This is a genomic window from Streptomyces sp. NPDC001904 (genome assembly GCF_040297005.1).
Taxonomy (GTDB): Bacteria; Actinomycetota; Actinomycetes; order Streptomycetales; family Streptomycetaceae; genus Streptomyces.
In genome coordinates, this window is the sequence record NZ_JBEOYI010000019.1 from 54,245 (window position 1) to 164,891 (window position 110,647).

Consider the following 110,647-nt stretch of genomic DNA (forward strand, 5'->3'; position numbering starts at 1 on the left):
GATCGCGCTCGGCGGCCGCGGCTACCCGTACCGCTACGGCTCGAAGACGGACAACGACGGCCGCACCCAGCCCCAGACGATCGAGGCCCTGACCGCGATCCTGCACCGCTTCTTCCCCCAGCTCGCCGGAGTCCGCGTGGACCACGCCTGGTCCGGCGTCCTCGGCGTCCCGCGCGACTGGTGCGCCACGGTCACCCTGGACCGCTCCACGGGCCTGGGCTGGGCCGGCGGCTACGTCGGCTCGGGCGTCGCCACCGCCAATCTGGCCGCCCGCACCCTGCGCGACCTGGTCCAGCAGGACTCCGGCCAGGCGGGCCCCACCGAGCTGACCACGCTGCCCTGGGTCAACCACAAGGTCCGCAAGTGGGAGCCGGAGCCCTTCCGCTGGCTGGGCGTGCACGGCATGTACGCCACGTACTACGCCGCCGACCGCCGCGAGCAGACCACCAACACCGCGGACTCCTCGCGCCTGGCGAAGATCGCGGACCGGGTGGCGGGCCGCCACTGACGCGCGCCCGCCGGACGGCCTCTAGCGGGTGGTGCACTTGGGGTACTTGGACCCCTCGACGCAGTCGGCGTAGTCGCCGCTGCTGACATCGACCTCTTCCTGGTCGCCGCCCTTCGTGCGGACCTGCAGCTCGTACTCCGTGTGGCAGCTGCGGGTCCGCTTGCCGTGCTTCTTCTTCGTCGAGCACTCACGGTCGGTGTTCTTGCTGACGACGGTGCCGCTGACGGACTTCGAACTGCTGCAGGCGGTCAGCGGCGCGGCGAGCACGACGACGGTGGCCAGGACTGCGAGAACGCGCTTCATGTGATCTCCCCCGAGACGTCCGGAAACGGGAAGACGGGCCGCGGCGGACAGCCGTGACCCGTCTCCTCCGTACGGTGACGAGCCCCCTGTCGGATTCGAACCGACGACCTTCGCTTTACAAGAGCGGCGCTCTGACCAGCTGAGCTAAGGAGGCAGCCCGAGCAGTGTAACCAAAGCCGGAGCCGTCGCCGTCGAAAATTTCGACGAATCTCACAGCCGCAGGACTACTGACAGATCCGGCGTCCGCCAGGTACGGTCCGATCAGTTCACCCGTGTGGACTACACCTCTCCGGGAGCGCCCGGCGGGGATCACCTTCTTTACAACGGATCGTCCGGCACGTTCCTGCCGGTGAAGGGGGCTTCACAGCCATGGCTTCTGTCACGTTCGACAAGGCGACCCGCGTCTACCCGGGTTCCACCAAGCCCGCGGTCGACGGTCTGGAGATCGAGATCGAGGACGGCGAGTTCCTCGTCCTCGTCGGCCCCTCCGGCTGCGGAAAGTCGACCTCCCTGCGCATGCTCGCGGGTCTCGAGGACGTCAACGGCGGAGCGATCCGCATCGGTGACCGCGACGTCACGCACCTGCCGCCGAAGGACCGGGACATCGCCATGGTGTTCCAGAACTACGCGCTCTACCCGCACATGTCCGTCGCCGACAACATGGGCTTCGCGCTCAAGATCGCCGGCGTGAACAAGGCGGAGATCCGGCAGAAGGTCGAGGAGGCCGCGAAGATCCTCGACCTCACCGACTACCTGGACCGCAAGCCGAAGGCCCTCTCCGGTGGTCAGCGCCAGCGTGTCGCGATGGGCCGCGCCATCGTGCGTGAGCCGCAGGTCTTCCTCATGGACGAGCCGCTGTCGAACCTCGACGCCAAGCTCCGTGTGTCGACCCGTACGCAGATCGCGTCGCTCCAGCGCCGCCTCGGCATCACCACCGTCTACGTCACCCACGACCAGGTCGAGGCCATGACGATGGGCGACCGTGTGGCGGTCCTCAAGGACGGTCTGCTCCAGCAGGTCGACTCCCCGCGCAACATGTACGACCGCCCGGCCAACCTCTTCGTCGCCGGCTTCATCGGCTCCCCGGCCATGAACCTGGTCGAGGTCCCGATCACCGACGGCGGCGTGAAGTTCGGCAACTCGGTCGTCCCGGTCAACCGCGACGCCCTCAAGGCCGCTTCGGACAAGGGCGACACCACGGTCACCGTCGGTGTCCGCCCCGAGCACTTCGACATCGTCGAGCACGGTGGCGAGGCCGCGAAGACCCTCACCAAGGACGCCAGCGACGCCCCGGCCGGCCTGGCCGTCTCCGTCAACGTCGTCGAGGAGCTCGGCGCCGACGGCTACGTCTACGGCACCGCCCAGGTCGGTGGCGAGACCAAGGACCTCGTCGTCCGGGTCAACGGCCGCCAGGTGCCCGAGAAGGGCGCCCAGCTGCACGTCGTGCCCCGTCCGGGCGAGACCCACGTGTTCTCGACCTCCACGGGCGAGCGCCTCACCGACTGATCCGGTCCGCCGGGCAGAAGCCGCAGAAGTCCACGGAAGGGCCCCGCACTTCGGTGCGGGGCCCTTCCGCGCGTTCGGTCACGTTGTCGACAAATACCCCGGCAACTCGGACATTTCACCACCCGGCGTCAACACCTCATCACCAAAACCAAGTTGCTTGTCCCTCGGTCGAGTGACTAAATGTCGCCAAATCATCACCTACCGCTACGCTCACTCGCGTGACGCACTCTGCTACCTACACCCAGAAGCCGCGCCGCGCCCGGGGCCGGGGCCCCGCCCGCCGCGCCGCCCGCACGCTCGCGTTCGTCCTGCCGGTGATGCTGGTGCTCTCCGGAACCCTCGCGGTCACCCGAGTCAACTGGTCGGGAAGCTCTTCGGACTCCGTCCTCACAGCTTCCTCACAAGACGTGTCAGCGCGCGCCAAGTCGCGCGCCCCCCAGGACGTCCTGCGCGACCGCCTTCTGGTCGAGCTGCAGGAGAAGGACCCGGGGACGGCACTCACCCACCTCCAGCAGGAGATCGACCAGCGGCCCTCGCTCGCCAAGTACTGCATGTCGATCGCGAAGTCCCTCGGCCGTGCCGCCGTTCAGGCCTACGGACCGGCGCGCGCCCAGTCGTACGCCCGTCCGGTCTGCGACACCTCCTTCGCCTCGGGCGTGGCCGGCTTCCGGGCCTGACGGACGGCTCACCACCGACACGTCCCCCTCACTCCGCGGGCCGTGCGCACGTAGGGTTCCGGTCATGACGACCGCTGAACCCGCCGCGCACGGCCCGCACTCGTATCCGCACCGGCCCACGCAGGCCGTCGTCCTGGCGGGCGGCCAGGGCTCGCGGCTGCGCCCGTACACCGACGACCGGCCCAAGCCGATGGTGGAGATCCCGGGCACGGGCACGCCGATCATCGGACACCAGCTGTCCTGGCTCGCCGAGGAGGGCGTCACGGACGCCGTCGTCTCCTGCGGCCACCTCGCCGAGGTCCTCGAAGAATGGCTCGCACAGGCCGAACTCCCGCTGCGGGTCACGACGGTCGTCGAGAAGGAGCCGCTCGGCCGGGGCGGCGGCCTGAAGTACGCGGCCGCGCACCTGCCCCACCCGGACCGCCCCTGGTACGCGACGAACGGCGACATCTGGACGCGGTTCTCGCTGCGCGAGATGGCCGACTTCCACCACGAGCGGGAGGCCACCGCGACCCTGGCGCTGGCCCGGCCGCGCATCCCGTGGGGCGCCGTCGAGACCAACGCGTTCGGCCACATCACCGACTTCATCGAGGCCCCGCCGTCCCCGTACCTGATCAACGCGGGCGTCTACGTCTTCTCCCCCGAGTTCGCCTCGCTGCTGCCCGCCACCGGCGACCACGAGCGCACCACGTTCCCGCGCCTGGCCCGCGCCAAGCGGCTGGCGGGCTTCCCGCTCCCGCAGGGCGCCTACTGGCGGGCGATCGACACGGCGAAGGACCTCACGGAAGCCGCGAAGGAGCTGGCCGCACAGGGCCGTTGAGCGCCGCTCCTACGCCGATGGGGCCCCGCACGATGCTCGTGCGGGGCCCCATCGGCGTAGCGGGCGGGAGAGACGGTCAGCCGAGCAGGCCGCCCACGAGCTTGCCGCCCGAGGAGTCGGAACCGCCGCCGCCACCGCCTTCGCCGCCGCCGCCGGAGGAGGACGAGCCGCCGTCCGACGTGCCGCCGCTGGACGTGCCGCCACCGTTGGTGGGCGCGCCACCGGTGCTGCTCGGCGGCTGCTGCGGGGTCGTCTGCTGGGGCGGGGCCTGGCCCGCCGTGGCGCCCTGCGTCGGGGTGCTGGTCGTCCCGCTGGCGCTGCCGCTCTCGCGGGTGGCGCCGGGCGAACCGGTCGGGCTCGACGTGGTGCCCTGCGTCGGCGCGTCGGAGGCCGACGGGCTCGACGAGCGCCGCTCCTCCTGCTTCGTGCTGCCGGGCTCCGAGGGGAGCGGCGAGCCGGGCTGCTGGTTGTGCGGGGCGTCGCCGGGGCCTGGGGCGGTGACCCGGTCGGCGTCGCGCACGGCGCCGCCGAGCAGCGAACCGATCAGCAGGGTGAGGCCGATGACGACCGTCGCGACGACCGAGCCGCGGCGCAGGACGTAGCGGCGCAGCTCCCCGAGCGTGGAGCGCGGGCCGAGCCGTCGCCAGGCGCGCGAGGCGAGATGTCCGTCGATGGAGTAGACCGGGGCGCCGGCGATGATCAGCGGCGACCATGCGGCCAGATAGATGATGTCCGGCGCGTCGTAGGCCGGGACGGTCTTCCAGCTGACGGTGACGAGGATCGCGGCGGAGAGCAGCACGCCGATGGCGGCGGCGAGCCGCTGCCAGAGTCCGAGCACGGTCAGCACGCCGACGATGACCTGGAAGAAGGCGATCGCGAGCCCGGCGCCGACCGGGTGCTGGAGCGCCCAGTCGCGCAGCGGTTCGGCGAGCTCCCACGGGTGCAGCGAATTGAGCCACTTGACCATGGAGCCGCGCTCGCCGCCGTCGAAGTAGACGGGGTCGCAGAGCTTGCCCATGCCCGCGTAGATGGAGATGAAGCCGAGGAAGACGCGGAGCGGGAGCAGCACCACGCCGAGGTTCATCCGGCGGCCGGGGTAGTAGGCGTGCCGGACGGGGCCGTAGCGGCGGGCGGCGGTGCTCTCGGTGTCGCCCTCGTCGCCGTCGTGACCGGCGTCGAACTCGCCGCCGCGGTAACCGACTTGATCGAGTTCGCCGGAGTCCTCGAAGGCGCTGCCGGACTGCCGCATCTGGGGCAGGATCCGGGCGCCGGGCTCGACGACGGGTGTTTCCTGGGTCGGATCGCCCTCGTAGAGGTCGTCGACGTCGACGCGCGGAATGACCTGCGTGGCACCGCCCGCGTCCGGCTCACCGGGGCGTCGCGCGCCCGTCAGCAGGCCGTCGGCGGCGAAGGCGCCGCCGCTCATGACGACCGGGCGTCGCCGGGCCGCGGGCGTACCGGCGGCGGTGATCACGGGAATGCGCGCGGTCGCCGCGTCGACGGCGGACAAGTGGCGGGCGATGCGCGGGAGTTGCGTCTTCTGCGCCGTGGGGAGCTGCACGCGGAAACTCGCGTGGTTGACGATGACCTGCGCCGGGTCGCACGGAACCTTCACCATGCTCAGCGCGGGAGCGTCGTCGAATCCCGACGAGCGGTCCCCCGAGGGTGTGCGGGGCGTTCTGGTGTCCACACTCATCTAACCGAGTGATGTGTGTTTAGGACACTGCCTTGACTACGCCAAAATGTCCGGGCCCCGTCAAGGTCACCAAGGGTGCGCCCCTGGGCGAGCGGAGCTCGCTCCCAGGGGCGCGGGGAACTGCGCGAGAAGAGGCCACCGGGCCGCACCCGGCGGCGAAACGGCTAAGCGCGGCGCCGGGCCGCCTCGTACAGGACGACGCCGGCGGCGACACCGGCGTTCAAGGACTCCGCGCCACCCGGCATCGGAATCCGCACGCGGAAGTCACAGGTCTCCCCGACCAGCCGCGACAGGCCCTTGCCCTCGCTGCCGACGACGATGACGACGGGCCCCTCCAGCGCCTGGAGGTCGTCCACGGTGTGCTCACCGTCGGCGGCGAGGCCCACCACGGCGAGGCCCGCCTTCTGGTACTGCTCGAGCGCACGGGTCAGATTCGTGGCGCGGGCGACCGGCGTCCGGGCGGCCGTACCCGCCGACGTCTTCCAGGCACCGGCGGTCATGCCGGCCGCACGCCGCTCGGGCACGACGACCCCGTGCCCGCCGAACGCGGAGACGGACCGCACGACGGCGCCGAGGTTGCGCGGGTCGGTGACACCGTCGAGGGCGACGATCAGCGGGTCCTGGCCCTCGTCGAACGCGGCGGCGACCAGGTCCTCCGGGTGCGCGTACTCGTAGGGCGGCACCTGGAGCACGAGGCCCTGGTGGTTCAGCCCGTTCGTCATCCGGTCCAGCTCGGGGCGCGGGGCCTCCATGAGGTGGATGCCACCGCGCTCACCGGCGAGCTGGAGCGCCTCGCGGACCCGCTCGTCGTTGTCGATGAACTGCTGGACGTAGAGCGTGCTCGCGGGCACGCCCTCGCGCAGCGCCTCGACGACCGGGTTGCGGCCGACGACCATCTCGGAGGTCGACTTGCCGCGCGGGCCGCCGGTGCGGCTGGTGGGGCGGCCCTGCGCACGCTTGGCCTGGGCCGTCGCGATGCGGTTCTTCTTGTGCTTCTTGCGCATCTCGGCGGGCGGGGTCGGGCCCTTGCCCTCGAGACCCTTGCGTCGCTGGCCGCCACTGCCGACCTGCGCGCCCTTCTTGCCGGACATGCGGCGGTTGTTGTTGGCGGCCATGACCTACCTGTTCTCTTACGGCAACGAATGTCTGTACGTATATGAAGTGTGCCGCCCCACGGGCCGGGCGGCACATTCACCGTGCGGTCAGCGCGGTCCCAGCGTCCAGCGCGGGCCCTGCGGGCTGTCCTCGATGACGAGCCCGGACTGGCCGAGCTGGTCGCGGATGGCGTCGGCGGTGGCCCAGTCCTTGCGGGCCCGGGCGGCCTCGCGCTGGTCGAGCACGAGCCGTACGAGGCTGTCGACGACGCCGTGCAGGTCCTCGGTGCCACCGTCCCCCGCGCCGGACCACCGCGGGTCCAGCGGGTCGAGGCCGAGGACGCCGAGCATGGCGCGCACCTCGGCGAGCCGGGCGACGGCGGTCTCCTTGTCGTCGGCGGCCAGCGCCGAGTTCCCCTGCCGGACGGCGGTGTGCACGATGGCCAGCGCCTGCGGCACGCCCAGGTCGTCGTCCATCGCCTCGGCGAAGGCGAGCGGCACCTCGGCGGCCGGGGCGACCGTGCCGCCGGCCAGCTCGGTGACCCGCTGCACGAAGCCCTCGATGCGCGCGAACGCGGACTCGGCCTCGCGCAGCGCCTCCTCGCTGTACTCGATGGTCGAGCGGTAGTGCGGGGTGCCCAGGTAGTACCGGAGCACGATGGGCCGCCAGTGCTTGACCATCTCGGAGACGAGGACGCTGTTGCCCAGCGACTTCGACATCTTCTCGCCGGCCATGGTGACCCAGTAGTTGTGCACCCAGTACTTCGCGAAGTCGTCGCCGAAGGCCTTGGCCTGCGCGATCTCGTTCTCGTGGTGGGGGAAGACCAGGTCGAGGCCGCCGCCGTGGATGTCGAAGGCGGGGCCCAGGTACTTGTGGGCCATCGCCGAGCACTCCAGGTGCCAGCCCGGACGGCCGCGGCCCCACGGCGTCTCCCAGCTGGGCTCGCCCGGCTTGGTCGCCTTCCACATGGCGAAGTCGCGCGGGTCGCGCTTGCCGGTGACGCCCTCCTCGGGCGGCTGGCGCAGCCCGTCCAGCTCCTGGTTGGACAGCTCCAGGTAGCCGGGGAAGGAGCGCACGTCGAAGTAGACGTTCCCGTCGGCCTCGTAGGCGTGACCGCGCTCGATGAGCCCGCGCATCATCTCGATCATCTCGGGGACGTGCCCGGTGGCCCGCGGCTCGTACGTCGGCGGCAGGCAGCCGAGCGCGTCGTAGGCGTCGTTGAACGCCCGCTCGTTCTCGTACCCGATCGACCACCACGGCCGGTTCTGCTCGGCGGCCTTCTTGATGATCTTGTCGTCGATGTCCGTCACGTTGCGGATGAACGTGACGTCGTAGCCGCGGTACGCGAACCAGCGGCGCATGATGTCGAAGTTGAGGCCCGACCTGATGTGCCCGATGTGCGGGGCCGCCTGCACGGTGGCGCCACAGAGGTAGATCGAGACGCAGCCCGGCGTGAGCGGGATGAAGTCACGGATCTGCCGGGCGCTGGTGTCGTACAGGCGAATAGTCACGCCTCCAGGGTAGTAGCCCCGAGGGAGTGCGAGCGCCCCTTCAGGAGCGCGGGGAACCGCGCGCCCGGCCCGCCACCGGCCGTCGGCCGACGGCGAACCGACGGGAGCGAGGGGACGCAGTCCCCCAAAAGAGGCGAACCCCCGCAAACCTCAGACCCGCCCGACGACCTTCCGGGCGCGGACCCGCACCACGACCCGCTCCGCGTCGTCGGCGGACGACGGGTTGAACTCCGCGTACTTCTTGCCGGTGTACTTCACCGACAGCTCGTCGATGAGTTCCTGACCGCCCTCGGTGGTGATGTCGGCGGTGCCGCGGATCTCGGCGTAGGCGTACGGGTTGTCGGCGGGCTGCACGAGGACGGTCACGCGCGGGTCGCGCCGCAGGTTCTTCTCCTTGCGGCGGCCGACGGTCGTGGAGAACAGCACGTCGTCGCCGTCGCGCTTGACCCACACCGGGGAGACCTGCGGACTCCCGTCGGGCTGGATCGTGGCGACGCCGATGAAGACCTTGCTGTCGAGCAGTGCCTTGAGCTCGTCGGAGAGCTGGGCGGACATGGCTTCACTCCTTCTCGTATGACTGCGAACGCGTACCCGATCCTGCGGCAACACACCGGGCGGAGCCGGTATTTCGGCCGGCCCTTTCACGGGGTGTCCGCCGTGGGGCTTCCGTGCGTCGCCGGGTGCCGCCGCGTCGTGGTTGCCCGCGCAGTTCCCCGCGCCCCTTCGCGGCGCCCGAGGTCAGCGCCACCACCGCGCCCACGCAGGCCAGGGCCGCCGCCGGGGCCAGGACCGCCCAGGGGGCCCGCTCCGCGTAGGGGAGGTTCTCCATCAGGAGGCGGCCCCACTCGGGGGTGGGGGGCTGGGTGCCGAGGCCGAGGAAGCTGAGGGAGGCCAGGGCGAGGGTGGTGGGGGCCAGCCGCAGGGCCGCGTGGCGGGTGACGGGGCCGAGGACGCCGGGCAGCACGTGGCGGCGCAGCACGTGGCGGCGTCCGGCGCCCTGGGCGAGGGCGGCCTCGACGTGCCCGGAGGCCCGTTCCGTCTCGGCCAGGGCCGCGGTGTGCGCGGCCAGCGGGGCCCAGCCGACGGCGGCGACGGCGACGGCCGCGCCGGCCTGCCCGGCCCCGAACAGGCCGGTGACCAGGAGCCCGGCGAGGATCGCGGGCAGCGCGTTGGCGACCTCGGCCGGACCCTTGGCCCAGCGGGTGAGGCCGAGCGCGACACCGACGACGTAGGCGGCGGCGCACACGGCGGCGGCCGTGGCCAGGGTGCGCAGCGCCCCGTGCCCGAGCCGGGCCAGCACGTCGCGGCCGAGCGCGTCGGTGCCGAAGGGGTGGGCGCCCGACGGAGGGGCGAGGCGGGCGGTCAGCTCGACCTGGAGGGGGTCGCGGGTCAGGCCCCACACGATCACGGCGAGCAGGACGGCACCGAGGACGAGCGCGGCGTACCCGGCCGGCCGGCGGCCCGCGCGCACCGGGACGGCGCCGGGCAGCGCGCCCGCGCGCAGGGCGGGGCCGAGCAGCCGGCGCCGGACGAGTTCGACGGCGACGGCCGCGACGACGCCGAGCGCGAGCAGCACCAGCAGGCAGCCCTGGAGCAGTGGCAGATCGAGGTCGAGCGCGGCGGCGACGGCGGTGCCGCCGAGGCCGGGAATGGCGAACACGGCCTCGATGGCGGCCGCCGCCCCGGTGAGACCGACCACGGTGAGCCCCGCCTGCGGCAGCACGGCGGGCAGCGCGCGGCGCACGGCGTGCCCGGCGATGCGCGAGCGCGGCATGCCGTTCGCGCGGGCGGTGCGCACCCAGGGCTCGGCGAACGCGGTGGGCAGCGCGTCCTGCCCGAGCCGCCCGAGGACCGCGCCCGCGGGCAGCCCGAGGGCGAGGGCGGGCAGCACGGCGGAGGCGGGCGAGGCCCAGCCCTGCGCCGGGAACCAGCCGAGCCGGACGGCGAACAGCGTCGCGAGGACGGAGGCGAGCAGGAACTCGGGGAGGGCGGCGAGCACCCCGGCGACCACCCCGTTCGGCGCCTCGGCCCGGCCGCGGCGCAGGACCGGCAGGCACACCGCCGCCGCGACGAGGACGGCGACGGCCATCGCGTACGCCATCAGCGACACGGACACCCGGAACCCGGCGGCGACGTCCGCGCCGACGTCGGCGCCCGTCACCCAGGAGGTGCCGAGGTCCCCGTGCGCGAGGCCGCGCAGCCACTGCCCGAGGAAGGTGAACGGGCCCTCGCCGAGGCCGAGCTGGTCGCGCACCTCGGCGAGCTGCTTCGGTGTCGTGGGCGCGTCCCCGTACCGCGCGTGCAGCACGGTCAGGGCCGGGTCGGTGCGGGTGAGCCAGGGCAGCAGGGCGGTGAGCGCGAGCAGCCCGCCCACGGCGGCCACCCGGCCCGCGCCCACCTTGAGGCTCGTCAGGTTCACGCGCGTGTCTCCAGGCCGATGAACTGCCGCTCGTAGGGGTCGAGGACGACACCGCGCACCCCGGCGCCGACGCCCTGGAGGTGCTCCTCGTGGACGATCGGCACGACGGCGTCGGTGCGCAGCACGGCGGCCTCGGCGACGAGCACGGCACGGTGCCGCGCCGCGCCCGCACGTCCCGCCGCGTCGCGCACGGCGTCGTCCACGCGGGCGTCGCGCAGCTGCGAGATGTTGAAGCTGCCGCCGCTGGTGAAGTCGGAGGCGAGGTACGAGACCGGGTCGCCGGTGTCGAGCGCGGTCGAGCGGGACATCAGGAACGCGTCGTAGTCGCCGCTCAGCGCCCCGGCCTCCAGGCGCGCGTAGTCCTTGACGACGAGGCGCACCCCGAACCCGGCCCGCTTCAGCTGCTGCCCGAGCGCGGCGGCGGCCTCCGGCAGCTCGGCCCGGTTGGTGTACGTGGCGAGGGTGAGCGTGCGGCCGCGCGGCGCGGTGGCCGCCGCCCGGCCGGTGACGGGCCGTTGCTTGCCGTCGGCCCAGGCGAACCCGGGTCCGAGCAGCCCGGCGGCGCGCTCGGCGTATCCCTCGTAGACGCTGCCCGCCAGGGCGCTGGTGTCGACGCCCGCGCGCACGGCGGCGCGCAGCCCGGGGTCGGCGAGCGGTCCCTTGCGGGTGTTGAGGTACAGGGTGGTGGTGCGCACGGTGGCGACGCGCCGGGCCCGGTCGCCGAGCACCAGGGCCTGGGCGGCGGGCACGAACTCGGCGACCTCGATCTGGCCCGAACGCAGCGCGTTGGCGCGGGCGTTGTTGTCGGCGACGAAGGTGACGTCGAGGCCGCGCGCGGCGGCCCGGCCGCGCCAGTGCCCGTCGAACCGGTCGAGCGTCGCGGACACCGCCCCGTTCACCTTCGTCAGGGCGAACGGGCCGGTGGCGGTCCCGACCGGGTCCACGCTCCCGCCCGTCCGGTACGCGGCGGGCGAGAAGACGGCGAGGGAGGGGTTGGCGAGGCGCGCGGGCAGCAGCGGATCGGCGTCCCCGGTCGTGATCCGCACGGTCCGCTCCCCCACCGCCTCGGCGGTCAGCCGCACGTCGCTCAGCACGCGCGGGGTCACCTTCGCCCGTCCGGCCCGCGTCAGGGAGCGCACGACAGCGGCGGCGGTGACGTCCCGGCCGTCCTGGAAGCGCGCGGCGCGCAGGGTGAACTCCCAGGTGGTGGCGGTGGTACGGGTCCAGCGCGCGGCCAGCGCGGGATGGATCACGCCGTCGGCGTCCATCCGGGTGAGCCCGTCGACGACCGCGAGGCGGCTCAGCAGCAGCCCGTCGTCGCCGTACGGGGACAGGCCCTGGGTGGGTGCGAAGGCGAGGTCGACGCCGAGCCGGCCGCCGCGCGCGGTGCCGGTGAACGACCCGCAGGCGCTGGTGAGACCGAGCCCGGCCGCCGCGAGCAGAAAGCCACGGCGGCGCATCAGCCGACGGGGACGGGCGCGGGCACGGCGGCGGGCAGCGGCAGTTCGAAGTGGACGATGCCCTGTCCGCCGCCGGGCAGCTCGCGCTCGTCGCAGACCTCGCTCGCGAGCGTCCGCCAGAACGGCTCGGCGCCGGTCACGGCCGGGTCGGTGTGCAGGTAGATCGCGTCGTAGCCGCCGACGCCCGCGACGAAGGCGGTCAGCTCCCGCACGAGGGCGCGGGCGAGGCCGTGCCGCCGGTGCCCGGGGCGTACGTAGATGCGGCACAGCTGCGCGGTGGAGCCGGACGGGAAGCGGTCCGCGACCCACTGCGGGTTGGGCGGGGCGGCCGGGCCGCGGTCCCGCACCCCGCCCGTGGCGACGATCTCGCCGCTGGGCACGTGCTCGGCGACCAGCAGGGTGCGGCGCTCGGGGCGCAGGTAGTGGCCGGCCGGATCGATGATGTCGGCGTGCCAGCGCGGCACGTAACCGGACTTCAGGTCGCGGTACACCGTGTCCAGCATGACGGCACGGGCTCCGTCCACATCGCCGTCACCGGCCACGCGGATCACGTAGTCGCCCATTGCCTGCCTTCACCCAGTCCGAGCCCTGATCAGCCTGAATCGATCAGGCTGATCAACCTGCCCTGACATGCTAACTGCAAGTGATGCGCAATAAGGGTGTGGGGCAGTCGCTCCGCAGGTCAGACGGTTCCGGTCCGCGCCACCAGCGCCGTCGCCACCGCCATCAGGCCCTCGTCCCGCCCGGGGAAGCCGAGCCCGTCGGTGGTGGCGCCCGAGACGGAGACCGGCGCCCCGGCGGCCTCGGACAGCACCTTCTGGGCCTCGTCGCGCCGCTTGCCGATCTTCGGCCGGGGGCCGACGACCTGCACGGCGACATTGCCGATGACGAAACCGGCGTCCCGCACGATCCGGGCCGCCTCCGCGAGCAGCGTGAGCCCGCTCGCCCCCGCCCACTCGGGCCGCCCGGTCCCGAAGTGCTGACCCAGGTCACCGAGCCCGGCGGCCGAGAACAGCGCGTTGCAGGCGGCGTGCGCGACCACGTCGGCGTCGGAGTGCCCGGCGAGCCCGGGGCCCTGGTAGTCCGGGGCCTCCCACTTCAGCCCGGCGCACCACATCTCCCGCCCCTCCTCGAAGGCGTGGATGTCGGTCCCGATGCCGACCTGCGGCAGCGCGTACGGGAAGGGCTGCTGCTCAGAACCCATCGTTGGCCCTCCTGCGGGCGAGCACGGCCTCGGCGAGCACGAGGTCCAGCGGACGGGTCACCTTGAACGCCTCCTCGTGCCCGGGCACGAGGACGACCTGGAGCCCCAGCTGCTCCACCATGCTGGCGTCGTCGGTCACGTCCTCGGTGACGGTCTCGTGCGCCCGGCGGAGCGTGTCGTGGTCGAAGCCCTGCGGGGTCTGCACCGCGCGCAGCCTGGCCCGCGACGGGGTGGCGACGACCGGCTCGGGGCTGCCGTCGGTGGTCGGCACGACCTCCTTGACGGTGTCCGCGAGCGGCAGCGCGGGCACGACGGCCGGCTGGCCGTCGCGGACGGCCTCGATGACCGCGTCGACGGTGTCCACCGGCACCAGCGGCCGGGCCGCGTCGTGCACGAGGACGATGTCGATGCCGTCCGGCAGGGCGTCGAGGCCCCGCTTCACGGACTCCTGGCGGGACGCGCCGCCGGGCACGACGACGAAGTCGGTCCACTCGGGCAGCGCGTGGTCGGCGAGCAGGCTCTTGACCTCGGCCGCGCCGTCGGGCGGTGCGACGACCACGACGAGGGAGACGGACCGGGACGCCGCCATGGCACGGACGGCGTGGATCAGCATCGGGGTGCCGTTCAGCGCGCGGAGCGCCTTGGGGGTGCCCGGGCCGAGGCGTACACCCCGGCCGGCGGCCGGAATCACGGCCGCGGTGCGTGCGCGGGCGACAACGGGACGCGTTTCGTCAGACATCGGTTCCGTTCAGGTTTGTACGCTCGGGGGTGGTGGGTATGGCCACATCGTGCCGGGCGCGACGCCTTGACCGGACCCTTCCGTGACACCGGTCGAGTCGACTGCCCGGGCCCGGCACGCCAGGGGACGGCACATCGGCAGGCATCGACGCACATGTCGGGCGAAGCGAGCGGATACGAGCATGCCGCAGCGCCCGGCGACACCATCAGGGTCAGCGGGCACCACGGCATTTTTTCCTACGCGCTTATCCCGCGCAGCAGCGCGTCAGGACGCGAGAACCTCGTCGAGCAGGGCCTCGGCCTTGTCCTCGTTCGTGTTCTCCGCGAGAGCGAGCTCGCTCACCAGGATCTGGCGAGCCTTGGCGAGCATGCGCTTCTCGCCCGCGGACAGTCCGCGCTCACGCTCACGACGCCACAGGTCACGCACAACCTCCGCGACCTTGATGACATCGCCGGAGGCGAGCTTCTCCAGGTTTGCCTTGTAGCGGCGCGACCAGTTCGTGGGCTCCTCGGCGTACGGCGCGCGCAGTACCTCGAAGACCCGGTCGAGCCCGTCCTGACCGACCACATCCCGCACGCCGACGAACTCCGCATTGTCCGCTGGCACACGTACCGTCAAGTCGCCCTGGGCGACCTTCAGCACCAAGTAGGTCTTGTCCACGCCTTTGATCTGGCGAGTTTCGATAGCCTCGATCAGCGCGGCCCCGTGATGGGGATAGACCACGGTGTCGCCAACCTTGAACGTCATGTGACAGGTACCCCTTCCGTGGCTATCCAGGGTAACACGGAAACTGCGGGTTCTGAATGGCGTTTTCGCAGGTCAGGGCATATCTCGGGGCTTGACAACAACAACAGGAACGTGCTGCGAAGGGGTCCGCGGACGGAAGGGGAGCGGGGTATTCGCAGGTCGGAGCAGCTCTCCGGCGAGGGAGAATCACGAACGTTACAGGCACCTGAACAGACACCCAAAGGGTCGAACGTCCCGTTTTGTGAGGTTCGGAGCGGACGACTTCCGCTACTCCGTTCGGGCGCACCGCCCCCCGTTCGAGCCGAATCCGGAATTGATCACTGCGTTTCCCGGGCCCGGGTGATCGTTTTTCCGGACCCCCATGCATTCCTTACCGGAAATCCGCAGCCGCCGCCGGACAGCGGCCTATGGGAATGACGAAGAAGGTGCCAATGGTGACGGTGAGGAACACGGGATGTCCGGTGCGTACGGGGTGCCTGGTGAGGAGCGGTGACCCGCTAGGGGCGGGTCGGGTGCGATGGCGTGAGAACGGCTCGGTAATCTAAGGCCGCTGACAGACCCTTAGGACGGCTTTACACCCCGTGAGCCGTCTGCCCCGCCCACGTTCAAGGAGTAGCCGCCGCCGTGAGCAGCAGCCTTCGACGCGGCGCCCTCGCCGCCGCCGCCATCGCGTTCTCGATCGCCTCGCTCGCCGCGTGCGGAGCCGGCCACAACGCGCAGACGCTCGAGGTGAAGCCCGACAACGCCGCGACCTCGGTGGGTGACATCAAGGTGCAGAACGCCACCGTGATCACCCAGCCGGACCGCACCTCCAAGGGCCCGGCCGTCGTCACCGCCACCCTCTTCAACAACGGCAGGACCGACCAGAAGCTCGACGGCATCACCGTCGACGGGGTCGGCAAGACCGCGACCCTGACCGACGCCAAGGGCGGCTCGACCATCACGGTCCCGGCCGGCGGCTCGGTCGTCCTCGGCGGCAAGGGCAACGCCACCGCCGAGCTGCCCAACAGCCGCACCGCGGTCCTGGACGGGAACGCCCAGCCGATCACCTTCTCCTTCAGCAAGACCGGTGAAGTGAAGCTGAAGGCGTTCGTGGTGCCGGCCGAGAGCTACTTCGAGAAGTGGGGCCCGTCCGAGGCGCCGCAGACGCCGGACGCCTCGGCGTCGGCCTCGGCCTCGCAGTCCGCGGGCTCGCCGTCGTCGCCGTCGTCCTCGTCGGCGTCCTCCTCCGCGTCGTCGTCCGCGACGGCCACCGAGTCCGCCGCGGGCCGCTGAGCCGCGTACGACCTGCCGCAACGCCCCGGGGGCGGATCCCAGCTGGGATCCGCCCCCGGGGCGTTGCGCACTCTCGGTGCTCTCGCGGTGCTCTCGCGGCCTACGGCTCGAACTTGTAGCCGAGGCCGCGGACCGTGACCAGGTAGCGCGGGGCGCCCGGGTCCGGCTCGATCTTGGCGCGCAGGCGCTTCACGTGGACGTCGAGGGTCTTGGTGTCGCCCACGTAGTCGGCGCCCCAGACCCGGTCGATGAGCTGCATGCGGGTGAGGACGCGGCCCGCGTTGCGCAGCAGCATCTCCAGCAGGTCGAACTCCTTGAGCGGGAGGTCGACCTTGGAGCCGGAGACGGTCACCACGTGCCGGTCGACGTCCATCCGCACCGGACCCGCCTCCAGGGCCTGCGGAGCGACCTCCTCGGGCTCGCCGCGGCGGCGCAGGACGGCCCGGATGCGGGCGACGAGCTCGCGCGAGGAGAAGGGCTTGGTGACGTAGTCGTCCGCTCCTATTTCGAGCCCGACGACCTTGTCGATCTCGCTGTCCTTGGCGGTCACCATGATCACCGGGACGTTGGAACGGCCGCGCAGCTGACGGCAGACCTCGGTGCCGGGCAGGCCCGGCAGCATCAGGTCGAGCAGGACGAGGTCGGCGCCGTTGCGCTCGAACTCGTCGAGTCCGTCGGGCCCGGTGGCCGCGATGGCGACCTCGAAGCCCTCCTTGCGGAGCATGTAGGACAGGGCGTCGGAGAAGGACTCCTCGTCCTCTACGACGAGCACTCGGGTCACGGAAGGACCTCCGGGGCGGCGGGGATGGATTCGTATGCAGTGGTGCGGTCGGGCCCGTCTGCGTCGTCTTCGTCGCGTACGTCTCCGGGGCCGTCGGGGAGAGAGTGGGTGGAGCCGCGGGTCGATGCCGCTTCCGGCAGCCGCAGCGTGAAGGTGGAGCCCTGGCCTTCCGAGCTCCAGACGGTGACCTCTCCGCCGTGGGAGGCGGCCACGTGCTTGACGATGGCGAGGCCGAGGCCCGTACCGCCCGTCGCGCGGGAGCGGGCCGGGTCGACCCGGTAGAAGCGCTCGAAGATGCGCTCCTTGTCCTTGTCGGAGATACCGATGCCCTGGTCGGTGACGGCTATCTCGATCAGGTCGCCGCCGGGCGCGGTCACCCGGCGGGCGGCTATGCCGACGCGGGTGCGGGCGGGCGAGTAGTTGACCGCGTTCTCCACCAGGTTGCCGAGGGCGGCGGCGAGCTGCCCGCGGTTGCCCCAGACGCGGACGTCGGCGGTGCCGCCGGCGGCCATGGTGATCTGCTTGGTGGCGGCCGGCTGGCGGCAGCGGTCGATGGCCTCGGCGACCAGCTCGTCGACGCGGACCGGCTCGGCGTCCTCCAGCGGGTCGTCGTTCTGCACCCGGGAGAGGTCGATGAGCTCCTGGACCAGGTTGGTCAGGCGGGTCGCCTCGATCTGCATCCGGCCCGCGAAGCGCTCGACGGCCTCGGGGTCGTCGGAGGCGTCCATGACAGCCTCGGAGAGCAGGGAGAGGGCGCCGACGGGGGTCTTCAGCTCATGGCTCACGTTCGCGACGAAGTCGCGGCGGACCGCCTCGATGCGGCGGGCCTCGGTCAGGTCCTCGACGAGGAGGAGCACCAGGCGGGAGCCGAGCGGGGCCACCCGCGCGGAGACGGCGAGGGCTTCGCCGCGGCCGGTGCCCCGGCGCGGCAGGTCCAGCTCGACCTGCCGTATCTCGCCGTCGCGCCGGGTGTCCCTGGCCATCTGCAGCATCGGCTCGACGGCGAGCTTCCCGCCGCGTACGAGACCGAGCGCGTACGCCGCCGAGCTGGCCTTGACCACGCTGTCCGCCTCGTCGAGGACGACGGCGGACGAGCGCAGCACGGACAGGACCGTGTCCACGCCGGGCGGCAGGGCGGGGTCTGTGTGCAGAGAAGTGCGGGTGGGGCGCTTCTGGTCGCGTTCGCTCCAGCGGAACGCCAGCGTCGCGATCGCACCGGTGCACACTCCGGCGATCGCTGAGGCTGCGGCGACCGCCGCGTTCACGTCCATGTCCCCAGGTTATGCGGGTCGGGCAAGTCCTCCACAGCCGTCCGGGTGGACGCTCGAACACTCGTCGCCCAGAGTTCACCTTCAGTACGGGGGTGATTCATTTCAGGTGCCGGATCCGGACGCGTACGGCACGGAACGTGGGAGCGTGGGGCCGACCCGGTCCCCACGGACATCATCCTTGAGAGAGGGCACGTCGAATGCGTGACGCGTACCACGAGGAACTTGACTCGATCGGCGAGGGCCTGGTCGAGATGGCCCGCCTTGTCGGGTCGGCGATCGGGCGCGCCACCACGGCCATGCTCGACGCCGATCTGAAGCTGGCCGAGACCGTGATCGCCGCAGACCAGAAGGTGGACGATCTCCAGCACGAGCTGGAGGCGCGGGCCATAGCCCTGCTGGCGCGGCAGCAGCCGGTGGCCACCGACCTGCGGATCGTGGTGACCTCGCTGCGGATGAGCGCCGACCTGGAGCGCAGCGGCGACCTGGCCCAGCACGTCGCCAAGCTGGCCCGGCTGCGCTTCCCGGAGCGGGCCGTCCCGCACGACCTGCACGCGACCATCCTGGAGATGGGCCAGCTCGCGCAGCGCCTGATGGCGAAGGCCGCCGAGGTGATCATCACCAAGGACGTCGATCTGGCGATGCAGCTGGAGCAGGACGACGACGAGATGGACCTGCTGCACCGCACGCTCTTCCAGCACCTGCTGGACGACAAGTGGCAGCACGGCATCGAGACGGCGGTCGACGTGACGCTGCTCGGCCGGTACTACGAGCGGTACGCCGACCACGCCGTGGCCGTCGCGAAGCGCGTCGTCTACCTGGTGACGGGCGAGCACGCGGACGACGTGCAGGCGGCGGGCGCGACGCCGGCGCCGGTGTCGCCGTCCTCGGGCGAGGACGCCTGACCGGTACGCGCGCGAGGGCCCGCACCCGTCGGATTCGACGGGTGCGGGCCCTCGCCCTGTCGGCGGTCAGCGGTCAGCCGCAGCAGCCGCCGCACTGGCACGGGGCGCCGGACTGGCAGCCGCAGCCGCAGCCGGACCCGCAGCCGCACGCCCCGAGGAGCACCAGCTGCGGACCGGGACGGCTCACTTCGACGAGCGCTTCGGGGGTCTGGTCGGGCCTGGGGGACTCAGCGGCCATGGTTCCCTCCTCGATGGACGTGCGCGGACCTCCGCACGGAGACCTCCCTCATTGCATGCCCATCCCGGCGGGCGCATCAACGGCGCACACGCGCGCGAGTGTCTACGGTGGTGCGATGACCGATGTGATCGTGCTCAACGGCGGCTCCAGCTCGGGCAAGACCAGCATCGCGCGCTCCCTCCAGCAGGTGCTGCCCGGCATCTGGCTGACCCTGGGCACCGACACGTTCGTGGACGCGCTGCCCGCGGCGGACGCGGGCATCGAGTTCGCCGCGGACGGCACGGTCACCGTCGGCCCCGAGTTCCGCACGGTGGAGGCCGCGTGGATCGCCGGTGTCGCGGCGATGGCGGCGGCCGGGGCGCGGATCGTCGTGGACGAGGTGTTCCTCGGTGGCGCGGCCTCGCAGGCCCGCTGGCGCACGGCCCTCGCCGCGCACGCCCTGGACGTCCTCTGGGTCGGCGTGCGCTGCGCCCCGGAGGTGGCGGCCCGGCGGGAGTCGGCCCGGGCCGACCGGATCACGGGGATGGCGGCGAAGCAGGCCGAGATGGTGCACGTGGGGGTGGCGTACGACGTGGTGGTGGACACGGGGTCGAGGGGCGCGGAGGTCTGCGCCCGGGAGATCGCGGGCCACGTTCTCGGCTGACGGGACCCGGGGCGCACCCCTCAGGGGCGCGGGGAACGGCGCGCCAGGCCACGACGGGCCCCGGACCCGCCGGACGTCGTCGGACGCCGCCTCGCCCGAAGCGCCCGTCGCCCGGCATCCGCACTCGCGCCCAGGGCGAGCCCGAAGAGCGCGAGCCCCACGAAGACGGTCGGGTTCACCCACCCGGGGACGAGTTCGGTGCCCTCCCCCGCCGAGGTGACGCACTGGGAACTGACGGGCAGCGCCGCCCGCGTGACCACATGATCGCCCGGCACTCCGTGCGCGGCGCACATCTGGTCCGGATCCAGGATGTAGAAGCCGGACATGAGCCCCCACGCGTAAGCGCCGAGCACCGCCGACCCCGCCATGACCAGCACCAGCACACAGGTCCTGCCGCTCGGCGGATGCCACCGCAGCGTGCCGACGCGCAGCCGGTGGTACCCGCGCCGGGCGAGCGCGGCACCGGCCCCCGCCACCAGGAACGGCGTCACGAACGGGGCAAGGACCAGCACGACGAACGAGAACCTCAGCACACTGTCCACGCGAGTCGGACTCCGTGGAGACGTGAAGGGTTGCCCGCGGCGGGCGTACCGGGCCCGTTGTCAGTGCCGGGTGCCACAGTGGCGGGCATGACGAACGCTGCCACGACGCCCCTGCTGCTGACCGACATCGAGCGTGCTGTGCGCGCCAGTTGGGACGCCGAGACCTGTCCGCCCGAGTCCCGCGCGCGCTGGACGGGGGACAACCCCGCGCGGGACCAGTGCGGGGTGACCGCGCTGGTGCTCAACGATCTGCTCGGCGGTGACCTGCTGCGCGGCGAGGTGCACGTGGACGGCGTGCGGGTCGACTACCACTGGTGGAACAGACTGGGTGACGGGCTCGAAGTCGACCTCACCCGGGAGCAGTTCGCCCCGCACGAGATCGTCACGCCGGGGACGGTGATCCCCCGCCCGCCCACCGCGGAGCTGCGCAGACTCCGGGAGGAGTACGAGCTGCTGCGCGAGCGCGTCCTCGACCGGCTCGGCGCTGTTCCGGCAGCGCCGGCGTAGGTCAGTCCTGGCCGCGCAGATACGCGATACCGGTGTCGAGCGCGGCCCTGAGGTGGGCGGAGTCGCCGGTGGACATCATGATCGTGACGCCTCCCTGGATCCCGGCGAGCAGCGCCCCGGCGGTGCGGTCGGCGTCGAGGGAGGCTCGCACCAGACCGCCGGCCTGCACCGCGCGGACGCCACGGGCCAGCTCCGCCTGCCACTGGCGCATCAGCTCCGTGATGATCGCCCGCGCGCCCGGACTCGACCGCCCGACCTGGAGGAACAGCGCGCCCAGCGGGCAGTGGTCGCCCTGGAGTTCGTAGCGCTCCACCACCACGTCCCGCCACCGCTGCCAGGACTCCCACGAGTCGAGGCGGCCCAGATGCGGCTGCTGGTCCTCGATCACCCGGTCCGCCTCGAACCGGGCCACGGCGAGCAGCAGTTCGTCCTTGCCGCCGGGGAAGTAGTGGAAGAGCTGGCTCTTGCTCGTACCGGTACGGGCGCGGATGTCGTCGAGCGTCGTGACGGAGACGCCCTGGTCTCGCAGCACCTCCGCCGCGCCCTCGACGATCCGCGCCCGGGTGGCACGCCCCTTGGCGGTCAATGTCTCGCCCACGGCCGACCTCTCTCCCTGCCCGCTCCCCATTCTGGACTTGCTGGTCCATTTTATGCGGAGCACCGTGGTCGCCGTCATCACCACCGATCACGATCACCAGGGAGCGCATCATGAGTGGACGGCTGAACGGCAGGACGGCGCTGGTCACGGGTTCGACGAGCAACATCGGCCGGGCCATCGCCGAGGTGTTCGCGGCCGAGGGAGCCCACGTCGTCGTCTCCGGGCGGAGCGTGGACCGGGGTGCCGCCGTCGTCGACGGCATCCGAGCGGCGGGCGGCCGGGCCGACTTCGTGGCGGCGGACCTCGACGGCTCGCCGGAGGCCTCCCGCGACCTGGCCACCCGGGCCGCCGCGGCCCTGGGCGGCCGCATCGACATCCTGGTCAACAACGCCGGCGTCTACCCGGCACCCGGCACGGCCGACACCACCGAGGAGACCTTCGACCGGCTCTACGGGGTGAACGTGAAGGCCCCCTTCTTCCTGACCGCCACCGTGGCCCCCGCCATGGCGGCCGCGGGTGGCGGCACGATCATCAACCTCGGCTCGTGGATCACGCGCCTCGCCGTCCCGCTCGGCGCTCTCTACAGCTCCACGAAGGGCGCGATGGAGACCCTGACCCGGGCCTGGTCCGCCGAGTTCGGCCCGCAGGGCGTCCGCGTCAACGCGGTCTCCCCCGGCGTCGTCCTCCCGCCGTCCCCCGAGGGCACCGACCCGCACCCCGGTGAGGCGATGATGCACGGCACCCCGGCGGGCACCGTCGGCACCCCCGACGCCATCGCCCACGCGGCCCTCTGGCTGGCGAGCGACGAGGCGTCCTTCGTACACGGCACGGTGGTGGACGTGGATGGGGGCCGGACCGGGGTGGCGGTGATTGCGGCGTAGCCCGTCAGCCCTCCAGCCGCACCGGTATCGGGACCGCGCAGGACTCCTCAGTTCGAGGGCCACTGCGCGGGGCCACGGACCGTGAGGGGCGTCAGCAGTCGCGGCTCCTGCCGGGCTTCTGGTGTGGCTTCCAGAGCCTGGAGGAACTGGGCCGGTTCCTGGAAGCGGTGGGAGGGGTCGCGCGCGAGACAGGTCCACAGGACGGCGTTCAGGGCGGGAGAGACCGGAAGGTCCACCACGGCGACGGGGTCCCGGAGGATCGCGATGACGACGTCGAAGGGAGTGTCCCCCTCGTAGAGGCGACGGCCGACGACGCATTGGTAGAGCACCGCGCCGAGCGCGTAGATGTCCGACCGGATGTCCGCGACGTGGTTGCCCTGCACCTGCTCGGGAGCCATGTAGGGGATCGTGCCCATGACGGCTCCCGCGTTGGTGATACTGAGACTCGTCTCCACCGGACGCATCAGACCGAGGTCGACGACGACGGGACCCCGCCCCGGAGTCACGACGATGTTGGCCGGTTTGAGGTCGATGCGGGACAGGCCCAGGGAATGCAGATAGTCCAGTGCCTGGCCGAGCGTCCGTCCGAGGCCGGCCACGTCCGGTGGTGGCAACGTCCGGTGCTGGACGAGCAGTTCATCGAGCGAGGGCCCCTCGGTCAGCTCCATGATCAGAGCGGGGACCGGCAGTCGGTCGAAGGCTTCGATCACGCGCAGGACGTTGGGGTGCCGTATGCGCGTACCGATCTCCCCTTCGCGCCGGAAGCGGGCCCGGAACGCGGGATCCTCCGCCAGCCCGTGGTGCAGCAGCTTGATCGCCACCCCTTCACCCGTGCGCAGGTCGACGCCGCGGTACACGGCCCCCATGCCACCGGCTCCGATGAGTTCACGCACCTCGTACCGGTCGCCGAGCCGCGTGATCGCGGGGAACGGGGTCGCCGGGACCGCAGTCGCGGCGGGTTCCGGCTCCGAGCCGTCACGCGGCCGGACGATGACGGTCCGGGAGCTGTCCCACCGCCCCGGACCGGGGGTGGGCATGCCATGCTCGGCGCGCTCGTCCTCGTTGCGCCGGGCGAACCCGGCGACTCTGCGGGAATAGGCGTCCGTCAGCCGGTAGTAGGTCAGGCCGGCGCTCGCCGGGTTCCCGAACTGCGTCACATCGACGCGGCCCGGATCGCTGACCACCTCGATGACGCCACTGCGCTCCAGATGCCCCAGGAACCGCTCGGCAGAGGGCCCGTCGAGCAACAGCATGGGGTCCAGTTGACCGTCGACCATGATCTCCTGGGCCGAGAAGGCTCGGCCGCGGCTGCGCAGCACCCAGTCGGCCAAGTGATAGGCACCCAGCCGCAACCGGTCCCTGTCGATGGGAACGAAGACCGCCGAGGAGAATTCGTCCAGCACGCCGTCGCGCGACAGGATCTCGTCCAACTGGGCGTAGAAAAGGACTCGTTGCCACTCTTCGCCTCCGACATGCACGGACGCGCGCTCCGACGCGTCCCACATGACCATGGAGTTGAACTCCTGGAGCAGTCTGCGGGGAACACCCCGTGACTTGAACCGCAAATGGGCGACCAATGGCGACAGTTGGAGAGATTCACCTTCCGGCCTGCCGAAGTCGACCGTGTTTCGCGTGCCGACCCCGGTGGCGGGCAGGCGCAGCGGAGGTAATCCCAGCTCCATCCGTGCCCGGGCGACCGACTCGTGCACGAGCCGCTCCGGCGCGGTCCACAGACACGGCACGTACATACGCCATGCGAAGACGCTCTCGTACAGGCCGGTCCCTCGATCCGCGTCCGACACGGCTCGGTCGTGGAGATCGGGTCCCGCGATCAGGATGAAATGGGCACCACGGGTCGAGAACACGTTCTTCAGGGAGCCGAGCAGCTTTTCGAGATCGGCGATGGCACCCGGCTCGTTGTCCGTGAGCTTGTCGAGTTCGTCGAGCACGATGACCGGATGCACGCTCAGCCGCGGCGCTCTCCTTCTCCATGTGCGGTTTCGGCGGGAAGGGTGCTCGGGCCGACCGCTGAGCAGCTGGACGATGCGCACCAGATCGTGCTCGACATCGGTCTCCGAGTAGGCGAGAAAGGCCGCTTCGGTCGTCCGCGACCTGCTCTTCTTGCCGCCCACGCTCAAGGTCGGCGGCGCCATGCCGAGCAGGCCGCTCTGCAGCTTCATACCGGCCGTCGCATTGCGCTCACTGGTCTCGGACTGGGTCTGGGTGAACGACAAGGAGGTACGGGTGTAGGCGAGCAGCAGGGAGTCGCGCACTTCTGGGGAAAGGTGCTGGAACAGGCCCTGGTCGTCGAGGGCCTCGAAGATGCGCCGGACGACAGCGAAGAGGAGCTGGTCCGGCTCCATCTTGCGCGCGACGCTCACATGCACCCTCAGCAAGACGCGGCGGTCGGCTCCACTCCGTGCGGGGCCGCCCCTGTCGAAGTCCGCCGCCGCCTTTTCCAGAGCGCGCAGCACCAGAGTCGTCTTGCCCACCCCACGGAATCCGGTGACGAGGAACGTCCCTCCGTGCGAGTGCATGAGCCGCTCGCACAACAACTCCATGAGGTCTTCGTGACCGAGCACGGGGATGGACGCGTCACCGACGGGCAGCGGCTCGTGTATGTAGTGGAACTCCCGGTGCAGCGGCACGTGAAGCACAATTCCCCCTGGCCCGACGCATTTCCTGCGATGCCGTCGGCGTGACGCCATCCCAGAAGCAACTCCCCGCACCGCACCGTGACACCGGCGGTGCCCCCTCCCCGCAATGCCCCCATGCTATGACCGCGGCGCCGGGCGCGCCCCGGTGAACAGCCCCGCGAGCGACGGATTCCCCGGGACAGCAATAAGCCCCCGGCCGGCGGACGAACCGCGGGCAGGGGGCTCAGAGCGTCGGGCCTACTTCTTCTTGCCCTGGGTTTCGACCGCCCGTTTTTCGGGCCTGATCAGCGGGGTGCAGACCTCAACTGACCTGCGGGTGAGCGATCCTTGACCGTCGTTGTTGGTGGTTGCCGGTAGTCCCCGGAGGTTCCACAGAGGTTCCCGATCTGGGGCACGCGGCTCAGGTGTCGCCTTGGGTCGCACGGTACGCCTCGTACTGATCCCATGCCCGATCGAGCGTGTCGACGGCGGCCGTGACGGCGCCGCGCGCCTCAAGGTACTCACGCTGTCCCTGGCGGCCCTTCCGCGAGGGCCAGTCGGAAGCAGCGGACGCATCCCGGGCAAGGTCTCCGATGGCGCCCCTCTCGTTGCTGTGGGTCTTCAACCACGCAGTGAAGCTCTTCGGCTTGGGCATGCCCGCATCCTTCCGCCACCACATCCGAGCTAATCCAACACTGGTTCCTCAGTGGGCAGTTGGTGTCAGACTGGCTTAATCCGTATCGGGGAGGGCGGGCTGATGGCAAAGCGCAGAGGGGTGCAGCCGCGGGGCTATCACGGGCGCTGGGTTGCCCGGCCGCGACGCAAGGCGAGTAACGCACAGTGGATCTTTGCGCTCGTAGTCGCCGTGGTCGTGGTGATCCTGGTCAACGTGCTGTAGACCGGGGCACAGCCGTAGTCCCCTCATTGATGCGCGGGAGGTTACGGCCGCCGCTCACTCCTAACGTGTCGCAGGACTTGAGCACCTACACTCCGGCCCATGCAGGGATGGCAGTTCTGGTGGGGTATCACAGCGTTCTTCCTAGGCGGCTTGGCGACACAACTGACCGGATGGCTCACGTACCGCCGCCAGCAGAAAGACAAGGCCGTCGAGGCGAAGAAGGTACTACTCCAACGACGCGAAGAGTTCGAGCTCCGACACCTGGTCGAGGTCAACCAACTGTTGCGGGCACTGGGTAGAAGCGTTGATGACTACGCGGCCGCTCGATGTTCATATCCTGGTCCAACCGGCGGTGAAGAGGCGGTCCGGGGCCAGGAAGACGCCGCATACCTGGCCGCGCGTGAAGCCGACGCCGAGTTGTCCGCGCAGGTGGGGTTCATCCTGGACGATGATGTGCGCTCCTGCGTCAGTGAAGCTCGCAGAGTCAGCTGGGACCGGCTAGCGGTGATGTTGGAGGCGCCCCGATCCGCCTCATTTGCCGACGTGTTCCTCGGGGGCGCGGACATCGCAGGCCCGTACACGCTCCTTCTCGAAATGGCCGATGCGTCAAGCGCAGCCTATGAATCGATCTCCGCACGCGTGCGAGCGCTGTATGCCGGAGGCGAAGGGCAGAGCTCCCTAGCGCAGAGAAGCCGGCAGGCGGCTACTGGCTAGTGGCAACTTGTCACTAGCCAGTAGGCGAGCGCTCCACCGGCCGATACGACCAACGCGAGCACCCCGCCTTGCCACTAGGGCCTGTCTCCCAGATCCCTAGCGCCCCATCAGCTCCCCGCCATTGACCTGCACGATCTGCCCGGTGACATGGCCGCTGCCCGGTGACGCCAGCCACAGCACGGTGGCGGCGATGTCGCCAGGCGTACCGGCCCGCCCGGTCACCGTCGCGCCGACCCGGCGCCGGTACTCCTTCTCGGGCATGGACGGACCGAAGAACTCGGTGTCCTCGATGTAGCCGGGCGCGACGGCGTTCACGGTGATGCCGCGCGGCCCGAGTGCCTTGGCGAGGTCGTACGTGTACGGGTGCAGAGCCGCCTTGGCGCCGCCGTAGGCGCCGGTGCCCGAACCGCGCAGGGCGGCGATGGAGGACAGGAAAACGATCCGGCCGCCGGGCGCGGCAATGTGCTCGCGCAGCGCTTCGGTCAGCAGCACCGCAGTGAGCGTATTCATACGGAAGTTGGCGTTCCAGTCATGGGCGACCGCATCCAGTGGATCGTCCCCGCCCTGGGCCTCGACCATCCGCGCGCCGATGCCCCCGGCGCTGTGCACCAGCACGTCGACGGCCCCGCCGAACGCGTCGACCGCGAACTCGGCGGCGCTACGCGCCCCTTGAACGGTGCTCAAGTCGGCGGCGTACGTCAGGGCCCCGGGCACCGCGGCCTTCTCCAGGACCTCGGCCCGCCGCCCGAGCAGAAGCACCCGGTCTCCTTCCGCGGCGAAGGCGCGAGCCGCCGCGAGCCCGATTCCCGTACCGCCACCGGTGACTATCACGTTGCGTGTCATGTGCAGGAGCCTAGAACCTGTCTCTCAGATCCCTCCGTCAGCCCGGAGGACGGGCCCTTCAGCGTCTGGTGCGTGCTTTCAGGGGTCCCGCCCGAAGGCTGGGGGAGTGCCGGGTGCAATGCCTCGTACTGGACGTACTTGGCCTTACGTCCGGTGCGGCGAGAGTACGTGTCAGGCGTCCCGGGGCAGGAGAGATCTGGGAGACAGGCCCTAGGCAGTAGGCAGTGGCCCTTAGAGCCGTCGCGCTTGTCGTGTCACTTGTCGCTTGTCTTGTCGTCTTGCTTGTCTTGTCGCTTGTCGCCTCCCAGGTCACGAGTCATTCGAGACCTGGGAGGCGACACTCCTGGAGTGGTCGAGGGTGCCACGCGACAAGCGACAAGCGCCCCTCTCTCAAGTGGAGGAGAGATCGGGACGGAGCGGCCTGCGGCCGCACAACCTTTGGAGGCTCGCTGCGCTCGCAACCCCCGTCGTGCTCCTCTTGGAAGGCCGGTTGAGACTCGCACGGCCTTCAAAGAGGCGGACAGAAGCGGCACGCCGAGCAGTGGTTGAGCGCCATCACGGCCGACGTCGCCCGCGGCGACTTCATCGACCCGAAGGCGTCGCGTACGACGTTCCAGGAGTTCGCGGAAAAGTGGCTCGCGAGCCAGAGCGGCGACCCCAACACCCGCGCGTCAATGGATTCTCAGCTCACTCTGCACGCCTTCCCGCGTATCGGCTCGCGTCAGCTCGGATCGTTGCAGCCGAGCCACATTCGCGAGTTCGTGACGCAACTCGAAGAGAGCGGCATGTCCGGCTCGTACGCCCGCGTCATCTTCTCCAACGTCCGCGCCGTGCTCTCCGCCGCCGTGGAGGATGGGTGCCTGCGCCGGAACCCCTGCCACTCCCGCACGGTGGTCCCGCCGGCCATGGGTACCCGACGCGTAGTCCCCTGGGAGCCGCAGCGCGTCTTCGACGTACGCGCCGCCATGGTCGAGCGCTTCCGGCCCATGGTCGACGTGGGCGCGGGATGCGGTCTGCGGCAAGGCGAGATCCTCGGCCTGTGCGTCGAGGACGTCGACTTCGACAGCGGCACCCTGCACGTGGTGCAGCAACTCAAGCTGAGCCTGAGCAAGGCTGTGTTCGCTCCCCCGAAGGGCGGCAAGCTCCGTGACGTACCGCTCCCCGATCCCGTCGCGGAGGCGCTACAGGAGCACATGGAGAAGTTCCCGCCCGTGGAGATCACGCTCCCGTGGATGCGAGGGAACGGCCAGCCGGTAACCCGGCGCCTGCTCTTCACGGGGCCGAACGGCGGGCACGTCTGGCGCACGTCGCTGAACGAAGACCACTGGAAGCCCTCCCTCGCGAGGGCAGGCGTTATCCCGAAGGCCAAGAGCCGCGAGCACGCCGCCGCCCGCGAGCACGGCATGCACGCCCTGCGGCACTTCTACGCGTCGGTGCTCCTGGACGCCGGCGAGAGCATCAAGGCTCTCGCGGAGTACCTCGGGCACTCCGATCCGGGACTGACTCTGAAGGTGTACGCCCACCTCATGCCGAGCAGTCGCGAGCGGGCCCGGAAGGCTCTCGGGCAGGCTCTCCGGCCGCAAAGCTCCGGGGCCTGAGGGCCCAGAGAGGGCCCAGGCCGCGAAAATGCCCCTGAGTCGCACCATCTGCGCAGCTCAGGGGCATGATCACAAAAGCTACTTCTTCTTGCCCTGGTTCTTCACAGCCTCGATCGCCGCCGCGGCCGCGTCCGGGTCCAGGTACGTGCCGCCCGGCTTCACCGGCTTGAAGTCGGCGTCGAGCTCGTAGGCCAGCGGGATGCCCGTCGGGATGTTCAGGCCCGCGATGTCGGCGTCCGAGATGCCGTCCAGGTGCTTCACCAGGGCGCGCAGCGAGTTGCCGTGGGCCGCGACCAGGACCGTCTTGCCGGTCAGGAGGTCGGGGACGATGCCGTCGAACCAGTACGGGAGCATGCGGACGACGACGTCCTTCAGGCACTCCGTCTGCGGGCGCAGCTCGGGCGGGAGCGTCGCGTAGCGCGGGTCGGAGAACTGGGAGTACTCGGCGTCGCGGTCGAGCGGCGGCGGCGGGGTGTCGTACGAGCGGCGCCACAGCATGAACTGCTCCTCGCCGAACTCGGCGAGGGTCTGCGCCTTGTCCTTGCCCTGGAGGGCGCCGTAGTGGCGCTCGTTCAGGCGCCACGAACGGTGGACGGGGATCCAGTGGCGGTCCGCGGACTCCAGCGCCAGCTGGGCCGTGCGGATCGCGCGCTTCTGGAGCGAGGTGTGGACCACGTCGGGGAGCAGGCCGACGTCCTTGAGCAGCTCACCGCCGCGGACCGCCTCCTTCTCGCCCTTCTCGTTCAGGTTGACGTCCACCCATCCGGTGAACAGGTTCTTCGCGTTCCACTCGCTCTCGCCGTGGCGGAGGAGGATCAGCTTGTACGGTGCGTCGGCCATGGGGCCGAGCCTAATCGACACCCGTGACGCGCGCCGATTGACGGTCCCCGTCAATTGAGTGGCCATGGAAGCTACCCGGGTCGTAAGTTGTGTAAACCTTCATCACCACTTACTTCTGCCCCGGGGGATGCACCCATGTCAGTCGCCGCGCTCAGACGTGCCTCCAGGGAGGCGGTCGCCGGGCTCCCCCGCGAGTTCTGGTGGCTGTGGACCAGCACCCTCGTGAACCGGCTCGGCGGCTTCGTCCTCACCTTCCTCGCCCTGTACCTGACCGCCGCGCGCGGGTTCTCGGCCGCGTACGCCGGTCTGGTCGCCTCGCTCATCGGGGCCGGCGGGGTCATCGCCTCCGTGCTGGGCGGCGTGCTCGCCGACCGGCTCGGGCGGCGCCCCACCCTGCTCACCGCCCAGCTCGCGACCGCCGCGACCGTCGCCGTCCTGGCCTTCGTGCGCGACCCGGTCTCCATCGCCGTCACCGGCTTCGCGCTCGGCCTCGCCTCGAACGCCTCGCGGCCCGCGATCCAGGCGATGATGGCCGACATCGTCCGCCCGGAGGACCGGGTGCGGGCCTTCTCCCTCAACTACTGGGCGATCAACCTGGGCTTCGCGATCTCGTCCGTGTACGCGGGCTTCCTCGTCGCCCAGAGCTACACCCTCGGCTTCCTCGTCGAGGCCGCCATGACGCTGGCCTGCGCCTGCGTCGTCTTCGTGAAGGTGAAGGAGTCGCGCCCCGAGCCGGGCCCGCGGATCTCCGCGGCGCCCGCGGTCACCATGGGCACGGTGCTGCGCGACGGACGTTTCATGGTCATGGTGGGGCTGTCGTTCCTGGTCGCGGTCGTCTTCACGCAGAGCTCGGTCGGACTGCCGATCGTGATGGGCGAGAACGGGTTCAGCAGCTCCGACGTCGGGCTCGTCGCCGCCGTGAACGGCCTCGTCATCGTCGCCCTGCAGATCCCGCTGACCCGGTTCATCCAGCACCGCGACCCGGGCCGGCTGCTGGCGGTCTCCTCGCTCCTCATCGGCTACGGCTTCGCGCTCACCGCCTTCGCCGGGTCGCTGGCCGCGTACGCGCTCACCGTCGTGGTGTGGACGCTGGGCGAGATGGTGAACGCCCCCACCCAGTCGGGGCTCGTGGCCCGGCTCGCGCCCGCCGAGGGACGCGGCCGCTACCAGGGCGTCTACACGATGTCCTGGTCCGCCGCCGCGCTCGTCGCGCCGCTGGCCGGCGGCTGGGTGCTCGACTCCGCCGGTGCGGGCTGGCTGTGGGCGGGCTGCGCCGCGCTCGGCACCCTCACCGCGGGCGGGTACTGGGCGCTGATGCGCGGGCTGCACGCGGAGGGTTCCGTCCAGCAGATCTCCCCGGCGGCGGAGTCGGCCGCCGCCCCCGAGAACGCCCCTGCGTGAAGCGGCACTTGTTCGGGTACGTACCCGAACATGCCCGAAGCACCCAGGATTTCCCCGGGAACGGACGACCCGCCCAGAACACTCGTGGGCGGGATCGAGGTCGACGTCCCGAACAGCATCCCGGCGATCCGTGCGGCGCTCACACCCGAGCGCCGCACGGAGTTCGACAAGGACATCAACGCCGCGGGGATCCACGAGATCCACGCCGTCATGCGGCACTGGATGCTGGAGGCGGTGCCCGACCCGGAGGCCGACGCGATCCTGGCCCGGCTCGCCCGCGACGAGGCGGAGAGGCGGGGCCCGGCTTGAGCCGCCGCCGCAGGCGCAGCCCCTGCCGCATCGCGTACGCACCGCCCGCCGACGACACCCTCGTCAAGATGGCGGACCCCGACGCCTTCCGCGCCGAGATGACCCGCACCCTCGCCCACGACCCGTACGGGCACGGCTCCTGCTCGGTGGCGGGCGAGCGCGACCGCCGCGAGGCGACGGTCGGCGGGGCGATAGTCCTCTACTACGTCTCCGGGTCCGTCCTCACGGTCACCGTCGTCCGCATGGTCGCGCTCAACTAGCCGGCTGCTCCGGGTCGGCGCGCTCGATCAGGTGCGTGAACGCGTCCAGGTTGCGGGTCGATTCGCCGCGGGAGACCCGCCACTCGTACTCCCGGCGGATCGCGCTCGCGAAACCCAGCTCCAGGAGCGTGTTGAACGCGCCGTCGGACGCCTCCAGGACCGAACCGAGGAGCCGGTCCAGCTCGTCGGGGGTGACGGCGGCGAGCGGCAGCTTGCCGGTGAGGTAGATGTCGCCGAGCCGGTCGACGGCGTAGCCGACTCCGTACAGGCGCAGATTGCGCTCCAGGAGCCAGCGGTGCACCCCCGCCTCGTTCTCGTCCGGGTGGCGGATCACGAAGGCGTTCAGGGACAGGCTGTGCCGGCCGACCCGCAGCGAGAGCGTCGTGGACAGCTTGCGGGTGCCGGGCAGCTTGACGACGTACGCGCCCGGCTCCGGGCTCTCCCACTCCAGCTCGGCGTCCTTGAGGAACGCCTCGACGACCTGGGACGCCTCGGGTGCCGGGTGCTGGTCAGCCATGGTGCGAGAGTACGTGACGGCGGTGTTCCTGCATCGCGGCGGTGTAGACGTCGGCCGTCGCGCCGGCGGCCGTGTCCCAGCCGAAGTGCTGCGCGTGCCGGGCCGCCGCGCCGCCCATGCTGTCCACGAGGTGGGGATGGTCGGCGAACTCGCGCAGCACGCGCGCGTAGGCGGCCGGTTCGTGGCCGTCGACGAGGAAGCCGGTCGTCTCGTCCCGCACCGCCACCGGCAGTCCGCCCACCGACGCGGCCAGCACCGGCGTCCCGGTCGCCTGCGCCTCTATGGCGACGAGCCCGAACGACTCGCTGTAGGAGGGCATGACGAGCAGGGAGGCGGCCCGGAACCAGTCCGCGAGCTGGTCCTGGCCGACCGGCGGGTGGAACCGCACGACGTCCGAGATGCCCAGCTGGGCGGCGAGCTTCTGGAGTGCGGCGGGCTTGGCGAGGCCGGAGCCGCTGGGGCCGCCGACGACCGGCACGACCATGCGCGTGCGCAGCTCGGGGCGCTCGTCGAGGAGCACCGCGACCGCCTTGAGCAGGATGTCGGGCGCCTTCAGCGGCTGGATGCGGCCCGCGAAGAGCGGGATCAGGGCGTCCTGGGGCAGGCCGAGGCGGGCGCGGGCGGCGGCCCGGCCGTCGGCGACCCGGAACCGCTCCAGGTTCACCCCGGGGTGCACGATCGCGACCTTGGAGGGGTCGGCCTCGTAGTGGTGGATCAGCTCGTCGGCCTCACCGGCGGTGTTGGCGATCAGCCGGTCGGCGGCGCGCACGATCTGGGTCTCGCCGATCACGCGGGCGGCCGGCTCGGGGGTGTCGCCCTCGGCGAGCGCGGCGTTCTTGACCTTGGCCATGGTGTGCATGGCGTGCACCAGCGGGGCGCCCCAGCGCTCGGCGGCCAGCCAGCCGACGTGCCCGGAGAGCCAGTAGTGCGAGTGGACCAGGTCGTAGTAGCCGGGCCGGTGGCCCGCCCAGGCCTGCATGACCCCGTGCGTGAAGGCGCACAGCTGGGCGGGGAGGTCCTCCTTGGCCAGGCCCTCGTAGGGGCCCGCGTCGACGTGGCGGACCAGCACGCCCGGCGCCAGCTCGACCTCGGGAGGCAGACCACCGGTGGTGGCCCGGGTGAAGATCTCGACCTCCACGTTGATCGCGGCCAGGCGCTTGGCCAGCTCCACGATGTAGACGTTCATGCCGCCCGCGTCGCCCGTGCCCGGCTGGTGCAGGGGCGAGGTGTGGACGCTGAGCATGGCGACGCGGCGGGGACGGCGCTGCGCGCCCGGGAAGCGCAGACGGGCGGGTCCCGCACCCGCTCCGGTGCGGCGGAACCTGGACACGTACTGACTCACGTGCGGTCCTCCTGCTGGCGGCCCTGAAGGGCTCTTCTACGGCTCTACTGCGGCTCTGCTGCCGCTTCGCTGCGGCTGCGACCGGGCCCCGGCTGCGGGCACGGCTGAAGGAGGGCACACGCCCTCGTCCAAGAGCGGCAACATCGGACCGCGGCCCTCCATTTCCACTTTGCCGAATCATTACCGTACGAGACCGCGTGGCGGCTCGGCGTGGCAGCGCCGCGTACCCTCGTACCTGTGAGCCCGCGTACCCCGTCCCGCCCCGTAGGAACGGTGACGCGAGGCACCACCAACCCCAACCGGCTGCGCCGCATGGACCGCTGGATCGCGGCCGTGCACGGCGCCGCGCTGCGCCGGGCGGCCGACCCGGTCGCCGTCGACCTCGGCTACGGGGCCGCCCCCTGGACCGCCGTGGAACTGCTGGCCCGGCTGCGCGAGGCCGCGCCCCGCGCGCGCGTGGTCGGCATCGAGATCGAACCCGCGCGGGTCGCGGCCGCGAAGCCGTACGAGCGTGAGGGCCTGGGGTTCCGGCACGGCGGCTTCGAGGTGCCGCTGGAGTCGCCGCCCGTCCTGATCCGCGCGGCGAACGTGCTGCGCCAGTACGACGAGGACCGGGTCGCCGACGTCTGGCGGCGGCTGTGCGGCCGGCTCGCGCCCGGCGGGCTCCTCGTGGAGGGCACCTGCGACGAGATCGGGCGGCGGCACGTGTGGGTGGCCCTCGGCCCGGAAGGACCGCGCACGGTGACCTTCGCGACCCGGCTCGGCTCCCTGCACACCCCCTCCGACCTCGCCGAGCGCCTCCCCAAGGCGCTGATCCACCGCAACGTCCCCGGCGAGCCGGTGCACGCCTTCCTGCGCGACTTCGACCGGGCCTGGGCGGCGGCCGCCCCCTACGCCTCGTACGGCGCCCGGCAGCGCTGGATCCGCACGGTCCGCGCCCTGACGGCCGACTGGCCGGTGGTGGACGGCCCGGCACGCTGGCGGCAGGGCGAAGTCACCGTGACATGGGGTGCGTTGGCGCCCGTCGGGGGCATGAGGGACTGACGGGAACGGCGGGAACGATCCCGGTACGCCGTTCGTCACACCGTGCGGGGTCTGTCGGATTCGGCGTACACGTGGCACCATCCACCGAACGCGCACATGTTACTGACGGTAAATCAGGTTTCACCGTGGGGTGGGCCTGAGACGGTCTCGGCTGTGGGGGCGAAGCGGATGAGCAGGCGGAGCACGACGACGATGGCGGCCGTGGCACTGGTCTGCGCCGTGACCGTCCTGGCGGCGCCCGGCGCGGCCTACGCGGCACCGACGCCCACACCCACGCCGTCCCCGTCGACGACCCCCGGGAACAAGGACCTCGAGGCCGTCCGCGCGAAGATCGACAAGCTGTACCACGACGCGGCGGTGGCGACGGACGAGTACAACGCCGCGGAGGAGAAGGCCGAGAAGCAGTCCGACGCGATCGTGAAGCTGGCCCAGAAGATCGCCGACGGGCAGGACCGGCTCGACCGCCTCAAGAGCAGCGCGGGCGCCGTCGCCCGCGAGCAGTACCGCAGCGGCGGCATACCGCGCGAGACGCAGTTCCTGCTCTCCGGCGACCCGCAGCACTTCCTGGACAGCGCCGGCCGGATGTACCAGGGCCAGCAGGCCACGAAGAACCTGCTGTCCCAACTGGCCGACACCCAGGACGAGCTGGCGCGCTACGCCGACGACGCCTCCGCCAGGTGGAAAGAGCTGGACGAGGGCGCCAAGGACAAGGCCGCGGCCAAGAAGAAGATCGAGCGGCAGATCGACGAGGCGCAGGAGCTCGAGAGCACGCTGGAGAAGAAGGAGCGCGAGCGGCTGCGCAAGCTGGAGGAGCAGGCCGAGCAGCAGGCGCAGACGGCGTGGCTCTCCTCGGGCGTCCTGAAGGAGATCAACGGCAGGGCGACGCCCGCGGGCAAGAAGGCGGTCCAGTTCGCCACCGCCCAGCTGGGCAAGCCGTACGTGTGGGGCGCCGAGGGCCCGAAGTCGTACGACTGCTCGGGCCTCACCTCGCAGGCCTGGGCCGCGGCCGGCCACGGCATCCCGCGCACCTCGCAGGAGCAGTGGAAGCAGCTCAAGCGCATCGACATCAAGGACATGCGCCCCGGCGACCTGATCATCTACCACGACGACGCCAGCCACGTCGGGATGTACATCGGCGACGGCGCGATCATCCACGCGCCGCGGCCCGGGCGGACCGTGACCGTGGCGGGCGCCGGCTCGATGGCGATTCTGGGAGTCGTACGACCTGACGCGTGAGGGACGCCGGATCCTGCGCCGGGATCAGTGCCGGATCCGGAGTCGGATCCTGTGCCGGATCCTGCGCCCCAGAAGCGTCAGGACCTGTGATCGAAAGGCGCGGGACCGCGTGGCGCACCCCACGTGACGCACCACACTTCCTTCACTCCAGTTCCACCGTTCCGACGTGATCTTCGTCATCCCCCATCCGGCCCCCATGGGCCGGAACCTGCCCAATTGCGCTCCCTGCCACGGCATATGACGGGGGCCGATTGCCGCTCACCATTCCGTTCGGGCGGCGGCTGACGCTAAGGTCCCCGTCGGTGGTTCGAGGACCTTCGTCCCACCGCGCCCTCGGGGGGAGGGAAGGAAACCCAGCGATGCCCGTACCCGTACCGCGGCAGAGAGCGATCCCGGCCGCGGAAGGCGGTCAGGCTCGGGCCGCGTCCACGACACCGTCCGCCGGACCGGTCCGCCGGACGACCGCCCACGACACGACCGGCCCCACGGCCGCGAAAGGCACCAGCACCAGCATCAGCACCACGACCCGAGCCCTCGGCACCACGGATGTCACGGAGAACACCACGGACACCATGGCCACAGGGGACACCAGCAGCCCGACCGCCGGCCCGACCACCGGCCTCACGCTCCTGGTCATCGAGGACGACCCGACCGGGTCCCTCACCGTCCCGGAAGTACCGGACGCCGCGGGCAAGCCGATCCGCGTCCGCACCGCCCGCAACCTCACCGAGGCCGAGCGGCTGCTCACACACGACGTCAACTGCATCCTGCTCGACCTCGCGCTGCCCGGCTCCAGGACGGACCGGGACGGCGGCGACGAGCTGGAGACGCTGCGGCACGTGCTGCGCCTCGCACCCCGGCACGCCGTCCTGGCGCTGACCGCGTCGGGCGACGCCGAGCGCGGCGCCGAGGCGGTGCGCGTGGGCGCCCAGGACTATCTGTTCCGGGACGAACTGGACGGCCGGCTGCTCGGCCGCGCCATCCGCTACGCCGTGGAGCGCAAGCGCGGTGACGTGGCCCAGCGCAAGCTCACCGAGTCCCGGCTGCGCGCCCAGGAGAACGTCCGCCTGGAGCGCGGTCTGCTGCCGACCCCGCTGCTCGACGGATCGTCCCTGCGGTTCGCGTCGGGCTATCGGCCCGGCCGCTCCCGCGCCCTGCTCGGCGGCGACTTCTACGACACGGTCCGCACGCCCGACGGCACGGTGCACGCGATGATCGGCGACGTCTGCGGCCACGGCCCCGACGCGGCGGCGCTCGGCGTCCAGCTGCGCATCGCGTGGCGGGCCCTGACCTTCGCGGGCCTGTGCGGCGACGAACTCCTCTCCACCCTCCAGCGGGTCCTGGAGCACGAGCGGTCGGACGAGGAGATCTTCGCGACGCTGTGCACGGTGGACATCGCGCCGGACGGCCGCCGCGCGGGACTGTGCCTGGCCGGCCACCCGTCGCCGCTGATCGCGAGCCCGGGCCGCCAGGCGACCCTGCTCCCGTACGAGAACAGCGGCCCGGCCCTCGGACTGCTGCCGAAGGCCCGCTGGCCGCGGATGCAGGTGGAACTGGGCCCGTCCTGGAACCTGATGCTCTACACGGACGGCCTGATCGAGGGCCGGATCGGCCAGGGCAACCAGCGCCTCGGCCAGGAGGGCATGGTGGAGATGATCCGCCGTCAGCAGGCGCAGGGCCTGCACGGCGAGGAACTGCTGGAGGCCGCGATGAACGAGGTGCGCGACCTCAACGGGGGCGAGCTGACCGACGACGTGGCGGTCCTGCTGCTGGACCGGTGACCCCGCGCCGTGCGGATGGGTCAGCGCCGTATGGGTGGGTCAGCGCCGTGCGGGTGGGTCAGCGCCGTGCGGGTGGGTCAGCGCCGTGCGGGTGGGTCAGCGCCCGCCGTTGTACGGCCCGTACGGGCCGTCGCTGCTGGAGCCGCCCCTGCGGCCGCCACCGCCGCCGCTGACCTGCCGGACGGCGGGCCGTACGTCGACCATGTACACGATCGTCGCGACGAGCCCGATGATCGGCAGGAACGACAGGATCCCGAAGATCCAGTTCACGACGAAGGCCAGCGCGAGAATGATCAGCCAGAACGGCTTGGTCTTCTTGTCCGCCGCGCGGAACGCGTCCTCACGCCGGATCGCCGCGTCGACCAGCGCGAAGCCGCTGAAGACGATCAACGCCAGGTTCAGCAGCGACAAGAAACTGTTGAAACCCTGCATCAGCACAACGCCACCACCTGAATCGACCTGCCTGCGCCGCGGCGCCCCGTCATTCCGGTCACCGTACCCGTACAACGGGCCGGGCACGCGCTACGTGCCCGGCCCATCGACGTACGCCCTACTTGACCGGCGGCGTGGTGCCGGAGCCGGGCTTCTTGGCGGCGGGGGCCTTCTTCGCCGTCGCCTTCTTGGCCGTCGTCTTCTTCGCGGGCGCGGGCTTCTCCGCGGCGGCGGCCGGGGCCTCGGTGACCACCGGCTCGGGGTCCGGCTCGACGGTCCCGGCGATCTCCACGATCTCGTCGGCCGCCTCGCCGCGCCAGCTCCGCACGGTCTCCTCGCCGTGCTCGGCGACCTTCTCGTAGGTCTCGCGCGCCTTGACGGCGGCCTCGGCGGCGTAGCCGACACCGCGCAGCGCGAACTCCTGTGCCGTCTCGCCGAGCTTCTTCAGGTCGGTGTCGAGGCCGGCGACGATCTCGTTCACCTTCGCGGTGATCGTGGCCTGCGCCTCCTTGGCGCGGCCGGTCGCCTTCTCCTGCACGTCCTTGGGGTCGGTGTTGCGTACGGCCTCGAAGCGCGCGGGCGCCTCGGCCCGCAGCTGCTCGACGAGCCCCGGCACCTTCTTCGCCTGCTGGTACGTCAACTCGGCGGCGCCCGCGGCGAAGTAGAGCGGGGTCGGGTCGGAGAAGGTCTTGCGCAGGTCGTCCTTGATGGCCATGGCGTGGTCCTCCCGGATCACATCAACTACTACTTGCTTGAGGGCTCGGCACCGTCGCCGTCGTGGGGTCCACCGTCGTGGTTCCCGTTCTCTTTCCTGAAGGATTCGTAGATCTGCAACAGGACTTGCTTCTGGCGCTCGTCGAGCGAGGGGTCGGCGAGAATCACCGCACGTGTCTCGATCTCGTCCCGGTCCCGCTCCGCGTCGAGGATGCCGGCGCGCACGTACAGCGTCTCGGCGGAGATCCGCAGCGCCTTGGCGACCTGCTGCAACACCTCCGCGCTCGGCTTGCGCAGCCCGCGCTCGATCTGGCTGAGGTACGGGTTGGACACCCCTGTGGCATCGGCGAGCTGACGGAGCGACAACTGCGCGTTGCGACGCTGCTCGCGCAGGTACTCGCCGAGATTGCCGACGTTGAGCGATGCCATGCCTCGATAGTGCCGCACCCGCGCTAACTATTGCAAGCAGTTGCTTGCAAAAGTGCGCCGAGTCACGAGCCCGCGGAGCGCGCACCGACAACCCCGAAGGTGCCCCACCCATCGCCGGCCGGGCCCGCGCGGCCGCGACGGAACCATGCGCACAGAGCTCGGCGTCCATCCCCGGCACACAAGATCACGGATGACGACGGAGACTCTGGACATGGCAGGCACCGCCACTCGATACCTCTATCTCGCGCGGCACGGTGAAGCGTCGGCGGACGAGACGACCCTGACGGAAAGCGGCCGGCGCCAAGCCGTTCTCCTCGGTGAACGGCTCCGGAACACCCCGCTTTCGGCGATCCACCACGGGCCGCTGCCCCGGGCGCAGCAGACGGCCCGGCTGATCGGCGCACAGCTCGACACCGTCCCACTGCACCAGTCGGAACTGGCGGGCGACTACATCCCGCACCTGCCCGTGAAGGAGGAGCTTCCGCCGGATTCGGCCGACGCCATGCTCAGCTTCCTCGCGCAGGTTCCCGAAGAGGAGCGCAACCGCGGTCCTGCGCTGGCCCGGGAGGCACTCGCGGAATTCACCGGCCCGGTCGACGGCGATCGCCCGCGCCACGAACTGGTCGTCACCCACAACTTCCTCATCGGATGGCTGATCCGGGCCGCCCTCGACGCGCCCGAGTGGCGCTGGATGGGCCTCAACCTCGGCAACGCGGCCCTGACGGTCATCCGCTACGCACCCGGCAGGTCGTCCTCCGTGCTCTTCTCCAACGACATGCGGCACCTGCCCGCAGAACTGCGCTGGACCGGCTTCCCGCCCGAACTCCACATCTGACGGGAAGTCCCCGCAAGCCGTCAGCGGCGGGTCAGCAGCGGACCGAGGCCTGGGACGCCACGATCGCCTTGTTGAGCTGTTCCACCTGGGGCTGGATCTTCTGCGCGGCGTCGGAGGCCGTCGTGTCGCCGCTGAGGCCGTCGATGGACTTCTTCAGGTCGTCGTAGGCGTCGGTGATGGCGTCCGTCTTGGCGTTGTCGATGCCCTGGGCGTCGTCGTCGATGTCCTTCAGGTCGTCGGCGATGTCCTCGCGGGCGTCCTTGATGTCGTCGAGCGTGCTGTCGGAATCCAGCGTGGTCAGGTCCGCGGTGTCGTCCTTGAGGTCGCCGAGGCTGTCGCACAGGGCCTGGGCGCTCTTGGAAGCGTCCTCCTTGGGCGTGCTGTCGTCGTCCGAGCAGCCCGCCAGCAGCAGAACGGCCGCACCGGCGGCCGCGGCGGTGAAGGAGAGACGACGGGTGAGGGCGCGAGAAGAGTTCATGCCTCCATGCAAGGCGCCGGAACGACGCGGCGCGCGGCGCGGTCGGCGAACGGGTGACCCCGGGGCTGCGTCCCAGGACGCACGAGTGCCCCGGTCCGACAGCGGACCGGGGCACTGCGCGAGCGACCGGAAGGTGCGGCGGAATCAGACCGCGTACGCCCCGGAGCCGGGGTGCGGGCCGCCCAGGCCCTTCGGGTTCGGGCCGTAGTTGTTGTCGCCCGGGGTCCCCTCGAGGACGGTCAGGACGAGGAGCCAGATGCCGCCGATGAACGGGACGAAGGCGATGAAGAACCAGGCGCCGGAGCGGCCCGTGTCGTGCAGCCGGCGGACCAGGACACCCAGCGAGGGCAGCAGCGTCGCAAGGATGTACAGGACGTAGACGATGTAGATGGCCGTGCTCTTCGTGACCGCGGCCAGAACCACCAGGACGAGCGCGATGATGATGTTGAAGAGCGCGAACATCCAGTACTCCTGGCGACGGGCCCGCCCCTGGAACGTCGCGTACTTCTTGAGCACGTCGGTGTAGTAGTGCACAGGTCCCCCCTGCTTGTGGTGCTTATGTCATGCTCACATCGGCATGATCCAGCTGAACGTAGACGAGGTCCCCCATCGCGGTCAACGCTGTTGTCGTCCCGACATCGAACGGTCATCTCGTGAGGTCCGACGGCGTTTCCAGGCGGGTCAGTTTGCCGGGGTTGCGGACCACGTAGAGGCGGGTGATCCGGCCGTCCTCCACCGCGAGGCTGACCGTCGACGGCGCGCCGTCGAAGTCGACGCGGACGGCGGGCTCGCCGTTGAGGAGGACGAGCGCGGCGCCGAGCTCGGTCACCTTGCCGTGCGCGCCCGCGAGGATCCGCGCGACCAGGTCGGCGCCGTGCAGCGGGACGAGCGCCGCGGCCACGACCCCGCCCCCGTCGGTGATCATGACGACGTCCGGTGCCATGACCTCCATCAGCTCCTGGAGCCGCCCGGTGCGCAGCGCGGCCAGGAAGCGCGCCACGACCTCGCGCTGCTCCGCCCGCTCCACCCGCACCCGGGGCCTGCGCGCCGCCACGTGCGCGCGGGCCCGCCGCGCGGTCTGCCGCACCGCCGCCGCGGACTTCCCGACCGCCGCGGCGATCTCCTCGTACGGCAGGTCGAAGACCTCCCGGAGCACGAACACCGCGCGTTCGGCCGGTGCGAGGGTTTCCAGGACCGTGAGCATGGCGATCGACACGCTCTCCGCCAGCTCGACGTCCTCGGCGACGTCCGGGCTGGTCAGCAGCGGTTCCGGCAGCCATTCGCCGACGTAGTCCTCGCGGCGGCGCGACAGGGTGCGCAGCCGGTTGAGGGACTGCCGCGTGACGATCCGTACGAGGTACGCGCGCGGGTCGTCCACCCGCGTCCGGTCGACACCGGACCAGCGCAGCCAGGACTCCTGCACCACGTCCTCGGCGTCGGCCGCCGAGCCGAGCATCTCGTAGGCGACGGTGAACAGCAGGTTCCGGTGCGCGAGGAACGGGTCCTGCGCCTTCGATGCGGTCGTCATACCCCAAGGACACCGGCGGCCGCGCATCTGTGACAAGAGCCCGCGACGGGCGCCGCGACCTGCGCCGACGCAAGCGATCAGGAATCGAGAAGCGACCCGGCGCGGCCACGGTTAGCGTCGTCCCTACGGCCACTCAATCAGGAGCAATCATGACGAACCAAGGCATCAAGACCGTCCTCCACCCCGTCTCCGACGTGGCGAAGGCCAAGGAGGTCTACGCGGCGCTGCTCGGCACCGCGCCGCAGGTCGACGAGGCGTACTACGTCGGCTTCGACGTCGCGGGGCAGCACATCGGGCTCGTTCCGAACGGCGCTCAGCAGGGCATGACGTCCCCGGTGACCTACTGGCACGTACCGGACATCGAGGCGAAGCTCGCCGAAGTGACCGCCGCGGGTGGCACTGTGAAGGAGCCCGCGCACGATGTCGGCGGCGGCCGCCTGGTGGCCACCTTCACCGACCACGACGGCAACGTTCTGGGTGTGCTCCAGGACAGCTGACCCACCCCGACTCGATCCGCCCGGACCGGACACAGGGAGAGACGAGACCGATGAGCCCCGCCAAGAGCAAGAGAGCGGCGACGACGGATGCGGCGACCCCGCACTCCGTCGACCGTCACGACCTGATCCGTGTGCACGGCGCCCGCGAGAACAACCTCAAGGACGTCAGCATCGAGATCCCCAAGCGCCGCCTCACGGTGTTCACCGGCGTCTCGGGTTCGGGCAAGAGCTCGCTCGTCTTCGACACCATCGCCGCCGAGTCGCAGCGGCTGATCAACGAGACGTACAGCTCGTTCGTGCAGGGCTTCATGCCGTCGCTGTCGCGTCCCGAGGTGGACGTCCTGGACGGTCTGACGACGGCGATCATCGTGGACCAGCAGCGGATGGGCGCCGATCCGCGCTCCACCGTCGGTACGGCGACGGACGCGCACGCGATGCTGCGGATCCTGTTCAGCCGGCTGGGCAAGCCGCACATCGGGCCGCCGAGCGCGTTCTCCTTCAACACGGCGTCGGCCAAGGGCGCGGGCGCGATCAGCGTCGGCAACAAGAAGGCGGTCAAGGCGACGTTCGAGCGGCTCGGCGGCATGTGTCCGCGCTGCGAGGGGCGCGGCTCGGTCTCCGACATCGACCTGACCCAGCTCTACGACGACTCCAAGTCCCTCAACGAGGGCGCGCTCACCATCCCCGGTTACACGATGGACGGCTGGTACGGCCGGATCTTCCGGGGCTGCGGCTTCTTCGACCCGGACAAGCCGATCCGCAAGTACACCAAGCGGGAGCTGAACGACCTGCTCCACAAGGAGCCGACCAAGATCAAGGTCGAGGGCATCAACCTCACCTACGAGGGCCTGATCCCGAAGATCCAGAAGTCGATGCTGTCGAAGGACATCGACTCGTTGCAGCCGCACGTACGGGCGTTCGTCGAGCGGGCCACGGCCTTCTCGGTCTGCCCGGAGTGCGACGGGACGCGGCTGGCCGAGAGCGCCCGGTCCAGCAAGATCAAGAAGATCTCGATCGCGGACGCCTGCCGGATGGAGATCCGGGATCTCGCGGAGTGGGTCCGCACCTTGAAGGAGCCCTCGGTCGCCCCGCTCCTCGAAGCGCTCCAGCAGAGCCTGGACTCGTTCGTGGAGATCGGCCTCGGCTATCTCTCCCTGGACCGGCCGGCCGGCACGCTCTCCGGCGGCGAGGCGCAGCGCGTGAAGATGATCCGCCACCTCGGCTCGTCCCTCACCGACGTCACGTACGTCTTCGACGAGCCGACGACGGGGCTGCACCCGCACGACATCGGCAACATGAACAACCTGCTCCTCCGCCTGCGCGACAAGGGCAACACGGTCCTCGTGGTCGAGCACAAGCCGCAGGTCATCGCGATCGCCGACCACGTGGTGGATCTCGGCCCGGGCGCGGGGACGGCGGGCGGCACGGTCTGCTTCGAGGGGGACGTGGACGGCCTGCGGGCCAGCGGCACGACCACGGGCCGGCACATCGACGACCGCAGGTCGCTCAAGGACGCCCCGCGGGACGCCACGGGCAAGCTGTCCATCCGCGGCGCCGACACCCACAACCTCCAGAAGGTGAACGTCGACATCCCGCTGGGCGTCCTCACCGTCGTCACGGGCGTGGCGGGCTCCGGGAAGAGCTCGCTCGTCCACGGCTCGGTCCCGCTCCAGGAGGGTGCCGACGGTGTCGTCTCCGTCGACCAGACCCCGATCCGCGGGTCGCGCCGCAGCAACCCGGCGACGTACACGGGCCTCCTGGAACCGATCCGGAAGGCGTTCGCGAAGGAGAACGGGGTAAAGCCCGCGCTCTTCTCCGCCAACTCCGAGGGCGCCTGTCCCACGTGCAACGGCGCGGGGGTCGTCTTCACCGACCTGGCGATGATGGCGGGCACCTCGTCGACCTGCGAGGACTGCGAGGGGCGCCGCTTCGACTCGTCGGTCCTCGAGTACAAGTTCGGCGGGCGGGACATCAGCGAGGTGCTGGCCATGCCGGTCGCGGAGGCCGAGTCCTTCTTCGCCGACGGTCCGGCCCGCACTCCGGCGGCCCACAAGATCCTCACCCGCCTCGCCGACGTCGGCCTCGGCTACCTCACCCTCGGCCAGCCCCTCACCACGCTCTCCGGTGGTGAACGGCAGCGGCTGAAGCTGGCGACGCACATGGTGGGCAAGGGGGGTACGGGGGCCGGTGCGGGGGGCGGTGCGGGCACCGTCTACGTCATCGACGAGCCGACGACCGGCCTCCATCTGGCCGACGTGGAGCAGCTTCTCGGCCTCCTCGACCGCCTGGTCGACTCGGGCGCGACGGTGATCGTGGTGGAGCACCATCCCGCGGTGATGGCTCACGCCGACTGGATCATCGACCTGGGCCCGGGGGCCGGGCACGACGGCGGGCGCGTCGTCTTCGAGGGGACGCCGGGCGATCTGGTGACGGATCGTTCGACGCTGACCGGGGAGCATCTGGCTCGGTACGTGGGGGTGTGAGCGGCTGACGGGTTGCGCGGGGCTGCCCTTTTCGCGCAGTTCCCCGCGCCCCTGCCGGGTTGTTCGTCGGGTGCGCCTTTCGTCGTGGTTGCTCGCGCAGTTCCCCGCGCCCCTGAGATGCGCACTTCGTGCGTCATCTCATCAAGAGAGGCGTGCCCCGGGCGCCGTCCCATCAAGAGAGGCGCGGCGGAGTCGCAGCCTCTCAGGGGAGGCTGCGCGGAGCGCATGCCTCAGGGGCGCGGGGAACTGCGCGAGAAGCGGCCACCGGCCCGCACCCGACGAACAGCGCGACCAGCCCCGACGCACTCGCGGACGAACGTCAGTCCTCGGTGCCGGCCACCACGGTCTCCCCCGCGCCGGAGGCCACCGGCCCCGTCGGCCGCAGCACGACCAGCGCCACCACGAACGCCGCCGCGATCAGCCCGGCCCCGATGCCGAACGCGAGCCGGTACCCCTCGGTCAGTGCGACGGCCTGCGCGCTGCCGCCATGGGTGAGCGAGGTGGTCCGTGCGGCGGCGAGGGTCGACAGGACGGCGACGCCGAGCGCCATGCCGATCTGCTGCGTGGTGTTGAACAGACCGGAGGCCAGCCCCGCGTCCTCCTCGCTCGCGGCCGACATCCCGAGCCCGGCGAGCGCCGGCAGCACCAGTCCGCCGCCGGAGATCAGCAGCATCACCGGCAGCAGATCGGCCGCGTACTGCCCGTGGACGGGAACGCGCGCCAGGTAGCCGAGCGCGCCGGCCAACAGCACGAGGCCCGCGAGCAGCACCGCCCGCTCCCCGAACCGCGCCGCCAGCCGCGCCGAGACCCCGAGCGAGACGGCCCCGATCAGTACGGCGGCGGGCAGCATCGCGAGGCCGGTGCGCAGCGCGCCGTACCCGAGGACGCGCTGCATGTAGAGCGCGGCCAGGACCTGGAAGGCGAACATCGCTGCCAGGGTGAGGACTTGGGTGAGGTTGGCCCCGGCGACGGTGCGCGAGCGCAGGACGCGCAGCGGCATGAGCGGCGTACGGGCGCGGGCCTGCCGCACGAAGAACCCGGCGACGAGCACGAGCCCCGCCCCCACGGCACCGCCCGCCCGGACGGAACCCACCCCGTACGCCTCGATGTTGACGACGCCGAAGATGGCCAGCATGAGGCCGACGGTGATCAGCGCGGCGCCCCACACGTCCGCGCCCGCCCGCAGCCCGGCGCCCCGGTCGCCCGGCAGGGCGGGCACGGCGAGGGCGAGGACGGCGGCGCCGACGGGCAGGTTGATGAAGAAGATCCAGTGCCAGTCGAGCGCGTCGGTCAGGACACCGCCCAGCACCTGACCGATCGACGCCCCGGCGGCGCCGGTGAAGCTGAACACGCCTATCGCCCGGGCCCGTTCGCGCGGGTCGGTGAAGAGGGTGACGAGGATGCCGAGCCCGACGGCGGCGGCCATGGCGCTGCCGACCCCCTGGAGGAAACGGGCCGCGAGCAGCACGGCGGGCGTCGTGGCAAGCCCGGCCAGGAGCGAGGCGGCGGTGAAGACGACGGTCCCCGCGAGGAACATCCGCTTCCGCCCGACCAGGTCACCGAGCCGCCCGGCGAGCAGCAACAGGCTGCCGAAGGCGACGAGATAGGCGTTGACCACCCAGCTCAGGGCGGTCGCGGAGAAGCCCAGGTCCCGCTGGATCGCGGGCAGTGCGACGGTGACGATGGAGCCGTCGAGAATGATCATCAGGGTCCCGGCGGCGATGACGCCGAGCGCGAGCCATCGGCTGCGCAGCCGATGGCGGACCGCCCGGGCGTCGCCCACGGCTACTGCTTCCTCGACCTCTGTGGATACGGCGGACACGACAAGGCCCCCTCCGAGCCGGGCCGCCACCCCTACCGGATGGCGACGACAACACGACCGTAACAGATGGTCCCGTTGCAGACTATCTTTCTGAGAACTATTGATGGACTACCCTTGCCGCATGACCGCGATGACGCCCGCCCCCACCCGGACCAGGCCCGACCTCTCGTACCTCCTGGACCACACCAGCCATGTGCTGCGTACGCGGATGGCGGCGGCGCTCGCCGAGATCGGTCTGACGGCGCGCATGCACTGCGTGCTCGTGCACGCGCTGGAGGAGGAGCGCACGCAGAACCAGCTCGCCGAGATCGGCGACATGGACAAGACGACGATGGTCGTCACCGTCGACGCCCTGGAGAAGGCGGGCCTGGCCGAGCGCAGGCCGTCCAGCACCGACCGGCGGGCGCGGATCATCGCCGTGACGAAGGCGGGGGCGAAGGCCGCGGCACGCAGCCAGGAGATCGTGGACGGGGTCCACGAGGAGGCCCTCGCGGCCTTCCCCCCGGAGGACCGGGAGACGTTCCTCCGCCTGATGACCCACCTGGCCGCCGGCCACCTGAGCACCCCGGCCCCGGGCCCGGCTCCGGCCCGGAGGCCTCGCCAGCGGGGGTAGCGCGGGTGCACGTCCCAGGGGCCCAGGGGCGCGGGGAGCCGCGCGGGAAGCCCCCGGCCGTCAGCCGAACGGCAGCGCGCGCGTGTGCACCACGTCGAGCCGCGACACGGCCCGGGTCAGCACCACATACAGCCGTTCGAGTCCCCGCGCCTCGGCCTCCACGATCGCCGCGGGCTCCACCGCCACCACATGGTCGTACTCGAGCCCCTTGGCCTCCCCGGCCTCCAGCACACTCACCCGCGCCCCCAACTCGTCGGCGCCGCCGACCCTCACCCCGGCGGCGACGAGCCCCTCCCGCACCCGCCCCGCGTCCCCCTCGGCCGCGATCACCCCGACCGACCCCGCGAACCCGAGCGCCCTGCGCACCGCGTCCACCACGCCACCGACGACATCCCCGACCTCGCACACCCGCAACTCCCCGTCCCCGCGCAGCGACCGCGCCGCCGGCACCTCCACGTCGATCCGCTCCAGCACCCGGTTGGCCAGCTCGACCACCGCCGCGGGCACCCGGAACCCCACGGTCAACGGCACCACCCGCGCCTCCGGCCGCCCGAGGTGACCGAGCAGCCCGGCCCAGCTCCGGGCCGCCCAGGGCGTGGTCCCCTGCGCCAGGTCCCCGAGGACGGTCAGCGAGCCGAACACGGCCCGGCGCGCGATGGCCCGGGCCTGCATCGGGGACAGGTCCTGCGCCTCGTCGACGACGATGTGCCCGTACCCCTCGGGGTGCGCGAGCAGCCCGGCGACCTCGTCGACGAGCACCAGATCGGCGGCCGACCACCGGACGGACTTCCACGAGCGCGCCGGCCGCGCCCACAGCACGGCCCGCTGCTCCGCCGCGTCGAGCACCCCGTCCGCGGCCCGCGCCAACTCCGCCGGATCCGACAGCACTTGGTGCACGACCTCCTCGGCCCGCACCCGGGGCCACACGGCATCCACGTAGGCGCTCATGGACCGTGACCGTTCGATGCGCTGCAGCCAGGCGCGGTTGACGTTGACGGCCCGCCGCTCGGCGCGTTCCTGGATGTGGCGCACGGCCCGGCTGCGGACCCGCTCACGCCCCACGGCGTACGGCGGCGCCTCGGCGAGCACCCCTTCGACGATGCGCACCAGCTCCCCGGCGGGCACCCGCCACCGGTAGGAGACCAGCGGGTCGGGGACGGCGAGGTCGTCGACGATGCCGGCGGTCGAGACCCGCGCGTACAGCGCCCGCCGCAGCACCTCGGCCATCCGGACGTCGTGCTTGACGACGGCGGCGGCCTCGTCGTCGGCGGCCCGCACGGTCAGCGCCTCCGAGCCCACCAGCTCCTCCACGGTCGACTGCCGCACCCCGCTCTCACCGAGCGCGGGCAGCACCGCGGAGATGTACGAGAGGAAGGTCCGGTTGGGCCCGACGACCAGCAGTCCGCCCCGCTGGACGCGCTGCGGGAACGTGTAGAGCAGGTACGCGGCCCGGTGCAGCCCCACGGCGGTCTTGCCGGTCCCCGGGGCGCCCTGGACGCACACGGACGTCGCCAGCGCCTCCCGCACCAGGTCGTCCTGTTCCGGCTGGATGGTCGCGGCGATGTCCCGCATCGGTCCGACGCGCGGCCGCTCGATCTCCCCGGCGAGAATCCGGCTCCCGGAATCCGCCTCTCCGGCCCCGATCCGCTCGTCCTCCAGGCTCGTCAGATCCGCCGACTCCCCCACGCTCCCCGGCGCCCATCCGAACCGGCGCCGTACATCCACACCCTGTGGATCCTTGGCGCTGGCCTGATAGAAGGCCCGGGACACCGGCGCCCGCCAGTCCACGACGAGCGGCGGCGCGGCCGGATGCTCCGTGATGCGCAGCCGCCCCACGTGATAACTCTGCCGCGCGTGCTCCCCCACGGCCCCGAAGTCGAGCCGCCCGAAGAACAACGGCGCCGGCGGCAGCTCCTTCATCTCCTTGGCCCGGCTGCGCAGTTGATACCCGAGCACTTCGGCATCGGCACCGGAGGCGGAGGCGTTCTCCCCGATGACGACCTGCTCGTCGGCGCCCTCGACCATGGCGCGGAGGGCCTTGCGGCAGTCGTCGTGGAACCGGCGTTCGGAGTCGAGCAAGGGGCCGAGCGGGCCGAGGGAGCTGTGGGGGCCGAGGGAGTCGTCACTCATGCCCCCACGATAACCAAAAACGTAACCGAGTTACATTCTTCACTCCGGAACGCCGTTCTACGACGCCTCCCGCATCCCCCGCGCCAACTGCCCGAACCCCAGCTCGGCGGCGCGCACCGCATCCGCCTCGATCGCGTCGGCCGACTCCCCGGCCGCGATCCGCCGCCCGTTCTCCTGCGCGAGCACGCGCTGCACGGCCACGATCTGCCCGGCGGCGAGCCGCGCCTCGAACTCCGGCCCGCCCAGCGCAGCGGCCAGCGCCTTCTCGGACCGCTCCTGATACCCGTACAACCGCGCCACCAGCGCGGGCGTCCCGTACAACAGCCGCTGGTAGGCCAGCACCGCCGGGTGATCGCACAGCCCGGTCACCGGATCCCGCCGCTCCAGTCCCGCCAGGAAGTGCCGCCGCAACGCCTCCAGCGCGCTCTCCCCCGCCGCCCGCCCGGCGACGACCCGCGCCGCCTCGTCCTCGTGATCGGCGAACCGGTGCAGGACCAGGTCCTCCTTGGCCGCGAAGTACCGGAACAAGGTCGGCTTGGACACCTCGGCAGCGGCAGCCACCTCGGCCACGGACACCTGGTCGTACCCCCTCTCCAGGAACAGCCGGATGGCGGTCTCGGAGAGCGTCTCGCGGGTGCGCTGCTTCTTCAGCTCGCGGAGGGAGGGGGGTGGGGTGGTCATGGGGAGGAGGGTACGGCCCCGGGCCCGGCGGCTCAGGCAGCGGCGGCCCGCCGCCAGGCGGGCACCTCGGCCACGAGTCTCCACATGTCGTCGAAGTGCTTGACCCACATCGCGATGGCGGCCTCGTCCTGACCGCCGTGGTCGCCGGCGAGGACGGTGAGGTCCGTGTCGTATCCCTTGGGGTCGTAGTACTCGGGACCGCGCAGTGCCATACGGGTCGATACGTTGTACAGGCCGTGCAGAACGTGCTTGCGGTTGAAAATGCACAGCTTGTGCAGGGGTGCCCCGTGGTAGACGCGGTATTCGCAGGTCACGTCCATGCGCCCGATCCGGGTGAGGGCCTGCGCCAGTCCGGACAGGATCTGGTCGTACTCCTGGCACTTGAGCTCGGCCCGCACCCGGAACTCCGGCGAGTCCTCGGGCCTGTCGTCGGCGCCCACCCGCGAGGGCACCCTCATCGGCTGCGAGAAGTCCGGCACCATGACACGGATGACGACCCGGCGAGTGGGTCCTGGATTGTCCTCGAGCCGTTCGAGACGGTGATACAGCTCGTTGTAGAGCGTCTCTCCCGTGTAACCGAAGAAGCTGATCTCCACCCGCCGCGCCTGGAATGCTTCTGCCACGAAGCTGCCCAGGGAACGTGAGGTGACCCGGCCACGTGCCGGAAGCCGGGCGGCCTGGTTCAGTTCACGCAGAGCGTCGTAGAGGACGTATCCGACGAGACTGAGCAGCGCACCGCCCAGGAACGCCTTGCCCTCCAGGGCATCTCCGACCGGCTTGACGAACTGCGCCAACAGCCCGGTGATGAAGATGACCGCCAGCAGAGTGCGGACGGCCATCGGCTCGAACCGATCCTGGAAGCGCCGTAGCGCACGCCACAGCCGTGCGCCGCTCTCCCCGTCCCCCGTGCCGTAGGACATGCGCTGCGCCCCCCCACTCCGGATGGGGGGCTCACACGACGCTCAGGCCCGGTCCAGTACAGAGACCGCCGCTTTCTTCCCCCAATCCCCATCGTCCGCGCGCGGCAGGGCAAATACAAGATAGGGATTACTGAGGGCCGCCTGGCCCGCAGCGCCCATGCCCAGGTAGTGCAGTGCCTGGCTCAGTGTGGTGGCGTACGAGCCGACCGCACGGCGGACGTTGGGCGCGTCCAGGCCCTCCCCCGTGACCAGCCTGTCCAGATCGACGTACGCCGAGCGAACGACCTCGAGCTGCCGGTACGTCTCCTGGTCCCTCTGCCAGCCACGGGTGTGGCCGTTCTCCATCACCGTGGCCCACCGCCGGAACATCCTCTGGCGGATGTCCGGCTTGGCCGGTGAGAGATGCAGATGCCGGACCAGGTCGTAGAGCGGGTCGCCGATCAGGGCCATCTCCCAGTCGATCAGCGCCAGCCGATGCCCGTCGCCCCGCTTTCCGAGCCGCACCAGGTTCCACGGGTTCAGATCGCCGTGCAGCAGTACCTTCACCCGCGGTGTCACATCGCGCGGCGCGAGAGCCATCGACAGCCATCGCGCCCCCGGGAGCCCCAACTTGCTCGCCACGCGTGCGGATTCCGCGGGCAGCTCCTCCACCATCCTGACGAGCTTCACACAGAGCCAGCGGTAGAAACTGCCGCTGCCTCGATGCTGGTCGAGCGGCCGGGTGTCGACTTTCGACAGAGCGTGCAGTTGATCCACCAGATCGTCGGCCTCTCCCTGCAGCAGACCCCGTTCAGGATGTTCGGCTCGGTGTCCGGGGCCGCCACGACCCTCATAGGTGTGCAGGGTGAACTCGTCCCCCAGCTCGCTCCTGCCCAGCGCCATCACCCGCGGAGCACGCACCGCCACTCCGGCCGCCTCGATCGCCCCCAGCACCTCATGCTCCTTCAGGAAGCGGGGTTCCCGCAGGGTCACGGCCCCCAGCTTGCGACGCACGACCACATCCATGCCTCCCGCGTTCACCACGGTGCTGAGGTGCGTGGCACCTTTGAACACCTGGCGGGCAGAGGCCAGCGCCTCGGCCCAGAGCGCCTCCTCCACCATCTCCTCGCCGAACTCCGCTCGCAGTGGGACGCGTTCATCGCGCTCCCAAGTCCAGCGCGCCCCCGGTTCCTTCTCCAGGAACCGGGCTCCGCGCCCTTTGCACCATCGCAGGATCAGCTGCTCGATCGTGCTCGTCCTCGGCAGCCCGCGCAGTCGCAGCGGCCGCTCTGCCGCCTCAAGGGCCCGGTGCACTTCCAGGGCGGCCAACTCCAGATCCCCGGGACCGAAGGAGGAACCGAGTCCCGAAACGGCGCGCATCACATCCGGATACACGGACTGGGCGCGCTCGAAGTCGACGTAGTGCGGGAGATCACTCGTCACACCATCGGTCGCCTGCTCCCGGCCCTCCTCCTTCATCGCCCGGCACCACGCCTCGATGACCTCGTCCCACTGCTTGCGCGGGTAGCGCATGCGCACCAGATGAGTGGCGAGGTCGTGCAACGGGTCGCCGTACAGGGCGAGTTCCCAGTCGACGCAGATGAGGGGACGTTTCGGCCGGTCGAACGCGACGATCACGTTGTCGCGGTGGAGATCGCCGTGCAGCAGACTGAAGGGCCGGTCGTGGAGCTTGGGCACCCTCTCCGCCAGGCCGATCAGCGCCCGTTCGGCCACCCCCAAGGACGCGAACAGCCCCCCGAAGACAGCCCAATTGGGTTGGCGGATCTGGGTGTCGGCGGCCAACGCGAGAGTCCGCAGGAACTCCGCACTCTGCCCCAGCAGTTGACTCAGCCTGGACCACGCGGCCGGCAGCGGTGGAAGCCTGTCCACCCGCACCCTCGTCATCCGCGCGAGTTCCCCGGCCAGGGCCCGCACCATCTCGGGCTCCAGGAACTCGCCGGTCGGGCAGGTCAGCGAGAGGGGAACCCCCTGGACGTAGCTGTGGACCGCCACGTCGTCCCGCCGTGCCAGGCAGCGCGGCACGTTCTCGAGAACTAGGCCGATCGCGTCCAGGACCGTGGACTCGTCCTGCCACATCCGGATCACCACCGGCAGAGCCTTCGGCTTCCGTGCCCGCACGGTCACCAGGGCCGGCGTCTCCAGACGGCCGCCGAACCAACCGGCCATGGCGGGCGGCAGAACCACCACTCGGTTGGTGTTGTGATGGCCCTCCATCACCGCCCCCTTGTTCGCCGCGTACGTCATGAGCGCGGCCCATTGGGAGTCTTCCAACGCCGAGCCCTCGATCGGGCGCGCGGGGAATGAGGCGGACACAGGCGTCTCCTGCACGGCCATGCGGAAGTCCGGACGGGAGCCCGTACGGAGGCGCCTCACGGTATCGATCTGCGGACTTACCCACACTGCCTATGCCGCAAACGGCTGATACCGAGGGAGGAAAGCCACTCTTGCGGGATTCGCGTTCGATAGCCGAACGATTCAGATCCGGTCTCGGCCTATCCCACCACGCGGCCAGAGGATCCCCAACGGAATCGGACGACCTCGGGACCGTCTTCAGTCCTGCCCGGCATCCCGGGCCACATACTCCCAGAGCCCGTCGAACATCTGCTGCTCGGCCTCGACGAAGGCGGCCTCCGTCGGGCTTCCGGCGCTGGCGAAAGCGAACATCGGGGTCTCGAAGCCACGCACGTCGCACAAGGGCACCGGGGTGCCGTTGTCGTAGTCGTCGACCTCGCGCATGATCCGTTGCGGGATGTAGTGCCCGATCAGGGCCTCCCGCCGGTTGAGCAGATAGATCTTGCGGGTGGGCGTTCCCGTCATACTGCGGAACTCCGTGCGCACATCGATGCCCCCCATCACCCGCAGCTGCATGAGGTTCTGCTCCAGGACCTTCTGCTGCGCCGCCAGTTGGTTCCGGTTGCGTCGATGAAGCGCCGCGTCGAGTTCGGTGTCGTGACCCCAGCCCTTCTCCGGTGCCGGATAGTCGAGGTGCTGATCGCTCGCCGGGAGCAGGATGCGTACGTGCACCGACTCGGGGCGGCTCCTGCCCTCGAAGACCTGCCGCAGCGGCTCGCCCAGCGAGACCATCAAGGTCTCCGCCGTCAGGCACATCGCGTCCAGCCGCACCCGAGGCGCCTGGAACGCGGCGACCAGCCGGGGGCCGAGCACGCTGCGCGCCGAGCGGGATCCGGTCGCCGGGGTCGCCGTGGCCCGCTCGGCGACCTGGGGCGGGCTGCCCTTGCTCACGTTGGTCAGCAGGCCGTCGGCCCGCAGCAGTTGCAGCGCGCCCCGCACCGCGCCCCGCTCCACCCCGAACTCCTCGGCGAGCGCGGCCTGCGTGGGCAGCCGGTCGCCGGCGCCGAGCACGCCGGTCCTGATGCGTTCCCGCAGTTCGTCGGCTATGCCCTCGGAGGTGGGCCGGGGCGCCGGGACGCTCTTGTCGTTCACCACGGCACGATCACCTCCGCAGTACCGATCCGCAGTACGGATACGTAGTGCCGATCTCCAGTACCAAGTTGCGTCAACCTTACGCCAGTTGGCAGCCAACTCCACCGACTTGTCAGCCAGAACGGGCGATTCGCAGCTCAGGACCGGTCCAGCAGAATTCTCAGGAGTCCTTGCAGCGACTCGACCACCTGAGAGGCGCCCGCCTCTCTCAGCAGCCGCTTCTTGTTCTCATTACGCGCGTAGCCGAGGAAGGCCACACCGGCAGCCTCGGCCGCGCGCAGGTCCGTGGGGGTGTCCCCGATCATCAGGGTGGCGGCGGGGGCCGCGCCCATGGCGTTCAGCGCGCGGTTGAGGCAGTAGGGGTCGGGCTTGAGGCGCTTCAGGTCCTGCGTGCGGCCGTAGATGTGCGGCTCGAAGCAGACCGAGAGACCGCGGCCCTCCAGATAGCGCCGGGCCACCTCGGGCGAGTTGTTGGTGGTGATGGCGAGGCGGGCGCCGACGGCCGACCAGGTGCGGATCAGCGGGTCCGCGTACGGGGTGGGCCAGGCGGTGGGGACGGCTTGCAGCTCCTGTTCGGTGAGACGTTTCTCCATCTCCACGACCAGGTCGCTGGAGGGACGTTGGAGGCCCAGGCTGCGCAGCGCGCTGTGCGGATCGGCGTCCGTCCGCTCCTCGGGCGTCAGGGCGTCCCCCAGACCCTGCGCGTCCAGCCAGGCCACCTGTTCCCGCGCGATCCCCGCGGCCGGCCGCCCCGCGAACAGCCGGCAGATCGGCCCGTCGAAGTCGAAGAGCACGTACCGCGCTCCCCGCACCAGGCCGGTCAGTTCCGCGCCGTGCTCCGTCTCGTCAGCCACGGTGCCAGTCTGCTTCGCCGGACCGGAAGTCTCCAGGCCGGAAGTCACTGGGTCAGAAGTCTCTAGGTCGGAAGTCACTAGGAGAGTGTCAGGTCCGACGTGATGGTTGCCCAGAGCGCGTCGAACCATTTCTGGGACTCCTCGACGAAGGCGCGGTCGCGGTGGCCCGCGCGCTTCTCGAAGGAGAACAGCAGGGCCTGGGTGCCCGTCGCCGCGTACATCTCCAGCTTGGTGCCGCTGTCGATCTCCTCCTCCCGCTTGGTGACCATGTAGTACGAGAGGAGCGCCTCCTCGTGGTTGAGGAGGTAGAGCTTGACGGGGGGCGTGAACGGCAGGGCGCGGAAGGTGACCCGGACGTCGATGCCGTGCGAGGAGCGCAGCGAGCGGAGGTTGTGCCGCAGCACCTGGCCCTGGGCGTTGCGCTGTGCCAGCCAGCGCTGGTGGACCGCCACGTCGTCGGCGCGGGCGCCGCCGTCGCCCTGGTCCGGGACCGGGACCGGCACCGGGAAGGCGAGGTCGATGTCGCGGCCGGGCAGCAGGATGCGGACGTCGACGACGCTCGGGCGCATCCGGCCCTCGTGGATCAGGCGGAGCGGTTCACCGAGGGCCAGCATGAGGGTCTCGGAGGTCATGCACACGGCGTCGATGCGCACCTCGGGCGCCTGGAACGCCTCGACGAGCCGTGGGGCCAGGGCGACCATCGTGGGCTGCGGGCCGTCGGGGGCGGTGGCCGCGGAGGCGATGCGGGGCGGGCTTCCCTTGCTGCGGCTGCTCAGCAGGCCGTCGGACTCCAGGAGCTGGAGCGCCTGGCGGACCGTGCCGCGCTCCACTCCGAACTCCTCGGCGAGCACCGCCTGCGTGGGCAGCCGGTCGCCCGCCTTGAGCTCGCCGGCCTTGATCCGGCGGCGCAGATCGTCGGCGATCTCCTGGGGACCCCGCCTTCTGCTTCCGTTCAGTGTCACGTCCATCGTGTCCGCCATGTCCGCCACGCCCTCCCGGGTCACAACCAAATGGTACAACTCCCGTCCATTTGGCGGGAGTTGTTGAAGACTTGTTTTTCAGGGTCGCGAGTTGGGGACAACAATCGTGGGTTGGTGGCCAACTTGGCACCGGATGGTTACAGATGGCGCGTACTCGGCCAACCCGTCTCAGCACCTGCCGAAGCCGATGAAGGGGGAACCGTCATGCCTTTCCTGAGCCTCCTCTCCGCGGTCTTCGTGATCACCTTCGAGCAGCTCGTCCAGTGGCACTACGGCCCGGCCGGAATCGCGGGCCTCCTTCTGCTGGCCGTGGGCGTCAAGGCAAGAAACGCCACCTGCAGTTCCATCGGTGGCGTACTGCTCGCGATCATGGTGGCCGGCCCCGCGCTCCACTAGCCCAGGACCGCCCGGAACCGGGTCAGGGACCGATCAGCGTCAGGTCCGTACTGATCGTGTTCCAGAGGCTGTTGAACCACAGGTGGGACTGCTCGACGAAGGTGGTGTCCCGCAGTCCCGCTCCCTGCTCGAAGGCGAACAGCATCTGCTGGACGCCCGTCGCGTCGTACACGTCGACCCGCTCGTGATCGAGCAGCTCACCGCGCCTGCTGAGTGTGTAGTACGCGAAGAGCGCCTCGGTGCCGTTGAGCAGATAGAGCTTGACCGGTGGCGTGAACGGGAGGGCGCGGAACTCCACGTGGACGTCCATGCCGTGCGTGGTGCGCAGGTCCGTCAGGTTGTGCCGGAGCACCTGGCCCTGGGCGTTGCGCTGCGCCAGCCAGTGGCGCTGCAGCCTGCCGCCCAGGGCCGCCTCCTGCCCGGCCTCCAGGGACGCGGCCGGCGCGGGGGCGGGGAAGGCGAGATCGATGTCCCGGCTCGGCATCAGGACGCGGACCCTGACCTTGGCCGGTTTCATGCGGCCCGCGTGGATCTGCCGGAGCGGTTCGCCCATCGCGAGGGTCAGCGAGACCGATGTCAGGCACAGGGCGTCGATCTCCACGTCCTGCTGCCGGAAGGCGGCCGTGACCCGCGGCGCGAGCGCCACCATCGTCGGCTGCGGGGGCGCTCCGGGGCCGCGGAACGCGGACTGGGTGTTCTCCGCGACGGTGGCCGGACTGCCCTTCGAGACGTTGGCCAGCAGATGCTCGGACTGCAGGATGCGCAGCGCCTGGCGCACCGCGGACCGCTCCACCCCGAAGTCGTCCGCCAACTGGGCCTGAGTTGGCATTCGTTGGCCCGCCCGCAGCGCCCCGGAGCGGATCCGGGCCCGCAGCTCGTCCGCCACCTCGCGGTACGTCCACTGCGCCCGCTGCGGCTCTGGCCGTCCGTTGACGGCGGCATGCTCCAAGCTCACCCTTCCACGGTACAACTTCACGCCATCTCAAGGGAGTTGAAGGAAGGATGGTTATAAGTCGCGGCTCAGCGGAGATAACTAACTTTGAGTTGGTGACCAACTTGGACGACATGGTCGGACCACCACGGGGGTTGGCGTCGACCACAGAGGTTGGTCTACGCCATCGCCTTGGCGGCAGAGTTGGTCACCACTCCCACCTAAGGGGGTAGGGACATGCCGGTCTTCGCCATCGTCGTCGCCGCGCTGGCCATCGGATTCGAGCAGCTCATCCAGTGGAAGTACGGCCCCGTGGGCATCATCGCCTTCATCCTGCTGTCCGTCGGCCTCAAGGCCAAGAACACCGTGATCAGCGGCATCGGGGCGGTCGCCCTCGTCATGCTGCTGGCCCAGAGCGGCTGACCGGGCTCTCCTCCGGAGGGGAGCCGGGAGCCCGGTCGGTCTTCGGACGGAGTGCCGCCGGCCTCAGAACACGTCGGGGCACCACGGGCGCCACGGCGTACGGAACAGGGCGTCGGCCACGGCGGCGACGCCCGTCTCCTCCTCCACCACCCGGCCGAGGGGCGCCTGGATCGTCGTGGCCCGCACCCGGCAGCGGACTCCTCACCCGCCCAGCAGATCGGCGACCTGCGCCTCGCCCTCCCGGTAGCGGCGGGCGATCTCGGCGCTGCAGTCGTCGGCCGTGTGCTGCAGTTGCTGCCGCCTCCGCGACACCTGCTGCTCGTACCGCACGAGCCGCCCCATCCCGGCGTGCAGCTCGTCATCGGTCCGCGCCCCCAGGTCCGACAGCTCCACCTCGGAGAGCATCTCCGAGGCCAGCCGCCGGAACTCCTCGCTGCGCGGGGTCCCGAGCGTGACGTGCCGGGCGGACGCGCGGTACCGCGTCGGCTGGTCGCGCAGGATCTCCGAGAGCCGGTCCACCACCGGGCTCTCCGGGTCGCGCCGCCGCGCCAGCTCGGCCCGCAGGATGTCGATCCGGCCGTGGAGCAGCCGCCGCACATAGCTCAGGTCGGCCTCGTCCTGCTGGGACTCCCGGCGCAGCGTGCGCAGTTCGGGCAGGCGCAGCGTGGTCAGGTCGGGTACGGCGACGGGCGGGAGTCCGGGGCTGTCCGTGCGCTGCACCGGCGGCCGCGACAGATGCGTCAGCGACACGGTGGCGGGCCCCGCGGGCGCCGCCGTACTCGTTGTGTGGCTCATGGCATGGGAATCCATGGTGTGTGCTTACCGTCCCCTCGACCGGACTGCCGCCGTGCGCCTCCGGCGCACCACGTGTGAGCATCGTGCCACTCCGCGTGGCCACTTAGGGTACGAGTGCCCCATATCGGCCCCGGATGGGGGGTTCGTAAGCCGAGTGCGACGGGCACGGCATGATGACCGTATGCGAGCAGTGGTGCAGCGGGTGGACGGCGCGAGCGTCGTCGTGGACGGCGAGACGGTGGGCGAGATCAAGGGCGAGGGGCTGTGCGTCCTGGTCGGGGTGACCCACGAGGACACCCCCGAGGACGCGGCCCGGCTGGCCCGCAAGCTCTGGTCGGTGCGGATGCTCTCCGAGGAGCGGTCGTGCAGCGACATCGACGCGCCGCTGCTGGTCATCAGCCAGTTCACGCTCTACGGCGACGCCCGCAAGGGCCGCCGCCCGACCTGGAACGCGGCGGCTCCCGGCGAGGTCGCCGAGCCGCTGGTCGACGAGGTCGTGGCGCAGCTGCGGACGCTGGGCGCGACGGTGGCGACGGGCCGGTTCGGGGCGCAGATGCGGGTGTCCCTGACGAACGACGGTCCGTTCACCGTGCTGATCGACATCTGAGCCAGGGCGTGTTTCGAAACACGCCCTAGGGCTCGACGACGACTTCCTGGGCCGCGGCGGTGGTCTCGACGAGCAGCGGGGCGTCGGCCGGGACGTTCCGCTTCACCAGCGCGAGCGCGATCGGGCCCAGCTCGTGGTGGCGTACGGACGTGGTGACGAAGCCGATCTTGCGGCCCTCGGGGCCGTCGGCGGCCAGCCGCACCTCCGCGCCGTGGCCCGGCAGGTGCACCTCGCTGCCGTCCAGGTGCAGGAAGACGAGGCGGCGCGGCGGCTTGCCGAGGTTCTGGACGCGGGCGACGGTCTCCTGCCCGCGGTAGCAGCCCTTCTGCAGGTGCACGGCGCTGCCGATCCAGCCCAGCTCGTGCGGGATGGTGCGGTGGTCGGTCTCGAAGCCGAGGCGCGGGCGGTGCTGCTCGACGCGCAGAGCCTCGTAGGCCAGCAGGCCGACGGCGGGCCCGTGCTCGGCCGCGTAGGACTCCAGGTCGGCGCGCGGCAGGAACAGGTCGCGGCCGTGCGCCGTCTCGCGCACGGCGACCCCGTCGGGCACCGGGGCGAGGGAACCGGCCGGCAGGTGCACGACCGCGAACTCGGCGGTCCGGTCGGCGACCTCGACCCGGTAGAAGAACTTCATGGACTCCAGGTACGCGAGGAGCGCCTCCTGCGAGCCGGGCTCCACGTGCGCCCACGTGGTCGAGCCGTCGTCCACGAGGTACAGGGCGTGCTCGATGTGCCCGTTGGCCGAGAGGATCAGCGCTTCCGTGGCGTGGCCCGCGGGCAGTTCGCTGACGTGCTGCGTGAGCAGCAGGTGCAGCCAGCTCAGCCGGTCGTCACCGGTGACGGCGAGGACACCGCGGTGCGAGAGGTCGACGACGCCGGATCCGTCGGCGAGTGAGCGCTGCTCGCGGAACAGGTCGCCGTAGTGGGCGGCGACGCCTTCGTCCACGCCCTCGCCGGGGACGGCGCCGGGGAGGGTCAGCAGGGGGCTGCTCGGTGAAAGTCGCTGCATGGTCACACACACTACGACGAGCGGACGGACGCGCTTATTCCTGCGGTCCCTCGCGCCCGGCGGTGCACTTCGCGCAGCGGCCGAAGATCGCGAAGTGCTTCAGATCGGTGTCGAAGCCGAACTCGGCGCGCAGCTTGTCGGTGAACTCGCGGGCCACGTCGACATCGGCCTCGATGACGTCCGTGCAGTCCCGGCACACCAGGTGGATGTGGTGGTGCCGGTCGGCGAGGTGGTACGTGGGTGCGCCGTGGCCCAGATGCGCATGGCTGACCAGCCCGAGCTCCTCCAGGAGCTCCAGGGTCCGGTAGACCGTGGAAATGTTGACCCCCGACGCCGTCCTGCGCACTTCGCTCAGGATGTCGTCGGGGGTCGCGTGCTCAAGGGTGTCCACGGCTTCGAGGACAAGCTGTCGCTGCGGCGTCAGCCGGTAGCCGCGCTGCCTCAGGTCGCTCTTCCAGTCGGTGCTCACCACACCCACGAGTCTAGAACCACTTGAAAAAAGCGCGGACTGCTTACCGGTTGTTCGCCCGCCGACTACTTGAAGAAGGCGATGCCGTCGTCCGGCATGTCCGGGAGGTTGCGCGCCATCTCGGCGACCTCCTCCGGGGAGACGACCTTCTTCAGCTGGGCCGACATGTAGGGACGCAGCGGGACCTCGGGGGTCTGCTTCTCGCCGACCCACATCAGGTCGCTCTTCACGTAGCCGTACAGCCGCTTGCCGCCGCTGTAGGGGCCCGAGGCCGAGGTGCGGGCGACCGCGTCCGTCGCGAGGTCGATCTGGGGCTTCTTGTCGGCCAGCTCGCCGTACCAGACCTCGACGACACCGTCGTCGCGGACCATGACGACGTCGACCTTGCGGTCCTTGCCGACGCGCCAGAAGCCGGACTCCGACTCCAGCGGCTTCACCTTGTTGCCCTCGGCGTCGAGGATCCAGGTGTGCGAGTGGTACTCCAGGAAGTCCCGCCCGTCGTGGGTGAAGGAGACCTCCTGGCCGAAGTTGGCCTTCTCGGCGCCCGGGAAATCGGTGACACCCGCGCCCGCCCAGTTGCCCAGGAGGAACGCGAGGGGAACGAGGTCGGGGTGCAGGTCCGACGGGATCTGGATCATGGAGTGCTCAATCAGGTGGGGTAGGTCAGCGCTGGCCCTGGTACAGCTTCTTCACGGTCAGACCGGCGAAGGCGAGGACGCCGACGCAGACCAGGACGAGCAGAGCGGAGAAGAAAGCCTCAAGCACGGGGTGCTCCTCGGTGAGCGGAACGTATGCGGATACAGAGCCGGGCCCCACTGTAGTCGGGTGGGGCCCGGCGCACTCGGCGAGGTCAGCCGAGCAGCTGGTTCTGCAGCGCGACGGTCTGCCGGAACGGGACGGCGGAGCCGTGTCCGTCGTCCGACTGGACCACCAGGGCCAGCACGTCACCGGCCTCGACGTACGCGTACCGGACGCGTTCCTTGCCGTACGGCTTCTGCTCTCCGTAGAGGTACAGATGGGTGTGGGGCACCGCGAAGGCGTTGCCCCCGAGCGAGTAGTCCCGCTCGGCCTTCGGGGCCCCGGCCAAGGTCGCCAGGCCCGTGACCAGCCGCGTGCGGTACTCACGCGTGAACGCGCCCGTGTTGAACCGCAGCAGGTGGATGCTGGTGTGCGTGCCGTCGGGCATGGTCCAGCCGCGCGCCGCGATGTGGCGCAGGCCGCCGTCCTTCAGGGACTGGGCGAGATCGCCCCGCCCGTCCTTCTCGTACGTCTTCAGGTACGTGGCCGTGGGCAGCCAGCCGTCCTTGCCGGCCAGTGCCTTGTCCTCGCGGGCCCCTTCGGGCGCGGGCAGGATCAGGGCGCGCAGGTCGGCGAAATGCTCCTCGCGGAGGTTGTCCTCGGCGAACGCGGCCGGGGCGTCCTTCGGCAGCGGCGGCCGGACGATCTCCGGGTACTCCCAGCGCCCGTCGCTCTTCGTGGCCAGCCCGGGCAGGTCCCCGCGCTTCTGCTCGGTGACCCCGTACGCGACCCCGGCACCGACGGCCGCGAACACGACGACGGCCGCGGTCCAGCGCAGCGCGGCCCGCAGGACGCGCCGGTCCTTCTTGACGGCGGGCGGGGCCTCGGGCTCCGGTGCCGGAAAGACCGGCGGGTGCGACGGAGGGGCCGGGAAGCCGCCCGCGGGCTGCTCCGTGGACTGGTCTGTGGGCTGGGTCGTCATACGAGCTCCCCCCGGGACGCGATGTGGTCGAGCTGCTGGGCCAGGAGGTCGGCGACGGCCTTGCTGTCGATGGAGGCCGGGCCGTAGGCGGTGACGGAGACCAGGAGGTCGTCCTGGTACGCGCTGCACGTCAGCAGATCCAGCTTGGTCTTCTTGTCGCGGGGCGCGCGGAAGCAGTCCGCGTTGCGGTGCCCCTTGACCTTCGGCCCCTTGCCGAAGACGCCGAGGGACCGCAGGAACTCCGACTGGAACTCCTTGATGTCCCGGCCTGCCTGCCGGTTCTGGATCTCGGCGAGCTGGGTCTCGACGACGAGGTCGTAGGAATCGGCCGTGTAGCTGCGCACCGCCAGACCCTTCAGCTTCAGCTTGTCGATCGCCTTGTGCTGGGCCTCGCGCTGGCGGGAGGGCAGGTTGTCGGCACTCTTCTTGAAGCGGTCCGTTGCCTCCTTGCCGGTGATCACCTTGTCGTTGCCGAACTCGTCGATGTCGGGCCCGGGGGTATAGCCGTCGGGCATCGGCAGCAGCCGCTTCATCAGGTCCGCGTCGGCGGAGCCGGCCTTGCGCTGCTTGCCCTGCGTGGGCTTGCCCCACACCTTGGCGTGGACGGTGCGGTCGGCGTCGTTCACCTTCATCACGGTGAAGCCGACGCCGCCGGCCACGGCGAGCACGACGACGGCGGCGACCGCCACGGCGGGCCAGCGACGGCGACGGCGGGGCTGTGGCTCCGGCTGGTGCGCCTCGGGCTGCTGGTGCGCCTCGGGCTCCTGCGCCCCGGGCGCCGGGGAGTGGTCGCTCACAGGCGCTCCAACTGCCGCTTTGCGAGATCCATCGCGGACTTCTTCGGGATCGGCTTGGTGTCGTACATCCAGATGTCCATCACCACGTCGCCGCGGGCCGCCAGCGAGTGGGACTTGTACAGCGGCAGATAACCGGCTTTGGTCACCGGCCGTTCGTAGACGTAGACGCGGCCCTCGGTGCTGCCGGGCAAGGGCTCGCCGTCGTTGCCGGCGTCGTCGGCGGAGTAGGCGCCCTGCACGCTGACGTACTCCTGGGCGGCGAGCCGCTCGGTCTCGCGGTACTGGATGAGGCTGGCCGTCGTCGTGGACTGGCCGCGCTGCCAGGCGACGGTCGCGGCCCGCCGGAAGGAGTCGTCGGACAGGTTGCGGAACGCCCTGGCCGGTTCCTCGAAGTCCGTGGCGAACCCGTACTGGTCGACCCAGCCCTGCGGGATGCCGCTCGCCTTCTGGGCGCCCGAGGGCCGCGGCACCAGCAGCTTGCGCAGGTCGCCGTCGGTCTTGATCCGCCGGTCCTGCGCCGCGGAGAGCGCCTCGGGGGCCTTGCCGCCCTTGGCCTGGGTGAGCTTCTGCTGCGCGAGCGGCGGCAGCGGGTCGGGGTCGCGGCCCGCCTGCACGACGTACCCCGTGCACAGGCCCGCGACGACGCCGAGCACGGCGGCCGCGCCGATCAGCGCGGGCGTGCGACCGCGCCCGCGCCGGGGTCTCTCCTCAGGCGGCGCAGGCGCCACCGGTGGCGCGGTGTGTGGTGCTTGTTCGTGGTCCAACAGGTCCCCCCACGGAACTCGAGGCGCGGATTCCGTTCTCCGCGCGCACAGGAGACCCACAGGGATACTTGAAGGTTGCACGCACTTTGATCACGAATCAGTCACCGTCGGCGGGGGCGCTTCTTCCCGTCCAGTTCGTCCCACCACTCGTCGGACTTCTCGTCGCCGGACGGGTCGTCCCACCACCGGTCGTCGGGCCCGTGGCGGTTGGCGACGATGGCGGCGAAGGGCGGGATGACCATGGCGACGACACACATGATCACGGCCGCGGGGACCGACCAGAGGCGCACCACGCCCCACGCCAGGACGAAGAGGGCGATGCAGACGCCCATCATGGCGAAGTAGGCGTGCTTGCGCCGCGCGTACATGTCTTCAGCGTAAGCCCGTGCGCGGCGCTCCGGGCAAGCCGAAGGGCCGCACCCCGACCAGTGGCGTCCAACCCCCTGGGGTGCGGCCCTTCAGCCGTCACGAGTGATCGCTGCGTCGTTCAGACGGCGATCGCGACCTCCGCGAGCCCGCCCGTCCGGGCGACGACCGTGCGGTCCGCCGTGCCGCCCGGGACCAGCGCCCGCACGGTCCAGGTGCCCTCGGCCGCGTAGAAGCGGAACTGGCCCGTGGCCGAGGTCGGGACCTCGGCGGTGAACTCACCGGTCGAGTCGAGCAGACGCACGTAGCCCGTCACCGGCTCGCCGTCACGCGTCACCTGACCCTGGATGGTGGTCTCACCGGGCTTGATCGTCGAGGCGTCGGGGCCGCCGGCCTTCGCTCCACACATGCTGAACTCCTAGATACGAGAGGTCGGTTGTCGAATTACTTGTTGGCGCCGAGCTCGATCGGCACGCCGACGAGGGAGCCGTACTCGGTCCACGAGCCGTCGTAGTTCTTGACGTTCTCGACGCCGAGCAGCTCGTGCAGCACGAACCAGGTGAGCGCGGAACGCTCACCGATGCGGCAGTACGCGATGGAGTCCTTGGCCAGGTCGACCTGCTCCTCGGCGTACAGGGCCTTCAGGTCGTCGTCCGACTTGAAGGTGCCGTCGTCGTTGGCGTTCTTCGACCACGGGATGTTGCGGGCGGACGGGACGTGGCCCGGACGCTGCGACTGCTCCTGCGGGAGGTGGGCCGGGGCGAGCAGCTTGCCGCTGAACTCGTCGGGGGACCGCACGTCGACCAGGTTCTGGCTGCCGATCGCGTTCACGACGTCGTCGCGGAAGGCGCGGATCGAGGTGTCCTGGGCCTTGGCCTTGTACTGCGTGGCCGGGCGGTTCGGGACCTGCGAGCCGTCGACCAGGTCGCGGGAGTCGAGCTCCCACTTCTTGCGGCCGCCGTCGAGGAGCTTGACGTCCTGGTGGCCGTAGAGCTTGAAGTACCAGTACGCGTACGAGGCGAACCAGTTGTTGTTGCCGCCGTAGAGGACGACGGTCGTGTCGTTGGCGATGCCCTTCTTCGACAGCAGCTCCTCGAAGCCGGCCTGGTCGATGAAGTCACGGCGAACCGGGTCCTGGAGGTCCTTGGTCCAGTCGATCCGGATCGCGTTCTTGATGTGGTTCTTGTCGTACGCGGACGTGTCTTCGTCCACCTCGACGATCGCCACGCTGTCGTTGTCGAGGTTGGCCTCGACCCAGTCGGCGTCGACCAGGACGTCGCTGCGGCTCATGCTGTTTCCTCCGGGGCAGTTGCGGCAGGCATGCTGAACGGATGTGTGCGGGTGCGCACGGTGACCCCGAGTCGTGTGTCTCGTCTCAAGGGGCCCGGAAAGCGGGAATCGGGAATGCGGCCCGGTGGCCGACCGCCCCGCTCAGGCGGTGCGACAGAGCATGGCGGCGACGCGGCACAGGTCTACTGCCCGCCGCTTCGTGAGGTCCGCCTGTCGCTTCATGGCACCGATCGTAAGGACGCAGCGGCGGCCGTGTCACCGAGGTGTCAAATAATGAGACGCGATCGACCGACATGTGAGATGGATGGTCTCCCGGGGCCACCGCCGACCGGTTCCCGGCCCGCCGTGACGCCGCTCGCTCCTGCTGGGCGGACACGTCCGTCTCGCACTGCGGACGGCGCCCGCTCCGCCTTCGCGGTCTGCCCTACCCGACGAGACGCAGGTCCGAACCCGTCACGGAGATTTCGATGCCGCCCTCGACCGCCTCGACCTTGTTCAGCTTGATGCCAGCGGGCAGATTGTCGATGGCCTGCTGGAAGTCGATGACCTCGCGCAGCGCCGATTCGCCGAGGTCGAACGAGCCGATCTTCGGCAGGCTGTCGGCGCGGGCGGACAGCTTGCCGCCGGTGACCTTGACGGCGCTGGTGACCGTGGGCCGCAGGGTGCCCAGCGGGGTCTTGAAGGCAATCGTCAGCTTGACCTTGTGGTCGCCCGCGTACGACAGGCCGTCGATCTGCGCGCTCACTCCGGGGGCGACCTGGGCCGGGCCCGCCTTGCGCACGGCCTTGAGGAGTTCGGCGTAGGAGACGCGCGCGGTGCCGGTGGCGGAGGCGGCGGTGGCCGAGCTGTAGCTGCTGTCGAACTTCACGCCGTGCATCTCGGCGTTCATGTCCGCGATGCGGATGCTGCCGTCGGCGTTCTTCGCCTCGTAGTCCTTGATGCCGATCTTCACGTCGTCCAGGGTTCCGTCGGCGACCTGGGTCAGGAACGGGAACCCTTCGATCGACACGGAGGGGGTGCTCGCGAGGCTCTCGCTCTCGCGGATCTTGTCGGCGGCCTTGCTCTCGGCGATGTTGACGGCGACCCGGTCGGCGATCACGAACAGGCCGCCGAGGATCACGACGAGGATCAGCAGTATTCGCAGTGCACGCATGTTCGGGAGCGTACGCGGGGCCGAGCGGCCGGGGGCCGCCCCGGCGATATTCAAGCCCCTCCGGTGATCGAGGAGCGGGGTCCGGGGCGGAGCCCCGTGCCCACCCGCCGTCAGCCGACAACCCGCCCCAGCACGTACACGATCGGCGCCGCAGCGGCCAGCGGCAGCGCGACCCCCGCCGTCATGTGAACGAACCGCGACGGATAGTCGTACGAAGCGACCCGATGCCCGATCAGCGCGGCCGCGGCCGCCCCGAGCCCGAGCAGCGCCCCGCCCGACCCGAGACCGGTCAGACCGCCCGCGGCGATCCCCGCCCCGGCCCCGGCGAGCAGCGCGACCACGACGGACGCCGGGGTCGGCAGCGGCAGCGCGCGGGCCACGACGGCGACGGCCACCGCGATCGCGCCCACCGTCACCGCGTCCGGCTCGGCGGCCAGGTGTCCGGCCGCCACGATCGCGAGCGCCGCCGAGACGACGGTCGCCATCAGGCCGTACATCCGCTCGTCCGGCGAGGCGTGCGAGCGCAGTTGCAGCACCAGGGTGAGCAGCACCCAGACGCCGAGCGTGCCGAGGATCGCGGCGGGCGCGTGCTCCCGGCCGGCCGCGAGCAGCGCGATGTCCGCGACGACACCGCCCAGGAAGGCGAGGGCGATGCCCTGGCGGGCGGGCCACATGCCGTTGAGCCGGAACCAGCCCGCGGCGGTGACCGCCTGGAGCAGCACCAGCGGCACGAGCAGCGCGTACGGGCCGACTGCGGCGCCGCCCGCGAGCAGCAGACCGAGCACCGCGGTCAGCCCGGCCGGCTGGATGCCCGGCTCGATGATCGGCGAACGGCCCTCGGCGCGGGCCCGCTGGGCGTCGGTGACGCGGGTGTTGCCGGTGACGGTGGCCGGGCCGTAGCCCGGCTCGTCGGCCGCGACGGGCTCAGAGGCCGGGGCAGGGGCGGGAGCAGGGGCCGGATCCTGCGGTGCCGGCTCGTACGACCACTCCTGCTGCGGAGGCAGCGGCTGCGCGGGCTGGGGCTGAGGCTGGGCCGGCTGACCCTGCTGCTCGCCGTAGCCGTACTCGTGCTGCTGCTGCGGCACGTACGACTGCTGATGCTGCTGCTGTTGCTGCTGGTACGGCTGTTGCTGGTACTGCTGCTGTTGCTGCACCGGCGCCGGCTGCACCTGGGTGTCCCAGGTCTGCGCCTGCCAGTACTGGGTGGGCTCGGCCTCGTACGGCTGCTGCGCGAACTGACCGTGCTGCTGCTCGTACTGCTGACCGTGCTGCTGCCCGGCCTGCCGCTCGTACTGCTGACCGTGCTGCGGGTCGTACGGATACTGCTCGTTGCTGCTCATCGGTGTCACCCTCCTGCGAACGGCGGGAGCACCTCGACCGTGCCGCCCTCGGCAAGCCGTACCGTCTCATGTCCGCGCGTCCCGACGGGGTTGCCGTCGACGAGGAACGAGCAGCGCCGGAGCACCCGGACCAGTTCCCCGGGGTGCCGTTCACGGGCCGCGTCCAGGGCCGCGCCCAGGTCGTCGGCGTCGTACGGTTCCTCGGCCACACCGGCGGCCGACTTGGCCGCCGCCCAGTAACGCAGGGTGCCGGTCGCCACAGGGCGCTCCTCTCCACGGTCCGGTTCTCGGTCGGCGTCCTATTGTGCGGCACCCGCGGTGCGGGCCCACTCCCCGATCCGGACGAGCAGCGCGTCGCTCGCCGCGTGCTCGGCGTGCCCCATGCCCTCCTCCAGCCAGAGCTCGGCGCCGCCCGCGGCGGCCCCGGCCAGCATCCGCGGATGGTCGACGGGGAAGTACGGGTCGCGGTCGCCGTGCACGACGAGCAGCGGCGTCGGCGCGATCAGCGGCACCGACTCCACCGGCGAGAGCGGGATCGGGTCCCAGTCGTACGGATGGATACGGGTACGCAGTCCGAGTCGGCCCACCACGCGTCCCGAGCGCCGCGTGACGACCCAGTGCAGCCGCCGCATCGGAGCGGTCCCCCGGTAGAACCAACGGGCCGGGGCACTCACCGCGACGACGGCGTCGGTCCGCGCTTCCGTGCGCCCTCTGTGCAACGCCGCGTGCCGCAGCACCACGGAACCACCCATCGAAAATCCGACCGTCACGACACGCGCGTGCCCGAACGACCGCGCCCAGGCGACCGCCGCCGCGAGATCCAGCACCTCACGGTCGCCCACCGTGGAGCGCCCGCCCGAACGGCCGTGCCCGCGGAAGGAGAACGTGACCACGGCCGCACCCTGCGCGAACACCTCGGCCGCGCGCCGCACGTGGGGCCGCTCCAGATCGCCGGTGAATCCGTGCGCGAGCACGATCACCGGCCGGTCGGCGGGCCCGGATCCGGGCTCGTAGGACGCGTCGATCGTGACTCCGTCCTGTGTCCGGAGCATCACGCGCCGCGCCCGTTCAGTGATCGGCCGCACAGAAGATCCACGTCCTTCACCTGCCGGACCGCTACTCATGTGGGCTATTCTGCTGGGCGAAGGACTCGGGCAGTGCAGCCCCCGGGTCCTTTTGTGCTTTCAGGGGCGTTGTATACGACCTCACTCCCGAGGGCGCGGGGCCCGGGGCGCGGGCCCGCCACAAGGCCGTGCAGCAGAACCCGAACAAGCGCAGTACAGCAGTAGAGCAACACGAAGCAGTGCCGCAAACGTCCTCGCAGGGACCGAGGAGGAACCAGACGTTATGGGCGAGCGAACCGTGCACGAACGTAGGACGACCCAGGCAGGTGGGGCGCGATGAGTTCATTGCTGCTCCTGACGAACGCCCTTCAGCCGTCGACGGAGGTGCTGCCCGCTCTCGGCCTGCTTCTGCACAACGTGCGGGTGGCTCCGGCGGAGGGCCCCGCCCTCGTCGACACCCCCGGCGCCGACGTGATCCTGATCGACGGCCGCCGCGACCTCCCGCAGGTCCGCAGCCTCTGTCAGCTGCTCCGCTCCACCGGGCCCGGCTGCCCGCTGGTCCTGGTCGTGACCGAGGGCGGCCTCGCCGCCGTCACCGCCGACTGGGGCATCGACGACGTCCTGCTCGACACGGCCGGTCCGGCCGAGGTCGAGGCCCGGCTGCGGCTCGCCATGGGCCGCCAGCAGATCGTCGCCGACGACTCCCCCATGGAGATCCGCAACGGCGACCTGTCGGTCGACGAGGCGACGTACAGCGCGAAGCTCAAGGGCCGGGTCCTCGACCTGACCTTCAAGGAGTTCGAGCTCCTGAAGTACCTCGCGCAGCACCCCGGCCGGGTCTTCACCCGTGCCCAGCTGCTCCAGGAGGTCTGGGGCTACGACTACTTCGGCGGCACCCGGACCGTCGACGTCCACGTACGACGGCTGCGCGCCAAGCTCGGCCCCGAGCACGAGTCGCTGATCGGCACCGTGCGCAACGTGGGCTACCGGTTCGTCACCCCGGAGAAGCCGGAGAAGGGCGAGAAGGCCGCCGACAAGAGCGCGGACAAGGGCGTCGGCCGGGGCGCCGAAGCGAGCGACAAGGCGGCTTCCACCGCCAACCGGGACGAAGCGGACACGCGGGCCTCCCGGCGCGCCGAGGCGGTTTCGGCCGACTCGTAGCGAGCAGGTTTACGCCCTGCCCAGAGGGTGGTCCATCCGCGTAGACTCCGCGCGTGGCCAAGGTGACTCGGGACGACGTTGCGCGACTGGCGGGTACTTCGACCGCCGTCGTGTCCTACGTGATCAACAACGGACCCCGGCCGGTCGCCCCGGCCACGCGCGAGCGCGTTCTCGCCGCGATCAAGGAGCTGGGATACCGGCCGGACCGGGTCGCCCAGGCGATGGCCTCGCGCCGTACCGACCTCATAGGCATGATCGTGCCGGACTCGCGGCAGCCGTTCTTCGCGGAGATGGCGCACGCCGTGGAACAGGCGGCGTCCGAGCGCGGAAAGATGGTGCTCGTCGGCAACTCCGACTACGTCGGCGACCGCGAGGTGCACTATCTGCGCGCGTTCCTCGGGATGCGGGTCTCCGGCCTGATCCTCGTCAGCCACGGTCTGAACGATCTGGCGGCGACCGAGATCGAGGCGTGGGACGCCCGCGTGGTGCTGCTGCACGAGCGGCCCGAGGCCATCGACGACGTCGCCGTCGTGACGGACGACCTCGGCGGCGCCCAGCTGGCCACCCGCCACCTCCTCGAACACGGTTACGCGTACGTGGCCTGTCTGGGCGGCACCGCCGAGACGCCGTCCGTCGGCGACCCGGTCTCCGACCACGTCGAGGGCTGGCGGCGCGCGATGCAGGAGGCCGGCCGGTCCACGGAGGGGCGGCTCTTCGAAGCGCCCTACAACCGCTACGACGCGTACAAGGTGGCGCTGGAGCTGCTCGCCGGGCCGCACCGGCCGCCGGCCATCTTCTGCTCCACCGACGACCAGGCCATCGGGGTGCTGCGGGCCGCGCGCGAGCTGCGCATCGAGGTTCCGGGTGAGCTGGGTGTCGCGGGGTTCGACGACGTGAAGGAAGCCGGGCTCACCGATCCGCCGCTGACCACGGTCGCCTCCGACCGGCCGGCGATGGCGCGGGCCGCGGTCGATCTGGTGCTGGACGACTCGCTGCGGGTCGCCGGGTCGCGGCGCGAGCGCCTGAAGCTCTTCCCGTCGCGCTTGGTGGTCCGCCAGTCCTGCGGCTGCGCTTAGCGCTCCGCTCGGGGCGGGAGGGGTAGTCGGTCGGCTGCGGCCCGGTGGGGCTTCTCGCGCGGTTCCCCGCGCCCCGTCCGGGAGGCCGCGGGCGACGGGCGGCTGTCTTTATTTCGGGCAAACAGGGTTCTGCCGGGACTCTCAGGGCACGCTCAGGTGCCTCTCATGAACGCGGCCCAGGCTTACTGACATGACCGAGAGCTTCCGCCGCGACGGCGAGTACCCCCAGGGTCCGCAGCAGTCCCCGTACTCCGAGAGCCCGCAGCAGAACCCCCCGCACTCCACCCCGGTGGACAGCGCCTGGCCGCCCCCGCCGGCCTACGAGCCGACCCCGCAGCCGGAGCCCCGGGCCAGGAAGAAGCGGCTGCGCGGCCCGGTGGGGCTCCTCGCCGCGGTGGCCGTGGCGGCGGCAGCCGTGGGCGGCGGCACCGCGTACGCCTTCCAGGAGCTGACCGGCTCGAACACCACGGCGTCCTCCTCGACCAGCACCAACGTCGTGCCGAGCAGCAAGAAGGGCACCGTCTCCGGCGTCGCGGAAGCGGTCAGCCCCTCGATAGTCGAGATCAACGCGACGCTGAGCAACGGCTCCTCGACCGGCTCCGGCGTCATCATCACCGACGACGGCGAGATCCTCACCAACAACCACGTCATCTCCGGCGCCTCCTCCGTCAAGGTCCGCACGAGCGACGGCAAGACGTACACCGCCGAGGTCGTCGGCACCGACGCCAAGAAGGACCTGGCGCTGATCAAGCTGAAGAACGCCTCCGGGCTCAAGGCCGCGACCCTCGGCAACTCCGACAACGTGGGTGTCGGCGACGAGGTCGTCGCGATCGGCTCCCCCGAGGGCCTGACCGGCACCGTCACCAGCGGCATCGTCTCCGCGCTCAACCGCGACGTCACCGTCTCCACGGACGAGGGCCAGCAGGAGCAGCAGCAACAGCAGGGCGGCGGCAGCGGCCAGTGGCCGTTCGAGTTCGGCGGCCAGGAGTTCAACGGCGACACCGGCTCGTCCACGACCACGTACAAGGCGATCCAGACCGACGCCTCCCTGAACCCCGGCAACTCCGGCGGCGCCCTGATCGACATGAACGGCAACATCATCGGCATCAACTCCGCGATGTACTCGGCCAGTTCGGACTCGTCCTCGTCCTCGTCGAGCGCGGGCAGCGTCGGTCTCGGCTTCGCCATCCCGGTCAACACCGTCAAGGCGGACCTCGACTCGCTGCGCGCCGGGGGCGCCGACAACTGACCCGCCCGTCCTCGGGCAACGACGACCAGGGAGAACCCTCATGACCAGCACCGTGCACCGTCACCCCGGCGCCACCGCCGACCCCGCCGGCACCACCCTCGCCCTCGCCGTCGCCTCGACGCTCTTCCCGCCGGTCACCCGGGCCCCCGAAGTGGCCCCCGCGACGGCACCCCGCCGGGTCGCACGCGGGCGCCGCGCCGCCGTGCGAGGCTGATGGTCCGCCGCAGTACTCACCCACGTACGTAAGGAAGCCCACGCCATGAGCCCCGCCGAAGGCGACCGCGAAGACCGGCACCGCATCCTCATCGTGGACGACGAGCCCGCCGTCCGCGAGGCCCTGCAGCGCTCCCTCGCCTTCGAGGGCTACGGCACCGAGGTCGCCGTCGACGGCGCGGACGCGCTGGAGAAGGCGGCCGCCTACCGGCCCGACCTGCTGGTCCTGGACATCCAGATGCCGCGGATGGACGGGCTGACCGCCGCCCGCCGGCTGCGCGCCACCGGGTCCACGACACCGATCCTGATGCTCACCGCCCGCGACACGGTCGGCGACCGCGTCACCGGCCTCGACGCGGGCGCCGACGACTACCTGGTCAAGCCCTTCGAGCTCGACGAACTCTTCGCCCGGGTCCGCGCGCTGCTGCGCCGCAGCTCGTACGCGTCGGCCGCGGACGCGGCCGGTGCCGACGACTCCGACGTGCTGGCCTTCGGCGATCTGCGGATGGATCTGGCGACCCGCGAGGTCACGCGCGGCGAGCGCACGGTGGAGCTGACCCGTACCGAGTTCACCCTCCTGGAGATGTTCCTGGCCCACCCGCGCCAGGTCCTCACCCGGGAGCAGATCCTCAAGGCGGTCTGGGGCTTCGACTTCGAGCCGTCGTCCAACTCGCTGGACGTGTACGTGATGTATCTGCGCCGCAAGACCGAGGCGGGCGGCGAGCCTCGGCTCGTGCACACGGTGCGGGGTGTGGGGTACGTACTGCGATCGGGGAGCGCCGAGTGAACACGCTGGTGCGGCGGCTGCGCACGCTGCCGCTCAGGTCCCGGCTGGCGCTGCTGGTGTCGGTGGCCGTCGCGGTGGCGGTGGCGGCGGTGGCGGTGACGTGCTGGTTCATCACGCAGAAGCAGTTGGCCGAGCGGATGGACAGCGATCTGCAACACCAGGTCGGCTCGGTGAAGTCCGACCAGATCGTGGACATCGCCCAGAGCTGTCAGTCCGGCACGTCCTCGGACACCCACCCGTTCCCCGGTCCGACCATCCAGGTGATCACCATCAGTGGTCAGGTCTGCACGTCGCAGGGTGACGCAAAGATCCCGGTCGAGGCATCCGATCTGGCGGTCGCGGCCGGCAGCGCGCGATCAGCCCTCCACACGACGGACGACGTGGACGGCAAGGCCATGCGGGTGTTCACCGTGCAGGTCTTCGCGCAGAACGATGTCAGGATCCCGAACACGGCGGTGTCCATCGCCAGCCCGATGGAGCAGATCACCCAACCCCTCACCACCCTCGCCTGGGTCCTCCTCGCCGTGGGCGGCATCGGGGTCGTCGGCGCCACGGCGGCCGGTCTCTGGATCGCCCGGACCGGGCTGCGCCCCGTCGACCAGCTCACCGAGGCGGTCGAACACGTGGCCGCCACTGAGGACCTGACGGTCCGTATCCCGGTGGAGGGCGACGACGAGATCGCCCGGCTGTCCGCCTCCTTCAACTCGATGACGGCCTCGCTGGCCTCCTCCCGCGAGCTGCAGCAGCAGCTCATCGCCGACGCGGGCCACGAACTGCGCACGCCCCTGACCTCGATGCGGACCAACATCGAACTGCTCACCCGGAGCGAGGAGACCGGCCGCGCGATCCCCCCGGACGACCGCAAGGCGCTGATGGCGTCGGTCAAGGCACAGATGACCGAACTGGCGGCACTCATCGGGGACCTGCAGGAACTGTCCCGGTCCGGACTGAGCGGGACCGAGGGCCCCCTGAAGGTCGTCTCCTTCCACGAGACGGCCCGCCAGGCCCTGGAGCGCGCCCGGCTGCGCGGCCCGGAGCTGAAGATCGTCTCCGAGCTGGCCCCCTGGTACGTCCGGGCGGAACCGGCGGCTCTGGAGCGCGCGATCATCAACCTGCTGGACAACGCGGTGAAGTTCAGCCCGCGCGGCGGCACCATCGAGGTCCACCTGATGCGCGGCGCGCTGACGGTACGGGACCACGGCCCCGGCATCCCGGCCGACGAACTCCCGCACGTCTTCGACCGGTTCTGGCGCTCCCCGACGGCCCGCGCGCTGCCGGGGTCGGGGCTCGGCCTGTCGATCGTGGCCCGCACGGTGGAGAGCTACGGCGGCGAGGTCACGCTCGCCGCGGCGGACGGCGGCGGCACCGTGGCGACGATGCGGCTGCCCGGCGCGCCGACCCCGCCACCGGACCAGCCGGCCTAGCCGCTACGCAGCGGCGGGCGTCGCCCCCTTCGGCGGGGCGGCCAGCCGCAGCCCGACCTCGACGAGGGTCCAGCCGAGCCGGGTGCGCAGGGCCACCGGGCACCGCCCCGGGACGGTGGCGGCCAGCCGGTGCGCGTCGGCCTCGGCGCGGAGTTCGGCGGCGCGGCTGTCGTGCAGGGCGAGATGGATCGCGGAGTGCATGGGAAAGCCTTTCGGTCCGTCGCTGGTGATGTCCGTGGCCGGTGATGTCCGTGGCTGCGGATGTCAGTCGCTGGTGATGGGGAAGGCGTGCGTGTGGACCCGGACCCGCTCGGCCCGCGGGTCGTCCTGCGTGTCGGCCCGATCGCGGTACTCGTCGACGAGGGCGTGCATCTTCTCGACCAGTTCCTCGGCCAGCTCCGGCGTGAGCCGCAGCGTGTCACTGCTCAGGTCCGCGGCCCGGGACCACGCGTCGGGCCACTCGCGGCGGCTGCCGAGCCAGGTCGACAGGTTGCGCATCTGCGACGTGGCGACCTCGTGGAGGTAGAAGTCGGCGGCGCCGCGCACCTCCGGGTCCTGGTCCTCCAGCAGGCCGTTGTCGACGGTCAGACCGCGGTAGACCGCCCCCCACCACCGCTCCCGCCCCTTGCCCCGCTCCGGCACGTCCTCGACGAAGCCGTGCGCGGCGAGCTGGCGCAGGTGGTAGCTGGTGGCGCCGCTCGACTCGCCGAGCTTCTCGGCGAGCTGGGACGCGGTGGCCGGACCGTCGAAGCGCAGGGCGTCGAGGAGCCGCATGCGCAGCGGGTGGGCGAGTCCGCGCAGCGAACGCGCGTCGAGATGGCGGACCTTGGGCGGGGTGGGCTCCTTCATGCGTACAAAGATAGCGATGCAAAGAAACCCTTGCAAGGGTTTCTTTGCAACTGCTCTGGCCCCCTCCGCGCCTACTTCCCGACCGAGAGCCCCGCCCCCGACAGGTCCACCCGGATCCCGTCCTTCTCGACCTTCACGTCCCGCAGCCGTACGTACCCGTGGTCGCCCGGCAGCTTCGGCAGCTGGAAGGCGAGCGAGAGGCGGTCGGCGAGTTCGGGGCGGGTGAGCTTGGTGAGGCCGTCGAGCAGGTTGGGGTCGATGCCGAGCTTCTGCAGCAGCCAGGGGTTGTCGGCGGCGATGTCGATGAGGTTCATCCCCATCACCTTCTTCACGAAGCGCGGCGACCCCGTCAGCTCGCTGAGCCTGTCGTCGCTGTGCTCAGCCTGCCGCACGGCGCTCGCGGGCACGCCGACGCGGTGCACGATCGCCGGGATGGACAGCAGCTTGCGCGCCTTGTCGGTCTCGGCGGTGAGCCGGGCGACGGACTTCGGCGTCAGGTGCAGGCCCTGGTCGGCGCCGGTGCCGGGCCGGTAGGTGGCGAGGTCGCCGATGGCGAGGCTCATATTGTCGATGTCGGTGGAGATGCCGGAGGCGCCGAGCCGCTGGATCCTGGCGTCGGCGCGCGCCTCGAGGTCGTGCCCGGCGACGGGCAGCGTGCCGCGCGCGAGGACCCGGTTGTTCCCGTGCCCGGTGAAGGTGACCTGGGAGGCGCCCAGTTCGCGGTTGAGGTCGGCGAAGCTCAGCAGCACCTCGCCCTGCATCCGGTCGACGGTGGCGCCGCTGATGCCGGTGAGACCCTTGCCCTGGATGCGGACGTCCTGCGCGGTCGCCTGGACCTTGGCGAGGGTGACGCGGTCGGCGGCGACGTCGGGGACCGTCACCTTCAGCTCGTCCACGCGGCGGTCGGCGAGCTGGGTGAGGAAGGGGAAGCCCTCGATCTCGACCTCGGGCGCGGCCGTAAGCTTCAGCTCCTTCTTGAGCTGCTGGGCGGCGCGATGCTCCGCGTACAGGACGGCCCAGCGGTCGGCGAGGGCGAGGAACGCGGTGAGGACGAGCACCGCGACCACGCCCTTGACCGCGAGGGAGAGGCTGCCGAAGCGGCGGCGGCCGCGGCTGCGGTGGTCGGGCGGCGACCACTCCTCGTCGTCCCGGTACGCCGGTTCCTCGTGGAGGACGTCGTCGAGCGGGTTGTCGTCGAGGTCGGCCAGTTCGTCGTACGGACTGGCGTACCGGCCGGGGGCACCGGTGGTGCCGCCCGGCTCCGGGGGAACCGATTCCTCCTGCCAACCATCAAACGGAACACGGTCGTTGGATATGCGGTGGGGGGTACGCATCAGCTGATTTCACCACATGTACCGACCCCGTTCGCAAGCCCTGCACCCGGCGTGCACCGTAACGCGCCTTTTCAGCGCGCCTCAGCGCCTCCGCAGCCGCCGTGCCACCAACGCCGTCCCCGCCGCCACCAGCAGGGCGGCAGCCATCGCCGACCAGCCGGCGAACCCGAAACCGGAACCCGTGTCGGCGAGTTCGCCGCCGTGATCCTTGTCACCCGGCGGGACCGTCGGCTCCGGCGTGCCCGGCGGCGTCACCGTCGGGGTCGGCATCGGCGTCTCCGTCGGCGCCGGTGTCTCCGTCGAGGTCGGCGTCGGCGTCGGCGTCGGCGTCGAGGTGGGCGGCGGTGAAGCCGCCCGGTCGGTGTTCGTCACCGTGCAGGTCACGTCGGCGCCGGGCGCCAGCGCCACCTCGGCGTCCGTCACGGGCACCGCGGTGCCCCCGGCTGACTCGCATGCCCAGTCACCGGCGTCATATGCCTCCGGCCCGTTCGACTCGGCGAGCGCGTACGTCCCTGCGCCGACCTCGGCATCCGTCACGGCGTCCGCGCCGGTGACCCCGGAAAGGTCGTCGGGACCGTCGGCGGTGAGCGTCCAGTCGCCCGCGGCGGCGGTGCCGCCGTGCTCGTTCACCACCTTCTTCACCAGGGTCAGGCGGGCCGTGCAGGTGACCTTGTTCTCGACGGCGAAGACGTTGTGCTCCCGGGTGAGTTCCGCCCGGTAGGGCACCGCCGCGTCGACGGCCGTGCCGTTGGCCTCCACGACCCTGCTGCTGTCCAGCCGGCAGGAGTCGGGCAGCGTCGGGGTCTCCGCGACGGTCGTGGTGTCGCCGACGGTGTAGCCCTCGCGGTCGGCGCCCCACGGCTGGGCGGTGGCGGTGCCGCCCGCGGGTCCGGTGAGCGTGAGGTCCGCGTCGAGACCGCCCGGCCGGTCGGCGTGCTCGTACCTCGTGCCGTCCACCACCCAGGTCTTGTCGACCCGGACGTCGGCCTCCTGCGGCGGCCGGTTGTGGACGACGCAGCTGACGGCCTCCAGGCTCGGCACGTTCACGGTGAACGCGGGCGCCGCGGCCGTCCCGGTGTTGGTGACGGCGATGTCGGAGCCGTCGGCGAGGTTCGTGCACACCGCGTTCCTGCCGCCCTGGGTGACCAGGGTGTGCCCGGGATGCTGGGTCTCGGCGACGGTGACGGCCGCGTTCCCGGTCCCCGACGGATACGTCGGCTGGAAGACGACACCGCCCGTGCCGCCCGACTTCGTGGTCCGGGTGTCCGGCAGGCCGCCGATGCCCGGGGTCGTCGTGGACGCCGAGAACGTCCACCCCGCGCCCGCCGGTTGGGCGCCGGTCACGTCCTCGCCGGTGTTCCCCGCGGGCACCAGCTGCTTGATCACGGACAGGCTGCCCGTGCAGTGGGTGGTGGCCAGCTCGTGCAGGGCCTCGCCCGCGGCCGCGAAGTCGGTGGTCTGGTAGTAGTCGGCGGTCTTCGGGTTCGAGCCGTCGTAGGGCTCCTCGCCGGAGATGGCCCGGAGGTTGAGGCCGGAGACGCCCTCGACCCCCTTGCCGATGCCGACCGCGACGACCCGCTCTCCCTTCGCCTTCACCGCGTTGGCGGCGAAGATGCCGCCCTCCACATCCGCGAAGTGAGTGTTGGAGCCGTCGCCGGTGGAGGGCTTGCTGAAGCGCGTCGGGTTGCCGTCGGTGAGCACGACGACCATGTCGTAGACCGGCTGCGCCGTGGCCACCGCGTGCAGGCCCTGGTCCCAGTTGGTGCCCGCGCCCAGCGTCCAGTTCGCATACTGCGCCTTGAACGCGGACGCCCCGGCCGGTGTCGACACCGACATCGGATCGGGGTGGTTGCCGGCCCCGGTGCTCGGCGAGTTCCGGTCGAAGGAGAACAGCGCCATCCGCGACGGCGTCCCGGTGAGCGCGTCCGCCAGCTTGTCGGTCGCCGCCTTGAGCTGCGGCAGCGCGCTGCCCACCGACGCCGACAGGTCGAGCACCACGGCGACGTCGAGGCCGCAGGACTGCGGCATCGCGGGATTCGTGCGCGACTGCTGCCAGATGCCGCCGGAGGCGACGTACGGGCTCACCGACCAGGTGGTGCTCTTCATGAAGTCGCCGGTCGAGCGGTACGTCTGCCCGGCCGCCAGGGCCGGCGTCTCGAACTGGTACGCCGACTCCAGCGATCCCGAGCCGTTGCCCGGACCGGTGCGCAGCGAGGGGTTCGTGTACCAGCCGGGCGGCACTCCCCCGTCGATCTGCCGCACCCAGTACCGCTGCCCCTCGTGGGCCCCGCCGCTGCCCGTGTCCGGCAAGGTGAAGCTGCAGTCGCCCGCGCCGTCGGAGATGCACTGCGCCCAGGCGTCGGGCAGCGGATCGGTGGCGGTCGCGCTCGCGTACAGGGCGAGCCCGACCCCGGCGAGCGGCGCCACCGTCGCGTCCCCGTCCCGGTCGCCGCCCGTCCTCACGGTGACGACGGACTCCCCGGCCGCAGGCGCCGGCACGTCGGCGGCCACCTGGCCGGGCCCGGCGACGGCCGCGCTCAGCGTGAGCGCGGCCGCGGTGCCGAGGCTCCGCAGCCGCGCCGCCCATGGACGGTGACGCATCATCAGACTCCCGGATAGCACGGACAGACCTTGCCCGAATTTATCCGATTAGAGCCTTATGTCTTTCTATTTCGTCAGGCGTGCCCCGCGGACCGGATCACTTCACGATCGTGATCCGGTCCGCCTTCGGCGGTGCGATCGGGTTCGCCGCGGAGGAGTTGGCCGTCAGGTAGTCGTTGAACGCCTTGAGGTCGTCCGCGCCGACCAGCGGGTTCTTCCCGGCGCCGAGCGCCGCGAAGCCGTCGCCGCCGCCCGCGAGGAAGGAGTTCATCGCGACGCGGTAGGTGGCCGCCGGGTCGATGGCCGCACCGTTCAGCCGGATCGAGTCGGTGACGACACGGGCCGCGCCGGTCTTCGTCATGTCGAGCGTGTACGTGAGCCCGGCGGACGGCTGGAGGATCTTCGGCGACGCCTCGTTCGCCCCGCTGACCTGCTGCTGGAGCGCCTGGACGACCTGCGCGCCGGTGAGGTCGACCAGGTTGACCGTGTTGCTGAAGGGCTGCACGGTGAACGCCTCGCCGTAGGTGACGACCCCGTCGCCCTCGGCGCCGCTCGCCTTGTGCACGAGGTCGGAGCGGACCCCGCCCGGGTTCATCAGGGCCAGACTCGCCTTCGGGTCGAGGGACTTGGCGTGCGCGAGCTGCGCGTCGGCGATGAGGTCACCGAGCGGCTCCTCCGGCGTACCGGCTCCACGGCCCGCGATGTCCGCGGAGATGTAGCCGACGGCCTGGTTCGCGACGGGCGCGGCCAGCTTGTTCCACTTGCCGATCAGCGCCGTCATGTCGGCGGCCTTGTCCTGCGTACGGGAGACGACGTGGTTCGCGGACTTCGCGGACTTCACCGCCGTACGGACGATGTCCTTCGTCCTGCGGTCGTAGGTCAGCGTGGTGTCCGTGTAGAGCTTCCCGTACGAGGACGCGGAGGTGACCATGCGCGGGTTGCCGGACGGGTCCGGGATCGTGCACACGTACGCGTTGTGGGTGTGGCCGGTGACCAGGGCGTCGACCTTCGGCGTGATGCCCTTGGCGATGTCCACGATCGGGCCGGAGACGCCGGAACCGGCGCCCGCGGAGTCGCAGTCGTAGTTGTACGCGGACGAGGCCGGGAGGCCGCCCTCGTGGATCAGGGCGACGATCGACTTCACGCCCTGCTTGTCCAGGATCTTCGCGTACTTGTTGACCGTCTCGATCTCGTCGTGGAACTTGAGGCCCTTGACGCCCGACGCGGAGACGATGTTCGGGGTGCCTTCGAGGGTGACGCCGATGAAGCCGACCTTCACGCCCTTGTGCTTCCACACGTAGTACGGCTTCAGGACCGGCTTGCCGGTCTTCTCGTCCGTCACGTTCGCGGCGAGGTAGGGGTAGTCGGCGCCCTGGAACTTCTTGCCGGCCTCGTAGCAGCCGTCGGTGGGGTGGCAGCCGCCGTTCTGCATGCGGGCCAGCTCGGTGGCGCCCTCGTCGAACTCGTGGTTGCCGACCGAGGTGACGTCCAGGTCCAGCTTGTTCATGGCCTCGACGGTGGGCTCGTCGTGGAAGAGGCCGGACAGCAGCGGGCTGGCGCCGATCAGGTCACCGGCGGCGGCCGTCACGCTGTACGGGTGGTTCTTGCGCGCCGTGCGCAGCGAGGTGGCCAGGTACTCCACACCACCCGCGTCGACCTGCTTCGTCGTGCCGTCGGCCTGCTTCTCGGTGACCTGGCCCGACGAACCGGTCGGCGGCTCCAGGTTGCCGTGGAAGTCGTTGAACGACAGCAGCTGTACGTCCTGGTAGCGGCCGCTGTCCTGGCCGTGACCGTGGCCGTGGCCCCGGTCGTGGGCCGCGCTCGCGGGCAGGGCGGCCATCAGCGCGCCCGCGGTGGCGAGGGTGGCGACGGTGCCGAGCGCGGTTCTCAGACGCCGGTTCGTCCTGGTGGGCATGGAGGATCCCCTTGGGTGCTGTACGGAGACTGCGACTGCCGGGCAGCCTAGGGTCAACGCGCGTAGCACAACAGGGGATTGCAGGTTACGAGCTGGTTGCCGACTCCCGGCGGGGCCCCCGCCGTACCCTCGTAGCCATGACCACGGACCCCGCGAACACCCCCGATCCCGCCCTCCCGGGCCGCCGTATCGACACCCTGACCTCCCTGACCGGCGAGCAGTCCGGCGCCGTGCTGTCCCTGCTCGCCGACGCGGCCCGCGCCGACGGCCAGCAGGCCGTCTCGGAGCAGGGGCGCATCCATCTGCGCGGCGAGCGCGACGGCGTCACGCACCTGCTGCTCTTTGTCGACGAGGACCTGGTCGGCTACGCGCAGCTGGAGGACACCGACCCGGTGGAGGCCCCGGCGGCCGAGCTGGTGGTGCACCCGGCGCGGCGCGGGCAGGGGCACGGGCGGGCGCTCGGCGCGGCGCTGCTCGCGGCGTCGGGCAAGCGGCTGCGGGTGTGGGCGCACGGCGGGCACAGCGCGGCGCGTCATCTGGCGCAGGTGCTCGGCCTGACGCTCTTCCGTGAGCTGCGTCAGATGCGGCGGCCGTTGACCGACCTCGAACTGCCCGAGCCGGTGCTCCCGCCGGGCATCAGGATCCGCACCTTCGTGCCCGGCCAGGACGACGCGGCGTGGCTGGCGGTGAACGCGGCGGCGTTCGCCCACCACCCCGAGCAGGGCTCGCTGACCCAGCGCGACCTGGACGACCGCAAGGGCGAGCCGTGGTTCGACCCGCGCGGCTTCTTCCTCGCGTTCAAGGGCGACGAGCTGGTCGGCTTCCACTGGACGAAGGTGCACGCCGAGGAGCGGCTCGGCGAGGTGTACGTGGTCGGGGTGGCGCCCGAGGGCCAGGGCGGCGGCCTCGGCAAGGCGCTCACCGCGACGGGGCTGCGCCATCTCGCGGCGGCCGGGCTGCCGACGGCGATGCTCTACGTCGACGCGGACAACAAGGCGGCGGTGAGCGTGTACGAACGGCTCGGCTTCACGACGTACGAAACGGATCTGATGTACCGAACCGAGTCATAGCACCCCGGTTTTCCGGAGTTTTCCCGAGAGGGGGCGGCGTCACTTGACGCCGCCCCCTCTCTTGCATCACCCTTTCACTACTTGATTAGTGAAAGGGGGGTACGCCAGTGGCCAAGGACGACCGGCCGGCCGAGCCGGTGATCGAATTCCGCATCGACCGCCACAGCGGCGTCGCCACCTACCTGCAGATCGTCCACCAGACGGAGCAGGCGCTGCGGCTCGGCATGCTCGAGCCCGGCGACAAGCTGCCCACGGCCCGCGAGGTCGTCGAGGCGACGGCCATCAATCCGAACACGGTGCTCAAGGCGTACCGCGAGCTGGAGCGCGAGGGCCTCGTGGAGGCCCGCCGGGGCCTGGGCACCTTCGTGCGCAAGTCCCTGGGCTCCGGCCCGGCGGACTCACCGCTGCGCAGCGAGCTGGAGGACTGGACGAGACGGGCGAGGGAGGCGGGGATGGACCGCGAAGACGTCGCGGCCCTGTTCACCGTCGCACTGGAAGCACACTTCAGCACCACCACCAAGGGGACTTCATGAGTACGGCGATCGAGGCGACGGGCCTCACGAAGCGCTACGGCCGACGGGGCACCGCGGCCCTCGACGACTGCTCGTTCCGCCTGCCCACGGGCCGGATCAGCGCCCTCGTCGGGCCGAACGGCGCGGGCAAGTCGACCCTGCTCGCGATAGCGGCCGGCCTGCTGCGGCCGAGCGCGGGCGAGCTGCGCGTGCTCGGCGCCGTCCCCGGCGAGGCCCGCGCCAAGGTCGCCTATCTCTCCCAGGACAAGCCGCTGCACCCGCAGCTGTCCGTCGCGGACACGCTGCGCATGGGCGCCGAGCTGAACCAGGAGCGGTGGGACGCGGCCTACGCGACACAGATCGTCGAGGCCGGCTCGCTCGACCCGAAGGCGAGGATCCGCTCGCTCTCCGGCGGCCAGCGCACCCGCGTCGCGCTCGCCCTCGCCCTCGGCAAGCGCCCCGAGCTGATGCTCCTCGACGAGCCGATGGCCGACCTGGACCCGCTGGCCCGGCACGAGCTGATGGGCACCCTGATGGCGGACGCCGCCGAGCACGGCACGACCGTGCTGATGTCGTCCCACATCGTCTCCGAGCTGGCCGACGCCTGCGACCACCTGCTGCTCCTCGGCGGTGGCCGGATCCGGCTCGGCGGCGGCATCGACGACCTGCTCGGCGCGCACAGCCTGGTCACCGGCCGCGGCGAGCTGTCCGGCCACACCGTCATCGAGTCCCGCGCCTCGGGCCGCGGCGTCACCGCGCTGATCCGCAGGGAAGGCCCCGTGGGCGACGGCTGGCAGGTGCAGGAGCCCTCCCTGGAGGAGCTGCTCCTGGCCCACCTGCGCTCTCCCGAGGCCCCGGCCCTGCTCACCCCGAGCACCGAGGCCGCGCACCCGACGGCGGTGACCGCGTGAGCACCACCCTCGACAAGCCCGCCACGGCCTCCGGCAAGCCGCCGCTGCGGCGCACCCTGCCCAGCGCCGACGGCCTGGTCTGGACCGTGCTGCGGCTGCACCGCACCGCTCTGTGGGTGTGGACCGGCTATGTCGCCGTCAGCGTCGGCCTGCTGCTGTGGCTGTGGGGCCCCGGCGCCGCCACGGCACAGAAGGCCTTCGACGCGTTCGGGTACGCGGGGACGCAGGAGACGGCCTGGAAGGGCATGTCCTTCTCCCTGACCTCCTTCGGCACCTCCTTCGACTCCCTCTTCTACGACCCGGCGACGTTCACCCGGATCGCGGCGGTCGTCGTCGCCGCCTTCGCGGCGGGCCCGCTGATCGCGCGGGAGCTGGAGCTGGGCACCGCCCGCCTCGCCTGGACCCAGTCGGTGTCCCCGGCCCGCTGGCTCACCGCCAAGCTGGCCCTGCCCGCGATCGCCGTCACCGTCGGCACCGGCCTGATCGTCGCCCTGTACGTGCCGGTGTGGCGGTCCCACAACCACCTGCTGCTCGCCGGCATCGGCCCGCGCTCCTTCTACTTCAACATCGGCCCGGCGACGATCGCGAACGTCCTGTTCGGCCTGGCGCTCGGCGTCTGCGCCGCGCTGGTGATCCGCCGCACGCTGCCCGCGATCGTGGTCGCCGGGACCGGCGCCTATCTGGCCGGCGCGCTGCGCTCCAACTCCTGGCCGTTCCAGGGCATGTACCAGCAGCCGGAGATCCCCGTCCACAACAGGGCGATCACCTCCACGGGCGCACAGATCGCCGACCCCGGGTGCTACGCGGACCAGAAGTGCCTCGCCGCGCACCACGTCACCGGCTTCGACCGGCACTACCTGCCCTCGCCGGACTACTGGCCCCGCCAGCTCACCGAGACGGGCATCCTGCTCGCCCTCACCGCCGTCCTCGTCGTCACGGCCTTCCTGGTCCTGCGCCGCTACCAGCCGAAGAAGTCCCCGAAGCCCGCCGAGGGAGCCGCCGCGTGAGCACCCTCTCCTTCTCGCCCCGCTCGGGGCTGACCTGGACCGTGCTGCGGCTGCACCGCGGCACCCTGTGGCTGTGGACGGCGTACGTCGTCCTCCTCGCGGGCGTCCTGCTGTGGGCCTGGGGCCCGGGCGCCTCGGGCCTGGACATCACCGGAGTCTGCGACCCGGCGGTGGCCAACGAGTGCGTCGCGAAGGGAGCGACCGCGGGCACCTTCCACTACGCCCTGTCGTTCGTGGACCTCTTCCTCTCGCTGCTGCCGCCGGCCGTCGCGGTGTTCGCGGGCGGCGCCCTGATCGGCAGTGAACTGGAGAGCGGAACCGCCCAGTTGGCATGGACCCAGTCCGTGTCTCCGGCCCGCTGGCTGACCACGAAGCTGGCGCTGCCCGCTCTGGCCCTGGTCACCGGCACCGCGCTGCTGGTGGTGCTGCGCCGCCAGGTCTCCGTGGCGGCACCCGGCCTCCACCAGAGCCAGTGGTACTCCGGCGGCTTCGAGGTCCAGGGCCCCGTCGCGGTCGCCCTGCCCCTGCTCGGCCTCGCCTGCGGGGCGCTGATGGCGCTGATCCGCCGGCGCTCGCTGGCCGGCGCCGGTCTCGGCCTGGTGCTCACCCTGGCGCTGACCACGGCCGCCGGAGTGCTGCGCCCGTACCTGTGGCCCACCGTGACCCGCGTGGGCACGGTCGCCCAGGGCTACCTCAAGTTCACCGGCGAGGTGACGAGCGAGGGAGCGGTCACCACCTCCGGCGCACACATCGCCGACCCCCTGTGCGTGACCGACCGGGCCTGCATCGCCGACCACCACATCACCGGCTTCTACCGCGAGGGCCACCCGCCCTCCCACTTCTGGCCGCTCCAACTGGTCGAGACGGGGCTGCTGCTGGCCGTCACCGCCCTGATCGTGTCCGTCACCTACGGCATCCTGCGCAGGAGGGTCACCCGATGAGCGCCACGGCCGCCGCCCAGACCGCCCCGGCGCTCCGCGCGCCGCGGCCCCGCGGAAAGAGATCCGGCTCATGACCCAGACGCTCCCGGCACCCCCGCGCACCCTGCGCGCCCTGCGTCCCTCCGGCACCGTGTGGGCGGCGCTGCGCCTGCACCGGATCGCCCTGTGGGGGTGGCTCGCGCTGGTCCTGGCCACGAGCGGCCTGCTGCTGTGGCTGCTCGGACCGGGAGCGGATGCGGCCGCACGACAGCTGGCCCGATGCGCGCCCTCGGACTGTGAGTTCATCGGCGGCCCGTCGTTCCACTACGACCAACTCCTGCGACTGGTGGGCGCGTTCCTCTACCTGACGCCGTACATCGCGGCGCTCTTCATGGGTGCCGTCTGTGTGGGGCGCGAACTGGAGCGCGGGACCGCGCAGTTGGCCTGGGTGCAGTCCGTCAGCCCGGCCCGCTGGCTGGCGACGACGGTCGGGGTGCCGGCGGCCTGGTTCCTCGCCGGGATGGTTCCCCTGGTCACCCTGCACCATCTCGTATGGGCGACCGGGCCGGGTCCGCTCATCCCTTGGCACGACGAGTACCTGTTCCTCGGTACGGGCCCCCTCGCGCCGGCCCGCGTCCTGCTGGGCCTCGCGGTCGGCGCGCTGGGCGGAGTCCTGTTCCGCAAGGCCCTGGCCGGTGGCGTCGCCGGGGTCGCCGCCCTCCTGATGACCGGGTGGCTGAGCTCGCGCTACCGCGTCAGCCTGTGGCCCACCGTCACCGAGCACGGCGCGCTGCCGCCGGTCCCGCCCGCCGATTCCCAGGTGCTCAGGCGCGACGTCGTCACCGCGGCCGGCGAGCGCGTCACCAACGACCTGGCGTGCGTCGACGCGGAGACCGAGGCAAAGCTGAGGCACTGCGCCCGCGGCTTCCAGGACTTCTCGGTGACGTACCACCCGCCGTCCCACTACTGGCCCCTCCAGCTGACGGAAGCGGCCGGATCGCTGCTCCTGACAGCAGCGGCGACAGCACTGGCCTTCACCCTCCTCCGCCGCCACACCCCGTAACCACCACCGCCCCACCGCCCCACCGCCCGTCGCCTTGGGCAATCTGCCGCCAAGGGCGGCAGGGTGGGCAAGGCGGCCCCCCGGCGCGGGGCGAGCGCCCGTCGGACCCGCGCCACAGCCCGGCCCCGCATCCCGGCCCCGCGCACGGCCGTCAGACCCCGGAAGGACAGACCCCGGCCCCCCGTAGACGCCGGGGAGCCGCCCGCCCATAGCCCGCACGTCATATCGCCGTAACCAGTGATTCAGACGCGGTTGCGACCCTCACGGAATGCAGCCCCCCGCGTCGGACACCCCCTCGACCCCGCCGGAACCCCCCACCCCGCAAGCGCCCACCCCCGGCAGGCTCCGCCTCGCCCCCGCGCTCAGCGACCTTCCCGGCGCGCCCGAGACCGTCTCCGCGCGGAAGAATGGGCCCATGAGCCAGCCGAACGCCGCCCAGGACCAGTCCGCAGCCGAGTCCGAGCCCTCCTCGGCCCCCTCGGCATCGCACCCGCAGCCCTCCGTGGGCTCCCTCGCAGCGCACCGCCCGCACCCGGTGGCCAGCGGCGACTACGAACGGTCGGCCGCGAAGCTGGCCGGCATCGTCGCGGACATCGACGCGGACCCGGACGACTACACGGACGACTACGCGGCGCAGGACGGCGCGGAGCTGCCCCAGGGCCGCTTCCTGGACCGGGAGCGCAGCTGGCTGGCGTTCAACGAGCGGGTCCTGGAGCTGGCCGAGGACCCGAGCACGCCGCTCCTGGAGCGGGCGAACTTCCTGGCGATCTTCGCCTCGAACCTGGACGAGTTCTTCATGGTCCGCGTGGCCGGCCTCAAGCGCCGCATCGCGACCGGCGTCGCCACCCGATCGGCCTCGGGCCTGCAACCGCGTGAAGTGCTCGAACTGATCTGGAACCGGTCCCGGGAGCTCATGGCCCGGCACGCCGCCTGCTACCAGGACGAGGTCGCCCCGGGCCTGGCCGACGAGGGCATCCACGTCGTGCGCTGGAACGAGCTGACCGACAAGGAGCAGTCCCGGCTCTACACGCTGTTCATGCAGCAGATCTTCCCGGTGCTCACCCCCCTCGCGGTGGACCCGGCGCACCCCTTCCCGTACATCTCGGGCCTGTCCCTGAACCTCGCGGTCGTGGTCAGCAACCCGGTGAGCGGCCACCGCCACTTCGCCCGCGTCAAGGTCCCGCCGCTGCTCGCCCGCTTCCTGGAGGCGTCCCCGCAGCGCTACGTCCCCATCGAGGACGTGATCTCGGCGCCCAAGCACCTGGGCGAGCTGTTCCCCGGCATGACGATCGAGGAGCACCACATGTTCCGCGTCACGCGGAACGAGGACCTGGAGGTCGAGGAGGACGACGCCGAGAACCTCCTCAAGGCGCTGGAGAAGGAGCTCATGCGGCGCCGCTTCGGCCCGCCGGTGCGCCTGGAGGTCGAGGAGACGATCGACTCGGAGGTGCTCAGCCTCCTCGTCCGCGAGCTGAAGATCAGCGAGGCGGAGGTCTATCCGCTCCCCGGCCTGCTCGACCTCACCGGCCTCTTCTCCATCGCGGGCATCGACCGTCCCGAGCTGAAGTACCCGAAGTTCGTCGCGGGCACGCACCGCGACCTCGCCGAGGTGGAGTCGGCGTCGGCGCCCGACATCTTCGCGGCCCTGCGCAGTCATGACGTGCTGCTCCACCACCCGTACGACTCGTTCTCCACCTCCGTCCAGGCGTTCCTGGAGCAGGCCGCCGCCGACCCGGACGTGCTGGCCATCAAGCAGACGCTGTACCGGACCTCGGGCGACTCCCCGATCGTCGACGCGCTGATAGAGGCCGCCGAGGCGGGCAAGCAGGTCCTCGTCCTGGTCGAGATCAAGGCCCGCTTCGACGAGCAGGCCAACATCAAGTGGGCGCGGAAGCTGGAAGAGGCGGGCTGCCACGTCGTCTACGGCCTGGTGGGCCTCAAGACGCACTGCAAGCTCTCGCTCGTGGTCCGCCAGGAGGGCGAGTCGCTCGTCCGCTACAGCCACGTCGGCACCGGCAACTACCACCCCAAGACCGCCCGCCTCTACGAGGACCTGGGCCTGCTCACCGCGAACCAGGAGGTCGGGGCCGACCTCTCCGACCTCTTCAACCGGCTCTCCGGCTACTCGCGCCGCGAGACCTACCGCCGCCTCCTCGTCGCCCCCAAGTCCCTGCGCACGGGGCTGATCACGCGGATCGAGAAGGAGGTCCAGCACCACCGTGCGGGCCGCCCGGCGTACGTCCGCATCAAGGTCAACTCGATGGTCGACGAGGCGATCATCGACGCCCTGTACCGGGCGTCGCAGGCAGGCGTCCCGGTCGACGTGTGGGTGCGCGGCATCTGTGCCGTGCGCCCCGGCGTCACCGGCCTGTCGGAGAACATCCGGGTCCGCTCGGTACTCGGCCGCTTCCTGGAGCACTCCCGGGTCTTCGCCTTCGGCAACGCCGGCGAGCCCGAGGTGTGGATAGGCAGCGCCGACATGATGCACCGCAACCTCGACCGCCGCATCGAGGCCCTGGTCCGCGTCGAGGACCCGGCCCACCGCGCCGCCCTCAGCCGGCTGCTCGAAACGGGGATGTCCGACACCACCGCCTCCTGGCACCTGGGCCCGGACGGCAACTGGACCCGGCACGCGACCGACCCGTCGGACCCGGCCGGACGCCCCCTGCGGAACGTACAGGAGATGCTCATAGACGCCCGGAGGCGCCGGCGTGGCACAGCAACACCTTGAGTCCAGCGAGCCGTCGGGAACCGGCCCGCACCCCGGGCCGGCGAACGGTCCGGCCGGCGCCCCGCGCCCGGGCGCACCCGGCACACCCACCGCTGCGGAGGACGGCGACATCCTCGGGACGTACCTCCGGGAGCAGGCGACCGAGTTCCTGCGCTCGCTGCGCCGGCACGGCGAGAGCGGCGCGGCGGGCGGCCCCGCGGCCGAGGCGGCCCGCACCCTGCGCCGCGCCGCCCGCCGGATCAGCGGCACCCTGCACACCTTCCGCCCGCTCCTCGACGCGGAGTGGTCGGACGAGCTGCGCCCCGAACTGGCCTGGCTGTCCGGCACGCTGGCCCAGGAGCACGCCTGCGCGGAGCGGCTGGTCCGGCTGACCGACGCCCTGCACCGGCTGACGTCGGCGGCCTCCGGTTCCACCGGCGGCGCCCTGCCCCAGCAGGCGACCGCCGCCTCGGCCCCGGCCACCACCCTGGCCCTCGGCTCGGCCAAGGCGGCGGCGCTCCTCGACCGCCAGCTCACCCTCGCCAGGACGCGCGCCCACAGCGCCGCCCTGCAGTCCCTGGGCAGCCCCCGCTTCCACGCGGTCGCGGACCGGGTCGCCGTGCTGGCCAGCGAGGTGCCGCTGGCCGCGGCGGGCGGCGGCGCGCTGTCCAAGCTGGCCGGGGAGGCCGAGTCCCGCCTCACCGAGGCGGTCGGCGCCCTGCACCACCCGGGCGGCCGGCTCCCCACCCCGTACAACCCGGACGCGGACGCGCCCTGGCACCACGTACGCCTCCTACTGCGCCTGCACCGCTACGCGCAGGAGGTGCTGCCCGGCGCGGACCGGGCGTCCGTGAGACTGACCGCCGCGGCGCACGCCCTCAACACGCACCGCGACGCCGCGGAGGCCGCGGCAGCGGCAGCGCACGCGGCGCGCACCCCGCGCATCGCCCCCGCGACGGCGTACGCCCTCGGTGTGCTCCACGCCGACCAGCGCCATCAGGTGGAGGCCGCAAGGAACGCGTTCGGACAGACGTGGCAGCGAGAGACGGTGAGAACCCCATGACCCTGCCCGACCCCTACGACACCGACGCCCACGAGACCCACGACGCCCGCACCACCAACGACCCCGACGACACCGTGCTGGCCGCGGGCTGCATCCTGTGGCGCCGCGCCCTGCTCGACGACGGCCTGGAGATCTGCCTCGTCCACCGGCCCAAGTACGACGACTGGTCGCACCCCAAGGGCAAGCTGAAGCGCGGCGAGACCGCGCTGGCCGGCGCGCTGCGCGAGGTGCGCGAGGAGACCGGCCACGAGTGCGCGCCGGGCGCCGTCCTGCCCACGCTGCGCTACACGGCCAACGGCCGGCCCAAGAAGGTCAGCTACTGGGCGGCGGAGGCCACCTCGGGCGCCTTCCTGCCCAACCGCGAGGTGGACCGCATCCTCTGGCTGCCGCCCACCGCGGCCCGCAACCGCCTCACCCAGCCCCGCGACCGCAAGCTCGTGGACGCGCTCCTCGCCGCGCTGCACATGACGTGACGTAACCCCTCCGTGACCTAACCACACCGCCTGCTTAGGTTCACCCTCCGTTCACTCACGGCCATCGGTCACTTCACCTGATCTGCTTAATTTCAGCCTTACGCGGTGCGGCCCCGGCAACGGGAAGCAGCTCGCCGCTCGACTGACATTCCGCAGACTTTCGCACGCCGCCGCAGTGCCAGACACCCCGGCCGGCGGCTCCTGGAAGGAACATCCGAAGGTGAAGCTTCAGCGCAAGAACCGGCTCCGCGCCCTCTCTCTCGGCGCTCTCGCCGTCTCCGGCGCCCTGGCCCTCACGGCGTGCGGCTCGGACGACACGAACTCCGGCGGCAGCAGCAACAGCAGCGCCAGCACGTCCGGCAGCGCCAAGAACATCGAGTGCAAGGACGCCAAGGGCCAGCTTCTCGGCAACGGCTCGTCGGCCCAGGCGAATGCGATCGACGCGTGGCGCCAGACGTTCTCCCAGGCCTGCTCGGGCGTGCAGATCAACTACAAGCCCGAGGGCTCCGGCGCCGGTGTGACCGCCTTCAACCAGGGCCAGGTCGCCTTCGCCGGCTCCGACTCGGCGCTCAAGCCGGAAGAGGTCACCGCCTCCAAGAAGGTCTGCAAGGGCGGCCAGGGCATCGACCTGCCGATGGTCGGCGGCCCGATCGCCGTCGCGTACAACCTGGACGGCGTCGACAGCCTCGTCCTGGACGGCCCGACCCTCGCCAAGATCTTCGACTCGAAGATCACCAAGTGGGACGACGCGGCGATCAAGAAGCTGAACCCCGACGCCAAGCTCCCCTCCACCAAGATCCAGGCGTTCCACCGCTCGGACGAGTCCGGCACCACGGACAACTTCACCAAGTACCTCAAGGCCACGGCCGCGAGCGACTGGAAGTATGAGGGCGGCAAGGCCTGGCAGGCCAAGGGCGGCCAGTCCGCGCAGGGCTCCTCCGGCCTCGCCCAGCAGGTCAAGCAGACCTCCGGTTCGATCACCTACGTCGAGCTGTCCTACGCCAAGGACGGTCTGAAGACGGTCGACATCGACACCGGCGCCTCCGCCCCGGTCAAGGCCACCACGGAGAACGCCTCCAAGGCGATCGCCGACGCCAAGGTCGTGGGCACGGGCAAGGACCTCGCCCTGGAGCTGAACTACGCCACCAAGGCCGACGGCGCCTACCCGATCACCCTCGTCACCTACGAGATCGTCTGCGACAAGGGCAACAAGTCGGACACCCTCGCCGCCACCAAGTCCTTCCTGACCTACATGGCCAGCGAGCAGGGCCAGGGCGCCCTGGCCGAGCTGGGCTACGCCCCGATCCCGGCCGAGATCAACGCGAAGGTCCGCGAGACCGTCGCGAGCATCAGCTGACCCCGCGTGCGGGCCGCTCACCCGGGTGAGCGGCCCGCACCGTCCGGTGCACCGCCGCCAGAAGCTCCGTGACCTCCTCATCGGGTCCGGGACTTCGCAGACCGGAGAACCCCATGGACATCACCACGCAACCACCCGCGCCACCGGCGCCCACCGACCGCCCCACCACCGGCCAGGCCAAGCGCGCCGCCCGCGGCGCCACCCGCCCCGGAGACCGGATCTTCCTCGGCCTCTCCCGCGGCGCGGGCATCCTGCTCCTGGTGGTCATGGCCGCCATCGCGGTCTTCCTGACCTACCGTGCCGCTCTCGTCCTCCCCGACAACAACGGCAACTTCCTCACCACGTTCGAATGGAACGCGACGGCCGAGCCGCCCGTCTTCGGCATAGCCGTGCTGGCCTTCGGCACCGTCGTCACCTCGATCGTGGCCATGCTGATCGCGGTCCCGGTCGCCGTTGGCATCGCGCTCTTCCTGACGCACTACGCGCCGAAGCGGCTGAGCGGCTCCATCGCCTACGTGATCGACCTGCTGGCCGCCGTGCCCTCGATCGTCTACGGCCTGTGGGGCGCCCTCTTCCTGGTGCCGCACATGGAGGGCCTGTTCGGCTGGCTCGACGACTACTTCGGCTGGACCGGCATCTTCGCCTGGGAGGGCGGCGCCCCGCGCACCCTGCTCACCGTCGGCATCCTGCTGGCGATCATGATCCTGCCGATCATCACGAACGTCTCCCGCGAGGTCTTCAAGCAGGCCCCCCTGATGCACCAGGAGGCGGCCCTCGCGCTCGGCGCCACCCGCTGGGAGGTCATCCGCATGTCGGTGATCCCCTTCGGCCGGTCCGGCGTGATCTCGGCCTCGATGCTCGGCCTCGGCCGCGCGCTCGGCGAGACGATGGCCGTCGCCACGGTCCTCTCCCCAGACTTCCTGATCCACGCCAGCCTGCTCGACCCGGGCGGCGGCACCTTCGCGCAGAACATCGCCGCGAAGTTCGCCGAGGCCAACGACCAGGGCCGTGACGCCCTCATCGCCTCCGGTCTCGTCCTCTTCGTCATCACGCTGATCGTGAACGGCGCGGCCCGCATGATCATCGCCCGCCGCAAGGAGTACTCGGGGGCCAACGCATGAGCACCACCACCCCTCTCGTGAAGCGCCCCGGCTCGCTCAGCGCCGCCCGGCTGCCCCGCTGGTTCCCGTGGGTGGCGGCCGTCGGCTCGGTCGCCGTCGGCTGCGCGATCGGACTCGGCGCCGGTCTGTCCAGCCGCGTCCAGTGGGGCCTGCTCGCCGCCCTGGTCTTCGTCCTCGGCACCTACGCCATCGCCACGAAGGTCGAGGGCCGGCGCCAGGCCAAGGACCGGGTCGCGACCAGCATCATCTGGGTGTCGTTCATCCTGGCCGTGATCCCGCTCGCCTCGCTCGTCTACGAGACGGTCAAGCGCGGCGTGAAGGTGCTCGACCCGTACTTCCTGACCCACTCGATGGGCTTCGTCACCAGCTACCAGCCCGGCGGCGGCATCTACCACGCCCTCCTCGGCACCCTGGAGCAGGTCGGCCTCGCCACCCTGATCTCGGTCCCGGTCGGCCTGCTGACGGCGATCTACCTGGTGGAGTACGGCCGCGGCAAGCTCGCGAAGGCCGTCACGTTCTTCGTCGACGTCATGACGGGCATCCCCTCCATCGTGGCGGGCCTGTTCATCCTGTCCTTCTGGATCCTCATCCTCGGCTTCGGCTACTCCGGCTTCGCCGGCTCGATGGCCCTGTCCATCCTGATGATCCCGGTCGTGGTCCGCTCCACCGAGGAGATGCTCAAGCTCGTCCCGAACGAGCTGCGCGAGGCCTCCCTCGCCCTCGGCGTGCCGAAGTGGCGCACGATCCTCAAGGTCGTCCTGCCGACGTCGATCGGCGGCATCACCACCGGCGTCATGCTGGCCATCGCCCGCATCGCCGGCGAGACCGCCCCGGTCCTCCTCCTGGTCTTCGGCAACCCGCTGATCAACGCGAACCCCTTCGACGGACCGCAGGCGTCCCTGCCGCTCTACATCTACGACCAGTACGCCAAGAGCGGCGGCAGCCAGGCCGCGTACGACCGTGCCTGGGCCGCGGCCCTCGTACTGATCGCCTTCATCATGATCCTCAACCTCGTGGCCCGCGGCATCGCCCGCTGGAAGGCCCCGAAGACGGGCCGCTGACGCGGCTGTATTCAGCGACTCGAACTCTCGGAAGCGAAGTAATCCCATGGCCAAGCGAATAGACGTAAGCGGTCTGACCGCCTACTACGGATCCCACAAGGCGATCGAAGACATCTCCATGACCGTCGAGCCCCGCTCGGTGACGGCCTTCATCGGCCCCTCCGGCTGCGGCAAGTCGACGTTCCTGCGCACCCTCAACCGGATGCACGAGGTCACCCCCGGCGGCCGCGTCGAGGGCAAGGTCCTGCTGGACGACGAGGACCTGTACGCCTCCACGGTCGACCCGGTCGCCGTGCGCCGCACGGTCGGCATGGTCTTCCAGCGCCCCAACCCCTTCCCGACGATGTCGATCTTCGACAACGTGGCGGCGGGCCTGAAGCTCAACGGCACGTACAAGAAGGCGGAGCTCGCCGAGGTCGTCGAGAAGTCGCTGAAGGGCGCCAACCTCTGGAACGAGGTCAAGGACCGCCTGAACAAGCCCGGCTCGGGCCTCTCCGGCGGCCAGCAGCAGCGCCTCTGCATCGCCCGCGCGATCGCGGTCGAGCCCCAGGTCCTGCTCATGGACGAGCCCTGCTCGGCCCTCGACCCGATCTCCACCCTCGCCATCGAGGACCTGATCGGCGAGCTGAAGGAGCGCTTCACGATCGTCATCGTGACGCACAACATGCAGCAGGCGGCCCGCGTCTCGGACCGCACCGCGTTCTTCAACCTCGCCGCCGTGGGTCAGCCCGGCAAGCTCATCGAGATCGACGAGACGGAGCGCATCTTCTCCAACCCGTCGGTCCAGGCCACCGAGGACTACATCTCGGGCCGCTTCGGCTGATCCCGCCCCTCCCCCGATCCCCTCGTGGCGCTGCATGGCGGTGCCGCCACGAGGAAAGAGAGAAGACCCGCCCCCGAAAGGGGGCGGGTCTTCGATCTTGGCGGCGCGGGGAACTGCGCGACCAGCAACGACGAAAGCCGCGGACGCACCCGCTCGTGCACCGAGCAGACGCGTCCGCGGCTTTTTCTGGCTGGGCGCAGACCCCGCCGGGGCTTAGCCGAAGGCCAGCCAGACGATCCCGTAAGAAGCGGCAGCGACCAGGGCGGCGGCCGGCATCGTGATGAACCACCCGATGACGATGTTCTTGGCGACACCCCACCGCACGGCGTTCACCCGCTTCGTGGCCCCGACACCCATGATCGCCGAGGTGATGACGTGCGTCGTCGAGATCGGCGCGTGGAACAGGAACGCCGAGCCGAACATGATCGAGGCGCCGGTCGTCTCGGCGGCGAACCCCTGCGGCGGGTCCAGCTCGATGATCTTGCGGCCGAGGGTCCGCATGATGCGCCAGCCGCCCGCGTAGGTGCCGAGCGACAGCATCACGGCACAGACGATCTTGACCCAGACCGGAATCGGGTCCTCGAACGTCTCGTGGCCGCCGATGACCAGCGCCATGACCACGATGCCCATGGTCTTCTGCGCGTCCTGGAGGCCGTGGCCGAGCGCCATGCCGGCCGCGGAGACGGTCTGCGCGATCCGGAAGCCGCGCTTGGCCTTGTGCGGGTTGGACCGCCGGAAGAGCCACATGATGGCCGTCATCACCAGGTAACCGACGACGAGACCGATCACCGGCGACGTGAACATCGGGATGACGATCTTCTCCCACACCCCGGACCAGTAGACGGTGGTCCCGCCCGCGAGGGCGGCACCCACCATTCCACCGAACAGGGCGTGCGAGGACGAGGAGGGAAGCCCGAAGTACCAGGTGATGAGGTTCCACACGATGGCACCGGCGAGGGCGGCGAACAGAATGCCCATGCCCTTGTCGCCCTCGGGGGTCGCGATGATCCCCTCACTCACCGTCTTGGCGACACCGCTGCCGAGGAAGGCACCGGCGAGGTTCATCACAGCGGCCATGGCGAGCGCCGCACGGGGCGTCAGGGCACGGGTGGATACGGAAGTGGCGATGGCGTTCGCGGAGTCGTGAAAGCCGTTCGTGTACGTGAATCCGAGCGCGACGCCGATCGTCACGATCAGGGAGAAGGTGTCCATGAGCCGGCCTCAGGACTCCTTCACGGCGATGGTCTCCACCGTGTTGGCGACATGCTCGAACGCGTCGGCGGCTTCCTCCAGCACATCCACGATCTGCTTCAGCTTCAGCACCTCGATGGCGTCGTACTTGCCGTTGAAGAGCGTGGCCAGAAGCTTGCGGTGGATCTGGTCGGCCTGGTTCTCCAGACGGTTGACCTCGATCCAGTACTCGGTGAGGTTGTCCATCGTCCGCAGATTGGGCATGGCCTCGGCGGTCAGCTCGGCCGCCCGCGCCAGGACCTCGATCTGCTGCTCGACACCCTTGGGCAGTTCCTCGACCTGGTAGAGGACGACGAGGTCGACGGCCTCCTCCATGAAGTCCATGATGTCGTCGAGGGACGACGCGAGGTTGTAGATGTCCTCGCGGTCGAAGGGTGTGATGAACGAGGAGTTCAGCTGGTGGAAGATCGCGTGGGTGGCGTCGTCACCGGCGTGTTCGGCTGCCCGCATCCGCTCCGCGATCTCGGCCCGGGCGGAGGAGTCCGCACCGAGCAGTTCCATCAGGAGCTTCGAGCCCGTGACGATGTTGTCCGCGGATGCGGCGAACATGTCGTAGAAGCTCGTCTCCCTGGGGGTCAGACGAAAGCGCACGTGGGGTCCTCGGGGTGCTCTGGATTGGGTCAGGCTGATGCTAGGCGCATCATCCGGCCACGGCTAACCGGCGTTCCCCCAGTGTCGCCCATCAGGCACAGTGATCAGCACGGGGTGCGGCAAATCGGTTACCCTATACCCACCGGGGGTATACGAGCATGACAACGGGAGGTCGGACACGATGACCACGGACGCCACCGAAGCAGAGCCCACGGCCGAGATCGTGACCGACCACGACCGCGGCATCCACGGCTACCACCACCAGAAGGCCGAGCACCTCAAGCGCCTGCGCCGGATCGAGGGCCAGATCCGCGGACTGCAGCGCATGGTGGACGAGGACGTCTACTGCATCGACATACTCACCCAGGTCTCGGCCTCCACGAAGGCCCTGCAGTCGTTCGCGCTCCAGCTCCTGGAGGAGCATCTGCGCCACTGTGTGGCGGACGCCGCACTCAAGGGCGGCGACGAGATCGACGCCAAGGTCGAAGAGGCCACGAAGGCGATCGCGCGACTGCTGCGCACCTGAGCACCCGAGCACCCGAGCACCCGAGCACCCGAGCACCCGAGCACGCGGAACGGGCGACGGCCCGAAAAGGCCGTCGCCCGCGTCAGTGCAGGTCGCCCGGGCTTTCGGGCAACGCCTCAGCGACCCGCAGCACCTCGTCGATCCGGTCCGCGCTGAGCCGTCCCTCGGAGACGGCGGAGGCCGCGATGATCAGCTCTCCGCAGAGCTCGATCTCGGCGAGGGCGACATAGTCCTGAACAGCCGTACCGCCCACCGGAGCCACGTCCATCACCCCTTCCGCGGTTGCCGACTCATGGAGTCGGCTTCCTAGAGTAGGCAGCCGCACACGCCCGGCGCATGGCACGGAAGAACCATTTCCGCTCCCCCGGAGGGCCCCCGGGCGGACCCCGCGGGCACCCACCGGGCGCACTACCGCTCGGCGACCTTCCCCGCGAAGATGTCCTTCTTGTCCGGAAGCTCGACCTTCGCCGGCCTGCCGAACTCGTAGAGCAGCGTCGTCGAGGCGACGTCCACGTCCTTCTTCGGCTCCCCGGCCGCCTGCTGCTCCGCGAAGCTGAAGCGGTGCGTGATCTTCCGGATCAGTCCCTCGTCGTCCAGATACACGTCGAAGGGCACCGGCGAACTGCCGAACCCTTTCACCGCGGCCGCCAGCGCCTTACGGTTCCCCGCGGACGCGGCCTTCGCCGCGGCGGCGAGATCGATGCGCCCCTTGTAGTGCCGGGTCGGCACCCCGGCGACATCGGCCTCTCCCGCGTACGTCACGTCCCGCGCGCCGCGCAGGAGTTCGGCGGCGGTGAGCGGATCGGTGGCACCGCCGGTGACCAGATTGCCGTCGTTGAGGGACGCGGTGTCGAGGCGGACCCACTTGTCGGCGGGCACGCCCGCGCCCCGGTTCTTCATGTAGAGGGCGCCGGGCACGAGGAGTTCGGTGATGGGCCGGTGCTCCTGGGCCCCGGCCGCGTCCTGCGGCAGCCGCACCTGGAGCTGCCCGAGCCCGGCCCGGTAGTCGTACACGCCCTCGCCCCGGATGGTGACCCGGGTGCCGCCGCTGGCCATCTGCATCGACGTCCGCGCCCGCGAACTGCCCTCACGGACCAGCCGGTCCGGGGCGTCCCGCACGGCCTTGACCGGGTCGCTCTCGCGGTCCCCCGCGCGGGCGCCGCCACCGCACCCGGCCGCACCCGCCACGACGCCCGCCAGGGCGACGGCGACCGCCGCCGTTCTGCGTGCCGACCGCGGCGATCCCATCGGGCCCGCCGAGCCCGCCGAACTCCCGTCCTGCTGCACCACCATCGCTTGCCTACCCCCAAGCCTGTCCGTGGGTCGTGCGGCCCCTCTGTCGTTCCGGTTAACGACGAGTAGGGTCACCCGTCACGCGAACGGGGGGTTTACAGAAGGGTTCACACAACCCCGCTACCGTGGCGCCGTGGACGGGCGACAGCAGGACCAGCAGCAGACGGACCACGCCACGACGGTCGCGGAACAGGGCAGATTCTGTCTCGCCCGCTGCACGTGCGGCTGGCGCGGTCCGGCCAGAAGGGCCCGCAGCAGGGCCCGTACGGACGCACAGGAACACGTCGACGCCGCCTGACGGGCCCCGCGGGGTACAGGGAACCCACGGCTCCCAGTTCTCGTCTCGTACCCCGGGGGCTACGGGAGGCGGAACGGACATGGGCAGCACGGGCATAGAACGGCGTACGTTCATGGCGGCGTCGGCGGCCGCGCTCACGACGACGGTCTCGGCCTGCTCGTCGCCGGCCGGCGATTCCCCGGCGGCATCCTCGTCGGCGGCGTCGAGATCCTCGTCCCCGTCCTCCCCGTCCTCCCTGTCTCCCCTGCGCTCCACCAGCGCCTCGGCCCGGGCCACCGCCGCGGCGAACCTGGACGCGCTGGCGAAGGACCTCGACGGCTCCCTGGTCCGCCCCGGCCAGGCCCGTTGGGCGGCGGCGCACCAGCTGTACAACACCCGCTTCGACGACCTGAAACCGACGGCGGTCGCCTATGTCGCGGGCCCCGACGACCTCCGTACGACGCTGGCGTACGCCCGCGCACACAAGGTCCCGGTGGCGATACGCAACGGCGGGCACTCGTACGCGGGCTGGTCCTCGGGCAACGGACGGCTGATCCTCGACGTGTCCCGCATGAAGTCCGTCCGCGCCTCGGGCGGCGAGGCGGTGATCGGCGCCGGCGCGAAACTCATCGACGTCTACCGGGCACTGGCGGCCAAGGGCGTCACGATCCCGGCGGGCTCCTGCCCCACGGTCGGCGTCTCGGGCCTGACGCTCGGCGGCGGCCACGGCGTCGTCTCCCGGGCCTACGGCCTGACCTGCGACAGCCTCACCGGCGCCACCCTGATCACGGCGGACGGCAAGGAGCTGACCGCCGACTCCCGCACCAACAAAGACTTGTTCTGGGCGCTGCGCGGCGCGGGCAACGGCCAGTTCGGCGTCGTCACCGAGCTCCGCTTCAAGACCCACCCGGCCCCGCAGGGCGTCTCCGCGTACATGTCCTGGCCCTGGTCGAAGGCGGCCACGGTGCTCAAGGCGTGGCAGAAGTGGGGCCCCGCCCAGCCGGACGAGATCTGGTCGTCCCTGCACGTGGCGAACGCGGCGGGAGGCACCCCCACCGTCTCCGTCTCCGTGTTCTCACTGGGCACGTACACCGAACTGCAGAACGCGGTGGACCGCCTCGCCGACGGCTCCGGCGGCCCGGGCCCGGCCTCCTCGGTCTCCCTCAAGCGCCACTCCTACGAGGAGGCCATGGAGATCTACGCGGGCTGCTCCGGCTTCACCGCCGACGCCCAGTGCCATCTGCCGGGCGCCACCCCCGGCCGCTCCGCGCAGGGCGCACTCCAGCGCGAGACCTACGCGGCACACTCGGACTTCTTCGACCGGAACCTGTCGGACGCGGGCGTGCGCACGCTCCTGCGTCAGCTGTCGTCGGTCTCGTCGGGCGCGGGTTCCGTCGCCCTCACGGCGCTCGGCGGCGCGGTCAACCGGGTGGACCCGACGGCCACGGCGTTCGTCCACCGCCGCTCGCGGATGCTCGCGCAGTACATCGTGAGCTGGCGCGCGGGCACGTCCGGCACGAGCGCCCGCGACTGGCTGAAAAAGACGCACACCGCGATGCGCCCGTACGCGTCCGGCGCGGCGTACCAGAACTACACGGACCCGACGCTGACCGACTGGAAGAAGGCCTACTACGGCGACGCGGCCACCCGCCTGACGAAGCTGAAGAAGCAGTACGACCCCGAGAACTTCTTCACGTTCCCGCAGTCGCTTTGAAGCGCTGCGGCAGTGGCGCCCCGTAAGGGGCGCGGGGAACTGCGCGAGAAGCCCCACCGGCCGCCACCCGGCGACGCAACGCCCCCCTAAGCGGCGAGATCCCGCTCCTCTGACCCCCCGGAGGCCCCCCGGGCCTCAGGAATCTCCACGGCGGCCGGCGCGGCCCCCGGCGACCAGACCAGCCAGGACAGCCGCCCGACCCGCCCGACGGCCCGGGCGAGCGGCGTGATCAGGGCGGAGGCCAGCGGCGAGAGCAGCAGCGCCACAGCCGTACCGAGGGCGAACCCGCCGACGACGTCGGTCGGGTAGTGCACGCCCATGAAGACCCGGCAGAACCCTTCCAGAACGGCCAGCCCGATCGCGGCGAGGCCGAGTCTGCGGTGGGCGACGAAGAGGGCCGCGCCCATGGCCATGGCCAGCGTGGCGTGGTCGCTGACGAACGAGAAGTCGGTCTTGCCGTCCACGAGGACGGTGAGCCCGTCATGGTCCTTGAACGGCCGCGGCCGCTCGACGAACCCGCGGATCGGCACGTTCACCAGCACGGCGACGGCGGCGGCCAGCGGCGCCCACACGACGGCGGCGACCGAGGAGGCGGCGTCGTCGAGCGTGTCCCGCTTGCGCGCTCCCCACCAGGTCCAGAGGACGACGAGGACGAGCCCGAGCAGAATCCCGTACTCGCCGACGAACTCCATCGTGCGGTCGAACCAGCCGGGCGCGTCCGCGGCCAGGCCGTTGATGTCGTAGAGCAGCGTGACGTCAGGGTTCGACCCGGAAGTCTCGAGTGCTGCGAGTGCCTCGAGTCCAGCCATAGCTCAGCGGCCCCTTCATCATCTGCGTGCTACCCGTGTCGGCCACCCCCGTGGACTTCATTCGGTTCAGGAAGAGGAACGCACAGCCTCACTCACTACGTTCCACGTTCCACCGAATGATCACGCAGACGTTATCGAAGAGAGACACGAACCCGCAGCTCAGAGCCTGGGATTAACGGAGAGTTCCGGCCACGTCACACTTCCGGCGACGCACTGGGCACCGCTTTCGCGCCATCCTCCGTTACCCGTGTCGCACCGAAGTAATCAGGCGTGTCGACCGGATCGAACCGGATCACGGCGCCCGTCCGCGGCGCGTCGATCATGTACCCGCCCCCGACGTAGATCCCGACGTGCCGGATGGCGCGGCTGTTGGTGAGGTCGTCGGAGAAGAAGACCAGGTCACCGGGGAGCAGCTCGCTGCGCTTGGGGTGCGGTCCCGCGTTGTACTGGTCGTTGGCGACACGCGGCAGCCGGATCCCCACACTGGAGTACGCGGCCAGGGTCAGCCCCGAGCAGTCGAACCGCCCGCCCTGGTCCGCCGTCCCGTTCCCGCCCCACAGGTACTCCGTGCCGAGCTTCTTCTGCGCGTACGTGATGGCGGCCGCGGCCTGCTGCGAGGGCTGCACCCGCCCGACGGGCCGCGCGAAGCTCTGCTCCAGGGTCGTGATGGTCTTCACGTAGTTCTGGGTCTCGCGGTAGGGCGGCACGCCCTTGTACTTGATGACGGCGTACGCGCCCGCGTTGTACGACGCGAGCATGTTCTTGGTCGCGTCCCCGGGCACGTCCTTCACGTACGAGGCCAACTTGCAGTCGTACGAGGCGGCGGACGGGATGGCGTCGTTCGGGTCCCAGATGTCCTTGTCCCCGTCGCCGTCCCCGTCGACCCCGTGGGACGCCCACGTGCCCTCGATGAACTGCGCGATGCCGTAGGCCTTCGCCGGCGACTTGGCGTTCGGGTTGAACCCGCTCTCCTGGTAGAGCTGGGCCGCGAGCAGCGCCGGATTGATGGCGGGACAGAGATTGCCCCACTTCTGGACCAGTGACTGGTAGGCGGCCGGCACGGCGCCCTTGGCGAGCCCGACGGCGCCCTGCCCGACCCCGTTCGTGAGGTTTCCGGCCACCATGTAGGTCCCCACGACGAGCAGGGTCACGAACCCGGTCCCTCCGGCGACCCCCGCACCCGCGACGATCCACGCCTTACGCACCGTCAACCGCCCTTCGCCGCACGGGAGTCCACCGAGGCCACAGTGTAGGCGGGGAAGCCTCCCCCGTACCGGCCGCCGCGAACCGCTGGTGCGTCACGCCCCGCCCCCGTCCGGCCCGCACGTTCATTGCTCCACGTAATCACTCGTGATACATAGAGTGACCGTACGTTTCTTCGTATACGGATCCGTCCCACCGGCCTCCCGTACACCACGGAAACGCGGAAAAACGCAGAAACTCGGCCAACGAATGGCGCCAAGTCGGCAGGCACGGGCGCGGTTCTGAGGAACAATGGGCGTGACCTCTGCGCTGCGGCGGAGGCGACAGAACTACCCACTTGGGGCGGTGAGTTACACATGCTGCTGGCAGCCGAAAAAGGCGACATCACGACCATCATCGGCGGGATCGCCCCCGACTGGGGCCCGTTCGGGACCCTGGGCAACGAGGCACGCGTGATGGTCGAGGTGGTGATGGCCGTGGCCATCCTCCTGTGCCTCGGGATCGCGATCTGGGGCGCGGCCAAACAACGGATCGGGGCGACGGCACTGCGCGACACCTTCAGCGCGGAGCAGGGCAAGGGCCTGATCATCGCCGGGCTGACCGGGGTCTTCATCATCGGGTCGCTCGGCACCCTCTTCACGATCGTCTACGGCATGGCCGTCTAGCCCGGCTCACGCACCATCAGTTTCGGGCCGGCCGTGTTCGGTTACCTCTTCTTCACCCCTGTCCCACTTGTCCCGTCGTGCCCACCGACTGAGGTTGCGTCCCCCTGATGCCGAGTCACCACACCCCGCCCGCGCGGGAACCAGCACAGCTACCGTCGTACGTGGCGTCGGCGTATGCGGCGGTTCAGCACAAGGTTGAGGGGGCGTGCCCGGAATGAGTCTCGACGGCCGGCAAGGGGACGACGACCTCTACGGCGGCACCGGCCAGACCCGCACGCGGCTCCCGGAGGGGCCCGACGGGTACGGGGGCGGGCGCAGACCGGGCCGTTCGTCGTCCCGGTCGCTGGTCACCGTGGTGGGTGTCGTGGTGCTGCTCATCGCGGCCATCGCGTTCGCGAACCGGGGCGGCGACGACGACACGTCCTCGGGCTCCAAGGGCAGCACCGCCTCCGGCGCGGGCTCCTCCCCCACGTCCCCGACCGGCACGAAGCCGGTGGGTTCGGGCTTCGCCCATGACCAGCAGGGGGCGCAGTCGGCCGCGGCGAATTATGCGGTGCAGCTCGGCTCCGCCGACATGTTCGACAAGGCCAAGCGGGACCGGATCGTCGACGCCGTCTACACCTCGTCGGCCGCCAACGCCCGCCGCGCCGATCTCGACAAGGTCTACTCCAGCGAGCGCTTCCTGACCGGCATCGGCCTCAACAAGGACGGGTCGGCACCCGCCGGCACGACGTTCGTCTCGCGCATCATCCCCGTGGGCACCAAGACCACCGCCTATCAGGACACGACGGCGACCGTCTCGATCTGGTACTCGTCCCTGTTCGGCCTGGCCGGTGAGAGCACCACGAATCCGGTCTCCGAAAGCTGGTACACCAACAGCTACAAGCTGCACTGGGTGAACGACGACTGGAAGGTCGAGGACTTCACGCAGAAGGACGGCCCCGTCCCCGTGGGCCGCGACCAGCGGGCCTCCACGGCCGACGACATGGCCAAGGCCGTGGAGGAGTACGGAGGGTTCACCTATGCCCGCTAGCAGCCGCCGCCGCACCCTCACGCTCGCCGGAGCGGTCACCGCCGTCCAGACCGGGGCAGTCCTGCTGGCGACGCATGCCGTCGCCGCACCGGACCCCGGCAACGACCCCTGCGACCTCATCCGAGGCCCCGCCAAGAACTACTGCGAGCGAGGCGGCAGCGGAGGCGGCGGGGGCAGTCCCGCCATGCCCGACAACACCACCAACCCCCTGGACCCCCTCTCCAGCCTCGCCAAGGGCTGCGCCGACGCCGCCGCCTGGACCGTCGACAAGCTCAGCGAAGCCGTGCAGAAGACGGCACAGGTCGACTTCACCAACGAGAAGTTCCTCCAGCAGTACGCCGTCGTGTTCGCCGCCTCGACCATCCTGACCCTCGTCCTGTGGCTGATGGCCGTGGCCAAGCGCGCCGTGCGCGGTGTCCCCCTGAGCACGGCGCTGTCGGAGGCCGTCGGCTTCCTCTGGCTGACGGTGCTGGCCTCCGCGTTCACCCCGCTGATCCTCTACACGGTCGTCTCCGCGACGGACGGCGTGACGGACGTGCTGGCGAAGGCGACGGGCAATCAGACGGACGCGTTCTTCGGCACGTTCTCCGAGGCGCTGAAGAAGGGCAACGACATCGGCGGCGGCCCGATCATGCTGATCGTGGTGTCGCTGGTCTCCATCGTCGCGGCGGGCGTGCTCTACCTGGAGCTGTACCTGCGCGCGGTCCTGCTCTACGTGGGCGCGCTGCTCGGCGTCGTCGTGTACTCGGGACTCGTCGACAAGAACCTGTGGGGCCACGTCCGCCGCTGGGTCGGGATCATGGTCGCCGTCATCCTGGTGAAACCGGTCATCGTGATCGTGCTCGGCCTGGCCGGAGCGCTGTCCACCACCGCCGGCGGCCCGGACTCGCTCGCGGCGGTGGTCTCCGGCCTCGCCATCATCCTGCTCGCCATCTTCGCCAGCGGCATGATCTACCGCTTCGTCCCCGGCTTCGGCGACGAGATGGCCAACGTCCGCAAGAACCGGATCATGCAGGGCGCGGAGGGCAAGGCGGCCGCCGCGTTCACCTCGCCCGCCGCCCTCGTCTCCCAGGGCATCAAGACCCACAGCGCCCGTCAGGACGGCGGCGGCGGGGGCGGCGCCGGCCAGGCCCGTCCCGCCAACCCCGTGTCCGGCGGGGTGGCCGCGCACAGTACGCGGCAGGGCGCGGCAGGGGGCGGCGGCGGAACTGTCCCCTCCGCCGCACCCCCGCCGCGCACGAGTCCCACGAACACCCCGCACGCCGGCAACCGCGGGAGCAACACCGGCACGACCGGCTCCACCAGTAACAACGGCAATCGGCAAGGAGGTGCAGGGCGTTGACGACCCAGTCCCACGTGTCCCCTCCGGTCACGCCCCGCCGTACATATCTGATCGGCCGCGCGCGGCCGAACGCGATCGTCGGCAGGAACCGCGAGTCGGGAGAACTCTTCCTGATCATCGCGGGTGCCTTCCTCGGCATGATGTGCGGACTGCTCGTCCCCGTTCTGTCCCTGCGCATCGTGCTGCTCATGGGCTTCCCGCTGCTCGCCCTGGCAGCGGTCTACGTCCCGTACCGGCACCGCACCTTCTACAAGTGGTTCGAGATCAACCGCAGCTACAAGCGGCAGCTGAAGCGCGGCTCCGCCTACCGCTCGGGGGCCACCGAGGCCGGCGTCCGGCTCGACGGCCGGGAGGTCGAGATCGGGCCCCCGCCCGGCATCGGCCGGCTGACCTGGCTCGCGGCGCCGTTCGGACCCGACGAGATCGCCGTCCTGCTGCACGCCGACCGGCGCACGGTGACGGCCGCGATCGAGATCGAGGGCCCGGGCGTCGGCCTGCGCGACTCCGAGGACCAGGAAGCCCTCGTCGACCGCTTCGGCACCCTGCTCAAGCACGTGGCGAACGGCGACGGCTTCGTCACCCGCCTCCAGATGCTCGCCCGCACCCTGCCCGCCGACCCCGACGCGCACGCCAAGGACGTCGCCATCCGCGGCGACGAGCGTTCGCTGGGCTGGCTCCAGGAGTCGTACGACCAGCTCCAGTCCATGGTGTCGACCAGCAGCGAGCAGCACCGCGCGTACCTGGTGGCCTGCATGCACTACACGCGCGAGCTGGCCGCCGAGGCCAACGCGATGGCGCGCGCCTCACGCCCCAAGTCCGGCCGCAAGGTCGACCGGGACGCGGGACTCGCCGTCGTCATGGCGCGCGAGCTGACCGACATCTGCTCCCGCCTCCAGGAAGCCGACATCCGCGTACGCCAGCCGCTGGGCCAGGGCCGGCTCGCCTCGCTCGTGCACTCCATGTACGACCCGGACCACCCCATCGACCACATCCAGGCGATGACGAAGCGCAACACCTGGCCCGCCGAGCTGGACGCGATGGAGCCCACCTACCTCCAGGCGAAGACGCGCGAGTCGTCGACGCGGGCACCGTGGTGCCACGCCACGGCCTGGGTGAAGGAGTGGCCGATGACGCCGGTCGGCGTCAACTTCCTGGCACCGCTCCTCGTCCACACCCCGGACGTCATCCGCACCGTCGCCGTCACCATGGACCTCGAACCCACCGAGGTCGCCATCGAGCGGATGCTGACCGAGAAGACGAACGACGACGCGGAGGCGTCCCGCGCCGCCAAGATGAACCGGACCGTCGACCCGCGCGACATCGCCGCCCACGGCCGTCTCGACCAGCGCGGCGAGGACCTGGCGAGCGGCGCCGCGGGCGTCAACCTCGTCGGCTACATCACGGTCTCCTCCCGCAACCCCGATGCCCTCGCCCGCGACAAGCGCACCATCCGCGCCTCGGCCGGCAAGTCGTACCTGAAGCTGGAGTGGTGCGACCGCGAGCACCACCGGGCGTTCGTGAACACCTTGCCGTTCGCCACCGGCATCCGACGCTAGAGAGGGAGAGCGCGCTGATGCGGGATCCGTTGTCGATGCTCACGGACGCCTTCACCTCCTTCCTGTTCGGGAAGGTGGAGACGACCCGGCTGCCCGTGCGGACGTCGACGGGGCAGGCCCAGGCGGTCTATCTGCCGACGGCCGCGCCCGGACTCGGCGACTCGGGCGTGATCATCGGGCGTGAGGTGTACTCCGGCAAGGGATACATCTACGACCCGTTCCAGCTGTACGGACAGCAGCTCCCGGCCCCGCACTGGCTGGTCCTGGGCGAGTCCGGGAACGGCAAGTCGGCGCTGGAGAAGACCTACGTCCTGCGGCAGCTGAGGTTCCGCGACCGCCAGGTCGTGGTCCTCGACGCGCAGGGCGAGGACGGCGTCGGCGAATGGAACCTGATCGCGCAGGAGCTGGGGATAACTCCCATCCGGCTCGACCCGACGGCGGCCCTCGACATGGGCATCCGCCTCAACCCGCTCGACCCCGCGATCACGACGACGGGCCAGCTGGCGCTGCTCCGCACGATCATCGAGGTCGCGATGGGTCACGGCCTGGACGAGCGCTCCGGCTTCGCCCTGAAGGTCGCGCACGCCTACGTCAACGAGACGATCGTCGAGCGCCAGCCCGTCCTGACCGACATCGTCGAGCAGCTGCGCCACCCGGAACCGGAGTCGGCGGAGGCGATGAACGTCGCCATAGACGACGTACGCGCCTGGGGCCTGGACGTCGCGCTGGTCCTGGACCGGCTGGTCGACGGTGACCTGCGGGGCATGTTCGACGGCCCGACGACGGTCGGCATCGACCTCGACGCCCCCCTCATCGTCTTCGACCTGTCCCACATCGACCGCAACTCCATCGCGATGCCGATCCTCATGGCGATCGTCGGCGTCTGGCTGGAGCACACCTGGATCCGCCCCGACCGCAAGAAGCGCATCTTCCTGGTGGAAGAGGCGTGGCACATCATCAACAGCCCGTTCGTGGCGCAGCTCTTCCAGCGCCTGCTGAAGTTCGGCCGCCGGCTCGGCCTGTCCTTCGTGGCGGTCGTCCACCACTTGTCGGATGTGGTCGACGGCGCGGCGGCGAAGGAGGCGGCGGCGATCCTGAAGATGGCCTCGACCAGAACGATCTACGCGCAGAAAGCGGACGAGGCGCGTTCGACGGGCCGGGTCCTCGGCCTGCCACGCTGGGCGGTGGAGATCATCCCCACCCTCACCCCGGGCATCGCGGTCTGGGACGTCAACGGCAATGTCCAGGTGGTCAAACACCTGGTCACCGAGACCGAACGCCCCCTGGTCTTCACGGACCGCGCCATGACCGAGTCCTCCGACGACTTCCTGGGCGACGACGCCATGCGCGCCGCCGAACTGGAGGCGGAGGAACGGGCGGCGGCGTTCGTGGAACAGCGCCTCGGCGACACCTCCGAGTCCACGGTGGCGTGACGATGGCGCGCGACGACAGAGAGCGGGAGCGGGGCGTCCCCGACGGCCTGCTGATCGGCGTACTGGCGTTTCTGCTCGGCATGACGATCCTGGTGTGGACGGCGACGGGCCTCGCGGGCCTCTTCGCGAAGGGGGCGTGGCCGGACGACGTGACGTTCGCCCACACCCCGCTGGCGATGCGCCACTTGATCGGGCAGCCGCACGACATCACGGGCGCCTGGCCGAACACCCCCGGCGCCCAGCTCTCGGGCTACGGCCTGTTCTGGGGCCTGTTCATCGGCCAGGTGATGATCCTCCTGGTCCTGACGGTCTTCGCCGCGGGCACCCTGGCCCGGTGGCGAGCGGTCCGCCGCCGGGAGCGCGAGGCGCCCCGAAAGGGGCGCGGGGAACTGCGCGAGCACACCGACGAGCGCGCACCCGACGACGAACCCCTGACCCCCGAGGGGGCGACCCCCAAAACCCCAGCCACCCCCACCCCCGCACCCGCACCCGCACCCGCACCAACCATCCTGGCCACCCCGGCAATTCCGGCAGCCCCGGCAGCCCCGGCA

Annotated in this window: 115 protein-coding genes, 1 tRNA gene and 1 pseudogene (2 of these 117 cut by a window edge); 52 read left to right on the forward strand and 65 right to left on the reverse strand. The window is 71.0% G+C overall.

All coding sequences use genetic code 11. The features are described from left to right. Window positions 1-508, forward strand: the 3' portion of a protein-coding gene (locus tag ABT127_RS26770) for an NAD(P)/FAD-dependent oxidoreductase (protein ID WP_351454969.1). Its footprint begins 911 nt before the window's first position; the window shows 508 of its 1,419 coding nt (coding positions 912-1,419); its start codon lies beyond the left edge, outside the window; its stop codon occupies window positions 506-508. Between the two features lie 21 nt (window positions 509-529). On the opposite strand, the gene ABT127_RS26775 is transcribed toward ABT127_RS26770, so the two are convergent. Both ABT127_RS26775 and ABT127_RS26780 read right to left on the reverse strand, forming a co-directional pair. Further along, a complete protein-coding gene (locus tag ABT127_RS26775; protein WP_351454972.1) occupies window positions 530-811 on the reverse strand; it encodes a hypothetical protein in 282 nt (93 codons plus the stop codon). A gap of 80 nt (window positions 812-891) precedes the next feature. Next, window positions 892-965 (reverse strand) — tRNA-Thr (locus tag ABT127_RS26780). A 215-nt stretch (window positions 966-1,180) separates the two neighbouring features. Between ABT127_RS26780 and ABT127_RS26785 the strand changes: the two genes are divergently transcribed. The 3 genes from ABT127_RS26785 (at window position 1,181) to ABT127_RS26795 (ending at window position 3,814) form a co-directional block, all read left to right on the forward strand. After that, complete coding sequence (locus tag ABT127_RS26785) at window positions 1,181-2,317, forward strand: ABC transporter ATP-binding protein (protein WP_351454975.1); 1,137 nt, start codon at window positions 1,181-1,183, stop codon at window positions 2,315-2,317. Between the two features lie 218 nt (window positions 2,318-2,535). Then, complete coding sequence (locus tag ABT127_RS26790) at window positions 2,536-2,994, forward strand: hypothetical protein (RefSeq protein ID WP_351454977.1); 459 nt, start codon at window positions 2,536-2,538, stop codon at window positions 2,992-2,994. Window positions 2,995-3,058: 64 nt separating this feature from the next. Continuing rightward, entirely contained in the window at window positions 3,059-3,814 is a 756-nt protein-coding gene (locus ABT127_RS26795; protein ID WP_351454980.1) for a nucleotidyltransferase family protein, read from the forward strand. A gap of 76 nt (window positions 3,815-3,890) precedes the next feature. Here the strand turns inward: ABT127_RS26795 and ABT127_RS26800 are convergent, their stop codons facing one another. The 10 genes from ABT127_RS26800 to ABT127_RS26845 all read right to left on the reverse strand — a co-directional run bounded on the left by ABT127_RS26800 (window position 3,891) and on the right by ABT127_RS26845 (window position 14,685). Continuing rightward, a complete protein-coding gene (locus ABT127_RS26800) occupies window positions 3,891-5,510 on the reverse strand; it encodes a DoxX family protein (RefSeq protein WP_351454983.1) in 1,620 nt (539 codons plus the stop codon). Between the two features lie 164 nt (window positions 5,511-5,674). Continuing rightward, window positions 5,675-6,625 (reverse strand): 23S rRNA (guanosine(2251)-2'-O)-methyltransferase RlmB, encoded by a 951-nt coding sequence (gene rlmB / locus ABT127_RS26805; protein WP_351454986.1) that lies wholly within the window; start codon window positions 6,623-6,625, stop codon window positions 5,675-5,677. An 87-nt stretch (window positions 6,626-6,712) separates the two neighbouring features. After that, on the reverse strand, window positions 6,713-8,116 hold the full coding sequence (gene cysS, locus ABT127_RS26810; protein WP_351454989.1) for a cysteine--tRNA ligase: 1,404 nt from the start codon (window positions 8,114-8,116) through the stop codon (window positions 6,713-6,715). Window positions 8,117-8,266: 150 nt separating this feature from the next. Then, window positions 8,267-8,671 (reverse strand): PPOX class F420-dependent oxidoreductase, encoded by a 405-nt coding sequence (locus ABT127_RS26815; protein WP_351454992.1) that lies wholly within the window; start codon window positions 8,669-8,671, stop codon window positions 8,267-8,269. Window positions 8,672-8,675: 4 nt separating this feature from the next. Then, entirely contained in the window at window positions 8,676-10,535 is a 1,860-nt protein-coding gene (locus tag ABT127_RS26820) for an ABC transporter permease subunit (RefSeq protein WP_351454995.1), read from the reverse strand. Then, entirely contained in the window at window positions 10,532-11,995 is a 1,464-nt protein-coding gene (locus tag ABT127_RS26825; RefSeq protein ID WP_351454998.1) for an ABC transporter substrate-binding protein, read from the reverse strand. Before ABT127_RS26825 ends, ABT127_RS26820 begins: the two co-directional genes overlap by 4 nt. Beyond that, complete coding sequence (locus tag ABT127_RS26830; protein WP_351455001.1) at window positions 11,995-12,558, reverse strand: GNAT family N-acetyltransferase; 564 nt, start codon at window positions 12,556-12,558, stop codon at window positions 11,995-11,997. Before ABT127_RS26830 ends, ABT127_RS26825 begins: the two co-directional genes overlap by 1 nt. A 119-nt stretch (window positions 12,559-12,677) precedes the next feature. Next, window positions 12,678-13,199 (reverse strand): 2-C-methyl-D-erythritol 2,4-cyclodiphosphate synthase, encoded by a 522-nt coding sequence (gene ispF, locus ABT127_RS26835; RefSeq protein ID WP_351455004.1) that lies wholly within the window; start codon window positions 13,197-13,199, stop codon window positions 12,678-12,680. Continuing rightward, complete coding sequence (gene ispD, locus ABT127_RS26840) at window positions 13,189-13,938, reverse strand: 2-C-methyl-D-erythritol 4-phosphate cytidylyltransferase (RefSeq protein WP_351455006.1); 750 nt, start codon at window positions 13,936-13,938, stop codon at window positions 13,189-13,191. The genes ispF and ispD overlap by 11 nt, the downstream gene beginning before the upstream one ends. Before the next feature lie 264 nt (window positions 13,939-14,202). Further along, the gene (locus ABT127_RS26845) at window positions 14,203-14,685 is read right to left on the reverse strand and encodes a CarD family transcriptional regulator (protein WP_003953493.1); all 483 of its coding nucleotides are present in this window, start codon (window positions 14,683-14,685) and stop codon (window positions 14,203-14,205) included. Window positions 14,686-15,309: 624 nt separating this feature from the next. On the opposite strand from ABT127_RS26845, the gene ABT127_RS26850 reads away from it, so the two are divergent. Continuing rightward, window positions 15,310-15,960 (forward strand): copper chaperone PCu(A)C domain-containing protein, encoded by a 651-nt coding sequence (locus ABT127_RS26850; RefSeq protein WP_351455009.1) that lies wholly within the window; start codon window positions 15,310-15,312, stop codon window positions 15,958-15,960. 100 nt (window positions 15,961-16,060) lie between these two features. Here ABT127_RS26850 and phoP read toward each other — a convergent pair whose 3' ends face one another. Further along, window positions 16,061-16,732 (reverse strand): two-component system response regulator PhoP, encoded by a 672-nt coding sequence (phoP, locus tag ABT127_RS26855; protein WP_467539963.1) that lies wholly within the window; start codon window positions 16,730-16,732, stop codon window positions 16,061-16,063. Window positions 16,733-16,737: 5 nt separating this feature from the next. Next, complete coding sequence (phoR, locus tag ABT127_RS26860; protein ID WP_351455013.1) at window positions 16,738-18,012, reverse strand: two-component system sensor histidine kinase PhoR; 1,275 nt, start codon at window positions 18,010-18,012, stop codon at window positions 16,738-16,740. 197 nt (window positions 18,013-18,209) lie between these two features. On the opposite strand from phoR, the gene phoU reads away from it, so the two are divergent. Next, on the forward strand, window positions 18,210-18,914 hold the full coding sequence (phoU, locus tag ABT127_RS26865; protein ID WP_351455016.1) for a phosphate signaling complex protein PhoU: 705 nt from the start codon (window positions 18,210-18,212) through the stop codon (window positions 18,912-18,914). 73 nt (window positions 18,915-18,987) lie between these two features. Here the strand turns inward: phoU and ABT127_RS26870 are convergent, their stop codons facing one another. After that, window positions 18,988-19,152, reverse strand: a complete 165-nt coding sequence (locus ABT127_RS26870) for a hypothetical protein (protein WP_351455019.1) — start codon at window positions 19,150-19,152, stop codon at window positions 18,988-18,990. A 115-nt stretch (window positions 19,153-19,267) separates the two neighbouring features. Here ABT127_RS26870 and ABT127_RS26875 point away from each other — a divergent pair, with 115 nt between their 5' ends. Next, the gene (locus ABT127_RS26875; protein ID WP_351455021.1) at window positions 19,268-19,795 is read left to right on the forward strand and encodes a chloramphenicol phosphotransferase CPT family protein; all 528 of its coding nucleotides are present in this window, start codon (window positions 19,268-19,270) and stop codon (window positions 19,793-19,795) included. A gap of 20 nt (window positions 19,796-19,815) precedes the next feature. Here the strand turns inward: ABT127_RS26875 and ABT127_RS26880 are convergent, their stop codons facing one another. Beyond that, window positions 19,816-20,337 (reverse strand): hypothetical protein, encoded by a 522-nt coding sequence (locus ABT127_RS26880; RefSeq protein WP_351455023.1) that lies wholly within the window; start codon window positions 20,335-20,337, stop codon window positions 19,816-19,818. An 87-nt stretch (window positions 20,338-20,424) separates the two neighbouring features. On the opposite strand from ABT127_RS26880, the gene ABT127_RS26885 reads away from it, so the two are divergent. Continuing rightward, window positions 20,425-20,844, forward strand: a complete 420-nt coding sequence (locus ABT127_RS26885; protein WP_351455025.1) for a YunG family protein — start codon at window positions 20,425-20,427, stop codon at window positions 20,842-20,844. 1 nt (window position 20,845) lies between these two features. Here ABT127_RS26885 and ABT127_RS26890 read toward each other — a convergent pair whose 3' ends face one another. After that, window positions 20,846-21,442: a TetR/AcrR family transcriptional regulator gene (locus ABT127_RS26890; protein WP_351455028.1), complete on the reverse strand. Its 597-nt coding sequence runs from the start codon at window positions 21,440-21,442 to the stop codon at window positions 20,846-20,848. Window positions 21,443-21,552: 110 nt separating this feature from the next. Between ABT127_RS26890 and ABT127_RS26895 the strand changes: the two genes are divergently transcribed. Continuing rightward, complete coding sequence (locus tag ABT127_RS26895) at window positions 21,553-22,323, forward strand: SDR family NAD(P)-dependent oxidoreductase (protein ID WP_351455030.1); 771 nt, start codon at window positions 21,553-21,555, stop codon at window positions 22,321-22,323. 47 nt (window positions 22,324-22,370) lie between these two features. Here ABT127_RS26895 and ABT127_RS26900 read toward each other — a convergent pair whose 3' ends face one another. Together ABT127_RS26900 and ABT127_RS26905 are read right to left on the reverse strand one after the other, a co-directional pair. Further along, entirely contained in the window at window positions 22,371-24,971 is a 2,601-nt protein-coding gene (locus ABT127_RS26900; RefSeq protein ID WP_351455033.1) for a serine/threonine-protein kinase, read from the reverse strand. A gap of 409 nt (window positions 24,972-25,380) precedes the next feature. Continuing rightward, entirely contained in the window at window positions 25,381-25,614 is a 234-nt protein-coding gene (locus ABT127_RS26905) for a YozE family protein (RefSeq protein WP_351455036.1), read from the reverse strand. 342 nt (window positions 25,615-25,956) lie between these two features. Here ABT127_RS26905 and ABT127_RS26910 point away from each other — a divergent pair, with 342 nt between their 5' ends. Next, entirely contained in the window at window positions 25,957-26,571 is a 615-nt protein-coding gene (locus ABT127_RS26910; protein ID WP_351455039.1) for a hypothetical protein, read from the forward strand. 96 nt (window positions 26,572-26,667) lie between these two features. Here ABT127_RS26910 and ABT127_RS26915 read toward each other — a convergent pair whose 3' ends face one another. Beyond that, window positions 26,668-27,414: an SDR family NAD(P)-dependent oxidoreductase gene (locus tag ABT127_RS26915; protein WP_351455042.1), complete on the reverse strand. Its 747-nt coding sequence runs from the start codon at window positions 27,412-27,414 to the stop codon at window positions 26,668-26,670. A 518-nt stretch (window positions 27,415-27,932) separates the two neighbouring features. Here ABT127_RS26915 and ABT127_RS26920 point away from each other — a divergent pair. Then, a pseudogene (locus ABT127_RS26920) lies at window positions 27,933-29,012 on the forward strand (tyrosine-type recombinase/integrase); the annotation flags it as partial. A gap of 78 nt (window positions 29,013-29,090) precedes the next feature. Here ABT127_RS26920 and ABT127_RS26925 read toward each other — a convergent pair. After that, a complete protein-coding gene (locus ABT127_RS26925; RefSeq protein WP_351455044.1) occupies window positions 29,091-29,852 on the reverse strand; it encodes a phosphoglyceromutase in 762 nt (253 codons plus the stop codon). A gap of 135 nt (window positions 29,853-29,987) precedes the next feature. Between ABT127_RS26925 and ABT127_RS26930 the strand changes: the two genes are divergently transcribed. The 3 genes from ABT127_RS26930 to ABT127_RS26940 all read left to right on the forward strand — a co-directional run bounded on the left by ABT127_RS26930 (window position 29,988) and on the right by ABT127_RS26940 (window position 31,822). Then, window positions 29,988-31,253 (forward strand): MDR family MFS transporter, encoded by a 1,266-nt coding sequence (locus ABT127_RS26930; protein ID WP_351455047.1) that lies wholly within the window; start codon window positions 29,988-29,990, stop codon window positions 31,251-31,253. Window positions 31,254-31,283: 30 nt separating this feature from the next. Further along, a complete protein-coding gene (locus ABT127_RS26935; protein WP_351455050.1) occupies window positions 31,284-31,562 on the forward strand; it encodes a hypothetical protein in 279 nt (92 codons plus the stop codon). A 68-nt stretch (window positions 31,563-31,630) separates the two neighbouring features. Then, window positions 31,631-31,822 (forward strand): hypothetical protein, encoded by a 192-nt coding sequence (locus tag ABT127_RS26940; RefSeq protein ID WP_351455269.1) that lies wholly within the window; start codon window positions 31,631-31,633, stop codon window positions 31,820-31,822. Here ABT127_RS26940 and ABT127_RS26945 read toward each other — a convergent pair. Both ABT127_RS26945 and mshA read right to left on the reverse strand, forming a co-directional pair. Further along, entirely contained in the window at window positions 31,815-32,339 is a 525-nt protein-coding gene (locus tag ABT127_RS26945) for a type III secretion system chaperone family protein (protein WP_351455053.1), read from the reverse strand. The genes ABT127_RS26940 and ABT127_RS26945 overlap by 8 nt on opposite strands. Beyond that, complete coding sequence (gene mshA, locus ABT127_RS26950; RefSeq protein ID WP_351455056.1) at window positions 32,332-33,681, reverse strand: D-inositol-3-phosphate glycosyltransferase; 1,350 nt, start codon at window positions 33,679-33,681, stop codon at window positions 32,332-32,334. The genes ABT127_RS26945 and mshA overlap by 8 nt, the downstream gene beginning before the upstream one ends. Window positions 33,682-33,918: 237 nt before the next feature. Here mshA and ABT127_RS26955 point away from each other — a divergent pair, with 237 nt between their 5' ends. The 3 genes from ABT127_RS26955 to ABT127_RS26965 all read left to right on the forward strand — a co-directional run bounded on the left by ABT127_RS26955 (window position 33,919) and on the right by ABT127_RS26965 (window position 37,742). After that, entirely contained in the window at window positions 33,919-34,725 is an 807-nt protein-coding gene (locus tag ABT127_RS26955; protein WP_351455059.1) for a class I SAM-dependent methyltransferase, read from the forward strand. A 168-nt stretch (window positions 34,726-34,893) separates the two neighbouring features. Next, window positions 34,894-35,961: a C40 family peptidase gene (locus ABT127_RS26960; RefSeq protein WP_351455062.1), complete on the forward strand. Its 1,068-nt coding sequence runs from the start codon at window positions 34,894-34,896 to the stop codon at window positions 35,959-35,961. Window positions 35,962-36,320: 359 nt separating this feature from the next. Then, window positions 36,321-37,742: a PP2C family protein-serine/threonine phosphatase gene (locus tag ABT127_RS26965; protein WP_351455065.1), complete on the forward strand. Its 1,422-nt coding sequence runs from the start codon at window positions 36,321-36,323 to the stop codon at window positions 37,740-37,742. Between the two features lie 96 nt (window positions 37,743-37,838). Here the strand turns inward: ABT127_RS26965 and ABT127_RS26970 are convergent, their stop codons facing one another. From ABT127_RS26970 to ABT127_RS26980, 3 genes are all read right to left on the reverse strand, one after another. Further along, window positions 37,839-38,174, reverse strand: a complete 336-nt coding sequence (locus ABT127_RS26970; protein WP_351455068.1) for a DUF2516 family protein — start codon at window positions 38,172-38,174, stop codon at window positions 37,839-37,841. Between the two features lie 118 nt (window positions 38,175-38,292). Continuing rightward, window positions 38,293-38,889 carry a hypothetical protein gene (locus tag ABT127_RS26975; RefSeq protein ID WP_351455070.1) on the reverse strand — a complete coding sequence of 199 codons (597 nt, stop codon included), beginning with the start codon at window positions 38,887-38,889 and terminating at the stop codon, window positions 38,293-38,295. A 29-nt stretch (window positions 38,890-38,918) separates the two neighbouring features. Beyond that, window positions 38,919-39,317: a helix-turn-helix domain-containing protein gene (locus ABT127_RS26980; protein ID WP_351455073.1), complete on the reverse strand. Its 399-nt coding sequence runs from the start codon at window positions 39,315-39,317 to the stop codon at window positions 38,919-38,921. 211 nt (window positions 39,318-39,528) lie between these two features. Between ABT127_RS26980 and ABT127_RS26985 the strand changes: the two genes are divergently transcribed. Then, on the forward strand, window positions 39,529-40,152 hold the full coding sequence (locus ABT127_RS26985; RefSeq protein ID WP_351455076.1) for a histidine phosphatase family protein: 624 nt from the start codon (window positions 39,529-39,531) through the stop codon (window positions 40,150-40,152). Window positions 40,153-40,183: 31 nt separating this feature from the next. On the opposite strand, the gene ABT127_RS26990 is transcribed toward ABT127_RS26985, so the two are convergent. The 3 genes from ABT127_RS26990 to ABT127_RS27000 all read right to left on the reverse strand — a co-directional run bounded on the left by ABT127_RS26990 (window position 40,184) and on the right by ABT127_RS27000 (window position 42,158). Beyond that, entirely contained in the window at window positions 40,184-40,630 is a 447-nt protein-coding gene (locus ABT127_RS26990; RefSeq protein ID WP_351455078.1) for a hypothetical protein, read from the reverse strand. Window positions 40,631-40,774: 144 nt separating this feature from the next. Continuing rightward, the gene (locus tag ABT127_RS26995; protein WP_351455080.1) at window positions 40,775-41,164 is read right to left on the reverse strand and encodes a DUF805 domain-containing protein; all 390 of its coding nucleotides are present in this window, start codon (window positions 41,162-41,164) and stop codon (window positions 40,775-40,777) included. A gap of 112 nt (window positions 41,165-41,276) precedes the next feature. Next, on the reverse strand, window positions 41,277-42,158 hold the full coding sequence (locus ABT127_RS27000) for an RNA polymerase sigma-70 factor (protein WP_351455083.1): 882 nt from the start codon (window positions 42,156-42,158) through the stop codon (window positions 41,277-41,279). Window positions 42,159-42,307: 149 nt separating this feature from the next. On the opposite strand from ABT127_RS27000, the gene ABT127_RS27005 reads away from it, so the two are divergent. Next, a complete protein-coding gene (locus tag ABT127_RS27005; RefSeq protein WP_351455086.1) occupies window positions 42,308-42,655 on the forward strand; it encodes a VOC family protein in 348 nt (115 codons plus the stop codon). Window positions 42,656-42,705: 50 nt separating this feature from the next. Further along, a complete protein-coding gene (locus tag ABT127_RS27010; protein ID WP_351455089.1) occupies window positions 42,706-45,138 on the forward strand; it encodes an ATP-binding cassette domain-containing protein in 2,433 nt (810 codons plus the stop codon). Between the two features lie 319 nt (window positions 45,139-45,457). Here ABT127_RS27010 and ABT127_RS27015 read toward each other — a convergent pair whose 3' ends face one another. Continuing rightward, window positions 45,458-46,921 (reverse strand): MFS transporter, encoded by a 1,464-nt coding sequence (locus tag ABT127_RS27015; protein ID WP_351455272.1) that lies wholly within the window; start codon window positions 46,919-46,921, stop codon window positions 45,458-45,460. Between the two features lie 160 nt (window positions 46,922-47,081). Here ABT127_RS27015 and ABT127_RS27020 point away from each other — a divergent pair, with 160 nt between their 5' ends. Then, entirely contained in the window at window positions 47,082-47,573 is a 492-nt protein-coding gene (locus ABT127_RS27020) for a MarR family winged helix-turn-helix transcriptional regulator (protein ID WP_351455092.1), read from the forward strand. 60 nt (window positions 47,574-47,633) lie between these two features. On the opposite strand, the gene ABT127_RS27025 is transcribed toward ABT127_RS27020, so the two are convergent. From ABT127_RS27025 to ABT127_RS27055, 7 genes are all read right to left on the reverse strand, one after another. Then, entirely contained in the window at window positions 47,634-49,703 is a 2,070-nt protein-coding gene (locus ABT127_RS27025) for a HelD family protein (protein WP_351455095.1), read from the reverse strand. A gap of 57 nt (window positions 49,704-49,760) precedes the next feature. After that, window positions 49,761-50,384 carry a TetR/AcrR family transcriptional regulator gene (locus ABT127_RS27030; RefSeq protein WP_351455098.1) on the reverse strand — a complete coding sequence of 208 codons (624 nt, stop codon included), beginning with the start codon at window positions 50,382-50,384 and terminating at the stop codon, window positions 49,761-49,763. A 32-nt stretch (window positions 50,385-50,416) separates the two neighbouring features. Further along, window positions 50,417-51,223, reverse strand: coding sequence for a hypothetical protein (locus ABT127_RS27035; protein WP_351455101.1), 807 nt, complete (start codon window positions 51,221-51,223; stop codon window positions 50,417-50,419). Between the two features lie 123 nt (window positions 51,224-51,346). Beyond that, window positions 51,347-53,638 carry a phosphotransferase gene (locus ABT127_RS27040; RefSeq protein WP_351455103.1) on the reverse strand — a complete coding sequence of 764 codons (2,292 nt, stop codon included), beginning with the start codon at window positions 53,636-53,638 and terminating at the stop codon, window positions 51,347-51,349. A 216-nt stretch (window positions 53,639-53,854) separates the two neighbouring features. Further along, window positions 53,855-54,751 carry a winged helix-turn-helix domain-containing protein gene (locus tag ABT127_RS27045; RefSeq protein WP_351455106.1) on the reverse strand — a complete coding sequence of 299 codons (897 nt, stop codon included), beginning with the start codon at window positions 54,749-54,751 and terminating at the stop codon, window positions 53,855-53,857. A gap of 134 nt (window positions 54,752-54,885) precedes the next feature. After that, window positions 54,886-55,731: an HAD family hydrolase gene (locus ABT127_RS27050; protein WP_351455109.1), complete on the reverse strand. Its 846-nt coding sequence runs from the start codon at window positions 55,729-55,731 to the stop codon at window positions 54,886-54,888. Next, window positions 55,680-56,612 (reverse strand): winged helix-turn-helix domain-containing protein, encoded by a 933-nt coding sequence (locus ABT127_RS27055; protein ID WP_502971794.1) that lies wholly within the window; start codon window positions 56,610-56,612, stop codon window positions 55,680-55,682. The genes ABT127_RS27050 and ABT127_RS27055 overlap by 52 nt, the downstream gene beginning before the upstream one ends. A gap of 174 nt (window positions 56,613-56,786) precedes the next feature. Between ABT127_RS27055 and ABT127_RS27060 the strand changes: the two genes are divergently transcribed. Further along, the gene (locus ABT127_RS27060) at window positions 56,787-56,978 is read left to right on the forward strand and encodes a hypothetical protein (protein ID WP_111665462.1); all 192 of its coding nucleotides are present in this window, start codon (window positions 56,787-56,789) and stop codon (window positions 56,976-56,978) included. A 22-nt stretch (window positions 56,979-57,000) separates the two neighbouring features. Here the strand turns inward: ABT127_RS27060 and ABT127_RS27065 are convergent, their stop codons facing one another. After that, window positions 57,001-57,933 (reverse strand): winged helix-turn-helix domain-containing protein, encoded by a 933-nt coding sequence (locus tag ABT127_RS27065; protein ID WP_351455112.1) that lies wholly within the window; start codon window positions 57,931-57,933, stop codon window positions 57,001-57,003. Between the two features lie 213 nt (window positions 57,934-58,146). Between ABT127_RS27065 and ABT127_RS27070 the strand changes: the two genes are divergently transcribed. Next, window positions 58,147-58,332 carry a hypothetical protein gene (locus ABT127_RS27070; RefSeq protein ID WP_111665464.1) on the forward strand — a complete coding sequence of 62 codons (186 nt, stop codon included), beginning with the start codon at window positions 58,147-58,149 and terminating at the stop codon, window positions 58,330-58,332. 63 nt (window positions 58,333-58,395) lie between these two features. On the opposite strand, the gene ABT127_RS27075 is transcribed toward ABT127_RS27070, so the two are convergent. Next, window positions 58,396-58,518 (reverse strand): hypothetical protein, encoded by a 123-nt coding sequence (locus tag ABT127_RS27075; protein ID WP_351455115.1) that lies wholly within the window; start codon window positions 58,516-58,518, stop codon window positions 58,396-58,398. A 15-nt stretch (window positions 58,519-58,533) separates the two neighbouring features. Beyond that, on the reverse strand, window positions 58,534-59,127 hold the full coding sequence (locus ABT127_RS27080) for an RsiG family protein (RefSeq protein WP_351455118.1): 594 nt from the start codon (window positions 59,125-59,127) through the stop codon (window positions 58,534-58,536). Between the two features lie 181 nt (window positions 59,128-59,308). Between ABT127_RS27080 and dtd the strand changes: the two genes are divergently transcribed. Then, window positions 59,309-59,734, forward strand: coding sequence for a D-aminoacyl-tRNA deacylase (gene dtd, locus ABT127_RS27085; RefSeq protein WP_351455121.1), 426 nt, complete (start codon window positions 59,309-59,311; stop codon window positions 59,732-59,734). Between the two features lie 25 nt (window positions 59,735-59,759). Here the strand turns inward: dtd and ygfZ are convergent, their stop codons facing one another. From ygfZ to ABT127_RS27155, 14 genes are all read right to left on the reverse strand, one after another. Next, window positions 59,760-60,740, reverse strand: coding sequence for a CAF17-like 4Fe-4S cluster assembly/insertion protein YgfZ (gene ygfZ / locus ABT127_RS27090; RefSeq protein ID WP_351455123.1), 981 nt, complete (start codon window positions 60,738-60,740; stop codon window positions 59,760-59,762). A 34-nt stretch (window positions 60,741-60,774) separates the two neighbouring features. Then, a complete protein-coding gene (locus ABT127_RS27095; protein ID WP_351455125.1) occupies window positions 60,775-61,212 on the reverse strand; it encodes a Fur family transcriptional regulator in 438 nt (145 codons plus the stop codon). Window positions 61,213-61,274: 62 nt separating this feature from the next. After that, window positions 61,275-61,847, reverse strand: a complete 573-nt coding sequence (locus ABT127_RS27100; protein ID WP_351455128.1) for a heme-binding beta-barrel domain-containing protein — start codon at window positions 61,845-61,847, stop codon at window positions 61,275-61,277. A 212-nt stretch (window positions 61,848-62,059) separates the two neighbouring features. Continuing rightward, a complete protein-coding gene (locus ABT127_RS27105; protein ID WP_351455131.1) occupies window positions 62,060-62,929 on the reverse strand; it encodes a hypothetical protein in 870 nt (289 codons plus the stop codon). After that, the gene (locus ABT127_RS27110) at window positions 62,926-63,726 is read right to left on the reverse strand and encodes a hypothetical protein (RefSeq protein WP_351455134.1); all 801 of its coding nucleotides are present in this window, start codon (window positions 63,724-63,726) and stop codon (window positions 62,926-62,928) included. The genes ABT127_RS27105 and ABT127_RS27110 overlap by 4 nt, the downstream gene beginning before the upstream one ends. Then, entirely contained in the window at window positions 63,723-64,454 is a 732-nt protein-coding gene (locus tag ABT127_RS27115) for a hypothetical protein (RefSeq protein WP_351455136.1), read from the reverse strand. Before ABT127_RS27115 ends, ABT127_RS27110 begins: the two co-directional genes overlap by 4 nt. A gap of 137 nt (window positions 64,455-64,591) precedes the next feature. Next, window positions 64,592-64,858 carry a DUF3099 domain-containing protein gene (locus ABT127_RS27120; RefSeq protein WP_351455139.1) on the reverse strand — a complete coding sequence of 89 codons (267 nt, stop codon included), beginning with the start codon at window positions 64,856-64,858 and terminating at the stop codon, window positions 64,592-64,594. A gap of 119 nt (window positions 64,859-64,977) precedes the next feature. Beyond that, window positions 64,978-65,265, reverse strand: a complete 288-nt coding sequence (locus tag ABT127_RS27125) for a DUF1416 domain-containing protein (RefSeq protein ID WP_018527919.1) — start codon at window positions 65,263-65,265, stop codon at window positions 64,978-64,980. A gap of 35 nt (window positions 65,266-65,300) precedes the next feature. Next, a complete protein-coding gene (locus ABT127_RS27130) occupies window positions 65,301-66,146 on the reverse strand; it encodes a sulfurtransferase (protein ID WP_351455142.1) in 846 nt (281 codons plus the stop codon). A 141-nt stretch (window positions 66,147-66,287) separates the two neighbouring features. After that, the gene (locus tag ABT127_RS27135) at window positions 66,288-66,368 is read right to left on the reverse strand and encodes a putative leader peptide (RefSeq protein ID WP_351257108.1); all 81 of its coding nucleotides are present in this window, start codon (window positions 66,366-66,368) and stop codon (window positions 66,288-66,290) included. A gap of 202 nt (window positions 66,369-66,570) precedes the next feature. Next, window positions 66,571-67,299, reverse strand: a complete 729-nt coding sequence (locus tag ABT127_RS27140) for an LmeA family phospholipid-binding protein (RefSeq protein ID WP_351455145.1) — start codon at window positions 67,297-67,299, stop codon at window positions 66,571-66,573. A 110-nt stretch (window positions 67,300-67,409) separates the two neighbouring features. After that, window positions 67,410-68,639: a hypothetical protein gene (locus ABT127_RS27145; RefSeq protein WP_351455147.1), complete on the reverse strand. Its 1,230-nt coding sequence runs from the start codon at window positions 68,637-68,639 to the stop codon at window positions 67,410-67,412. Window positions 68,640-68,644: 5 nt separating this feature from the next. Next, the gene (locus ABT127_RS27150; RefSeq protein ID WP_351455150.1) at window positions 68,645-68,899 is read right to left on the reverse strand and encodes a MoaD/ThiS family protein; all 255 of its coding nucleotides are present in this window, start codon (window positions 68,897-68,899) and stop codon (window positions 68,645-68,647) included. Between the two features lie 39 nt (window positions 68,900-68,938). Then, complete coding sequence (locus ABT127_RS27155; RefSeq protein WP_502971789.1) at window positions 68,939-69,763, reverse strand: alpha/beta hydrolase; 825 nt, start codon at window positions 69,761-69,763, stop codon at window positions 68,939-68,941. A gap of 276 nt (window positions 69,764-70,039) precedes the next feature. On the opposite strand from ABT127_RS27155, the gene ABT127_RS27160 reads away from it, so the two are divergent. The 6 genes from ABT127_RS27160 (at window position 70,040) to ABT127_RS27185 (ending at window position 75,613) form a co-directional block, all read left to right on the forward strand. Continuing rightward, window positions 70,040-70,864: a winged helix-turn-helix transcriptional regulator gene (locus ABT127_RS27160; RefSeq protein WP_351455153.1), complete on the forward strand. Its 825-nt coding sequence runs from the start codon at window positions 70,040-70,042 to the stop codon at window positions 70,862-70,864. A 53-nt stretch (window positions 70,865-70,917) separates the two neighbouring features. Next, window positions 70,918-71,940 carry a LacI family DNA-binding transcriptional regulator gene (locus tag ABT127_RS27165; RefSeq protein ID WP_351455156.1) on the forward strand — a complete coding sequence of 341 codons (1,023 nt, stop codon included), beginning with the start codon at window positions 70,918-70,920 and terminating at the stop codon, window positions 71,938-71,940. Window positions 71,941-72,130: 190 nt separating this feature from the next. Further along, the gene (locus ABT127_RS27170; RefSeq protein ID WP_351455158.1) at window positions 72,131-73,189 is read left to right on the forward strand and encodes a S1C family serine protease; all 1,059 of its coding nucleotides are present in this window, start codon (window positions 72,131-72,133) and stop codon (window positions 73,187-73,189) included. Between the two features lie 40 nt (window positions 73,190-73,229). Further along, on the forward strand, window positions 73,230-73,403 hold the full coding sequence (locus ABT127_RS27175; RefSeq protein ID WP_351455160.1) for a hypothetical protein: 174 nt from the start codon (window positions 73,230-73,232) through the stop codon (window positions 73,401-73,403). Between the two features lie 45 nt (window positions 73,404-73,448). Continuing rightward, a complete protein-coding gene (locus tag ABT127_RS27180; protein ID WP_351455163.1) occupies window positions 73,449-74,189 on the forward strand; it encodes a response regulator transcription factor in 741 nt (246 codons plus the stop codon). Further along, a complete protein-coding gene (locus ABT127_RS27185) occupies window positions 74,186-75,613 on the forward strand; it encodes a sensor histidine kinase (protein ID WP_351455165.1) in 1,428 nt (475 codons plus the stop codon). The genes ABT127_RS27180 and ABT127_RS27185 overlap by 4 nt, the downstream gene beginning before the upstream one ends. Before the next feature lie 3 nt (window positions 75,614-75,616). Here the strand turns inward: ABT127_RS27185 and ABT127_RS27190 are convergent, their stop codons facing one another. From ABT127_RS27190 to ABT127_RS27210, 5 genes are all read right to left on the reverse strand, one after another. Then, on the reverse strand, window positions 75,617-75,814 hold the full coding sequence (locus ABT127_RS27190) for a hypothetical protein (RefSeq protein WP_351455167.1): 198 nt from the start codon (window positions 75,812-75,814) through the stop codon (window positions 75,617-75,619). A gap of 63 nt (window positions 75,815-75,877) precedes the next feature. Beyond that, the gene (locus ABT127_RS27195; RefSeq protein WP_351455169.1) at window positions 75,878-76,462 is read right to left on the reverse strand and encodes an ArsR/SmtB family transcription factor; all 585 of its coding nucleotides are present in this window, start codon (window positions 76,460-76,462) and stop codon (window positions 75,878-75,880) included. 71 nt (window positions 76,463-76,533) lie between these two features. Next, complete coding sequence (locus tag ABT127_RS27200; protein ID WP_351455172.1) at window positions 76,534-77,796, reverse strand: LmeA family phospholipid-binding protein; 1,263 nt, start codon at window positions 77,794-77,796, stop codon at window positions 76,534-76,536. Between the two features lie 81 nt (window positions 77,797-77,877). After that, window positions 77,878-80,400, reverse strand: coding sequence for a hypothetical protein (locus tag ABT127_RS27205; protein WP_351455174.1), 2,523 nt, complete (start codon window positions 80,398-80,400; stop codon window positions 77,878-77,880). 94 nt (window positions 80,401-80,494) lie between these two features. After that, entirely contained in the window at window positions 80,495-82,312 is a 1,818-nt protein-coding gene (locus ABT127_RS27210) for a bifunctional metallophosphatase/5'-nucleotidase (protein WP_351455177.1), read from the reverse strand. A gap of 137 nt (window positions 82,313-82,449) precedes the next feature. Here ABT127_RS27210 and mshD point away from each other — a divergent pair, with 137 nt between their 5' ends. The 13 genes from mshD (at window position 82,450) to pstB (ending at window position 96,403) form a co-directional block, all read left to right on the forward strand. Further along, on the forward strand, window positions 82,450-83,382 hold the full coding sequence (mshD, locus tag ABT127_RS27215; RefSeq protein WP_351455180.1) for a mycothiol synthase: 933 nt from the start codon (window positions 82,450-82,452) through the stop codon (window positions 83,380-83,382). Between the two features lie 137 nt (window positions 83,383-83,519). Next, window positions 83,520-83,915, forward strand: a complete 396-nt coding sequence (locus ABT127_RS27220; protein ID WP_351455281.1) for a GntR family transcriptional regulator — start codon at window positions 83,520-83,522, stop codon at window positions 83,913-83,915. Further along, window positions 83,912-84,805 carry an ABC transporter ATP-binding protein gene (locus ABT127_RS27225; RefSeq protein ID WP_351455183.1) on the forward strand — a complete coding sequence of 298 codons (894 nt, stop codon included), beginning with the start codon at window positions 83,912-83,914 and terminating at the stop codon, window positions 84,803-84,805. Before ABT127_RS27220 ends, ABT127_RS27225 begins: the two co-directional genes overlap by 4 nt. Then, on the forward strand, window positions 84,802-85,812 hold the full coding sequence (locus ABT127_RS27230) for an ABC-2 membrane transporter-related protein (protein ID WP_351455185.1): 1,011 nt from the start codon (window positions 84,802-84,804) through the stop codon (window positions 85,810-85,812). Before ABT127_RS27225 ends, ABT127_RS27230 begins: the two co-directional genes overlap by 4 nt. Next, window positions 85,809-86,753 carry an ABC-2 membrane transporter-related protein gene (locus ABT127_RS27235; RefSeq protein WP_351455188.1) on the forward strand — a complete coding sequence of 315 codons (945 nt, stop codon included), beginning with the start codon at window positions 85,809-85,811 and terminating at the stop codon, window positions 86,751-86,753. The genes ABT127_RS27230 and ABT127_RS27235 overlap by 4 nt, the downstream gene beginning before the upstream one ends. 70 nt (window positions 86,754-86,823) lie before the next feature. Continuing rightward, window positions 86,824-87,795, forward strand: a complete 972-nt coding sequence (locus ABT127_RS27240; protein WP_351455191.1) for an ABC-2 membrane transporter-related protein — start codon at window positions 86,824-86,826, stop codon at window positions 87,793-87,795. A 268-nt stretch (window positions 87,796-88,063) separates the two neighbouring features. Beyond that, a complete protein-coding gene (locus ABT127_RS27245; RefSeq protein ID WP_502971790.1) occupies window positions 88,064-90,526 on the forward strand; it encodes an RNA degradosome polyphosphate kinase in 2,463 nt (820 codons plus the stop codon). Beyond that, the gene (locus tag ABT127_RS27250; protein WP_351455195.1) at window positions 90,507-91,568 is read left to right on the forward strand and encodes a CHAD domain-containing protein; all 1,062 of its coding nucleotides are present in this window, start codon (window positions 90,507-90,509) and stop codon (window positions 91,566-91,568) included. Before ABT127_RS27245 ends, ABT127_RS27250 begins: the two co-directional genes overlap by 20 nt. Next, window positions 91,565-92,041, forward strand: coding sequence for an NUDIX hydrolase (locus ABT127_RS27255; RefSeq protein ID WP_351455198.1), 477 nt, complete (start codon window positions 91,565-91,567; stop codon window positions 92,039-92,041). Before ABT127_RS27250 ends, ABT127_RS27255 begins: the two co-directional genes overlap by 4 nt. Before the next feature lie 220 nt (window positions 92,042-92,261). Further along, window positions 92,262-93,398 carry a phosphate ABC transporter substrate-binding protein PstS gene (pstS, locus tag ABT127_RS27260; protein WP_351455201.1) on the forward strand — a complete coding sequence of 379 codons (1,137 nt, stop codon included), beginning with the start codon at window positions 92,262-92,264 and terminating at the stop codon, window positions 93,396-93,398. A gap of 113 nt (window positions 93,399-93,511) precedes the next feature. Further along, on the forward strand, window positions 93,512-94,519 hold the full coding sequence (gene pstC / locus ABT127_RS27265; protein ID WP_351455203.1) for a phosphate ABC transporter permease subunit PstC: 1,008 nt from the start codon (window positions 93,512-93,514) through the stop codon (window positions 94,517-94,519). Further along, entirely contained in the window at window positions 94,516-95,580 is a 1,065-nt protein-coding gene (pstA, locus tag ABT127_RS27270; protein WP_351455206.1) for a phosphate ABC transporter permease PstA, read from the forward strand. The genes pstC and pstA overlap by 4 nt, the downstream gene beginning before the upstream one ends. A gap of 46 nt (window positions 95,581-95,626) precedes the next feature. After that, window positions 95,627-96,403, forward strand: coding sequence for a phosphate ABC transporter ATP-binding protein PstB (pstB, locus tag ABT127_RS27275; RefSeq protein WP_351455209.1), 777 nt, complete (start codon window positions 95,627-95,629; stop codon window positions 96,401-96,403). A 213-nt stretch (window positions 96,404-96,616) separates the two neighbouring features. Here the strand turns inward: pstB and ABT127_RS27280 are convergent, their stop codons facing one another. Beyond that, window positions 96,617-97,615, reverse strand: a complete 999-nt coding sequence (locus ABT127_RS27280) for an inorganic phosphate transporter (protein WP_018527889.1) — start codon at window positions 97,613-97,615, stop codon at window positions 96,617-96,619. Window positions 97,616-97,624: 9 nt separating this feature from the next. Continuing rightward, entirely contained in the window at window positions 97,625-98,245 is a 621-nt protein-coding gene (locus ABT127_RS27285) for a DUF47 domain-containing protein (RefSeq protein WP_111665497.1), read from the reverse strand. A gap of 181 nt (window positions 98,246-98,426) precedes the next feature. Between ABT127_RS27285 and ABT127_RS27290 the strand changes: the two genes are divergently transcribed. After that, entirely contained in the window at window positions 98,427-98,771 is a 345-nt protein-coding gene (locus ABT127_RS27290) for a metal-sensitive transcriptional regulator (protein WP_111665498.1), read from the forward strand. Window positions 98,772-98,853: 82 nt separating this feature from the next. Here ABT127_RS27290 and ABT127_RS27295 read toward each other — a convergent pair whose 3' ends face one another. Continuing rightward, window positions 98,854-99,039: a hypothetical protein gene (locus ABT127_RS27295; RefSeq protein ID WP_351455214.1), complete on the reverse strand. Its 186-nt coding sequence runs from the start codon at window positions 99,037-99,039 to the stop codon at window positions 98,854-98,856. 140 nt (window positions 99,040-99,179) lie between these two features. Beyond that, window positions 99,180-100,064, reverse strand: coding sequence for an SCO4651 family lipoprotein (locus tag ABT127_RS27300; protein WP_502971791.1), 885 nt, complete (start codon window positions 100,062-100,064; stop codon window positions 99,180-99,182). A gap of 133 nt (window positions 100,065-100,197) precedes the next feature. Here ABT127_RS27300 and ABT127_RS27305 point away from each other — a divergent pair, with 133 nt between their 5' ends. Together ABT127_RS27305 and ABT127_RS27310 are read left to right on the forward strand one after the other, a co-directional pair. Next, entirely contained in the window at window positions 100,198-100,362 is a 165-nt protein-coding gene (locus tag ABT127_RS27305; protein ID WP_351455217.1) for a hypothetical protein, read from the forward strand. A 79-nt stretch (window positions 100,363-100,441) separates the two neighbouring features. After that, window positions 100,442-102,055: an FAD-binding oxidoreductase gene (locus ABT127_RS27310; protein WP_502971792.1), complete on the forward strand. Its 1,614-nt coding sequence runs from the start codon at window positions 100,442-100,444 to the stop codon at window positions 102,053-102,055. An 86-nt stretch (window positions 102,056-102,141) separates the two neighbouring features. On the opposite strand, the gene ABT127_RS27315 is transcribed toward ABT127_RS27310, so the two are convergent. Then, window positions 102,142-102,864, reverse strand: coding sequence for a phosphatase PAP2 family protein (locus ABT127_RS27315; protein ID WP_351455220.1), 723 nt, complete (start codon window positions 102,862-102,864; stop codon window positions 102,142-102,144). A gap of 194 nt (window positions 102,865-103,058) precedes the next feature. Next, on the reverse strand, window positions 103,059-104,069 hold the full coding sequence (locus ABT127_RS27320; protein ID WP_351455223.1) for a C40 family peptidase: 1,011 nt from the start codon (window positions 104,067-104,069) through the stop codon (window positions 103,059-103,061). 354 nt (window positions 104,070-104,423) lie between these two features. Between ABT127_RS27320 and ABT127_RS27325 the strand changes: the two genes are divergently transcribed. The 6 genes from ABT127_RS27325 to ABT127_RS27350 all read left to right on the forward strand — a co-directional run. Further along, window positions 104,424-104,732 (forward strand): DUF8827 family protein, encoded by a 309-nt coding sequence (locus ABT127_RS27325; protein WP_351455226.1) that lies wholly within the window; start codon window positions 104,424-104,426, stop codon window positions 104,730-104,732. Between the two features lie 214 nt (window positions 104,733-104,946). Then, window positions 104,947-105,765, forward strand: coding sequence for a DUF8175 domain-containg protein (locus ABT127_RS27330; protein WP_351455290.1), 819 nt, complete (start codon window positions 104,947-104,949; stop codon window positions 105,763-105,765). Beyond that, window positions 105,755-107,107: an energy-coupling factor transporter transmembrane component T family protein gene (locus tag ABT127_RS27335; RefSeq protein WP_351455229.1), complete on the forward strand. Its 1,353-nt coding sequence runs from the start codon at window positions 105,755-105,757 to the stop codon at window positions 107,105-107,107. The genes ABT127_RS27330 and ABT127_RS27335 overlap by 11 nt, the downstream gene beginning before the upstream one ends. Continuing rightward, window positions 107,104-108,663, forward strand: coding sequence for an SCO6880 family protein (locus ABT127_RS27340; protein WP_351455231.1), 1,560 nt, complete (start codon window positions 107,104-107,106; stop codon window positions 108,661-108,663). The genes ABT127_RS27335 and ABT127_RS27340 overlap by 4 nt, the downstream gene beginning before the upstream one ends. A 17-nt stretch (window positions 108,664-108,680) precedes the next feature. Continuing rightward, the gene (locus ABT127_RS27345) at window positions 108,681-110,096 is read left to right on the forward strand and encodes an ATP-binding protein (protein ID WP_351455234.1); all 1,416 of its coding nucleotides are present in this window, start codon (window positions 108,681-108,683) and stop codon (window positions 110,094-110,096) included. Window positions 110,097-110,098: 2 nt separating this feature from the next. Continuing rightward, window positions 110,099-110,647: the 5' end (the start) of a type IV secretory system conjugative DNA transfer family protein gene (locus ABT127_RS27350; protein WP_351455236.1), read on the forward strand. The gene runs 972 nt beyond the window's last position; only the first 549 of its 1,521 coding nucleotides appear in the window; it begins with the start codon at window positions 110,099-110,101; its stop codon lies beyond the right edge, outside the window.

What these genes read in the sequence shown, in the direction of transcription:
- ABT127_RS27080 (WP_351455118.1), bottom strand. Translation starts at nt 59,127, where the DNA reads ATGAGCCACACAACGAGTACGGCGGCGCCCGCGGGGCCCGCCACCGTG.
- ABT127_RS27040 (WP_351455103.1), bottom strand. Translation starts at nt 53,638, where the DNA reads ATGGCCGTGCAGGAGACGCCTGTGTCCGCCTCATTCCCCGCGCGCCCG.
- ABT127_RS27030 (WP_351455098.1), bottom strand. Translation starts at nt 50,384, where the DNA reads ATGACCACCCCACCCCCCTCCCTCCGCGAGCTGAAGAAGCAGCGCACC.
- ABT127_RS27290 (WP_111665498.1), top strand. Translation starts at nt 98,427, where the DNA reads ATGACCACGGACGCCACCGAAGCAGAGCCCACGGCCGAGATCGTGACC.
- ABT127_RS26815 (WP_351454992.1), bottom strand. Translation starts at nt 8,671, where the DNA reads ATGTCCGCCCAGCTCTCCGACGAGCTCAAGGCACTGCTCGACAGCAAG.
- ABT127_RS26795 (WP_351454980.1), top strand. Translation starts at nt 3,059, where the DNA reads ATGACGACCGCTGAACCCGCCGCGCACGGCCCGCACTCGTATCCGCAC.
- ygfZ (WP_351455123.1), bottom strand. Translation starts at nt 60,740, where the DNA reads ATGCAGCGACTTTCACCGAGCAGCCCCCTGCTGACCCTCCCCGGCGCC.
- mshD (WP_351455180.1), top strand. Translation starts at nt 82,450, where the DNA reads ATGACCACGGACCCCGCGAACACCCCCGATCCCGCCCTCCCGGGCCGC.
- ABT127_RS26870 (WP_351455019.1), bottom strand. Translation starts at nt 19,152, where the DNA reads ATGGCCGCTGAGTCCCCCAGGCCCGACCAGACCCCCGAAGCGCTCGTC.
- ABT127_RS27130 (WP_351455142.1), bottom strand. Translation starts at nt 66,146, where the DNA reads ATGAGCCGCAGCGACGTCCTGGTCGACGCCGACTGGGTCGAGGCCAAC.
- ABT127_RS27120 (WP_351455139.1), bottom strand. Translation starts at nt 64,858, where the DNA reads ATGTACGCGCGGCGCAAGCACGCCTACTTCGCCATGATGGGCGTCTGC.
- ABT127_RS26960 (WP_351455062.1), top strand. Translation starts at nt 34,894, where the DNA reads ATGAGCAGGCGGAGCACGACGACGATGGCGGCCGTGGCACTGGTCTGC.
- ABT127_RS27100 (WP_351455128.1), bottom strand. Translation starts at nt 61,847, where the DNA reads ATGATCCAGATCCCGTCGGACCTGCACCCCGACCTCGTTCCCCTCGCG.
- pstC (WP_351455203.1), top strand. Translation starts at nt 93,512, where the DNA reads ATGGACATCACCACGCAACCACCCGCGCCACCGGCGCCCACCGACCGC.
- ispD (WP_351455006.1), bottom strand. Translation starts at nt 13,938, where the DNA reads ATGTCTGACGAAACGCGTCCCGTTGTCGCCCGCGCACGCACCGCGGCC.
- ABT127_RS27050 (WP_351455109.1), bottom strand. Translation starts at nt 55,731, where the DNA reads ATGGTTCGACGCGCTCTGGGCAACCATCACGTCGGACCTGACACTCTC.
- ABT127_RS26845 (WP_003953493.1), bottom strand. Translation starts at nt 14,685, where the DNA reads ATGACGTTCAAGGTTGGCGACACCGTGGTCTATCCCCATCACGGGGCC.
- ABT127_RS26875 (WP_351455021.1), top strand. Translation starts at nt 19,268, where the DNA reads ATGACCGATGTGATCGTGCTCAACGGCGGCTCCAGCTCGGGCAAGACC.
- ABT127_RS26785 (WP_351454975.1), top strand. Translation starts at nt 1,181, where the DNA reads ATGGCTTCTGTCACGTTCGACAAGGCGACCCGCGTCTACCCGGGTTCC.
- ABT127_RS26895 (WP_351455030.1), top strand. Translation starts at nt 21,553, where the DNA reads ATGAGTGGACGGCTGAACGGCAGGACGGCGCTGGTCACGGGTTCGACG.
- ispF (WP_351455004.1), bottom strand. Translation starts at nt 13,199, where the DNA reads ATGGGTTCTGAGCAGCAGCCCTTCCCGTACGCGCTGCCGCAGGTCGGC.
- ABT127_RS27060 (WP_111665462.1), top strand. Translation starts at nt 56,787, where the DNA reads ATGCCTTTCCTGAGCCTCCTCTCCGCGGTCTTCGTGATCACCTTCGAG.
- ABT127_RS26925 (WP_351455044.1), bottom strand. Translation starts at nt 29,852, where the DNA reads ATGGCCGACGCACCGTACAAGCTGATCCTCCTCCGCCACGGCGAGAGC.
- ABT127_RS27000 (WP_351455083.1), bottom strand. Translation starts at nt 42,158, where the DNA reads ATGACGACCGCATCGAAGGCGCAGGACCCGTTCCTCGCGCACCGGAAC.
- ABT127_RS27315 (WP_351455220.1), bottom strand. Translation starts at nt 102,864, where the DNA reads ATGGCTGGACTCGAGGCACTCGCAGCACTCGAGACTTCCGGGTCGAAC.
- ABT127_RS27005 (WP_351455086.1), top strand. Translation starts at nt 42,308, where the DNA reads ATGACGAACCAAGGCATCAAGACCGTCCTCCACCCCGTCTCCGACGTG.
- dtd (WP_351455121.1), top strand. Translation starts at nt 59,309, where the DNA reads ATGCGAGCAGTGGTGCAGCGGGTGGACGGCGCGAGCGTCGTCGTGGAC.
- rlmB (WP_351454986.1), bottom strand. Translation starts at nt 6,625, where the DNA reads ATGGCCGCCAACAACAACCGCCGCATGTCCGGCAAGAAGGGCGCGCAG.
- ABT127_RS27245 (WP_502971790.1), top strand. Translation starts at nt 88,064, where the DNA reads ATGCAGCCCCCCGCGTCGGACACCCCCTCGACCCCGCCGGAACCCCCC.
- ABT127_RS26825 (WP_351454998.1), bottom strand. Translation starts at nt 11,995, where the DNA reads ATGCGCCGCCGTGGCTTTCTGCTCGCGGCGGCCGGGCTCGGTCTCACC.
- ABT127_RS27335 (WP_351455229.1), top strand. Translation starts at nt 105,755, where the DNA reads ATGCCCGCTAGCAGCCGCCGCCGCACCCTCACGCTCGCCGGAGCGGTC.
- ABT127_RS26885 (WP_351455025.1), top strand. Translation starts at nt 20,425, where the DNA reads ATGACGAACGCTGCCACGACGCCCCTGCTGCTGACCGACATCGAGCGT.
- ABT127_RS27010 (WP_351455089.1), top strand. Translation starts at nt 42,706, where the DNA reads ATGAGCCCCGCCAAGAGCAAGAGAGCGGCGACGACGGATGCGGCGACC.
- ABT127_RS27175 (WP_351455160.1), top strand. Translation starts at nt 73,230, where the DNA reads ATGACCAGCACCGTGCACCGTCACCCCGGCGCCACCGCCGACCCCGCC.
- ABT127_RS26985 (WP_351455076.1), top strand. Translation starts at nt 39,529, where the DNA reads ATGGCAGGCACCGCCACTCGATACCTCTATCTCGCGCGGCACGGTGAA.
- ABT127_RS26930 (WP_351455047.1), top strand. Translation starts at nt 29,988, where the DNA reads ATGTCAGTCGCCGCGCTCAGACGTGCCTCCAGGGAGGCGGTCGCCGGG.
- ABT127_RS27195 (WP_351455169.1), bottom strand. Translation starts at nt 76,462, where the DNA reads ATGAAGGAGCCCACCCCGCCCAAGGTCCGCCATCTCGACGCGCGTTCG.
- ABT127_RS26800 (WP_351454983.1), bottom strand. Translation starts at nt 5,510, where the DNA reads ATGAGTGTGGACACCAGAACGCCCCGCACACCCTCGGGGGACCGCTCG.
- ABT127_RS27210 (WP_351455177.1), bottom strand. Translation starts at nt 82,312, where the DNA reads ATGCCCACCAGGACGAACCGGCGTCTGAGAACCGCGCTCGGCACCGTC.
- ABT127_RS27160 (WP_351455153.1), top strand. Translation starts at nt 70,040, where the DNA reads ATGAGTTCATTGCTGCTCCTGACGAACGCCCTTCAGCCGTCGACGGAG.
- ABT127_RS27200 (WP_351455172.1), bottom strand. Translation starts at nt 77,796, where the DNA reads ATGCGTACCCCCCACCGCATATCCAACGACCGTGTTCCGTTTGATGGT.
- ABT127_RS27225 (WP_351455183.1), top strand. Translation starts at nt 83,912, where the DNA reads ATGAGTACGGCGATCGAGGCGACGGGCCTCACGAAGCGCTACGGCCGA.
- ABT127_RS27105 (WP_351455131.1), bottom strand. Translation starts at nt 62,929, where the DNA reads ATGACGACCCAGCCCACAGACCAGTCCACGGAGCAGCCCGCGGGCGGC.
- ABT127_RS26940 (WP_351455269.1), top strand. Translation starts at nt 31,631, where the DNA reads ATGGCGGACCCCGACGCCTTCCGCGCCGAGATGACCCGCACCCTCGCC.
- ABT127_RS27300 (WP_502971791.1), bottom strand. Translation starts at nt 100,064, where the DNA reads ATGGTGGTGCAGCAGGACGGGAGTTCGGCGGGCTCGGCGGGCCCGATG.
- ABT127_RS27325 (WP_351455226.1), top strand. Translation starts at nt 104,424, where the DNA reads ATGCTGCTGGCAGCCGAAAAAGGCGACATCACGACCATCATCGGCGGG.
- ABT127_RS27255 (WP_351455198.1), top strand. Translation starts at nt 91,565, where the DNA reads ATGACCCTGCCCGACCCCTACGACACCGACGCCCACGAGACCCACGAC.
- ABT127_RS27190 (WP_351455167.1), bottom strand. Translation starts at nt 75,814, where the DNA reads ATGCACTCCGCGATCCATCTCGCCCTGCACGACAGCCGCGCCGCCGAA.
- ABT127_RS27125 (WP_018527919.1), bottom strand. Translation starts at nt 65,265, where the DNA reads ATGTGTGGAGCGAAGGCCGGCGGCCCCGACGCCTCGACGATCAAGCCC.
- phoU (WP_351455016.1), top strand. Translation starts at nt 18,210, where the DNA reads ATGCGTGACGCGTACCACGAGGAACTTGACTCGATCGGCGAGGGCCTG.
- ABT127_RS27240 (WP_351455191.1), top strand. Translation starts at nt 86,824, where the DNA reads ATGACCCAGACGCTCCCGGCACCCCCGCGCACCCTGCGCGCCCTGCGT.
- pstB (WP_351455209.1), top strand. Translation starts at nt 95,627, where the DNA reads ATGGCCAAGCGAATAGACGTAAGCGGTCTGACCGCCTACTACGGATCC.
- ABT127_RS27170 (WP_351455158.1), top strand. Translation starts at nt 72,131, where the DNA reads ATGACCGAGAGCTTCCGCCGCGACGGCGAGTACCCCCAGGGTCCGCAG.
- ABT127_RS27135 (WP_351257108.1), bottom strand. Translation starts at nt 66,368, where the DNA reads ATGAAGCGACAGGCGGACCTCACGAAGCGGCGGGCAGTAGACCTGTGC.
- ABT127_RS26905 (WP_351455036.1), bottom strand. Translation starts at nt 25,614, where the DNA reads ATGCCCAAGCCGAAGAGCTTCACTGCGTGGTTGAAGACCCACAGCAAC.
- ABT127_RS27280 (WP_018527889.1), bottom strand. Translation starts at nt 97,615, where the DNA reads ATGGACACCTTCTCCCTGATCGTGACGATCGGCGTCGCGCTCGGATTC.
- ABT127_RS26975 (WP_351455070.1), bottom strand. Translation starts at nt 38,889, where the DNA reads ATGGCCATCAAGGACGACCTGCGCAAGACCTTCTCCGACCCGACCCCG.
- pstA (WP_351455206.1), top strand. Translation starts at nt 94,516, where the DNA reads ATGAGCACCACCACCCCTCTCGTGAAGCGCCCCGGCTCGCTCAGCGCC.
- ABT127_RS26965 (WP_351455065.1), top strand. Translation starts at nt 36,321, where the DNA reads ATGCCCGTACCCGTACCGCGGCAGAGAGCGATCCCGGCCGCGGAAGGC.
- ABT127_RS27310 (WP_502971792.1), top strand. Translation starts at nt 100,442, where the DNA reads ATGGGCAGCACGGGCATAGAACGGCGTACGTTCATGGCGGCGTCGGCG.
- ABT127_RS27180 (WP_351455163.1), top strand. Translation starts at nt 73,449, where the DNA reads ATGAGCCCCGCCGAAGGCGACCGCGAAGACCGGCACCGCATCCTCATC.
- ABT127_RS26915 (WP_351455042.1), bottom strand. Translation starts at nt 27,414, where the DNA reads ATGACACGCAACGTGATAGTCACCGGTGGCGGTACGGGAATCGGGCTC.
- ABT127_RS27140 (WP_351455145.1), bottom strand. Translation starts at nt 67,299, where the DNA reads ATGCGTGCACTGCGAATACTGCTGATCCTCGTCGTGATCCTCGGCGGC.
- ABT127_RS26945 (WP_351455053.1), bottom strand. Translation starts at nt 32,339, where the DNA reads ATGGCTGACCAGCACCCGGCACCCGAGGCGTCCCAGGTCGTCGAGGCG.
- ABT127_RS26935 (WP_351455050.1), top strand. Translation starts at nt 31,284, where the DNA reads ATGCCCGAAGCACCCAGGATTTCCCCGGGAACGGACGACCCGCCCAGA.
- phoR (WP_351455013.1), bottom strand. Translation starts at nt 18,012, where the DNA reads ATGGACGTGAACGCGGCGGTCGCCGCAGCCTCAGCGATCGCCGGAGTG.
- ABT127_RS27295 (WP_351455214.1), bottom strand. Translation starts at nt 99,039, where the DNA reads ATGGACGTGGCTCCGGTGGGCGGTACGGCTGTTCAGGACTATGTCGCC.
- ABT127_RS26990 (WP_351455078.1), bottom strand. Translation starts at nt 40,630, where the DNA reads ATGAACTCTTCTCGCGCCCTCACCCGTCGTCTCTCCTTCACCGCCGCG.
- ABT127_RS27205 (WP_351455174.1), bottom strand. Translation starts at nt 80,400, where the DNA reads ATGATGCGTCACCGTCCATGGGCGGCGCGGCTGCGGAGCCTCGGCACC.
- ABT127_RS26830 (WP_351455001.1), bottom strand. Translation starts at nt 12,558, where the DNA reads ATGGGCGACTACGTGATCCGCGTGGCCGGTGACGGCGATGTGGACGGA.
- ABT127_RS26775 (WP_351454972.1), bottom strand. Translation starts at nt 811, where the DNA reads ATGAAGCGCGTTCTCGCAGTCCTGGCCACCGTCGTCGTGCTCGCCGCG.
- ABT127_RS27035 (WP_351455101.1), bottom strand. Translation starts at nt 51,223, where the DNA reads ATGGCCGTCCGCACTCTGCTGGCGGTCATCTTCATCACCGGGCTGTTG.
- ABT127_RS27155 (WP_502971789.1), bottom strand. Translation starts at nt 69,763, where the DNA reads ATGAGTAGCGGTCCGGCAGGTGAAGGACGTGGATCTTCTGTGCGGCCG.
- ABT127_RS26980 (WP_351455073.1), bottom strand. Translation starts at nt 39,317, where the DNA reads ATGGCATCGCTCAACGTCGGCAATCTCGGCGAGTACCTGCGCGAGCAG.
- ABT127_RS26910 (WP_351455039.1), top strand. Translation starts at nt 25,957, where the DNA reads ATGCAGGGATGGCAGTTCTGGTGGGGTATCACAGCGTTCTTCCTAGGC.
- ABT127_RS27330 (WP_351455290.1), top strand. Translation starts at nt 104,947, where the DNA reads ATGAGTCTCGACGGCCGGCAAGGGGACGACGACCTCTACGGCGGCACC.
- ABT127_RS27020 (WP_351455092.1), top strand. Translation starts at nt 47,082, where the DNA reads ATGACCGCGATGACGCCCGCCCCCACCCGGACCAGGCCCGACCTCTCG.
- ABT127_RS27345 (WP_351455234.1), top strand. Translation starts at nt 108,681, where the DNA reads ATGCGGGATCCGTTGTCGATGCTCACGGACGCCTTCACCTCCTTCCTG.
- ABT127_RS27070 (WP_111665464.1), top strand. Translation starts at nt 58,147, where the DNA reads ATGCCGGTCTTCGCCATCGTCGTCGCCGCGCTGGCCATCGGATTCGAG.
- ABT127_RS26970 (WP_351455068.1), bottom strand. Translation starts at nt 38,174, where the DNA reads ATGCAGGGTTTCAACAGTTTCTTGTCGCTGCTGAACCTGGCGTTGATC.
- ABT127_RS27145 (WP_351455147.1), bottom strand. Translation starts at nt 68,639, where the DNA reads ATGAGCAGCAACGAGCAGTATCCGTACGACCCGCAGCACGGTCAGCAG.
- ABT127_RS27025 (WP_351455095.1), bottom strand. Translation starts at nt 49,703, where the DNA reads ATGAGTGACGACTCCCTCGGCCCCCACAGCTCCCTCGGCCCGCTCGGC.